This window comes from Azospirillum sp. UENF 211521, from assembly GCF_058780535.1.
Window position 1 is genome coordinate 1,463,541 of the sequence record NZ_JBSNCF010000001.1, and the last position, 111,204, is coordinate 1,574,744.

General features: G+C 68.9%; 103 protein-coding genes, 4 tRNA genes, 4 pseudogenes and 1 other annotated feature (2 of these 112 running past the window's edge). Of the genes and pseudogenes, 59 read left to right on the forward strand and 52 right to left on the reverse strand.

The window, feature by feature from the left end:
- Positions 1–56: the 3' portion of an OmpA family protein gene (locus tag ACWPN5_RS06840; protein ID WP_145685738.1), read on the forward strand. Its footprint begins 532 nt before the window's first position; the window shows 56 of its 588 coding nt (coding positions 533–588); its start codon lies off the left edge, out of view; it ends in the stop codon at positions 54–56.
- A gap of 196 nt (positions 57–252) precedes the next feature.
- On the opposite strand, the gene ACWPN5_RS06845 is transcribed toward ACWPN5_RS06840, so the two are convergent.
- Positions 253–2,052 carry a PHA/PHB synthase family protein gene (locus ACWPN5_RS06845; RefSeq protein ID WP_145685758.1) on the reverse strand — a complete coding sequence of 600 codons (1,800 nt, stop codon included), beginning with the start codon at positions 2,050–2,052 and terminating at the stop codon, positions 253–255.
- Between the two features lie 233 nt (positions 2,053–2,285).
- On the opposite strand from ACWPN5_RS06845, the gene ACWPN5_RS06850 reads away from it, so the two are divergent.
- The 6 genes from ACWPN5_RS06850 to glpX all read left to right on the forward strand — a co-directional run bounded on the left by ACWPN5_RS06850 (position 2,286) and on the right by glpX (position 8,593).
- Entirely contained in the window at positions 2,286–2,651 is a 366-nt protein-coding gene (locus ACWPN5_RS06850) for a hypothetical protein (RefSeq protein WP_145685772.1), read from the forward strand.
- A 383-nt stretch (positions 2,652–3,034) separates the two neighbouring features.
- Complete coding sequence (locus tag ACWPN5_RS06855) at positions 3,035–3,478, forward strand: MarR family winged helix-turn-helix transcriptional regulator (protein ID WP_492294976.1); 444 nt, start codon at positions 3,035–3,037, stop codon at positions 3,476–3,478.
- Positions 3,475–4,821 (forward strand): multidrug effflux MFS transporter, encoded by a 1,347-nt coding sequence (locus tag ACWPN5_RS06860; protein WP_492294978.1) that lies wholly within the window; start codon positions 3,475–3,477, stop codon positions 4,819–4,821. The genes ACWPN5_RS06855 and ACWPN5_RS06860 overlap by 4 nt, the downstream gene beginning before the upstream one ends.
- 154 nt (positions 4,822–4,975) lie before the next feature.
- Positions 4,976–6,250, forward strand: coding sequence for an LL-diaminopimelate aminotransferase (locus tag ACWPN5_RS06865; protein ID WP_145685814.1), 1,275 nt, complete (start codon positions 4,976–4,978; stop codon positions 6,248–6,250).
- Positions 6,250–7,557, forward strand: coding sequence for a homoserine dehydrogenase (locus tag ACWPN5_RS06870; protein ID WP_492294980.1), 1,308 nt, complete (start codon positions 6,250–6,252; stop codon positions 7,555–7,557). The genes ACWPN5_RS06865 and ACWPN5_RS06870 overlap by 1 nt, the downstream gene beginning before the upstream one ends.
- 43 nt (positions 7,558–7,600) lie before the next feature.
- Positions 7,601–8,593 carry a class II fructose-bisphosphatase gene (gene glpX / locus ACWPN5_RS06875; protein WP_172428683.1) on the forward strand — a complete coding sequence of 331 codons (993 nt, stop codon included), beginning with the start codon at positions 7,601–7,603 and terminating at the stop codon, positions 8,591–8,593.
- Positions 8,594–8,658: 65 nt separating this feature from the next.
- Here the strand turns inward: glpX and ACWPN5_RS06880 are convergent, their stop codons facing one another.
- On the reverse strand, positions 8,659–9,753 hold the full coding sequence (locus ACWPN5_RS06880) for a glycerol dehydrogenase (protein ID WP_492294982.1): 1,095 nt from the start codon (positions 9,751–9,753) through the stop codon (positions 8,659–8,661).
- A gap of 213 nt (positions 9,754–9,966) precedes the next feature.
- Here ACWPN5_RS06880 and recJ point away from each other — a divergent pair, with 213 nt between their 5' ends.
- From recJ to ACWPN5_RS06900, 4 genes are all read left to right on the forward strand, one after another.
- Positions 9,967–11,766, forward strand: coding sequence for a single-stranded-DNA-specific exonuclease RecJ (recJ, locus tag ACWPN5_RS06885; RefSeq protein ID WP_492294984.1), 1,800 nt, complete (start codon positions 9,967–9,969; stop codon positions 11,764–11,766).
- Between the two features lie 123 nt (positions 11,767–11,889).
- Positions 11,890–11,965, forward strand: a tRNA-Glu gene (locus ACWPN5_RS06890).
- Between the two features lie 234 nt (positions 11,966–12,199).
- Complete coding sequence (locus tag ACWPN5_RS06895) at positions 12,200–13,039, forward strand: aldo/keto reductase (protein WP_492294986.1); 840 nt, start codon at positions 12,200–12,202, stop codon at positions 13,037–13,039.
- A 134-nt stretch (positions 13,040–13,173) separates the two neighbouring features.
- On the forward strand, positions 13,174–13,380 hold the full coding sequence (locus ACWPN5_RS06900) for a hypothetical protein (RefSeq protein ID WP_200479551.1): 207 nt from the start codon (positions 13,174–13,176) through the stop codon (positions 13,378–13,380).
- A gap of 87 nt (positions 13,381–13,467) precedes the next feature.
- Here the strand turns inward: ACWPN5_RS06900 and oxlT are convergent, their stop codons facing one another.
- Positions 13,468–14,769 (reverse strand): oxalate/formate MFS antiporter, encoded by a 1,302-nt coding sequence (gene oxlT / locus ACWPN5_RS06905; protein ID WP_109070202.1) that lies wholly within the window; start codon positions 14,767–14,769, stop codon positions 13,468–13,470.
- A 486-nt stretch (positions 14,770–15,255) separates the two neighbouring features.
- On the opposite strand from oxlT, the gene ACWPN5_RS06910 reads away from it, so the two are divergent.
- From ACWPN5_RS06910 to ACWPN5_RS06940, 7 genes are all read left to right on the forward strand, one after another.
- The gene (locus ACWPN5_RS06910; protein WP_145685913.1) at positions 15,256–16,185 is read left to right on the forward strand and encodes a histone deacetylase family protein; all 930 of its coding nucleotides are present in this window, start codon (positions 15,256–15,258) and stop codon (positions 16,183–16,185) included.
- A gap of 155 nt (positions 16,186–16,340) precedes the next feature.
- Positions 16,341–16,823 carry a GNAT family N-acetyltransferase gene (locus ACWPN5_RS06915; protein WP_145685935.1) on the forward strand — a complete coding sequence of 161 codons (483 nt, stop codon included), beginning with the start codon at positions 16,341–16,343 and terminating at the stop codon, positions 16,821–16,823.
- Between the two features lie 260 nt (positions 16,824–17,083).
- Complete coding sequence (locus ACWPN5_RS06920) at positions 17,084–18,109, forward strand: 2-dehydropantoate 2-reductase (RefSeq protein ID WP_014240275.1); 1,026 nt, start codon at positions 17,084–17,086, stop codon at positions 18,107–18,109.
- A 99-nt stretch (positions 18,110–18,208) separates the two neighbouring features.
- Positions 18,209–18,664, forward strand: a complete 456-nt coding sequence (locus tag ACWPN5_RS06925) for a CBS domain-containing protein (protein WP_145685950.1) — start codon at positions 18,209–18,211, stop codon at positions 18,662–18,664.
- A 261-nt stretch (positions 18,665–18,925) separates the two neighbouring features.
- On the forward strand, positions 18,926–20,098 hold the full coding sequence (locus tag ACWPN5_RS06930) for a Re/Si-specific NAD(P)(+) transhydrogenase subunit alpha (RefSeq protein WP_145685960.1): 1,173 nt from the start codon (positions 18,926–18,928) through the stop codon (positions 20,096–20,098).
- Between the two features lie 13 nt (positions 20,099–20,111).
- Positions 20,112–20,546 (forward strand): NAD(P) transhydrogenase subunit alpha part 2, encoded by a 435-nt coding sequence (locus ACWPN5_RS06935; protein WP_145685970.1) that lies wholly within the window; start codon positions 20,112–20,114, stop codon positions 20,544–20,546.
- 2 nt (positions 20,547–20,548) lie between these two features.
- Entirely contained in the window at positions 20,549–21,943 is a 1,395-nt protein-coding gene (locus ACWPN5_RS06940) for an NAD(P)(+) transhydrogenase (Re/Si-specific) subunit beta (RefSeq protein WP_145701780.1), read from the forward strand.
- A gap of 75 nt (positions 21,944–22,018) precedes the next feature.
- Here ACWPN5_RS06940 and ACWPN5_RS06945 read toward each other — a convergent pair whose 3' ends face one another.
- Positions 22,019–22,720: a CBS domain-containing protein gene (locus tag ACWPN5_RS06945; protein WP_492294991.1), complete on the reverse strand. Its 702-nt coding sequence runs from the start codon at positions 22,718–22,720 to the stop codon at positions 22,019–22,021.
- 543 nt (positions 22,721–23,263) lie between these two features.
- Here ACWPN5_RS06945 and ACWPN5_RS06950 point away from each other — a divergent pair.
- From ACWPN5_RS06950 to ACWPN5_RS06970, 5 genes are all read left to right on the forward strand, one after another.
- Positions 23,264–23,953: a GntR family transcriptional regulator gene (locus tag ACWPN5_RS06950; RefSeq protein WP_035673347.1), complete on the forward strand. Its 690-nt coding sequence runs from the start codon at positions 23,264–23,266 to the stop codon at positions 23,951–23,953.
- A 41-nt stretch (positions 23,954–23,994) separates the two neighbouring features.
- Positions 23,995–25,752, forward strand: coding sequence for an oxalyl-CoA decarboxylase (gene oxc / locus ACWPN5_RS06955; protein ID WP_492294993.1), 1,758 nt, complete (start codon positions 23,995–23,997; stop codon positions 25,750–25,752).
- A gap of 118 nt (positions 25,753–25,870) precedes the next feature.
- A complete protein-coding gene (locus ACWPN5_RS06960; RefSeq protein ID WP_145691085.1) occupies positions 25,871–27,601 on the forward strand; it encodes an NAD(P)H-dependent oxidoreductase subunit E in 1,731 nt (576 codons plus the stop codon).
- 1 nt (position 27,602) lies between these two features.
- Complete coding sequence (gene fdhF, locus ACWPN5_RS06965; RefSeq protein ID WP_492294995.1) at positions 27,603–30,356, forward strand: formate dehydrogenase subunit alpha; 2,754 nt, start codon at positions 27,603–27,605, stop codon at positions 30,354–30,356.
- Between the two features lie 108 nt (positions 30,357–30,464).
- Positions 30,465–31,310, forward strand: coding sequence for an IclR family transcriptional regulator (locus ACWPN5_RS06970; protein ID WP_051140212.1), 846 nt, complete (start codon positions 30,465–30,467; stop codon positions 31,308–31,310).
- 434 nt (positions 31,311–31,744) lie between these two features.
- Here the strand turns inward: ACWPN5_RS06970 and soxR are convergent, their stop codons facing one another.
- Positions 31,745–32,209, reverse strand: a complete 465-nt coding sequence (gene soxR / locus ACWPN5_RS06975; RefSeq protein WP_145691069.1) for a redox-sensitive transcriptional activator SoxR — start codon at positions 32,207–32,209, stop codon at positions 31,745–31,747.
- 97 nt (positions 32,210–32,306) lie between these two features.
- Here soxR and ACWPN5_RS06980 point away from each other — a divergent pair, with 97 nt between their 5' ends.
- Positions 32,307–32,567: a hypothetical protein gene (locus ACWPN5_RS06980; RefSeq protein ID WP_145678108.1), complete on the forward strand. Its 261-nt coding sequence runs from the start codon at positions 32,307–32,309 to the stop codon at positions 32,565–32,567.
- 127 nt (positions 32,568–32,694) lie between these two features.
- On the opposite strand, the gene frc is transcribed toward ACWPN5_RS06980, so the two are convergent.
- Both frc and ACWPN5_RS06990 read right to left on the reverse strand, forming a co-directional pair.
- Entirely contained in the window at positions 32,695–33,945 is a 1,251-nt protein-coding gene (gene frc / locus ACWPN5_RS06985; protein WP_492294998.1) for a formyl-CoA transferase, read from the reverse strand.
- 83 nt (positions 33,946–34,028) lie between these two features.
- On the reverse strand, positions 34,029–34,457 hold the full coding sequence (locus ACWPN5_RS06990) for a PAS domain-containing protein (protein ID WP_040138264.1): 429 nt from the start codon (positions 34,455–34,457) through the stop codon (positions 34,029–34,031).
- A gap of 538 nt (positions 34,458–34,995) precedes the next feature.
- Between ACWPN5_RS06990 and ACWPN5_RS06995 the strand changes: the two genes are divergently transcribed.
- Positions 34,996–35,085: transfer RNA gene (locus tag ACWPN5_RS06995), tRNA-Ser, on the forward strand.
- 657 nt (positions 35,086–35,742) lie between these two features.
- Here ACWPN5_RS06995 and ACWPN5_RS07000 read toward each other — a convergent pair.
- The 3 genes from ACWPN5_RS07000 to tnpB (ACWPN5_RS07010) form a co-directional block, all read right to left on the reverse strand.
- A protein-coding gene (locus ACWPN5_RS07000) for an IS3 family transposase (RefSeq protein WP_492295000.1) occupies positions 35,743–36,974 on the reverse strand; the annotation gives its coding sequence in 2 pieces (ribosomal slippage) (positions 35,743–36,683 and positions 36,683–36,974; 1,233 coding nt in all).
- Positions 36,574–36,690: a sequence feature (AL1L pseudoknot), on the reverse strand. It overlaps the preceding gene by 117 nt.
- A complete protein-coding gene (locus ACWPN5_RS07005) occupies positions 36,940–37,398 on the reverse strand; it encodes a transposase domain-containing protein (protein WP_492295002.1) in 459 nt (152 codons plus the stop codon). The genes ACWPN5_RS07000 and ACWPN5_RS07005 overlap by 35 nt, the downstream gene beginning before the upstream one ends.
- A gap of 64 nt (positions 37,399–37,462) precedes the next feature.
- Positions 37,463–37,627, reverse strand: coding sequence for an IS66 family insertion sequence element accessory protein TnpB (tnpB, locus tag ACWPN5_RS07010; protein WP_492295004.1), 165 nt, complete (start codon positions 37,625–37,627; stop codon positions 37,463–37,465).
- 238 nt (positions 37,628–37,865) lie between these two features.
- Here tnpB (ACWPN5_RS07010) and ACWPN5_RS07015 point away from each other — a divergent pair, with 238 nt between their 5' ends.
- Positions 37,866–39,950: a recombinase family protein gene (locus ACWPN5_RS07015; RefSeq protein WP_492295006.1), complete on the forward strand. Its 2,085-nt coding sequence runs from the start codon at positions 37,866–37,868 to the stop codon at positions 39,948–39,950.
- A 27-nt stretch (positions 39,951–39,977) separates the two neighbouring features.
- On the opposite strand, the gene tnpB (ACWPN5_RS07020) is transcribed toward ACWPN5_RS07015, so the two are convergent.
- The 4 genes from tnpB (ACWPN5_RS07020) to ACWPN5_RS07035 all read right to left on the reverse strand — a co-directional run bounded on the left by tnpB (ACWPN5_RS07020) (position 39,978) and on the right by ACWPN5_RS07035 (position 42,192).
- Entirely contained in the window at positions 39,978–40,187 is a 210-nt protein-coding gene (tnpB, locus tag ACWPN5_RS07020) for an IS66 family insertion sequence element accessory protein TnpB (protein WP_492295008.1), read from the reverse strand.
- Positions 40,184–40,594 carry an IS66-like element accessory protein TnpA gene (gene tnpA, locus ACWPN5_RS07025; protein ID WP_145690540.1) on the reverse strand — a complete coding sequence of 137 codons (411 nt, stop codon included), beginning with the start codon at positions 40,592–40,594 and terminating at the stop codon, positions 40,184–40,186. The genes tnpB (ACWPN5_RS07020) and tnpA overlap by 4 nt, the downstream gene beginning before the upstream one ends.
- A 216-nt stretch (positions 40,595–40,810) precedes the next feature.
- Positions 40,811–41,413, reverse strand: a complete 603-nt coding sequence (locus ACWPN5_RS07030) for an alpha-ketoglutarate-dependent dioxygenase AlkB (RefSeq protein ID WP_145690538.1) — start codon at positions 41,411–41,413, stop codon at positions 40,811–40,813.
- Positions 41,410–42,192 (reverse strand): class I SAM-dependent methyltransferase, encoded by a 783-nt coding sequence (locus ACWPN5_RS07035; protein ID WP_200479353.1) that lies wholly within the window; start codon positions 42,190–42,192, stop codon positions 41,410–41,412. Before ACWPN5_RS07035 ends, ACWPN5_RS07030 begins: the two co-directional genes overlap by 4 nt.
- 319 nt (positions 42,193–42,511) lie before the next feature.
- Between ACWPN5_RS07035 and ACWPN5_RS07040 the strand changes: the two are divergent.
- Positions 42,512–42,765 (forward strand): annotated as a pseudogene (locus ACWPN5_RS07040) (transposase); the annotation flags it as partial.
- Between the two features lie 179 nt (positions 42,766–42,944).
- On the opposite strand, the gene ACWPN5_RS07045 reads toward ACWPN5_RS07040, so the two are convergent.
- The 10 genes from ACWPN5_RS07045 to ACWPN5_RS07090 all read right to left on the reverse strand — a co-directional run bounded on the left by ACWPN5_RS07045 (position 42,945) and on the right by ACWPN5_RS07090 (position 54,470).
- Positions 42,945–44,180 carry an ABC transporter ATP-binding protein gene (locus tag ACWPN5_RS07045; protein ID WP_492295011.1) on the reverse strand — a complete coding sequence of 412 codons (1,236 nt, stop codon included), beginning with the start codon at positions 44,178–44,180 and terminating at the stop codon, positions 42,945–42,947.
- A 60-nt stretch (positions 44,181–44,240) separates the two neighbouring features.
- Positions 44,241–45,062 (reverse strand): carbohydrate ABC transporter permease, encoded by an 822-nt coding sequence (locus ACWPN5_RS07050; protein WP_035677626.1) that lies wholly within the window; start codon positions 45,060–45,062, stop codon positions 44,241–44,243.
- Positions 45,063–45,066: 4 nt separating this feature from the next.
- Positions 45,067–46,005 (reverse strand): carbohydrate ABC transporter permease, encoded by a 939-nt coding sequence (locus ACWPN5_RS07055; protein WP_145626999.1) that lies wholly within the window; start codon positions 46,003–46,005, stop codon positions 45,067–45,069.
- Between the two features lie 229 nt (positions 46,006–46,234).
- Positions 46,235–47,500 (reverse strand): ABC transporter substrate-binding protein, encoded by a 1,266-nt coding sequence (locus tag ACWPN5_RS07060; RefSeq protein WP_051658308.1) that lies wholly within the window; start codon positions 47,498–47,500, stop codon positions 46,235–46,237.
- Positions 47,501–47,600: 100 nt separating this feature from the next.
- A complete protein-coding gene (locus ACWPN5_RS07065) occupies positions 47,601–49,181 on the reverse strand; it encodes an aldehyde dehydrogenase (NADP(+)) (RefSeq protein ID WP_492295014.1) in 1,581 nt (526 codons plus the stop codon).
- A gap of 46 nt (positions 49,182–49,227) precedes the next feature.
- Positions 49,228–50,412, reverse strand: a complete 1,185-nt coding sequence (locus tag ACWPN5_RS07070) for a fumarylacetoacetate hydrolase family protein (RefSeq protein WP_200479683.1) — start codon at positions 50,410–50,412, stop codon at positions 49,228–49,230.
- A gap of 31 nt (positions 50,413–50,443) precedes the next feature.
- The gene (locus ACWPN5_RS07075; RefSeq protein WP_145690525.1) at positions 50,444–51,241 is read right to left on the reverse strand and encodes an enoyl-CoA hydratase/isomerase family protein; all 798 of its coding nucleotides are present in this window, start codon (positions 51,239–51,241) and stop codon (positions 50,444–50,446) included.
- Positions 51,242–51,251: 10 nt separating this feature from the next.
- A complete protein-coding gene (locus tag ACWPN5_RS07080) occupies positions 51,252–52,403 on the reverse strand; it encodes a carbohydrate ABC transporter substrate-binding protein (RefSeq protein WP_492295017.1) in 1,152 nt (383 codons plus the stop codon).
- Positions 52,385–53,638 carry a CaiB/BaiF CoA transferase family protein gene (locus tag ACWPN5_RS07085; protein ID WP_492295019.1) on the reverse strand — a complete coding sequence of 418 codons (1,254 nt, stop codon included), beginning with the start codon at positions 53,636–53,638 and terminating at the stop codon, positions 52,385–52,387. Before ACWPN5_RS07085 ends, ACWPN5_RS07080 begins: the two co-directional genes overlap by 19 nt.
- A 67-nt stretch (positions 53,639–53,705) precedes the next feature.
- A complete protein-coding gene (locus ACWPN5_RS07090) occupies positions 53,706–54,470 on the reverse strand; it encodes an SDR family oxidoreductase (protein ID WP_492295021.1) in 765 nt (254 codons plus the stop codon).
- Between the two features lie 318 nt (positions 54,471–54,788).
- On the opposite strand from ACWPN5_RS07090, the gene ACWPN5_RS07095 reads away from it, so the two are divergent.
- Positions 54,789–55,865 carry a LacI family DNA-binding transcriptional regulator gene (locus ACWPN5_RS07095; RefSeq protein ID WP_492295023.1) on the forward strand — a complete coding sequence of 359 codons (1,077 nt, stop codon included), beginning with the start codon at positions 54,789–54,791 and terminating at the stop codon, positions 55,863–55,865.
- 290 nt (positions 55,866–56,155) lie between these two features.
- On the forward strand, positions 56,156–57,376 hold the full coding sequence (locus ACWPN5_RS07100; RefSeq protein ID WP_492295025.1) for an arabinose transporter: 1,221 nt from the start codon (positions 56,156–56,158) through the stop codon (positions 57,374–57,376).
- 6 nt (positions 57,377–57,382) lie between these two features.
- On the opposite strand, the gene ACWPN5_RS07105 is transcribed toward ACWPN5_RS07100, so the two are convergent.
- The 3 genes from ACWPN5_RS07105 to ACWPN5_RS07115 form a co-directional block, all read right to left on the reverse strand.
- On the reverse strand, positions 57,383–58,330 hold the full coding sequence (locus ACWPN5_RS07105; protein ID WP_492295027.1) for a flagellar motor protein MotB: 948 nt from the start codon (positions 58,328–58,330) through the stop codon (positions 57,383–57,385).
- A 9-nt stretch (positions 58,331–58,339) separates the two neighbouring features.
- Positions 58,340–59,227, reverse strand: a complete 888-nt coding sequence (motA, locus tag ACWPN5_RS07110; RefSeq protein ID WP_109070357.1) for a flagellar motor stator protein MotA — start codon at positions 59,225–59,227, stop codon at positions 58,340–58,342.
- A gap of 70 nt (positions 59,228–59,297) precedes the next feature.
- A complete protein-coding gene (locus ACWPN5_RS07115) occupies positions 59,298–61,682 on the reverse strand; it encodes a hypothetical protein (RefSeq protein ID WP_492295029.1) in 2,385 nt (794 codons plus the stop codon).
- Between the two features lie 161 nt (positions 61,683–61,843).
- Between ACWPN5_RS07115 and flgF the strand changes: the two genes are divergently transcribed.
- The 10 genes and pseudogenes from flgF to ACWPN5_RS07165 all read left to right on the forward strand — a co-directional run bounded on the left by flgF (position 61,844) and on the right by ACWPN5_RS07165 (position 69,847).
- Positions 61,844–62,572 carry a flagellar basal-body rod protein FlgF gene (flgF, locus tag ACWPN5_RS07120; RefSeq protein WP_014200151.1) on the forward strand — a complete coding sequence of 243 codons (729 nt, stop codon included), beginning with the start codon at positions 61,844–61,846 and terminating at the stop codon, positions 62,570–62,572.
- A gap of 18 nt (positions 62,573–62,590) precedes the next feature.
- Positions 62,591–63,376, forward strand: coding sequence for a flagellar basal-body rod protein FlgG (gene flgG / locus ACWPN5_RS07125; protein ID WP_137142720.1), 786 nt, complete (start codon positions 62,591–62,593; stop codon positions 63,374–63,376).
- Positions 63,377–63,381: 5 nt separating this feature from the next.
- Positions 63,382–64,101, forward strand: a complete 720-nt coding sequence (gene flgA, locus ACWPN5_RS07130) for a flagellar basal body P-ring formation chaperone FlgA (protein ID WP_492295030.1) — start codon at positions 63,382–63,384, stop codon at positions 64,099–64,101.
- A gap of 129 nt (positions 64,102–64,230) precedes the next feature.
- Complete coding sequence (gene flgH / locus ACWPN5_RS07135) at positions 64,231–64,977, forward strand: flagellar basal body L-ring protein FlgH (RefSeq protein ID WP_492295031.1); 747 nt, start codon at positions 64,231–64,233, stop codon at positions 64,975–64,977.
- 19 nt (positions 64,978–64,996) lie between these two features.
- On the forward strand, positions 64,997–65,491 hold the full coding sequence (locus tag ACWPN5_RS07140) for a hypothetical protein (protein ID WP_145690507.1): 495 nt from the start codon (positions 64,997–64,999) through the stop codon (positions 65,489–65,491).
- Between the two features lie 211 nt (positions 65,492–65,702).
- Positions 65,703–65,879 carry a periplasmic nitrate reductase, NapE protein gene (locus ACWPN5_RS07145; protein WP_035682958.1) on the forward strand — a complete coding sequence of 59 codons (177 nt, stop codon included), beginning with the start codon at positions 65,703–65,705 and terminating at the stop codon, positions 65,877–65,879.
- A gap of 7 nt (positions 65,880–65,886) precedes the next feature.
- The gene (locus tag ACWPN5_RS07150; RefSeq protein WP_035682956.1) at positions 65,887–66,180 is read left to right on the forward strand and encodes a chaperone NapD; all 294 of its coding nucleotides are present in this window, start codon (positions 65,887–65,889) and stop codon (positions 66,178–66,180) included.
- 44 nt (positions 66,181–66,224) lie between these two features.
- Positions 66,225–68,735, forward strand: a complete 2,511-nt coding sequence (gene napA / locus ACWPN5_RS07155; protein WP_492295032.1) for a nitrate reductase catalytic subunit NapA — start codon at positions 66,225–66,227, stop codon at positions 68,733–68,735.
- A gap of 11 nt (positions 68,736–68,746) precedes the next feature.
- A complete protein-coding gene (locus ACWPN5_RS07160; RefSeq protein WP_200479723.1) occupies positions 68,747–69,229 on the forward strand; it encodes a nitrate reductase cytochrome c-type subunit in 483 nt (160 codons plus the stop codon).
- Positions 69,226–69,847 (forward strand): annotated as a pseudogene (locus tag ACWPN5_RS07165) (NapC/NirT family cytochrome c). The gene ACWPN5_RS07160 and the pseudogene ACWPN5_RS07165 overlap by 4 nt, the downstream one beginning before the upstream one ends.
- A 74-nt stretch (positions 69,848–69,921) precedes the next feature.
- On the opposite strand, the gene ACWPN5_RS07170 reads toward ACWPN5_RS07165, so the two are convergent.
- From ACWPN5_RS07170 to ACWPN5_RS07195, 6 genes are read right to left on the reverse strand one after another with little or no spacing between them, the layout of a single operon-like run.
- Positions 69,922–70,584 carry a flagellar hook assembly protein FlgD gene (locus ACWPN5_RS07170; protein WP_200479721.1) on the reverse strand — a complete coding sequence of 221 codons (663 nt, stop codon included), beginning with the start codon at positions 70,582–70,584 and terminating at the stop codon, positions 69,922–69,924.
- A gap of 15 nt (positions 70,585–70,599) precedes the next feature.
- The gene (locus ACWPN5_RS07175; RefSeq protein ID WP_492295033.1) at positions 70,600–71,880 is read right to left on the reverse strand and encodes a flagellar hook-length control protein FliK; all 1,281 of its coding nucleotides are present in this window, start codon (positions 71,878–71,880) and stop codon (positions 70,600–70,602) included.
- A gap of 47 nt (positions 71,881–71,927) precedes the next feature.
- Positions 71,928–72,662: a MotE family protein gene (locus ACWPN5_RS07180; RefSeq protein ID WP_492295034.1), complete on the reverse strand. Its 735-nt coding sequence runs from the start codon at positions 72,660–72,662 to the stop codon at positions 71,928–71,930.
- Between the two features lie 3 nt (positions 72,663–72,665).
- The gene (locus ACWPN5_RS07185; protein ID WP_492295035.1) at positions 72,666–73,325 is read right to left on the reverse strand and encodes a DUF6468 domain-containing protein; all 660 of its coding nucleotides are present in this window, start codon (positions 73,323–73,325) and stop codon (positions 72,666–72,668) included.
- Positions 73,306–74,421 (reverse strand): flagellar motor switch protein FliM, encoded by a 1,116-nt coding sequence (fliM, locus tag ACWPN5_RS07190; protein ID WP_492295036.1) that lies wholly within the window; start codon positions 74,419–74,421, stop codon positions 73,306–73,308. Before fliM ends, ACWPN5_RS07185 begins: the two co-directional genes overlap by 20 nt.
- Before the next feature lie 17 nt (positions 74,422–74,438).
- On the reverse strand, positions 74,439–74,939 hold the full coding sequence (locus ACWPN5_RS07195) for a flagellar basal body-associated FliL family protein (RefSeq protein ID WP_492295037.1): 501 nt from the start codon (positions 74,937–74,939) through the stop codon (positions 74,439–74,441).
- Between the two features lie 187 nt (positions 74,940–75,126).
- Between ACWPN5_RS07195 and fliF the strand changes: the two genes are divergently transcribed.
- The 7 genes from fliF to ACWPN5_RS07230 are packed head-to-tail and all read left to right on the forward strand — an operon-like array spanning position 75,127 to position 80,749.
- Positions 75,127–76,827: a flagellar basal-body MS-ring/collar protein FliF gene (gene fliF, locus ACWPN5_RS07200; RefSeq protein WP_492295038.1), complete on the forward strand. Its 1,701-nt coding sequence runs from the start codon at positions 75,127–75,129 to the stop codon at positions 76,825–76,827.
- Positions 76,827–77,558, forward strand: coding sequence for a FliH/SctL family protein (locus tag ACWPN5_RS07205; protein WP_492295039.1), 732 nt, complete (start codon positions 76,827–76,829; stop codon positions 77,556–77,558). The genes fliF and ACWPN5_RS07205 overlap by 1 nt, the downstream gene beginning before the upstream one ends.
- Complete coding sequence (fliN, locus tag ACWPN5_RS07210; protein ID WP_492295040.1) at positions 77,546–77,887, forward strand: flagellar motor switch protein FliN; 342 nt, start codon at positions 77,546–77,548, stop codon at positions 77,885–77,887. The genes ACWPN5_RS07205 and fliN overlap by 13 nt, the downstream gene beginning before the upstream one ends.
- Positions 77,888–77,919: 32 nt before the next feature.
- Entirely contained in the window at positions 77,920–78,702 is a 783-nt protein-coding gene (gene fliP, locus ACWPN5_RS07215; RefSeq protein ID WP_145678079.1) for a flagellar type III secretion system pore protein FliP, read from the forward strand.
- A 4-nt stretch (positions 78,703–78,706) separates the two neighbouring features.
- Positions 78,707–79,030 carry a hypothetical protein gene (locus ACWPN5_RS07220; protein ID WP_492295041.1) on the forward strand — a complete coding sequence of 108 codons (324 nt, stop codon included), beginning with the start codon at positions 78,707–78,709 and terminating at the stop codon, positions 79,028–79,030.
- A gap of 15 nt (positions 79,031–79,045) precedes the next feature.
- A complete protein-coding gene (locus ACWPN5_RS07225) occupies positions 79,046–80,068 on the forward strand; it encodes a flagellar motor switch protein FliG (protein WP_348982524.1) in 1,023 nt (340 codons plus the stop codon).
- A 51-nt stretch (positions 80,069–80,119) separates the two neighbouring features.
- Complete coding sequence (locus ACWPN5_RS07230) at positions 80,120–80,749, forward strand: hypothetical protein (protein ID WP_247883283.1); 630 nt, start codon at positions 80,120–80,122, stop codon at positions 80,747–80,749.
- A gap of 146 nt (positions 80,750–80,895) precedes the next feature.
- Here ACWPN5_RS07230 and ACWPN5_RS07235 read toward each other — a convergent pair whose 3' ends face one another.
- Positions 80,896–81,675 (reverse strand): response regulator transcription factor, encoded by a 780-nt coding sequence (locus ACWPN5_RS07235; RefSeq protein ID WP_492295042.1) that lies wholly within the window; start codon positions 81,673–81,675, stop codon positions 80,896–80,898.
- A gap of 351 nt (positions 81,676–82,026) precedes the next feature.
- On the opposite strand from ACWPN5_RS07235, the gene ACWPN5_RS07240 reads away from it, so the two are divergent.
- Positions 82,027–82,857, forward strand: coding sequence for a coiled-coil domain-containing protein (locus ACWPN5_RS07240; RefSeq protein ID WP_200479857.1), 831 nt, complete (start codon positions 82,027–82,029; stop codon positions 82,855–82,857).
- A 17-nt stretch (positions 82,858–82,874) separates the two neighbouring features.
- On the opposite strand, the gene ACWPN5_RS07245 is transcribed toward ACWPN5_RS07240, so the two are convergent.
- From ACWPN5_RS07245 to ACWPN5_RS07255, 3 genes are all read right to left on the reverse strand, one after another.
- Complete coding sequence (locus ACWPN5_RS07245) at positions 82,875–83,108, reverse strand: hypothetical protein (protein WP_492295043.1); 234 nt, start codon at positions 83,106–83,108, stop codon at positions 82,875–82,877.
- Positions 83,109–83,231: 123 nt separating this feature from the next.
- The gene (locus tag ACWPN5_RS07250) at positions 83,232–84,008 is read right to left on the reverse strand and encodes a class I SAM-dependent methyltransferase (RefSeq protein WP_492296359.1); all 777 of its coding nucleotides are present in this window, start codon (positions 84,006–84,008) and stop codon (positions 83,232–83,234) included.
- Positions 83,977–84,981 carry an alpha/beta hydrolase family protein gene (locus tag ACWPN5_RS07255; protein WP_247888539.1) on the reverse strand — a complete coding sequence of 335 codons (1,005 nt, stop codon included), beginning with the start codon at positions 84,979–84,981 and terminating at the stop codon, positions 83,977–83,979. Before ACWPN5_RS07255 ends, ACWPN5_RS07250 begins: the two co-directional genes overlap by 32 nt.
- A 296-nt stretch (positions 84,982–85,277) precedes the next feature.
- On the opposite strand from ACWPN5_RS07255, the pseudogene ACWPN5_RS07260 reads away from it, so the two are divergent.
- Positions 85,278–85,466: pseudogene (locus ACWPN5_RS07260) on the forward strand (MarC family protein); the annotation flags it as partial.
- Between the two features lie 88 nt (positions 85,467–85,554).
- Positions 85,555–85,884: a MarC family protein gene (locus ACWPN5_RS07265; protein WP_492295044.1), complete on the forward strand. Its 330-nt coding sequence runs from the start codon at positions 85,555–85,557 to the stop codon at positions 85,882–85,884.
- Positions 85,885–85,891: 7 nt separating this feature from the next.
- Here the strand turns inward: ACWPN5_RS07265 and ACWPN5_RS07270 are convergent, their stop codons facing one another.
- The 3 genes from ACWPN5_RS07270 to ACWPN5_RS07280 form a co-directional block, all read right to left on the reverse strand.
- Positions 85,892–86,950 carry a Glu/Leu/Phe/Val dehydrogenase dimerization domain-containing protein gene (locus ACWPN5_RS07270; RefSeq protein WP_492295045.1) on the reverse strand — a complete coding sequence of 353 codons (1,059 nt, stop codon included), beginning with the start codon at positions 86,948–86,950 and terminating at the stop codon, positions 85,892–85,894.
- Positions 86,951–87,337: 387 nt separating this feature from the next.
- Positions 87,338–87,961 (reverse strand): DUF2076 domain-containing protein, encoded by a 624-nt coding sequence (locus tag ACWPN5_RS07275; RefSeq protein ID WP_247888538.1) that lies wholly within the window; start codon positions 87,959–87,961, stop codon positions 87,338–87,340.
- Between the two features lie 314 nt (positions 87,962–88,275).
- A complete protein-coding gene (locus tag ACWPN5_RS07280; RefSeq protein ID WP_492295046.1) occupies positions 88,276–89,400 on the reverse strand; it encodes an AI-2E family transporter in 1,125 nt (374 codons plus the stop codon).
- A 198-nt stretch (positions 89,401–89,598) separates the two neighbouring features.
- Here ACWPN5_RS07280 and ACWPN5_RS07285 point away from each other — a divergent pair, with 198 nt between their 5' ends.
- Together ACWPN5_RS07285 and ACWPN5_RS07290 are read left to right on the forward strand one after the other, a co-directional pair.
- The gene (locus ACWPN5_RS07285; RefSeq protein WP_145690460.1) at positions 89,599–90,276 is read left to right on the forward strand and encodes an HAD family hydrolase; all 678 of its coding nucleotides are present in this window, start codon (positions 89,599–89,601) and stop codon (positions 90,274–90,276) included.
- Entirely contained in the window at positions 90,273–91,157 is an 885-nt protein-coding gene (locus ACWPN5_RS07290; protein WP_492296361.1) for a lipid kinase, read from the forward strand. The genes ACWPN5_RS07285 and ACWPN5_RS07290 overlap by 4 nt, the downstream gene beginning before the upstream one ends.
- A gap of 120 nt (positions 91,158–91,277) precedes the next feature.
- Here ACWPN5_RS07290 and kduD read toward each other — a convergent pair whose 3' ends face one another.
- The 6 genes from kduD to gap all read right to left on the reverse strand — a co-directional run bounded on the left by kduD (position 91,278) and on the right by gap (position 96,696).
- Positions 91,278–92,042, reverse strand: coding sequence for a 2-dehydro-3-deoxy-D-gluconate 5-dehydrogenase KduD (kduD, locus tag ACWPN5_RS07295; RefSeq protein ID WP_145690457.1), 765 nt, complete (start codon positions 92,040–92,042; stop codon positions 91,278–91,280).
- 31 nt (positions 92,043–92,073) lie between these two features.
- Entirely contained in the window at positions 92,074–92,910 is an 837-nt protein-coding gene (kduI, locus tag ACWPN5_RS07300; protein WP_114862031.1) for a 5-dehydro-4-deoxy-D-glucuronate isomerase, read from the reverse strand.
- A 56-nt stretch (positions 92,911–92,966) separates the two neighbouring features.
- Positions 92,967–93,719, reverse strand: coding sequence for a GntR family transcriptional regulator (locus tag ACWPN5_RS07305; RefSeq protein WP_492295047.1), 753 nt, complete (start codon positions 93,717–93,719; stop codon positions 92,967–92,969).
- 152 nt (positions 93,720–93,871) lie between these two features.
- Positions 93,872–94,906: a 2-keto-3-deoxygluconate transporter gene (gene kdgT / locus ACWPN5_RS07310; protein ID WP_492295048.1), complete on the reverse strand. Its 1,035-nt coding sequence runs from the start codon at positions 94,904–94,906 to the stop codon at positions 93,872–93,874.
- Positions 94,907–95,101: 195 nt separating this feature from the next.
- Positions 95,102–95,473, reverse strand: a complete 372-nt coding sequence (locus tag ACWPN5_RS07315) for a hypothetical protein (RefSeq protein ID WP_492295049.1) — start codon at positions 95,471–95,473, stop codon at positions 95,102–95,104.
- A gap of 200 nt (positions 95,474–95,673) precedes the next feature.
- Positions 95,674–96,696 (reverse strand): type I glyceraldehyde-3-phosphate dehydrogenase, encoded by a 1,023-nt coding sequence (gene gap / locus ACWPN5_RS07320; RefSeq protein ID WP_492295050.1) that lies wholly within the window; start codon positions 96,694–96,696, stop codon positions 95,674–95,676.
- 328 nt (positions 96,697–97,024) lie between these two features.
- Between gap and ACWPN5_RS07325 the strand changes: the two genes are divergently transcribed.
- The 4 genes from ACWPN5_RS07325 (at position 97,025) to ACWPN5_RS07340 (ending at position 101,206) form a co-directional block, all read left to right on the forward strand.
- On the forward strand, positions 97,025–99,370 hold the full coding sequence (locus ACWPN5_RS07325; RefSeq protein WP_492295051.1) for a mechanosensitive ion channel domain-containing protein: 2,346 nt from the start codon (positions 97,025–97,027) through the stop codon (positions 99,368–99,370).
- A 149-nt stretch (positions 99,371–99,519) separates the two neighbouring features.
- Positions 99,520–99,606 (forward strand) — tRNA-Leu (locus ACWPN5_RS07330).
- Between the two features lie 30 nt (positions 99,607–99,636).
- Positions 99,637–99,712, forward strand: a tRNA-Ala gene (locus ACWPN5_RS07335).
- A 333-nt stretch (positions 99,713–100,045) separates the two neighbouring features.
- Positions 100,046–101,206, forward strand: a complete 1,161-nt coding sequence (locus ACWPN5_RS07340) for a PQQ-dependent sugar dehydrogenase (RefSeq protein ID WP_492295052.1) — start codon at positions 100,046–100,048, stop codon at positions 101,204–101,206.
- 8 nt (positions 101,207–101,214) lie between these two features.
- On the opposite strand, the gene ACWPN5_RS07345 is transcribed toward ACWPN5_RS07340, so the two are convergent.
- Positions 101,215–101,439 (reverse strand): hypothetical protein, encoded by a 225-nt coding sequence (locus ACWPN5_RS07345; protein ID WP_492295053.1) that lies wholly within the window; start codon positions 101,437–101,439, stop codon positions 101,215–101,217.
- A gap of 482 nt (positions 101,440–101,921) precedes the next feature.
- Between ACWPN5_RS07345 and ACWPN5_RS07350 the strand changes: the two are divergent.
- Positions 101,922–102,152, forward strand: a pseudogene (locus tag ACWPN5_RS07350) (TrmH family RNA methyltransferase); the annotation flags it as partial.
- Positions 102,153–102,300: 148 nt separating this feature from the next.
- Positions 102,301–102,429, forward strand: a complete 129-nt coding sequence (locus ACWPN5_RS07355) for a hypothetical protein (RefSeq protein ID WP_492296363.1) — start codon at positions 102,301–102,303, stop codon at positions 102,427–102,429.
- Here ACWPN5_RS07355 and ACWPN5_RS07360 read toward each other — a convergent pair.
- Complete coding sequence (locus ACWPN5_RS07360) at positions 102,415–103,350, reverse strand: LysR substrate-binding domain-containing protein (protein WP_492295054.1); 936 nt, start codon at positions 103,348–103,350, stop codon at positions 102,415–102,417. The two genes, ACWPN5_RS07355 and ACWPN5_RS07360, sit on opposite strands and share 15 nt — an antisense overlap.
- A 132-nt stretch (positions 103,351–103,482) precedes the next feature.
- Between ACWPN5_RS07360 and ACWPN5_RS07365 the strand changes: the two genes are divergently transcribed.
- On the forward strand, positions 103,483–104,964 hold the full coding sequence (locus ACWPN5_RS07365; RefSeq protein ID WP_492295055.1) for a catalase: 1,482 nt from the start codon (positions 103,483–103,485) through the stop codon (positions 104,962–104,964).
- Positions 104,965–105,036: 72 nt separating this feature from the next.
- Here ACWPN5_RS07365 and ACWPN5_RS07370 read toward each other — a convergent pair whose 3' ends face one another.
- The gene (locus tag ACWPN5_RS07370) at positions 105,037–105,450 is read right to left on the reverse strand and encodes a winged helix-turn-helix transcriptional regulator (RefSeq protein WP_200478143.1); all 414 of its coding nucleotides are present in this window, start codon (positions 105,448–105,450) and stop codon (positions 105,037–105,039) included.
- A gap of 116 nt (positions 105,451–105,566) precedes the next feature.
- Between ACWPN5_RS07370 and ACWPN5_RS07375 the strand changes: the two genes are divergently transcribed.
- Complete coding sequence (locus ACWPN5_RS07375) at positions 105,567–106,412, forward strand: SDR family oxidoreductase (protein WP_492295056.1); 846 nt, start codon at positions 105,567–105,569, stop codon at positions 106,410–106,412.
- Positions 106,413–106,623: 211 nt separating this feature from the next.
- Here ACWPN5_RS07375 and ACWPN5_RS07380 read toward each other — a convergent pair whose 3' ends face one another.
- The 3 genes in view from ACWPN5_RS07380 to ACWPN5_RS07390 are tightly spaced (at most 10 nt apart) and all read right to left on the reverse strand, a layout consistent with a single transcriptional unit that may run on beyond the window.
- Entirely contained in the window at positions 106,624–109,701 is a 3,078-nt protein-coding gene (locus ACWPN5_RS07380) for a MexW/MexI family multidrug efflux RND transporter permease subunit (RefSeq protein WP_492295057.1), read from the reverse strand.
- A 10-nt stretch (positions 109,702–109,711) separates the two neighbouring features.
- The gene (locus ACWPN5_RS07385) at positions 109,712–110,908 is read right to left on the reverse strand and encodes an efflux RND transporter periplasmic adaptor subunit (protein WP_145687445.1); all 1,197 of its coding nucleotides are present in this window, start codon (positions 110,906–110,908) and stop codon (positions 109,712–109,714) included.
- Positions 110,898–111,204: the final stretch of a TetR/AcrR family transcriptional regulator gene (locus tag ACWPN5_RS07390; protein ID WP_145687442.1), read on the reverse strand. 410 nt of this gene lie beyond the right edge of the window; only the last 307 of its 717 coding nucleotides appear in the window; its start codon lies off the right edge, out of view — the gene reads right to left on this strand; its stop codon occupies positions 110,898–110,900. Before ACWPN5_RS07390 ends, ACWPN5_RS07385 begins: the two co-directional genes overlap by 11 nt.

The window sequence follows — 111,204 nt, forward strand, 5'->3', positions numbered from 1 at the left end:
CGTCCAACCGTCGTGCGCAGATCCTGCCGCGCGGTGCGAACGCCCCGTCGTCGTAAGGCGCAGGTTCCCTTTCGGGACACGAGCCCCGGACCTCGGTCCGGGGCTTTTGCCTGATGGCGGAAGCCGCCGGATCAAGGAAAAGGCCCCGGACAATCGTCCGGGGCCTTTTCTTATGGGCCGTCTCTGGTGGTTCGTCGCGTCGATGGCTCCGGACGTCCGAAGGGCGGCGGACCGCCCTTCGGAGCGGGGAGATCAGACGATGCGCACCTTGGCGTAGGAGCCGGGGGCGTCCTCCAGGACGGGCAGGCCGCCCTTCGCCGGATCGCGCGCCGGGACCTTGCCGTCGGAGAAGGTGGAGACCCACTTGTTCCATTCCGGCCACCAGGAGCCGGGCGTCTGCTCCGACGACGCCAGCCAGTCGTCCGAGGCCTTCGGCAGCTTGGCGTTGGTCCAGTAGCAGTACTTGCCGGCGGCCGGCGGGTTCACCACGCCGGCGATGTGGCCGGAGGCCGCCAGCACGAACTTCACCGGGCCGGAGAACAGGTGGGCGCCCATGTAGGTGGACTTCCACGGCGCGATGTGGTCCTCGCGGGCCGACAGGAAGAAGGACGGGGTCTTGACGTTGCGCAGGTCGATCGGAACGCCGCCCAGCGACACCGCGCCCGGCTTCGCCAGCAGGTTCTTCTGGTACATGTTGCGCAGGTAGAAGCTGTGCATGGCCGCCGGCATGCGGGTCGAATCGCTGTTCCAGTAGAGCAGGTCGAACGGGAACGGGTCCTTGCCGAGCAGGTAGTTGTTCACCACGAACGACCAGATCAGGTCGTTGGCGCGCAGCATGTTGAAGGTGGTCGCCATCTTCGAGCCGTCCAGGTAGCCCTGCTGGGCCATCTGGCTCTCGATCATGGTGAGCTGCTCCTCGTCGATGAAGACCGACAGCTCGCCGGCTTCCGTGAAGTCCAGCATGGTGGTGAAGAAGGTGGCCGACTTGATGCGGTCGTCCTTCTTGGCCGCCATGTAGGACAGCGTGGAGGCCAGCAGCGTGCCGCCCAGGCAGTAGCCGATGGCGTTCACGTCCTTCTCGCCGGTCACCTTCTCGATGGCGTCCAGCGCGGCCAGCACGCCTTCGAACATGTAGTCTTCGAAGCCCTTCTGGGCCAGCTTCTCATCCGGGTTCACCCAGGACAGAACGAAGACGCTGTGGCCCTGGTCGACCGCCCACTTGATGAAGCTGTTCTTCTCGCGCAGATCGAGGATGTAGTACTTGTTGATCCAGGGCGGCACGATCATCAGCGGCCGCTTGTTCACCTCCGGCGTGGTCGGGGTGTACTGGATGAGCTGCATCAGATCGGTCTGGAAGACGACCTTGCCCGGGGTGACGGCGATGTTCTTGCCGACCTGGAAGGCGTCGTAGTCGGTCATGGAGATGCGCAGCTCGCCCTTGCCGCGCTCCAGGTCCTTCAGCAGGTGCTCAAGCCCCTTGACGAGATTCTCGCCGCCCGTCTCGATGGTCGTGCGCAGCACCTCCGGGTTCGTCATGACGAAGTTGGAGGGCGCCATCGCGTCGACGAACTGGCGGGTGTAGAAGTCGACCTTCTTGGCCGTGTGGTCGTCCAGCCCATCGACCTCGTTGACCGTGGACTGCATCCACCGGGCCGACAGCAGGTAGGACTGCTTGATGAAGTCGAACAGGGTGTTCTCGTCCCAGGCCGAATCCTTGAAGCGGCGGTCGTCCTTCGCCGGGGCGATGACCGGCTGGGCCTCCTGGCCGAAGAAGCGCTGGGTGGTGCGCTGCCACAGGGTCAGGTAGTCCTGCCACAGCGTCATCTGCGCCTTCATCAGCTTGGCCGGGTCGGCCATCATGCGCGTGGTCATCTCCAGGAACGCATGGCCGACGCCCATCGGGTCGGGGTTCTTCGCGCCGACGCCGTCCGAGGCCTGACGGGACAGGAATTCGGTGACCAGCCGCTGGCTCTGCTCGGCGATGCGGGTCATCGCCCGCGACATCTCCACCGGGTCGGGAAGCTTGACGTCAGGGGCCTGGTTTTCGGCCATTGGTGCGGTCCTTCTTCTTTAGGCGAGTTTTAGGCTTCAGGAGGGACGTTGTGCGGTTTATACAGTGCCTGCCGGAAGTCTGTTCGGTCGGAGTGCGGTCCGGTCCTGGCATCCTGGACAGCTTATGCCATGTCCGTTCGAGCCGGGGTCCGTCATACACCTCTCGTATGAAGATTTCATTTCGCCCACCACCGTTCAAGCGGCTGGATGGGTTCGGATGTGAGGTTCGCAGAATGGAAACGGGTATCCGACGCGGCGTGGTTGCGAAGGCGGGCCGGCTGGGGCCGGCCCTGTCCGTCCTGGTTGTTTTCGCCCTGCCGGCCTGCAGCAACCACGTGCTCGACACCGGACTGCTCGGCGCCGTGACCGGCCGCGACGTGCCCAGCCAGGAATCGCCGGTGCGCGGCATGTCGGGCGAGAGCCGGGAGTATCCCAACCTCGGCACCGTTCCGCCGCGTCCCACCGATCTGCGGACGGAGGCGCAGCGCCAGCAGGATCTGGACCGTCTGGCCCAGGATCGCGCCGCCGCCAGGAAGATGCTGCCGTCTCCCATGGACGTTCCCCCGCCGCCGGACATCACGCCTGGAAAGCCCGGGTGAGGGCAGGGGTCTAGCAAAAGGCGGGCGCCGCCAGTAATCCGTAAGTATACCTATGCGGAGCGTCCTTCGGCTTTTGATGGCATCCCTTTGAAGGAAAGGGATGCGCCGGTCTTCGTCCGGTCGATGCGCAGTTACGAAGGCGGTGGCGCGGACCACGGAGCACCCATTGCTGCTGCCAAGGCGGAAAAACTACGTCTTGCGGCGGCGGCTCCGCAACAGATTTTCAAACTGCGACTATTTGGCGCGCCAGCTTCGCTTCACATCGCGTGAATTGCCGCCGCTCGGCCATGGCGCGGCGGCATGACCGCCCTGCGCGCCCCGCGGTTGCCCCAAATTATAAGGCGCCCTTACAATAAGGGATGCTTGATGAATCCCCCTTCGGAATGATCCTGATCGACTGCGCGCGGCTCCTGCGCGCGCGGTTCGACCGCGCCCTGGACGACGCCCGGCTCGGCCTCACGGCGGGGGAGGCGCGAGCCCTGGTTTACGTCTGCCGCCACCCCGGCTCGCGCCAGTCGGTGCTGGCGACCCACATGTGGGTGGAGCCGATGACCCTGGTCGGCTTCCTCGACCGGCTGGAAGCGCGCGGGCTGGTGGTCCGCGAGCCGGACCCGGCGGACCGCCGCGCCAAGATCGTCCGGCCGACCCCGCAGGCCGAGCCGCTGGCGCTCCAGGTCCTGGAGGCCTTCCGCACCGAGCGCGAGTTGGCCATGGCCGACCTCTCGGCGGAGGAGATCGTCCTGCTCAAGGACATGCTGGGCCGCCTGCGCAACCGCATGATCGCCGACGACATGATCGCCAACGACCGCGGCGGGGCCGGCCAATGAGCCATCCTCCCGTGCAGACCGACGCGCCCGCCATGACGGAGACGCGGACGGCCGTCATCGGCACGCTGATCGTCACGCTGGGACCGCTCAGCCTCGCGCTCTACACGCCGGCCCTGCCGATGCTGGTGGAGGCCTTCCAGACCACACCGGCGGCGCTGAAGCTGACGCTCTCCGTCTATTTCTTCGGCTTCGCCTTTTCCCAGCTCGCCTGCGGGCCGCTGTCCGACGCCTACGGGCGGCGGCCGGTCGCTCTGGGCTTCTTCGTCACCTACGTCCTGGGCAGCGTCGTGGCGGCCCTGTCGGGCAGCATCGAATGGCTGCTGGTCGGGCGGGCCCTGCAGGGCATCGGGGCGGCGGCGGGCATCGCCATTTCCCGCGCCATCGTGCGCGACCAGTTCACCGGGCAGCGGTCGGCGCGCATCCTGAACCTGATCGGGCTGATGCTGGCCATCGTGCCGGCGGTGGCGCCGACGCTGGGCGGGGTGATCCTGGGCACGGTGGGCTGGCACGCCATCTTCTTGGTGATGACGCTCTACGGCCTCGCCGTGCTGACGGTCTTCGCGCTGGGCACGGCGGAGACCAACCGGACGCGCGACCGCTCGGCGGCGCGGCCCGGCCCGGTGATCCGCAACTACCGGACCCTGTTGACCGACCGCCGCTTCATGCGGGCGGGGCTGGTGCTCGGCACGACGCTGGGCGGCCTCTACACCATGGCGGCGCTGCTGCCCTTCGTGATGATTGAGCGGGTGGGGCTGAGCCCGACCGTCTTCGGCTTCGCCATGCTGCTGCAGACCGGCTCCTACACGCTGGGGGCGACGCTGGCCGGGCGGCTGCTGCGCCGGGTGGACGCGATGCGGCTGATCCCCTACGGGCTGGCCTGCGTGGCCGTGGGCGGACTCGGCTTCGCCCTGGCGCCCCTGACCGGCGAGCCGACCGTGGCGAGCGTGATGGGGCCGACCGCCGTCTGGGCCTTCGGCATCGCCCTGGTCATGCCCGGAGCGACCAGCGACGCCCTGGCCGGCTTCCCCCGCATGGCCGGGGCGGCTTCGGCGCTGATCGGCTTCATGCAGATCGGCGGCGGGCTGGCCGGCACGGCGGTGGCCGCCCTGTTCGCTGATCCCTACACGGCGACCACGGCCATCATGCCGGGCCTCGCCGCGCTGTCGCTGCTCTCCTACGCGCTGCTGCGCGTGCCGGCGTCCCGTCGCGTCCACCACGCCAAGCCCCCCCGGCCGGAGGATCTGGAGGTCGCCGTGGACCCCGCCGCCCTGGTCGGCGCCGGTGGTGAGGAGATCGAGGAGGCGCTGCACCAGCGCCGGGCCTCCGGCCGCAAGGGAGGCTGAAGACGGGCTTCGGCGTCCGGGATGCCATGGGCAGCGCAGGAATGCGCCCGGACGCGAATTTTACCTCGCTTCTGAAGATGCGGGGCGGTAGATAAGTGGTCCCGGTCCGCAAATATGGGTTCGTGGCGTGGCCGGACAAGGCTTCGGAGCGTCCATGAGCGATTCAGAATTCCACCGGATCAAGCGGCTTCCGCCCTACGTCTTCGCCGAAGTGAACGCCATGAAGGCGCGAGCCCGAGCTGCCGGCGAGGACATCATCGACCTCGGCATGGGCAACCCGGACCAGCCGACGCCCCAGCACATCGTCGATAAGCTGATCGAGGCCGTGCGCGATCCCAAGACGCACCGCTACTCGAACTCCCGCGGCATCCCCGGCCTGCGCAAGGCGCACGCGGCCTATTACAAGCGCCGCTTCAACGTGGACGTCGATCCGGAGTCGGAGTGCATCGTCACCATCGGGTCGAAGGAAGGCCTCGCCAACCTCGCCCAGGCGATCACCAGCCCCGGCGACATCATCCTGGTGCCGAACCCCAGCTACCCGATCCATCCGTTCGGCTTCATCCTGGCCGGCGCCTCGGTGCGCCATCTGCCGGTGGGGCAGGCCAACGGCACCTCCACCGACATCGACAGCTTCATGAACATGCTGGAGCGCGCCGTGCGCCACAGCGTGCCGAAGCCGCTGGCGCTGGTGCTGAACTACCCGTCCAACCCGACGGCGGAGGTGGTGGGGCTCGACTTCTACCGCCCGATCGTCGAGTTCTGCCGCAAGCACGGCATCTACATCCTGTCGGATCTGGCCTACGCCGAGGTCTTCTTCGACGGTGAGCCGCCGCCCTCGATCCTGGAGATCCCGGAGGCGCGCGAGGTGGCCGTCGAGTTCACCTCGATGTCGAAGACCTATTCGATGGCCGGCTGGCGCATCGGCTTCGCCACTGGCAACAAGACGCTCATCACCGCGCTGGCCCGCATCAAGTCGTACCTGGACTACGGCGCCTTTACGCCGATCCAGGTCGCCGCGACCGCCGCGCTGAACGGCCCGCAGGAGTGCGTGGAGCAGGTGCGCACCATGTACCGCCAGCGCCGCGACGTGATGATCGAGGGTCTGGCCGCCGCCGGCTGGACGGTGCCGAGCCCGTCGGCCTCGATGTTCGCCTGGGCGCCGATCCCCGAGCCCTTCGCCCATCTCGGCTCGCTGGAATTCTCCAAGCTGCTGCTGCAGGAGGCCAAGGTCGCCGTGGCGCCGGGCATCGGCTTCGGCGAGTACGGCGACGGCCATGTCCGTCTGGCGCTGGTGGAGAACGTCCACCGCATCCGTCAGGCGACCCGCAACATCAAGGAGTTCTTCCGCTCCAACGCCGCCGGCGCGGCGGCGAGCAAGGACCCGGCGGCGCGCGCCGCCCTCCTCGATCCCGAGAAAGCGAAAGCCTGATGTCCGACTCCCACAAACCCGGCCCCCTGAACATCGCCGTCGCGGGCCTGGGCACGGTCGGCGCGGGCGTTCTCAAGCTTCTGGAGCGGCAGGCCGACCTGATCGAGCAGCGCTGCGGCCGCCGCATCGAGGTGGTCGCGGTCAGCGCCCGCTCGCGCGGCAAGGACCGCGGCGTCGACCTGTCGGCGGTCGAATGGTACGACGACCCGGTGGCGCTCGCCGCCCATCCCGGCGTGGATGTGGTGGTCGAGCTGATCGGCGGGTCCGAAGGGGCCGCAAAGGAGACCGTCGAGCTGGCGCTGGAGCGGGGACGCCACGTCGTCACCGCCAACAAGGCGCTGCTCGCCCATCACGGCACCGCGCTCGCCGCCAAGGCGGAGGCCGCCGGCCTCGCCATCGGCTTCGAGGCGGCGGTGGCCGGCGGCATCCCGATCATCAAGGGGCTGCGCGAGGGGCTGGCGGGCAACCGGGTGTCGGAGGTGCACGGCATCCTCAACGGCACCTGCAACTACATCCTGACCGAGATGCGCACCACCGGCCGCGATTTCGCGGACGTGCTGGCCGACGCGCAGAGGCTGGGCTACGCGGAAGCCGACCCGAGCTTCGACATCGACGGCGTGGACGCGGCCCACAAGCTGGCGATCCTGACCTCGGTGGCCTTCGGCACGCCGGTGGACTTCCAGAGCGTCCATGTCGAGGGCATCCGCCATGTTTCGGCGGTGGACTTCGACTACGCCGACGCGCTCGGCTACCGCATCAAGCTGCTGGGCATCGCCCGGCGCACCGATCACGGGATCGAGCAGCGCGTGCACCCCTGCATGGTGCCGAAGGCGGCGCCCATCGCGGCGGTGGACGGCGTGTTCAACGCCGTGATCGCCCAGGGCGACTTCGTGGACCGCGTGCTGTTCGTCGGCCGCGGCGCCGGCGAGGGGCCGACGGCCTCGGCCGTGGTCGCCGACCTGATCGACATCGCCCGCGGGCGCTCCACCCCGACCTTCGGCGTGCCGGCGGCCCAGCTTTCCGAGGCCCAGCCGTCGCCGATGGAGGCGCGCCGGGGGTCGTACTACGTACGCCTGATGGTCGTGGACCGTCCCGGCGTGATAGCGGATGTTGCGGCGGCGATGCGCGACCAGAACGTCTCCATGGAGCAGTTCCTGCAGCGCGGGCGCGCCCCCGGCGAAGCGGTGCCGGTGGTCCTGACCACCCATGACACCGAAGAGGCGGCCATGCAGCGCGCGCTTGCCACCATCGCCGCCAAGGAGTTGGTGGTCGAGCCGCCCCGCATGATCCGCATCGAACAGTTTTGACCGAACCATAGAAGAACCGAGCATCGATTCGGGGGAGAACAACATGTCCGTTCATGTCGACCTGTCCGGTATGGACCGGAACCTGGCTCTGGAAGCCGTCCGCGTCACCGAGGCCGCCGCGCTGTCCGCGTCGTTGCTGATGGGCCGCGGTGACGAGAAGCTTGCCGACCAGGCCGCGGTCGACGCCATGCGCCAGGCGCTCAACACCCTCTACATCGACGGCACCGTCGTGATCGGCGAGGGCGAGCGCGACGAGGCGCCCATGCTCTACATCGGCGAGAAGGTCGGCGCCGGCATCGGCCGCGGGCCGAAGGTCGACATCGCGCTCGACCCGCTGGAAGGCACCACCATCTGCGCCACCGGCGGCCCGAACTCGCTGGCCGTCATCGCCATGGCGGACGAGGGCGGCTTCCTGAACGCGCCCGACGTCTACATGGACAAGATCGCCGTCGGCTCCGGCCTGCCGGAAGGCGTGGTCGATCTCGACGAGACCCCGGCCAACAACCTCAAGGCCCTGGCCAAGGCCAAGGGCACCGAGGTGCAGGAACTGCTGGTCTGCATCCTGAACCGTCCGCGCCACGCCGAGCTGATCGCCCGCGTCCGCGAGGCCGGCGCGCGCATCATGCTGATCAACGACGGCGACGTGTCGGGCGTGATCGCCACCAGCCAGGTCGGCACCGGCGTGGACATGTATGTCGGCTCGGGCGGCGCGCCGGAAGGCGTGCTGGCCGCGGCGGCGCTGCGCTGCATCGGCGGCCAGTTCCAGGGCCGTCTGCTGTTCCGCAACGATGACGAGAAGGCCCGCGCCGCCCGCTGGGGCGTCAAGGACCTGAACAAGAAGTACAGCCTGACCGAGCTGGCCAGCGGCAACGTCATGTTCGCCGCGACCGGCGTGACCGACGGCGCCATGCTGCGCGGCGTCCGCCGTTTCCCCGGCGGTGCCACCACCCACTCGGTGATCATGCGCTCCAAGTCGGGCACCGTGCGCTACGTCGAGGCGCACCACAACCTGCAGCGCAAGCCGAGCATGGCGTAAGGTCACGGCCACAAGGAAAAGGGGCGCGCGGCGTTCCACCGCGCGCCCCTTTCTTTTTTTACGGGCTACAGACCCTTTCGCCGCCGTCCCTCGGCGTCGGCGGCCTTCATGGCGGCCAGGACGCGCTGCGGGGTGATCTCGTGCGGCTCGTTGTGGATGGTCTCGCCCTCGGCGCAGGCCCGTTCCGCCGCCAGCAGAAGCCGCTCGTCCGACACATCGCCAAGACCGATCTCGGCCAGCGTCGTCGGCAGCCCGACCGCCTTGCAGAAACCATAGACCTCGTCCAGCACCGCCGGCGGCCGGTCGGTCAGGATCAGCAGAGTCAGCGTGCCGAAGGCGACCTTCTCGCCGTGCCAGTAGTGGTGCGTTTCCTCCAGCGCGGTCAGGCCGTTGTGGACGGCGTGCGCCGCCGCCAGCCCGCCGCTCTCGAAGCCCAGCCCGCTCAGCAGCGTGTTGGCCTCGACGATGCGCTCCAGCGCCGGGGTGACCACGCCCTGCTCGCAGGCCGACTTGGCGAGCACGCCATACTCCAGCAGCGTGTCGTAGCACAGCCGGGCCAGCGCGAAGGCGGTCATCGGGCCGACGCGCCCGGTCATGTTGCCGCCGCGCTTGATGCGGCAGTCCTCCGCCTCGAACCATGTGGACAGGGCGTCGCCCATGCCGGAGACGAGGAAGCGCACCGGCGCGCCCGCCACCACGCCGGTGTCGACCAGAACGAGGTCCGGGTTGCGCGGCAGAACGAGGTAGCGCTTGAAGGCCCCCTCCGGCGTGTAGATCACCGACAGGGCGCTGCACGGCGCGTCGGTCGAGGCCAGAGTCGGGACGATGGCGGTGCGCGCGTCCAGCGCGTGGGCGACCGCCTTGGCGGTGTCGAGCGCCTTGCCGCCGCCGATGCCGGCCACGACGTCGGCTCCCATGGCGCGGGCGATGCCGACCAGCCGGTCAATCTCCTCGTCGGAGCATTCGCCGCGGAATTCCTGGATGTCCATCGTGACGCGCCCGGCGGCGGCGTCGACCAGCCGGCCTTTCAGCGTCTTCAGGACGAAACCGTCGGTGACGGCCAGAACCGTCTTGCCCAGCCGGGCCAGATCCTCTCCCAGGCTGTCGAGGGCGCCGTTGCCCTGGACGTAGCGGGCTGGAAAGATCGCCGTGGTGATCATGGTTCCCTCCTCCGCGTGGTGTTGACCGCAGTGGAGCAGGATGCCTCTCCACCCGCAATGACCTGCCTCAAGTTGCGCTGCGGCAAGGCCGCCTGCCACCTTTGCGTACAGGCGCGGCGGCCGCAGGCCCACCGGGAGAGCCCCATCCGCTGGCCCGCCCGTCCCCCATCTGCTATGGCTTCGGCCTTTCCGATCCGTGGCATTCTGGGCAGCATGACCGACACCGTTCCCCCCTTCCTGAACGTCGCCCATTCCCTGTCCGGCAAGCGCTGGCAGGCGCGGCCCTACGACGAGCGGCTGGCCTGGGGGCTGGCGCAGGGGCGGGGGCTGCCGGAGATCGTCGGGCGGGTGCTCGCCGCCCGCGGGGTGACCGAGGAGGCGTGCGACGGCTTCCTGAACCCGACGCTGAAGGCGCTGCTGCCCGATCCCTCCCGCTTCAAGGACATGGACACCGCGGCGGAGCGCATCGCCCGCGCGATCATGGACGGCGAGCCGGTGGCCGTCTTCGGTGACTACGACGTGGACGGCGCCACCTCCTCCGCGCTGCTGCGGCGTTTCTTCCGGGCGGCGGGGGCCGACCTGCGGATCTATGTGCCCGACCGCATGAAGGAGGGCTACGGCCCCAACGGCCCGGCGCTGCTGCGGCTGAAGGCCGAGGGCGTGCGGCTGGTGGTGACGGTGGATTGCGGAATCTCCGCCTTCGCGGCGCTGGAGGCGGCGGCGGAAGCCGGGCTGGAGGTGGTGGTCCTCGACCATCACGCGGCCGAACCGCGCCTGCCGCCGGCCGTCGCCCTGGTCAACCCGAACCGGCTGGACGAGGACGGCGCCTACCGCACGCTGTGCGCGGCCGGGGTGACCTTCCTGGCCGTGGTGGCGGTGAACCGGGCGCTGCGCAACGCCGGATTCTATGCGGGCCGCAACGAGCCGAACCTCATGGAGTGGCTGGACCTCGTGGCGCTGGGCACGGTGTGCGACGTGGTGCCCCTGACCGGGCTGAACCGGGCGCTGGTGGCGCAGGGGCTGAAGGTGATGGCGCGGCGCGCCAACCCCGGCCTGTCCGCCCTGTCCGACGTCGCCGGGGTCAAGGAGAAGCCGGACGCCTACCACGCCGGCTTCGTGCTCGGCCCGCGGGTCAACGCGGGCGGGCGGGTCGGCGCCTCCGACCTCGGGGCGCGGCTGCTCTCGACCGACGATCCCATGGAGGCGATGGAGCTGGCCCAGAAGCTGGAGGCCCACAACGCCGAGCGCCGCGCGGTGGAGCAGGGCGTGCTGGCCGACGCCATGGCCCGGCTGGAGGAGCACGCCGACGAGCTGGCCGAGCTGGTCTTCGTGGCGGGGGAGGGTTGGCACCCCGGCGTCATCGGCATCGTCGCCAGCCGCCTGAAGGAGCGCTACAGCCGCCCCGCCTGCGTCATAGCCCTGGAGGAGGGGGCGGACGGCACGGTGATCGGCAAGGCCTCGGGCCGCTCGGTGCGCGGGGTCGATCTCGGGGCGGCGGTGATCGCGGCGCGGCAGGAAGGGCTGCTGATGGCCGGCGGCGGGCACCGCATGGCGGCGGGCTTCACCGTGGCCGGGAGCAAGCTGGCCGACCTGCAAGCCTTCCTGACCGGCCGCGTCGCCGAACAGGTCGCCGCGGTCCCCCTGGTGCCGACGCTGGAGCTGGACGGCGCGCTGTCCGTGGGGGCGGCGAACACATCCCTGGTGGACCGGCTGAACCAGCTCGGCCCCTTCGGCACCGGCAACGCGGAGCCGCGCTTCGCCGTCACCGACGCCCGCGTGGTGCGGGCCGACGTGGTCGGGGCGAATCACGTCCGCTGCATTCTCCAGGGCGGCGACGGCGCCCGGCTGAAGGCCATCGCCTTCCGCGCGCTGGAGAGCGAGATGGGGAAAGCCCTGCTGATGGGCCGCGGTTCGCCCTTCCACATCGCCGGTGTCCTGCGCATCGACCGCTGGAACGGGGCGGAGGGAGTCCAGCTTCTGATCGACGACGCTGCACCCTCCCAAACCATGTGAATGCAAACAAATTCGCTGCGGAGCGGGTGCATGGGGGGCATACGCGAACGGGGTAGAAAGGAGTTGGAAAAAACGCTTGCGCTCGGCCCGTCATCCCATTAGTAATCCCGCCACGCCAACGACGTCCCCATCGTCTAGAGGCCTAGGACACCGCCCTTTCACGGCGGCGACAGGGGTTCGAATCCCCTTGGGGACGCCACCTTCTCACAGGTTGGCACCGGTTTCGAAAGCTCAGCCCTTGGCTGAGCTTTTGTCGTTTCAGGCGTCATTTGTCCGGCACCTTTGCCGGTCTGGCAAGCGACCCGCTCGCCGCGCCGCGGTCGCCGGCTTCTCCCACCCGCCGAAATAGCGCCAAGGGGCGGTTTCCAGGGGTGGCTCCGTGGACTAACGTTCCTCACGCCCCTCGACGGGGCCACGGGTACGGGAGACATCCATGACCATTGCGACGACACGCCTTCCTTCGGGAACCGCCGTTCCGGTGCTCGGCCAAGGCACCTGGTACATGGGCGAGGACAGCCGCGACCGCGCGCGGGAGGCGGCGGCGCTGCGGCTCGGCCTCGACCTCGGCATAACGCTGATCGACACGGCGGAGATGTACGCCGACGGCGGGGCGGAGGAGGTGGTCGGCGAGGCCATCGCCGGGCGCCGGGACGAGGTGTTCCTGGTCAGCAAGGTGCTGCCGATGAACGCCAGCCGCCGCGGCACCATTGCCGCCTGCGAGCGCAGCCTGAAGCGCCTGCGCACCGACCGCATCGACCTCTATCTGCTGCACTGGCGCGGCAGCCACGATTTCTCCGAAACGATCGACGCCTTCGACGCGCTGGTGCGCGACGGCAAGATCGGTCAATGGGGCGTCAGCAACCTGGATCTCCAGGACATGGAGGAGCTGGTCGGGACGCCGGGCGGGGAGGGCGTGCAGACCAACCAGCTTCTCTACAACCTGACCCGGCGCGGCATCGAGTACGACCTGCAGCCCTGGTGCCGCGGCCGGGGCATCCCGATCATGGCCTATTCGCCCATCGAGCAGGGCCGGATGCTGCGCCACCCGGAGCTTCGCCGCGTCGCCGACCGGCATGGCGTGACGCCGGCCCAGGTCGGGCTGGCCTGGCTGCTCCGCCAGGACGGGGTGATCGCCATCCCCAAGGCGTCGGACCCCGCCCATGTCCGCGACAATAGGGCCGCCGCCGATTTGCGGCTCGACGAGCAGGACCTTTCGGACCTTGATCGTGCCTTCCCGCCGCCGAGCGGACCGCGCCCGCTGGAAATGCTGTAGCGCGGCGAAGCGCCGCGCTTGCGGTGGCGGACTCGATTTCCTCGGCCGAATGGCCTATTTATGCTGCATTGCGGTATCAAGCGTGGAATTGGGCGCGCCTGATTCCGCTCTGCGGCTCATCCGGGAATCGAAGCATGCTCGCCATCGTTCTTCTGTCCATGCTGCTGTCGGGCTTCGCCATCATCGTGGCGCGGATTCTGACCGCCGAGGTCGCCACCGCCGGCATGCCGGTCCGCGATCCCTGGTCGCCCGGCCATCTGCGCCGGGTCAAGAAGGCGCGCAAGGCGCAGGAGGAGATCGAGGGCGGTCCGTCCTGGGCATCGTTCCCGCGCGGGCTCTGATCTTTTCCTTTCCTTACCCACAAGCAAATCGGGCCGGGAAATTTCCCGGCCCGATCGCGTTCGGGTGCTGATGGTGCGTCCGGTGCCTTACTGGGCCGGCTCCGCCGCCAGCTTCGAGGCCGGGAGGCTCTCGGTGATCTGGCGGGCGCGCATCGGCTTCAGGACGAAGATGGCCAGCAGGGCGGCGATGCCGTTGACCGCGGCGGCGAAGAAGAACACCGCCTGCCAGCTGCCGGTCGAGGCGACCGCCACGTTGGCGAAGGGAACGACCAGCGACGCGGTGCCCTTGGCGGTGTACAGCAGGCCGGCGTTGGTGGTGGCGAACTTCGAGCCGAAGGAGTCGCCGCACAGCGCCGGGAACAGGCTGTAGATCTCACCCCAGGCGAAGAACACCAGACCCGTCAGGATCACGAAGGCGACGGGGTTGTGGCCCCACTGGTTCAGCGCCAGGATGCCGACGCACTCCAGGGCGAAGGCGATGAACATCGTGTTCTCACGGCCGATGTGGTCGGACACCCAGCCGAAGAAGGGACGGGTGACGCCGTTCAGCACGCGGTCGATCGACAGGGCGAAGGTCAGCGCCGGCAGGGTCAGGCCCATGATGCTGACCGGCACGCCGTCCAGGTGGAAGTCCTTGGCGATCGGGCCGAGCTGCGCGGTCGCCATCAGGCCGCCCGCCGCCACCATCACGAACATGGCGTACATGACCCAGAAGACCGGAGTCTTCAGCATCTGGACCGGGGTGTAGCTCTCGCGGGTCTGCGACACCGACGAGCGGGAGACCTCCGGAACCTGACCCTTCTTCGGCGACGCCAGGAACCACGCCAGCGCGAGGATCACCGCGCCCTGGCCGATGCCGAAGGTCATGAAGGTGGCTTCATAGCCCGAGGAGTGGATCATGTTGGCGATGGGAACGACCGTGAGGGCCGAGCCGGCGCCGAAACCGGCGGCGGTCAGGCCGGCGGCGAGACCGCGGCGGTCGGGGAACCACTTCAGCGCGTTACCGACGCAGGTGCCATAGACGCCGCCGGCACCGATGCCGCCCAGCGCCGCGCCGAGATAGAGCATGGCGAGCGAGTCGGCCACCGAGTTGACCGCCCAGGCCGCGGCGCAGAACACGCCGCCGATCAGGACGACGATGCGCGGGCCGAACTTGTCGACGAACCAGCCTTCGACGGGAACCAGCCAGGTTTCCATGACGACGAAGATGGTGAAGGCCACCTGGATGGCCGCACGGCCCCAGCCATGCTTCTGGTCGATGGGCTCGACGAACAGAGTCCAGCCATACTGCAGGTTCGCGATCATCGACATGCAGATGACGCCGATGACGAGCTGGAACCAGCGGCCACCGAGGGGCCCCTTCGGGGCCTCCGTGAGGGCTTGGTGCATTTCTCTCCTCCTAGAAGCGATCTCTTTGCGAAGCGGTCTTTTGCTTTTTTGAGTCGGGTTGTTTTTGTTCTTTGACCGGAGGCGTCCCCGTGGTGTGCCGGGTCGTCTCCATCGCCTTGGCTTGACCGTCGAACCGACCGCTTGGTGTGGGCGGTTTAAGCTCGCGGGGTGAGCGTTTTTGGCATTAGAGATATGGTATGCCAGATACAGTTTCCGGCGCAAGCTGTTTGTCAGCGTAACAAACAGACCCGGCATGCAGGGGGCGTCCTACCACCTTCGGAAGTGCCGATGGCCCTTGCCCCAATGGGGTTTCCGGCCGTTGTCCGATGGGGTGCGCTGACGGTTCGTCCGCAAAGCGATTTGGACCGTTCTGGTATCTGGTATACATATAGGGCAAGAGCGCGCATCGATTTGGTGTGCACGCGCGGCCACGCTGTCGCGCGATCATGCGTTTCAAAGCATCGGAACAGGGGAGGGGACGACTCGATGACCACCGCCATTTTCACGCACCCGGACTTTCTGGCGCACGACACCGGTCCAGGGCACCCGGAGCGTCCGGAACGCATCGCCGTGGTGTGGGAGGTTCTGAAACGCGACGAGTTCCGCGATCTTCCCCATTTTGAGGCCCCGGAGGCGGAGGTCGAGCAACTGCGCTGGGTGCACGACCCGGCCTATGTGGACGCCGTGCTGAACGCGGTCCCGGACAGCGGCCATGCCCGGCTGGACGCCGACACCGTGCTGTCGCCCACCTCCCGCTCGGCGATCCTGCGCGCCGCCGGGGCGGTCTGCGCGGCGGTGGACGCGGTGCTGGACGGGACGGCGAAGAACGCCTTCTGCGCCGTCCGCCCCTGCGGCCACCACGCCGAACCAGCCCGCGCCATGGGCTTCTGCGTCTTCAACAACGTGGCGGTCGGCGCGGAGCACGCCCGCAAGCGGCGCGGCCTGACCCGCGTCGCCGTGGTCGATTACGACGTGCACCACGGCAACGGCACCCAGGCGATGTTCTGGAACGACGCCGACCTGTTCTTCGCCTCGACCCACCAGTCGCCCCTCTATCCCGGCACCGGCTCGATGAGCGAGACCGGAGTCGCCGGCAACATCGTCAACGCGCCGCTGCCGCCCCACTCCGGGACGGTGGAATTCCGGCAGGCGATGGAGCGGCGCATCCTTCCCGCGCTGGAGGAGTTCCAGCCGGAGCTGATCCTGATCTCCGCCGGATTCGACGCCCACGCCCGCGACCCTCTGGCCTCGCTGAACTTCACCGGGCCGGATTTCGAGTGGGGGACCCGCAAGCTGGTCGAGGCGGCGGACCGGCTGTGCGACGGCCGCGTCGTGACGGTGCTGGAGGGCGGCTACGACATGGTGGGGCTTGCCGAAGGCTGCGCCGCACATCTCCAGGCCCTGATGCGCGCCTGACCGGGGCTCGAACGGCGAATCCCGGGTGATTTCGAGGGACTTTGCGCAGCTGCACCATAAGGTCGGTTGCTTCCTGCACGGATTATCTGGTATACCAAATACCAGAGAGACGAACAGAGTCCCTCGAACACACAAAAAAACGGGAGTTACGCACGATGGACCAGCGGATCGCCGAACAGAACGCCGCCCAGAACACTTCGGGCCAGCACACCATCGAGATCACTCTGGCTAAGACCGACGCCGACATCGCCGACAGCTACGCGGTGGTGAAGGAACTGCGCACCCACATGACCGACGCCGACGCCTACGCCGCCCAGATCCGCCGCCAGATGGAGGACGGCTACAACATGGCGCTCCTGCGCATCGACGGCGAGGTGGCCGGCTGCGGCGGTTTCCGCGTCCACGAGACGCTGTCGCGCGGTCGCTATATGTATGTTGAGGACCTCGTCACCTCGCCGAAGCACCGCTCCTTCGGTTTGGGCGACAAGCTGTTCGATTGGCTGGCCGCCCAGGCCCGCGAAAAGGGCTGCGCCCAGATGGAAATCATCTCCGGTGTCCAGCGCGGCGACGCCCACCGCTTCTATCACCGCAAGCGCATGACGGTTAAGGCGTTCCAGCTCGTCCTGCCGCTCGCCTGATCCGGCGCACCGGATGGACCCGCGAACCGGGCGTCCGGACGGGCCGGGCGTCCGGTTTTCCATGCGCGAATTTTCGTCGGAAAACCCAGGATTCTCGCCCGATTCCGGATCATGTCCCTCCCTCGACAGGGTCTATTTTGCCAGTTGACATCTGGTATCTGGTATACCAAACTCCGTATTTGTTCGGTGTGCTGATTGATTGGGGTTACTGCAAAGGCTGCGCGGCGCGTGGCCGATAATTGGGGGAGAGGAAACGGGTTATGAAGATCTGCATCTTTGGGTCCGGGGCCATCGGCGGGTATCTGGGTGTGCGTCTCCACCAGGCCGGCGCGGATGTCAGCCTCGTGGCGCGCGGCGCCCATCTCACGGCCATGCGTGAGAACGGCGTGAAGCTGATCGTCGGAGAGGAAGAAACGGTCGTCCACCCCCGCTGCACCGACAACGCGGCGGAACTCGGCCCGCAGGACTACGTCATCATCGGTCTGAAGGCCCACTCCGTTCCCAGCGTCGTCAACGCCATCCAGCCGCTGCTCGGCAAGGACACCGCCGTGGTCACCGCGGTCAACGGCATCCCCTACTGGTACTTCTATAAGAATGGCGGCGAGTTCGAAGGCCGCGTGCTCGACACCGTCGATCCGGGCGGCATCCAGTGGAACGGCCTGAGCCCGGAGCGCGCCATCGGCTGCGTCGTCTACCCCGCGACCGAAGTCGTCGAACCCGGCGTCATTCAGCACATCTATGGCGACAAGTTCTCGCTGGGCGAGCCGGACGGCAGCCAGTCCGACCGCGTGAAGAAGCTGAGCGCGGCGATGGAGGCCGGCGGCCTGCGCGCCCCGGTGCTCGACCGCATCCGCGACGAGATCTGGCTGAAGCTGTGGGGCAACCTCTGCTTCAACCCGATCAGCGCGCTCACCCACGCCACGCTGGACGTCATCTGCTCCGATCCGGAGACCCGCGCCGTCGCCAAGTCGATGATGCTGGAGGCGAAGGAGATCGGCGACCGTCTGGGCGTGCATTTCCGGGTGGATGTGGAGCGCCGCATCAACGGCGCCGGCGCCGTCGGCGCGCACAAGACCTCCATGCTCCAGGATCTGGAGCGCGGCCGCCCGATGGAGATCGACGCCCTGTTGTCGGTGGTCCAGGAGATGGGCCGCATGGTCGGCGTGGCGACCCCGACCATCGACGTGGTCCTGGCGCTGGTCCGCCAGCGCGGCGAGATCGCCGACTGCTACACCCGCCCGCAGCGGGCGTCGTCCGAGGCCGCACCCGCGGTCGCCGCCCAGTAGGGCGGACACCGTCCGGCCCCCCACACAGAAACCAACGCCCCCAACGACGCAGCGAAGCAACGCCGAGGGGCCGGACCATCGCTTCACAGGAGGAGCGTCATGAGGGTTGAAGACATTCTCCGCCGAAAGGGGACGCGCATCGGCACGGTGCGCATCAACGAAACCGTGGAAACGGCGTTGCGTCTTCTGAAGGCCGAAAACACCGGCGCGCTGGTGGTCAAGGACGTCTGCCGGACCGAGGGCAACACGGTCGTCGGGGTGATTTCCGAACGTGACATCGTGCGCAGCCTGACCGACCGCGGGCCGGGCATCCTGTCCCTGCCGGTCACGGCGGTGATGAGCCATCATCCCGTTTGCTGCGCGCCGGGCGATTCCGTCCGTCACGTGCTCCAGCTGATGGACGAGCACACCATCCGCCACATTCCCGTTCTGGACGGCGCCTCGCTGGTCGGCGTGGTCAGCGTGCGCGATCTCATCAAGGCGCAGCTCGACGCCGCCCCGCCGGACGCCGAGACGGCCGAGGTCGTCAGCTATCCCGTCGCCGCGGCCCAGTGACGGACGACGGTGCCCCGGGCTGTTGTGCCTGGGGCAACCTTCCCATGACGGCGGCGGTGATCCGGAGGCGGTCACCCGCATCCATCTCGGGTGACCGCTCCGCCGCCCTGCGGGCCTAACGCCGGACCACGCCTCGTCGCTGGCCGGCACCGACATCATTCGAGAATTTGACCGGCGGGCCGCCCGCCGAGGCCGCCCGCCGTCGAGGCCGGAGCGCTGACGCCTCGTCCTGCCGATTGCTTTGGGAGGCAATCAACAACCATGAAAATCGCCATACCCAGGGAGCGGCGCGCGGGCGAGAATCGCGTCGCGGCGTCTCCGGAAACCGTCAAGAAGATCAAGGCTCTCGGACTCGACGTCGTGGTCGAGGCCGGCGCCGGTCTGGGCTCGAACCTGCCGGACCGGGTCTATCAGGACGCCGGCGCGGAGATCGCGCCGGACGCCGCGTCGGCGCTGGCCGACGCCGACATCGTGCTGAAGGTGCAGCGCCCGCTGCTGGCCGGGGAGGGGGACCTCGACGAGCTGGCGCTGATCAAGCGCGGCGCGCTGCTGTTCGCCATCCTCAACCCCTACAACAGCCGCGACCATGTGGCGGCCTACGCCGCGGCCGGGGTGAACGCCTTCGCCATGGAGTTCATGCCGCGCATCACCCGCGCCCAGGTCATGGACGTGCTGTCCTCCCAGGCCAACCTCGCCGGCTACAAGGCGGTGGTCGATGCGGCCAGCGAGTACGGCCGCGCCTACCCGATGATGATGACCGCGGCGGGCACGGTGCCGCCGGCGCGCGCCTTCATCATGGGCGTCGGCGTCGCCGGCCTGCAGGCCATCGCCACGGCCAAGCGGCTGGGCGCCATCGTCTCGGCCACCGACGTGCGCCCGGCGGTCAAGGAGCAGGTGCAGTCGCTGGGCGGCAGCTTCGTCGCGGTGGAGAACGACGAGTTCAAACAGGCCGAGACCGCGGGCGGCTACGCCAAGGAGATGTCGGACGACTACAAGCGCCAGCAGGCGGCGCTGGTGGCCGAGCACATCAAGAAGCAGGACATCGTCATCACCACGGCGCTGATCCCCGGGCGCAAGGCGCCGATCCTGGTGACGCGCGAGCATGTGGCGTCGATGAAGCCGGGCTCGGTGCTGATCGATCTGGCGGTGGAGCAGGGCGGCAACGTCGAGGGCTCGGAGCTGGGCAAGGTCGTCACCACGGAGAACGGGGTGAAGATCGTCGGCCACGCCAACTACCCCAGCCGCATCGCCGAGAGCGCCTCGCTCTTGTACGCCAAGAACCTGCTCGCGCTGCTGCAGTCGCTGCACGACAAGGAGAATGGCGTCACGCTCAACTGGGACGACGAGATCGTGAAGGCCATCGCGCTCACCCGCGATGGGCAGGTCGTCCATCCCGCCTTCGCGGACACGGTCCGCGAAGTCCAGACCGTCTGAGGAGGCGGCTTCCATGGAACATCCCGATCCCGCGAGCCAGATTGAGGCCTTCCGCCACTCGCTCCTCACCCTGACCAACCAGACGGCGGAGCTTCAGGTCCAGGTTGCCCAGATGACCCACGCAATGCCGATCCCGGCGCCCGTCATGGACGCGGCGAGCCACGGCAACTTCTTCATCACCGGCCTGACGGTGTTCGTGCTGGCCTGCTTCGTCGGCTACTACGTGGTGTGGCGGGTGACGCCGGCGCTGCACTCGCCGCTGATGGCGGTGACCAACGCGGTGTCCTCGGTGATCATCGTCGGCGCCCTGATCGCCGCCGGCCCGGCCGGCTTCGGCTTCTCCAAGATCATGGGCTTCCTCGCCGTCATCCTGGCCAGCGTCAACATCTTCGGCGGCTTCCTGGTCACCCAGCGCATGCTGTCGATGTTCAAGAAGAAGGGCAAGTAACCATGGAAACCCTGTCCGCCCTTCTCTATCTGGTCGCCTCGGTCTGCTTCATCATGGCGCTGCGCGGCCTGTCCAGCCCGGAGACCTCCCGCCAGGGCAACTTCTTCGGCATGGCCGGCATGACCATCGCCGTGCTGACCACGCTGGCCCTGCCCATCGTCCAGTCCTACTGGATGATCGTGCTCGGCATCGCCATCGGCGGCGGCATCGGCTACGTCATCGCCAAGAAGATCGAGATGACCGCGCTGCCGCAGCTCGTCGCCGCCTTCCACTCGCTGGTCGGTCTGGCCGCGGTGTTCGTGGCGCTGTCGGCCTTCTACTCGCCCGAGGCCTACGGCATCGGCGTTCCCGGCGCCATCGCCAAGGGCTCGCTGGTCGAGATGGCGCTCGGCACCGCCATCGGCGCCATCACCTTCACCGGCTCGATCGTCGCCTTCGCCAAGCTGCAGGGCTTGGTCACCGGCAAGCCGCTGGTCTTCCCCTTCCAGCACCACCTCAACGCCGCCCTCGGCGTGCTGACCATCCTCCTCATCGTCTGGCTGGTGCAGAGCAACGCCGATGCCCCGATGTGGCTGATCGTCGCCGTCTCGCTGGCGCTCGGCCTGCTGCTGATCCTGCCGATCGGCGGCGCCGACATGCCGGTGGTGATCTCGATGCTGAACAGCTACTCGGGCTGGGCGGCGGCGGGCATCGGCTTCACGCTGCAGAACAACCTGCTGATCGTCACGGGCGCGCTGGTCGGCTCGTCGGGCGCGATCCTGTCCTACATCATGTGCAAGGGCATGAACCGCTCGATCTTCAACGTCATCCTGGGTGGCTTCGGCGGCGACAGCGGGGCGGCGTCGGCGGCGGCGGGCGGCGGTGAGCGCGGCACGGTCAAGGCCGGCTCGCCGGAGGACGCGGCCTACATCATGAAGAACGCCCAGTCGGTGATCATCGTCCCCGGTTACGGCATGGCGGTGGCCCAGGCCCAGCACGCGCTGCGCGAAATGGCCGACCTGCTGAAGAAGGAGGGCGTCGAGGTCAAGTACGCCATCCACCCGGTGGCGGGGCGCATGCCCGGGCACATGAACGTGCTGCTGGCCGAGGCCAACGTGCCCTACGACGAGGTGTTCGAGCTGGAGGACATCAACCGCGACTTCGGCACGGCGGACGTGGCCTTCGTGATCGGCGCCAACGACGTGACCAACCCGGCGGCCAAGACCGATCCGCAGTCGCCGATCTACGGCATGCCGATCCTCGACGTCGAGAAGGCCAAGACGGTGTTCTTCATCAAGCGCGGCATGGCCGCCGGCTACGCCGGTGTCGAGAACGAGCTGTTCTTCCGCCCCAACACCATGATGCTGTTCGGCGACGCCAAGAAGGTCACCGAAGAGGTCGTGAAGGCCACCGAGTAAAGGTCTGCTGAAAGGAAAAGCCCCTTCCCGGACGAACCGGGAAGGGGCTTTTTTGTTGCCGCATTGGCAACCGGATCAGAAGCCGACCGCGCCTTCGGCGACATGATCCACGATGATCAGGTGATTTTCCACGCGGGTGACGCCGGGGGTGTTCTCGGCGGCGACCCGCAGGGCGTCACGCTGCGCCTCGGTGCGCACGCTGCCCCAAAGATGGACGACGCCGTTGCGCACGACGATGTTGTCGCTGATTTCCGGCGCCCAGGGCTGCGCCCGCAGGGTTTCCAAAAGCCGGTCGCGCAGCACGCGGTCGTCCGCGGCGGCGGGGGAGACGTCCGGAGCGATGCTGGCGAGGACGTGCAGCAGGTTGGCGCGGCTGACGATGCCGACCAGCGTGCCGTTGCGCAGCACCGGAACGCGCTTGATGCGGTTGCTTTCCATCAGGCGGACCACCTCGTCGAGCGGGGTTTCCTCCGTGACGAAGATCAGCGACTCGGTCATCGCGTCGCGCACGTGGCGGCCGTGGGACTTGGTGTAGTCGGCGGCCTGGTTCGGCGCGCCCGCGAACATGGCGAGCCACCAGGAGGCCCGGCGCACCGTCCCGGTCTCCGCCCGGCGCAGCAGGTCACCCTCGCTGATGACGCCGAGCAGGCGCCCGTTCGAATCGCAGACGGGCAGGCCGCTGATCCGGTTCTCCAGCATGCGCTTCGCGGCTTCGGTCACCGTGGCGTCGGGACCGATGGTGACCACCTGACGGGTCATGATGTCCGCAGCTTTCATGGCTTTCCTCCGTTTGCCTGATTCGTTGACCCAGCCAACATACACACACGCGGAGTGCGGTGAAACTGTCTGGTGTACGGTATACCAATTTGCCGCAGGGCAAATTCCACAGTCGGGCAAATTTTGCGGGCGGAGAAAAAAGAAGGCTCCGCTGGCAGTAAGCCGCGGAGCCGTCAGGTGGGGGAATCTACAGGGAGGAATGCGTGTAGTTCCAAGAACGTTTGTACCCTCAGCGATCCGCCGCAACCACAGTGGATTCGGTATACCAGTCATGCGGCATATGGATACCGTATACGATATGCCAGTGGGAGCCCAAAGGCGCAGAATTGCCGGGCCGTCGCGGAAGAATCGCCGTGTCGTCGTTCATCGAAGAAACAGTCCGCGATCCGAACATATCCGCTTGTCATGAACTGGCATCTGGTATACCGTATCTCCAATCCAAGCCGCTTCCCTCTCCGGGGCAATGAAAGCGCGGCCCAAACCCCGTCAACCGGGGAAACCCCGGATCATTCCGGGGGCGGAGAGAGAGGGACGGGAACGCCAATGCAGACGATGAGTTTCTCGGTCGCACCCCTCGATCAGGGGATGAGCTTCAAGGCCAAGGCCTACCAGTCGCTGCGCCAGGCCATCACCCAGATGGACATCTACGGCGGGCCGAGCGAGATCCGTCTCGACGAGCGTCAGCTCTGCGAGGCGCTGGGCGTCAGCCGCACCCCGGTGCGCGAGGCCATGGCGCTGCTGGAGCAGGAGGGCTTCATCCGCTCCATGCCCCGGCGCGGCATCTTCGTGGTGCGCAAGACCAAGGCGGAGATCATCGAGATGATCACCGTCTGCGCGGCGCTGGAGGGCATGGCCGCCCGCCTCTTCGTCGAGCGCGCCGACGAGCGCGGCATGGCCGACCTGCACGAGACCTTCGACCGCTTCGCCGAAGGCGAGCTGGCCGACCACGTGCTGGAGTATTCCGACGCCAACGTCGCCTTCCACCAGTCGATCATCCAGGCCTCGGGCTGCACGCTCATCGCCGACCTGACCGACCGCTTCTTCATCCACATGCGGGCCATCCGCCGCGTCACCATGCGCCGCGGCGGCCGGGCCGAGACGTCCATCGTCGAGCACCGCGACATCATCGACGCCCTGACCCGGCGCGACGCCGACCTGGCCGAGCGGCGGGTGCGCGAGCACACGCTGGGGCTGGCCCGCCATGTCGAACAGCACTGCGATTTTCTCGATTGACCGATCGTGAACCGAATAAGAGTCGGGGAGGAGTAACCCTTATGTCAGCCGTCACAGTCCTCAACAACCAAGCCACGGCCGCCACCGATGCGGAACCGGCGCTGACGGATGGTTTCCAGCTCGTCATCGATGCCCTCAAGCTCAACGGCATCGAGAACCTCTACGTCGTGCCGGGCATCCCGATTTCCGACCTGCTGCGCATGGCCCAGGGCGAGGGGCTGCGGGTCATCTCCTTCCGCCACGAGCAGAACGCCGGCAACGCCGCGGCGATCGCCGGCTTCCTGACCAAGAAGCCGGGCGTGTGCATGACCGTCTCGGCGCCGGGCTTCCTCAACGGCCTGACCGCGCTGGCCAACGCCACCACCAACTGCTTCCCGATGATCCTGATCTCCGGCTCGTCGGAGCGTGAGATCGTCGACCTGCAGCAGGGCGACTACGAGGAGATGGACCAGCTGGCCATCGCCAAGCCGCTGTGCAAGGCGGCCTTCCGCGTGCTGCACGCCCAGGACATCGGCATCGCCGTGGCCCGCGCGATCCGCGCCGCGGTGTCGGGCCGTCCGGGCGGCGTCTACCTCGACCTGCCGGCCAAGCTGTTCTCGCAGGTGATGGACGCCGCCGAGGGCGCCCGCTCGCTGGTCAAGGTGGTCGACGCCGCCCCGGCGCAGCTGCCCTCGCCGGACTCGGTGTCGCGCGCCCTGGAGGTGCTGAAGGGCGCCAAGCGGCCGCTGATCATCCTGGGCAAGGGCGCGGCCTACGCCCAGGCCGACGAGGCGGTGCGCGAGCTGGTCGAGAAGTCGGGCATCCCGTTCCTGCCGATGAGCATGGCCAAGGGCCTGCTGCCCGACACCCACCCGCAGTCGGCGGGGGCGGCGCGCTCGATGGTGCTGAAGGACGCCGACGTGGTGGTGCTGGTCGGCGCGCGTCTGAACTGGCTGCTGTCGCACGGCAAGGGCAAGACCTGGGGCGAGCCGGGGTCGAAGACCTTCATCCAGATCGACATCGAGCCGCGCGAGATGGACAGCAACGTGGCGATCGTGGCGCCGCTGGTCGGCGACATCGGGTCGTGCGTGTCGGCGCTGACGGCGGGCATGGCCAAGGGCTGGACGCCGCCGCCGGCGGAGTGGACGGGGGCGGTGTCGGCGCGCAAGGAGGCGAACATCGCCAAGATGGCGCCCAAGCTGATGAGCAACGCCTCGCCGATGAACTTCCACGGCGCGCTGGGCGCGCTGCGCCGGGTGGTGCAGGAGCGGCCCGACGCTCTGCTGGTGAACGAGGGGGCCAACACGCTGGACCTGGCGCGCGGGATCATCGACATGCACCAGCCGCGCAAGCGCCTGGACGTCGGGACCTGGGGCGTGATGGGCATCGGCATGGGCTTCGCGGTGGCCGCTGCGGTGGAGTCGGGCAAGCCGGTTCTGGCGGTGGAAGGCGACAGCGCCTTCGGCTTCTCGGGGATGGAGGTGGAGACGATCTGCCGCTACAACCTGCCGGTGTGCATCGTGGTGTTCAACAACAACGGCATCTACAAGGGGACGGACGTGAACCCGACGGGCGGGTCGGACCCGTCGCCGATGGTCTTCGTTCCGGACTCGCGCTACGACAAGATGATGGAGGCCTTCGGCGGCGATGGCGTCAACGTGACGACGCCGGACGAGCTGTACCGCGCGGTCAGCGCGGCGATGGACAGCGGCCGGCCGACGCTGATCAACGCGGTGATCGACCCCAACGCCGGGTCGGAGAGCGGCAACATCGGCAGCCTCAACCCCACCAGCGCCGTCCGCAAGGGTCCCAAGCAGTAACGCCTTCCTGAATCATAAAAAATAAAGCCCCCCGGAAAAATCGGGGGGCGGTTCCAAACGACGGCACGACATCCCAACGTTACGAAAAATCAGCCTGAGACGAGAGGGGAGGGCGGACATGGACACGGCCATCGTCGCCAAAGACGACAACAAAAGGCGCGCCATCCATCCCGGTTCGGGGCGCCGGAACACCCGGCCCCAGCCGAAGGGCCGGCAGGTCGATCCGGCGGCCCTGGCGGAGGTGCAGGAGCTTCTCGGTGACCGGTCCCGGCAGCGGGACCTGCTGATCGAGCATCTGCACCTGTTGCAGGACACCTATCACGGGCTGCACGCCCGCCATCTCGCGGCGCTCGCCCACGAGATGCGGCTGGCCCTGGTGGAGGTGTACGAGGTGGCGTCCTTCTACGCCCACTTCGACATCGTGATGGACGGGGAGGACGCCCCTCCGCCCGTGACCGTCCGGGTCTGCGACAGCCTGTCCTGCTGCATGGCCGGCGGCGAGAAGCTGCTCGACGAGCTGAAGGCCGCCGACATGGGGCCGGACGTCCGGGTGGTGCGCGCTCCCTGCATGGGCGCCTGCCACAACGCCCCGGCGGTGGCCATCGGCCACGCCCTGCACGAGAACGCCACGGTTGAGAGCGTGGTCACCGCCGTGAAGAACGGCGAGACGCACCCGCAGCTCCCCACTTATGTCAGCCTGGAACAGTACAAGGCGGAGGGCGGCTACCGCCTGCTCGCCGACTGTCTGACGGGCAACGTCCCGGTGGACGACATCCTCGGCAAGCTGGAGGGCGCCAACCTGCGCGGCCTCGGCGGCGCTGGCTTCCCGACCGGCCGCAAGTGGCGCTTCGTCCGCCACGAGCCCGGCCCCCGCCTGATGGCGGTGAACGGGGACGAGGGCGAGCCGGGCACCTTCAAGGACCGCTTCTATCTGGAGAACGATCCGCACCGCTTCCTGGAGGGGATGCTGATCGGCGCCTGGGTGGTCGAGGCGACCGACGTCTACATCTACCTGCGCGACGAGTACCCGCACATCCGCGAGGTGCTGGAGCACGAGATCGCCGCCGTGGAAAAGGCCGGCCTCGCCGGGCACACCCGCATCCATCTGCGGCGCGGCGCCGGGGCCTACATCTGCGGCGAGGAGTCCGCGATGCTGGAGAGCATCGAGGGCAAGCGCGGCCTGCCGCGGCACAAGCCGCCCTTCCCGTCGGTCGTCGGCCTGTTCGGCCGCCCGACCCTCATCAACAACGTGGAGACGCTGTTCTGGATCCGGGACATCCTTGAGAAGGGCGCCGACTGGTGGGGCAGCCACGGGCGCAACGGCCGCAAGGGCCTGCGCAGCTACTCCGTCTCCGGCCATGTGAAGGACCCGGGCGTGAAGCTGGCCCCCGCCGGCGTCACCATCCGCGAGCTGATCGACGAGTATTGCGGCGGCATGGCCGACGGCCACACGCTCAAGGGCTACCTGCCCGGCGGCGCGTCGGGCGGCATCCTGCCCGCCAGCATGGACGACATCCCGCTGGACTTCGGCACGCTGGAGCAGCACGGCTGCTTCATCGGCTCCGCCGCGGTGGTCGTGCTGTCGGACCAGGACGACATGCGCAAGGTCGTGCGCAACCTGCTGGACTTCTTCGAGGACGAGAGCTGCGGCCAGTGCACGCCCTGCCGCGTCGGAACGGAGAAGGCGGTGGCGCTCATCAAGCAGCCGGTGTGGGACGAGCCGCTTCTGACGGAGCTCGCCCGGCTGATGGGCACGGCGTCGATCTGCGGCCTGGGTCAGGCCGCGATGAACCCACTCAAGAGTGCGCTGAAGCACTTCCGCGACGATCTGCGCGGGGAGGTCCGGTGATATGAGCGACCGCATCCTGTTCCACCTCGACGACGAGCTCGTCGAAGCCCACGCCGGCGAAACCATCTGGCAGGTCGCCAACCGCCTGGGCACCGAGATCCCGCATCTCTGCTACGCCGACGAGCCGGGCTACCGCGCCGACGGCAACTGCCGGGCCTGCATGGTCGAGATCGACGGCGAGCGCGCCATGTCGGCCTCCTGCGTGCGCCACCCGACGCCGGGCATGCGCGTCCGCTCGGCCAGCGAGAACGCCAAGTTCGCCCGCAAGATGGTCATCGAGATGCTGGTCGCCGACCAGCCGAAGCGGGAGGAGGCCCACGATCCGGACAGCAAGTTCTGGCGCTGGGCCGACCGCCTGGAGGTCTCGGACAGCCGCTTCCCCAGCCGGGAATGCGCGCCGAAGCCCGACTTCAGCCACCCGGCCATGGCGGTGCAGCTCGACGCCTGCATCCAGTGCAACCTGTGCGTCCGCGCCTGCCGCGAGGTCCAGGTCAACGACGTCATCGGCATGGCGCTGCGCGGCCACAAGGAGACGATCGTCTTCGACTTCGCCGATCCGATGGGCGACAGCACCTGCGTCGCCTGCGGCGAGTGCGTCCAGGCCTGCCCGACCGGCGCGCTGATGCCGAAGACTCAGGTGGACATGAACAGCGGCGTCTTCGCCGCCGCCCCGGACCGCCAGGTCGACAGCGTCTGCCCCTATTGCGGCGTCGGCTGCCAGCTGACCTACAACATCAAGGACGAGAAGCTGCTGTCGGTGACCGGCCGCGACGGTCCCGCCAACAAGAACCGGCTGTGCGTGAAGGGCCGCTTCGGCTTCGACTACATCCACCACCCGCACCGCCTGACCAAGCCGCTGATCCGCAAGGAGGGCGTGTCCAAGCACGACGTGGACATCGACCCGCTCAACCCGCTGACCCACTTCCGCGAGGCGAGCTGGGAGGAGGCCCTGGAGGTCGCCACCGCCGGCCTGCGCAAGATCCGCGACGAGCGGGGCGGTTCGGCGCTCGCCGGCTTCGGTTCGGCCAAGGGCTCCAACGAGGAAGCCTACCTGTTCCAGAAGCTGGTGCGCGTCGGCTTCGGCACCAACAACGTCGACCATTGCACCCGGCTGTGCCACGCCTCCTCGGTGGCGGCGCTGATCGAGGGCATCGGGTCGGGCGCGGTGACCGCTCCCTTCATGGCGGCCAAGGACGCCGAGGTGATCGTCGTCATCGGCTCCAACCCGACGGAGAACCACCCGGTCGCCGCGACCTTCTTCAAGAACGCGGCCAAGCGCGGCGCCAAGCTGGTCATCATGGACCCGCGCGGCCAGGTGCTGAAGCGCCACGCCAGCCACATGCTCCAGTTCAAGCCGGGCCGCGACGTGCCCATGCTGAACGCCATGCTGAACGTCATCATCAGCGAGGGGCTGTACGACGCGCAGTATGTGGCCGAGCACACCCAGGACTTCGAGGAGCTGCGCGCCCACATCGCCAGCTTCACCCCGGAGGCCATGGAGCCGGTCTGCGGCATCCCCGCGGAGCAGCTCCGCGAGGTCGCGCGCCTCTACGCCACCTCCAAGGGCTCGATCATCTTCTGGGGCATGGGCGTGTCGCAGCACACCCACGGCACCGACAACGTGCGCTGCCTGATCGCCCTGTCGCTGGTCACCGGCCAGATCGGGCGCCCCGGCACCGGCCTGCACCCGCTGCGCGGCCAGAACAACGTCCAGGGCGCCTCCGACGCCGGCCTGATCCCGATGATGTTCCCGGACTACCGTCCGGTGGACGATCCCGAGGTCCACGCCTTCTACGAGGATTTCTGGGACACCAAGCTGGACTCCAAGCGCGGCCTGACCGTCGTCGAGATCATGGACGCGATCCACGCCGGCTCGCTGAACGGCATGTACGTGATGGGTGAGAACCCGGCCATGTCCGACCCGGACGTGGAGCACGCCCGCGACGCGCTCGCCAAGCTCGACCATCTGGTGGTGCAGGACCTGTTCCTGACCGAGACGGCCAAATACGCCGACGTGGTTCTGCCCGCCTCGGCCTGGCCGGAGAAGACCGGCACGGTGACCAACACGAACCGCCAGGTCCAGCTCGGCCGCCAGGCCCTGCCGCCTCCGGGCGAGGCCCGGCAGGATCTGTGGATCGTCAACGCCATGGCCCGCGGCCTGGGTCTGGATTGGACCTACGAGCATCCGCGCGACGTGTTCCGGGAGATGAAGGGGGCGATGCCGTCGCTCGACAACATCACCTGGGAGCGGCTGGAGCGCGAGCGCTCGGTGACCTACCCCAGCCTGTCCGCGGACGATCCGGGCCAGGAGATCGTGTTCGGCGACGGCTTCCCCACGGCCACCGGCCGCGGGCGTCTGGTCCCCGCCGACGTGATCCCGCCGGCCGAGGAGCCGGACGCCGAGTTCCCGATGGTCCTGACCACCGGGCGCCAGCTGGAGCATTGGCACACCGGGTCGATGACCCGGCGCGCCCAGGTTCTGGACGATCTGGAGCCGGAGGCGGTGGCCTACATGAGCCCGGCGGACCTGCGGCGGATGGGGGCCAAGGGCGGCGACCGCATGAAGGTCACCACCCGGCGCGGCACCATCGAGCTGAAGGCGCGGTCAGACTACAACGTCCCGTCCGGGCTGGTGTTCGTGCCCTTCTGCTACGCCGAGGCGGCGGCCAACGTGCTGACCAACCCGAAGCTGGACCCCTACGGGAAGATTCCCGAGTTCAAGTTCGCCGCGGCCCGCATCGAGCCGGCGGCATAGCCAACCGGCGGCCCCCGCTCCCCGCCAGGGAGAACCGGGGGCCGCCACACCCGAGGACGACAACGGCGCGATGCAACAGCGCCGGACGATTTCGAGAGGGATGGAGCGATGAAGACGCAAGCGCTGATGATGGCACCCCCGGCCCCGCGGGCCGAAGGCCGCGCGGAAACCGTAGACCGTGCGGCGAAGGGCAATCTCGTTCAGTCGCTGTCGCGGGCGCTGAGCATCATGACCATCCTCGGCCAGTCGGACAGCCCGATGAGCCTGACCGCGGTGGCCGAGGCGGCGCATCTCTCGCCCTCCACGGCGCACCGTCTGCTGACCACCCTGCAGGAGGAGCGTTACGTGCGCTTCGACCAGGGCAAGCGCGGCTGGGCGGTCGGGGTGCAGGCCTACATGACCGGCACCGGCTTCCTGAAGACGCGCAGCCTGCTCGACGTCGCCCGCCCGCGCATGCGCCGGCTGATGGAGGAGACCAGCGAGGTCGTCAATCTGGCCATCGAGGAGAACGGCGAAGCCATCTATCTGCACCGCGTCGGCGGTCCCCGCGTCGCCCAGGCGGCGCTGCCCGTCACCGACCGCACGCTGCTGCACTGTTCCGCCGTCGGCAAGGCGCTGCTCGCCGGCATGCCCGACACGCGGGTGCAGAGCATCGTGACCCAGCGCGGCATGCGCCAGTTCACCCGGACCACCGTGTCGTCGATCCCGGCCCTGCACCGGGAGCTGATCCTGACGCGCGACCGCGGCTACGCCGTGGACCAGGAGGAGCGGGTCAGCGGCCTGCACTGCGTCGCCGCGGCGATCTACGACGAGCAGGCCCGCGTCATCGGCGCCCTGTCGCTGTCGAGCACCAACCGGCGCCTGGACGACGCCCGCGTCGTGGCCTTCGGCGAGATGGTCAAGCGCACCGCCGCGGCGGTCACCGCCGAGATCGGCGGGCGCTTCCCCACCTGATCTTTTGGCCTGATCCCTGGGCCTGATCCGGAACACCCTTACGGAATTCGAATTCGCGCCGGCCGGGAGGCGCGATCCGCCCCGATCCGCAAATCCTTCGGATTGGGTCGAGGCGGCTGTTACCCCGGTTTTCCTTCCTGTCACGTAGTGCTGCCCTGAAGAAACTGACCGCGCCCGCAACGGCGCGGTCTTTTTTTGCCAAAATACTTTGTTTCCGCAATGTGGAAACTTACGATTCCTTGTTGCGTACCGGAGAAGACTCGTGCATCATTCTTCTTACACAGGGTTCTTCACCCTTTGTATCGGGCGGGTTGTTGCTCCGCATTATATGCGAGCCTCTCGGATACTGGCCGTGCTGGAAACAGCACGGCCTTTTTATTGCCGAGACGGCGCCGGACGGGGAGGCTGTGCTGCAGTGCGGCAAAACAGCGCGGTCATCGCCGCGGATCAAGCAGGCGTGGGCCGGGACCATCCTCCGACAGCTCGTCCCAGGGGTTGCGCAGCGGGCATTCGCCGAGCGACAGGCAGCCACAGCCGATGCACCCCTCCAGCCCGTCGCGCAGCTTGGTGAGCACGGCGATGCGCTCGTCCAGGTCCGCTTTCCAGGCCGCGGACAAGCGTTTCCAGTCCTCTGCGGTGGGGGTGCGGCCGTCGGGCAGGGTCTTCAGCGCCTCCGCGATGGTGGCCAGGGGAACGCCCAGGCGCTGGGCGACCTTGATGACGGCGATGCGCCGGAGCACGTCGCGGGGGAAGCGGCGCTGGTTGCCGCTGCTCCGCCAGCTCGTGATCAGGCCCTTTGATTCGTAGAAGTGGATGGTGGACACTGCCACACCAGAGCGTTCCGCGACCTCGCCCACGGAAAGGTCCTTGTCGATGTCGGCGGGATCGAGAATCGCCATCGCCGGGCCTCCCCTGGGGTTCGGAACCTCTTGACCTCAAGTGAAGTTGAGGTCGTATCGAGAGAGAGTCAACAGCGCGCCGCATCGAGGGTAGCCGATGATTTCACCAACCTCCGTCGACTGGACTTCGCTCAACACCCTGCGCGCCACGCCGGGGCCGGAGGTGACGGCTCTGCCGGCCTCGTTCCTGACGATCACCAAGGCCGCGAACCTGAAGCCGGCCATCGTCCGCCCGGTGCTGGACGGGCTGCTGCGCCAGGGCTTCGTGCGCGAATACGAGACCCAGTACGGGAAGGCCTACGCCCGTACGCTGGAGGGCAACCAGCGCATCCGTGAAGTGAGGGAGTGGCTGCGCTGAAAGCGCCCCCTCTGCCTGGAGAGAGCGGGCCCTGGAAAGAACAGGGGGCCGTACGCATAAAAAGGAACGGCGCCCCTTTTGGGGGCGCCGTCTTCGCGAGGTGTGCCGTCAGACTGTCGGGAAGCGATCAGACAACCTTGTTGGCGTGCAGCTCGGCGATCTGCTCCGGCGTGTAGCCGAGGCTGGCCAGAACCTCGTCGGAGTGCTCGCCGAGGAGCGGCGAACCGGTCACTTCGACGGTCATGTCCGAGAACTTGATCGGGCTGCCGACCGTCAGGTACTTGCCGCGGGCCTTGTGATCGACCTCGACGATCGTGCCGCTCTTGCGGAGCGACGGGCACTCGGCGATTTCCTTCATGGTCAGCACCGGGGCGCACGGGATATCGAACTTGCGCAGGATGTCGACCGCCTCGTACTTCGTCTTGTCGGCCAGCCAGCCCTCGATGAAGGCGAAGATGTCGAAGATCTTGTCCTGACGCGCCTGGGCGGTGTTGTAGGCCGGATCGTCGATCCACTCCGGCTTGCCGAGAGCCTTACAAATCGGCGCCCAGGCATGGCCCTGGATGGTGAAGTAGATGTAGGCGTTCGGATCGGTCTCGGCGCCCTTGCACTTCAGGACCCAGCCCGGCTGACCGCCGCCGCCGGCGTTGCCACCGCGTGGAACCACGTCGGAGAACTCGCCGTGCGGGTACTGCGGGTACTCTTCCAGGTAGCCGACGCGGTCAAGACGCTGCTGGTCGCGCAGCTTGACGCGGCAGAGGTTGATGACCGAGTCCTGCATCGACACGGCGACCTTCTGGCCCTTGCCGGTCTTCGAACGGCCCATGAGGGCGGTCAGGATGCCGATGGCGAGGTGCATGCCGGTGTTGCTGTCGCCCAGCGCGGCGGCGCTGACGGTCGGCGGGCCATCCCAGAAACCGGTGGTCGACGCGGCGCCGCCGGCGCACTGGGCGACGTTCTCGTAGACCTTCAGGTCTTCGTAATGGTGGCCATCGCTGAAGCCCTTCACCGAGGCGACGATCATGCCCGGGTTCAGCTCGTTGATGCGCTCCCAGGTGAAGCCCATGCGGTCGAGCGCGCCAGGACCGAAGTTCTCCACGAGGACGTCGGACTCCTTGATCAGCTTCTCAAGGATTTCCTTGCCCGCCGGGGTCTTGGTGTCCAGCGTCAGCGAGCGCTTGTTGCTGTTCAGCATCGTGAAGTAGAGCGCGTCCGCTTCGGGAATGTCACGGAGCTGGTTGCGGGTGACGTCACCGGAACCCGGCCGCTCCACCTTGATGACGTCCGCGCCGTACCAAGCGAGGAGCTGCGTGCAGGCGGGGCCGGCCTGAACGTGGGTGAAGTCGATGATCTTGATCCCTTCGAGCGGCTTGCTCATGGCTCGTTTACTCCCTCTCACTTATTGCGATGCCGTTGTTGAGCTCTGGACAACACGGACAAACTGGCGGGATGGGTTGCGGGTTACTGGCTTGCGGACTCCAACTCCGACAGGCGTCGGCGGAGCTTGCGCTCCTCGGCCCAGCGGCTGCTCTCGTCGCGGATGATGGCGACGATTCCGGTCACCGAGCCATCCGGCGCGGTCAGCAAGGCGACCGTGAAGGCGATGGACAGGGCGTGCCCGTCCTTGTGCAGGGCCGGGACGCGCAGCACATCGCTGCCGTAGCGCGTCTGGCCCGTGCGCATGGTGTTGGCGTAGCCGTCCCAATGGCGCTGGCGCTGGCGTTCCGGAATGATGATGTCGAGCGACTGCCCCAGCGCTTCGCCCTCCGCGAAGCCGAACATCCGCTCGGCCGCCGGATTCCACAGAGTAATGGCGCCTTGCGCGTCGGACACGACGATCGCGTCCCCGGCGGCCATGACCAGCTGTGCGAAATCGACTGTTGCACTCATGAAGCACTCGCTCCGACACCGGACCCGAAACTTTCCGGCACCGTCATGTTTTCTTCAAAACACGCCCGCGCCGTTGGTTTTGCACTTCGTTTCCGAAGCGCGATGGGATGTGAGATACCGTATACCAGATGCGAAATGCCTGGCAAGCTCTTTTGTGCGTTGGGCGAACTAATCGCGCTCCGGACCTTTCGCGGCAAATGCCGGAGACCGGCAATCCGGCTGGCGGGGCGGCCTTCCACGACGCCGAAGGGTGTGTTCGCTTGGCATGGCGATGTGCGGTTGGCGCCGCGCGTGACCGGCACCTGACGGAGGAGGCTCGCGCCAGCGTGAGCGCTGCAGCCCATGACGGTTCCGACCGTCCGGCATCGGGGGCTGTGGCCCCCTGTATGGTGGGACTCAAAAGCGAGTTGACCGCAGAAGCGCTCCGGGGCATGTTCGCGCCGTCCGTTGATCCCGAGTGCACGCGCACACGGGGTTGGTGGCGTGTTTGGGGACCAACGGCCCCGAACCCCACACAGCGAAGCGGAAATCGCTGATCGGATGGGTGGCCGAGTGGTTTAAGGCTCCAGTCTTGAAAACTGGCGTGGGGGCAACCCCACCGTGGGTTCGAATCCCACCCCATCCGCCATCCTCATCTAATTTCTCCTGTAGTATCAGGCGCTTAGGTCGACAGATTCATCCATACCTACGTCCTTACCCACGTTCGAGATGCGACTTCTCACGACCAGCAGCGAACAATCGCGGTCACACTGAGGCGCAACATGATCGAAGGTGAGCCTTTCAAACGGTCTTAGAGAGTTCCAAAACGCCCACAGGCGAGAGCGAATCGAGTTTCTCATCATCTTGCGAAGACGGCGTGCGCAGGACGATTAAAATGAGAAACATTGATTGAGCTTTCTAATTTTCGATCTTTCTCACCTCGTTGGCCTGCGCTACCATGCGGGCATGAATACCACCCCCCCTCCCCCTTCAGTTCCGGTTCGCGTTGGCAACGGTGGGAGCCACATGTCCATGCGCCGGGAACAATCTTCAACGATCAGTTTGGAGGAGATTGGGACAGATACCTAGCCGCTCTGGAAAATGCCGACCCACCAATCAAAGCCATCGGCATCACAGATTACTACGGTCTGGACTGTTACCGGTCGGTTTGCGACGAGCGTGCAAGTGGACGGCTTGCCGAATGCGACCTAATCTTCCCAAACATCGAAATGAGGCTCAATGTCGGGACGGTAAGGGGCGCGTGGGTTGAACCGCGCCGGGTTTCCCAGAGGCCGATTTGGTTGAGTCACGCCGCCATGGCGACGTCCTCGGTTTGAGCATAGTAGCGCGCTTCGGCCTCAGCGGGGGGAATGTTGCCGATGGGTTCGAGCAGACGCCGGTGGTTGAACCAGTCCACCCATTCCAGGGTGGCGAACTCGACGGCTTCCAGGGTGCGCCAGGGTCCGCGGCGGCGGATCACCTCGGTCTTGTAGAGGCCGTTGATGGTCTCGGCCAAGGCGTTGTCGTAGGAATCGCCGACGCTGCCCACGGAGGGCTCGACGCCGACGTCGGTGAGACGCTCGGTGTACTTGATGGCCACATATTGCGCCCCACGGTCGCTATGGTGGATGAGGCCGCTGCCCTTGGCCGGCCGGCGATCGTGGAGTGCCTGCTCCAGGGCATCCAGCACGAAGCCGGTGTGGGCGGTGCGCGACACCCGCCAGCCCACGATGCGGCGGGCAAACGTGTCGATGACGAAGGCCACGTAGACGAAGCCCTGCCATGTGGCAACGTACGTAAAATCAGCCACCCACAAGGCATTCGGGCGGGGCGCCTGGAACTGGCGGTTCACCCGGTCAAGCGGACAGGGAGTCGCCCGGTCGCTGAGCGTCGTCCGCACCGCCTTGCCGCGCGTAACGCCCCGCAGCCCCATGCGCCGCATCAGGCGAGCCACCGTGCAGCGTGCCACGTCGAGGCCCTCCCGCCGCAACTGCCGCCAGACTTTGCGTACCCCATAAACCTGGAAGTTCGCATCCCAGACCCGTCGGATAGCCACGCTCAGCTCCGCGTCGCTTCGCGAGCGGGCCGGCGCCTTGGCCGGATCGACCGTCCGGGCGGCATGGGCGTAGTAGGTGGACGGGGCGATCGGCAATACCTTGCAGATCGGCTCGACCCCGTGGACGGCGCGGTGCGCGTCGATGAAGGCGATCATTTCTTGAACGGGCGGTCGAGCTCCGCCTGGGCAAAATAGGCCGACGCCTTGCGCAGGATCTCGTTCGCCTGGCGCAGTTCCCGGTTCTCGCGCTCCAGCGCCTTGATCCGCTCCTGTTCGTCCGTCGTCGGCCCCGGCCGCTTGCCCTGGTCACGCTCGGCCTGCCGGACCCAGCCGCGCAGTGTCTCCGCCGTGCAGCCGATCTTCGCCGCGATCGAACTGATCGCCGCCCACTGCGAGGCGTGATCCCCCGCGTGCTCGAACACCATCCGCACCGCGCGTTCGCGGACTTCAGGAGCGTATTTGCGTGATGCCGCTTTCGTCATGATGACCCCAGTCTCTCAAGAAACGGGGCCTCTGGGAAACCCGGCGCGGTTCAGCGACATCGATGAGGATCTCTTCGCGCGGCAGATCGGTCGGCAGGTTGCCGCGGTTCATCCGACGCCGTAGCGGCGAAGGGGCCGGCTTGGCTGCAGCACAGCCGGTGGGCTCGGCCTCCTTGGCAGCCAGCGTCTGCTCCAGGTCCTCCAAGGCCAAGGCGAGCTGATCCGGATCGAGCGGTTCGGCCCGGCGGCCGAAGCGATGGCGCTGCAATTCCCGGATGATCTGGCGCAGCCGGGCGATCTCCTCCTCGGCCGAGGAGCGGGCCGCCGTCAACTCCGCGGCATGCCGGAGCCGTTCGGCCAACAGCAGGGCACGCAGTTCGTCCGGATCGCTGGGAAGGGTTTCAGGCGCGGTCGTCACGTCCACCAGTATAGCGGCGGCTTGCGCAGTCCTCGCCTCCGAAGCGGCAAGCGAGTCGCTGTGTCGCAGCTCAGCCGGCGGACGTCGGCCGAGGCACCCGCACGCCCCGCACCCGGGTCCAGTCCAGACCCTCGACGAGCGCCGAGAGCTGAGCCGGGGTCAGCCGGATCACGCCGTCGCGGATCGCTGGCCAGCGGAACCGGCCGGCCTCCAATTTCTTCGCGATGAGAACCATCCCCCCGACAAGGAACCTCTGCAAAGGAGGTCGGGTTTGATTCAGCGCCCGGTGTCGGCGCGGAGGCCCTGCGGGCGTTGGCGCACTGGGTGGCGAGGCACCATGCCCGAACCAGCGACAATAACCGAGACGGTGTCCTGGGGCGACCTGCCGCGCACACGCCGGCAGAGGCTGGCGGTGCTGGTGGGGCAATTGGCTTGGCGGATGGCGCAGGGCCGCGCCCCGGCGGAGGCCGGTCATGAGTCGCACGAGGCGGATCAGCGGGACGCTGTCGAGCAAGATCGAGGGCCGCCATCTTGACCGTCAGGCCGTCGTCTATGTTCGGCAGTCGACGCTTCAGCAGTTGGAGCACAACAAGGAATCCACCGCGGTCCAGTACGCCCTGGTCGAGCGGGCCTGCTCGCTGGGCTGGGCTCGACCGCGGGTCGCCGTCATCGATGACGATCTCGGCTGCTCCGCCGCATCCGCCGCTGGGCGGCCCGGCTTCCAGCGCTTGGTGGCCGAGGTTGGGCTCGGTCACGTTGGCCTGATTCTTGGCTTCGAAGTCTCCCGGCTCGCCCGCTCCTGCCGGGACTGGTACCATCTCCTGGAGATTTGCGCCCTGGCCGGAACGCTGATCGGCGACAACGACGGCGTCTACGACCCCGGCCTCTACAACGACCGGCTCCTGCTCGGGTTGAAGGGCACGATGAGCGAGGCGGAACTGCACATCATGCGTGCCCGCTTCGAGGAGGGGCGCTGGAACAAGGCCGAGCGCGGGGACTTCGGCTTTCCGATGCCGCGCGGCTTCCTCCGCCGGCCCTCGGGGGAGATCGTCCAAGATCCCGACGAGCGGGCGCGCGACAGCCTTCACCTGGTCTTCGAGATCTTCGAGCGGCGGCGCAGCATCCACGGCGTGGTGCGGTACTTTCACGCCCACGACCTCCAACTCCCCGATCGGGTGCGGGGCGGGCCGGCCAAGGGCGACCTCGTGTGGGCGCCCGTCACCCGGAATGCCGTGCTGAAGCTCCTGACGAGCCTTGCCTATGCCGGCGCCTACGCCTATGGCCGGCAACGGCCACCGCCAACGGACCCCTCGAAACGAAGCCGGGCGACCAGCCCCGGTGAGTGGCAGATCCTGATCAAGGACCGCTGGCCGGCCTACATCGATTGGGACACGTTCGAGAGGAACCAGCGCCAATTGAAGGCCAACCAGAGCAAGCACATCGGCGTCGCCCGCGGCGGGCCGTCGCTGTTGACCGGGATCCTGGTCTGCGGCCGCTGCGGCTCGCGCATGGTGACGACCTACCGCAACAACGGCCACAGCCTGCGCTACGAGTGCACGCGGCGGATGATCAACCGCGGCGAGGAGCATTGCCAGGGGTTCGCCGGCGAGACCCTGGACACCCTCATCGCCGACCTGGTCCTGGCGGCGCTGCAGCCCGGCGCCGTCGACGTCGCCTTGCAACTCGCCGAGGACGTGGAGATCGAACGCGCCCGGGAGCATCGGCAATGGGAATTGCGGCTCGAGCAGGCACGCTACGAGACCGAACGGGCGCAACGCCAGTACGACGAGGTCGAGCCGGAAAACCGGCTGGTCGCCCGCACACTGGAACGGCGCTGGGAAGCGGCGTTGCAGACCGAGACGCAGCTCGCGGCCGAGCATGCCCGCTTCCTGGCCCGTCAGCCAGTTCGGCTGACCGCGGCGGATCGGGCCGCCATCGAACGGCTCGCCGCCGACGTGCCGGCGATTTGGCGGGCGGCGAGCACCACCGCGGTCGAGCGCAAGGAGATCGTCCGCCTGATGCTGGATCGGGTCGTGGTCACGGTGGAGGGCGAGACGGAGAACATGGAGGTGGAGTGTCACTGGGCCGGCGGCCGCCGAACCCGCCACCGGCTGCGGCGGGCGGTGCGTCGCATGACCCAGTTGGCCGGCCACGACGAGCTTTTTTCCCGGACCACGGCCCTGTTCGCTGACGGACTGCGCCCGCCGGCCATTGCCCGAACCTTGGCAGCCGAGGGCTGGCTTATGCCACACGGCGGACCAGCCACGGAAAAGGGCGTGCGTTCCTGGCTGCAACGCCGGGGCCTGCTGCCGGACGGGCGGCACCGGCCGACGCTGGTGGTGGAACGGGCTCCGGACGAGTTCACAGTGGCAGAATTGTCGGTCCGTTTGGGTGTCCCCGAGGGCACGATCTACCGGTGGCTGTACAAAGGATTGGTCCCGGCACGTCGGGCGCCGGCGGTAAGCCAGAACCTCTGGCTTGTCCGCTTGGAGGACGCCCTGGCTCACGACCAGCAGCGCCGCCTCCGCAAGCCGACCAAGGTCAAGCACGTTACCTGATGACAAGGAACCTGCTCTGGAGAGGCATTATGACGCCAGGACGCAACTGCCCTGGCCGTCATGCCAGATGATCTTCACAAGATCGCCGCGGCGTCCGCGGAAGATGAAGAGATGGCCGCTGTGCGGGTCCTGGGCGAAGCGTTCCTGCACCAGCAACGCCAAGCTCGCCCAGCCCTTGCGCATGTCGGTGTGCCCGGTGGCCAGCCACACCCGCACTCCGCTCGGCACCGGGATCATGCCAGGGCACCGACGACGGCCGCCGCGAGGGCCGGGTCGACCGGCCCTTCCAGACGCAGGCGTGTCCCGCTGGGCAAGATGACCTCGAGGATCGCCGGGCTCGTGGCCGGCGGCGCCGGAGGCGGCAATGACCCAGGGGGCTCCACGACCGGCGGTTCCGTTACGGTCGGCTCCGGCGCGATGGTCACCGCGACGAAGCTGGACGGTTCGGCCACGGCACTCCCTGTGGCCTTCATCAGCCCCCGCCAGCGATACAGCAGGCTTTCGTGCACGCCCAGCCGGCGGGCCGCGTCCGTCACCACCACGCCGGGGCGGAACGCCTCCTCGACCATCCGCACTTTCTCCGCCGGCGTGTAATTCCGCCGCCGCTCCGTTCCCGTCAGAACCTCGACCCGCTGATAAGCCATGACGTTTGCAACTCGTTTGCGTCCGCGCGATGACGCGCCACACAAACCTCAGACGCCAACCCCTACTTTGCCAAGGCGGCGCTCACCGGAGGCGTACGACATGGGGGCGTTTCCTGGTGGCGAACTGATCCGCCATTTGCGCAGAATTGCGCACGAATACTCGGAATTGCGCGTTGGCGCGCACGAGCGCGAAGCTGCCTCTGCGTTGCGCTCCGATCATGCACCGATGACGACCGAACGGAAAGTCAACGACACGCGCCGCAAGCGTTGCGTCTTCATGCCGTCGATCATGTCGGATTTTCGCGCCGGTATTCCGTGCAACCAGTCGTATCGTGCCGGTCCCGACAGTCTCAGCAGACTGCACGTCGGCAACGTCATTTCGCGCCGCGCGCCGGTGGCGGCGCACTGAAACGTCATGACGACGGAACTGCCAAGGCTGAGGATGGCGATGGTGTCACCGAAACAGGGAACGCAGTCGATATGCGCCGAAATGCCTTGGCCCGTCAGGTATTCATTGACGATGACCTGATCCGGCACAGTGTAGAATACGCCTTTATCGACAAGACGTCCGGCGAGCACGGCCAACCATCCCGGCAAAGGCCCCAGATGGTCGCCAGGCAAAACAGAGCGGGCGCGATAGTCATAGCGAAAGCCATAGTGCTGAACACGACGTTTAAGGTCATTCCGCCAGTTGCCGCCGTCCACTTGTTTAAGCAGTTGGCTTTCCTCAGCTTTACCGATCCAATCGTTGTTCAGGGCCAGACCCGGAATCCGCAGCCCCTCCTCACAGGCAGCGATCAAGGGAACGTCAGCGCTCATGGTTGGAGAATCCATGTTTCGAACGACTGATGTTCTTTCAGAGCACTGTCTTCATCGTTGGTGTTGACGTGCGAATAGGATGGAAAATCGCCCGGAGAGAAAGGAATGGCGTAAAAATTCTTTATGCCGGCGTATTCGGCCGCTTCATCCATGCGGAAGCGTCCGTCATAATATGAGCTATTAACGACGGTGATGATAATTTCTCCGTCCTGCCGAAGGTGTTCGACGGCACTCCTCAGAAAGCGTCGAACAAGGACATAGTTAGGGTTGTGTCCTCGGTTCGGTTCCCGGCTGCCGGCATTGGGAAATTGAAAAATGATCGTATCAAACTTCTGATGATGAAACGTCCGATCCAAATTTGTTGCATCCACATTATCGAGTACGGTTACCCCCACTCTGGATAATTTCCGGACATTGGTTTTGGCGTCATCGGAAATGTCACGGCTGCTTTCGTGTATTGTCGAGGTGATCGACATCGGTATGGCATGATGATCAAAAACAAGTGAGGCTGTGAAACTAAAATTTCCTTCCCCAACGAGAAGAGTCTTACCGCTGAATGCCCGACTAACGATATGGTTTTGGCGCGCATTTTGGACGTTGCCAAAGTCACCTGAAGTAAAAGGTTGCTCATCGATACAGCGATCGGCGCCGTACCGTGCCGCAAACCAATTTGTAACAATATTATGCGTTGATGCGCTTTGCGGGTGACGAGAATCGCGATAGGCAGATGACCCGATGAGACGGTCAATTTCGTGCGGTGACGGGAATTCTAAAGGCATCGCGGTTCGATTCCCATGTTAGGTGACGGTCGCGGCTCATACTCGGGTATCCTGTCGCGTACTATACGTTCCCATTTTGTTCTAAATTGAGTGCAGTGTCAAGCGATTTGGCGGGCATCATCATTGCCAACGTCTGGACTGTCCGGCGACGTGAGTTCTGGCTACGTTTCCGCGCTCGCCACGACAATGGGTTCATAATACGCTGATTTCGAATACAAATTTTCAGCGAATGTTAAATCCCGGTTGCCGCCGCTCCGCCATCATTTCCCCCGCGTTACTTCTCGGATGGCGGCGGATGGAAACGGACAAACGGCATGGGCTGGGCGCTGCTCCGCATGCCGCACAGCACACCAGGAACCGCCGCTCCGCCATCAATGGCCGAACCACCCGCCACCCTGACTATGCCGTGTTCTTGCGATCCGCAAGCGGATCGAGGAAGTCTTCGGCTGGTTCAAGGGAGCCGGCATGTGCAAAACGCGTTATCGTGGCACCGCCCGGGTCGGCCGGATGTTCACGTTGACCTCCGCCGCCGACAATCCGATCCGATCGCCCGGGCTGCTGACCAAAGCATAATCATGCCCGGAGCCCGCCTGAACGGCTGTTCCGGGAACCTGAGACTGAGCAAAGTCGAGCAGAGGCGCCGGTTGTGAAAGGGATGGAAGTGCCTTTCTGACAAGGAGTGTTTGGGAACGGCGCCGCACCTGCCAACCCACCCTGGGATGGAGGTGCGGGCGCCGTCCGCGCGGATGGTATCAAGAGGCGGTGCGGATGGTCCCGACACGTCCCCCGGCCAGGAAGTCCTCCGCGGCCCGCCCGCCGACGCGGAGGCCGCTGTCCTTCTCGAACAGGGAGAAGTCCTTCAGCAGGCAGTCGATCCCGACCGCCTCGCCGACGCGCAGTTCGCTGTAGCCGGGGACAGAGACCATCACCTCATCGGTCAGGCCGCCGTCGTCGTCATGGGCGGTGTGGACGCCGGACAGCTTCACCGAGATCAGCGATTCCGCCCCCACATGCTCGACCAGGGTGACAGTGCCCGGCAGGCTCTTGCCCTGGCCCGGCGGCACGACGGCGAGCGCGCCGGGGCGCAGGCCCAGCCAGACCTTCATGCGGCTGCCGCCGCCCGCCCGCTCGGCCCCAGGGCGCTCGGCCTTATCGGGCAGCGGCAGGACGCTGTTGCCGATGCGCACGGTCATGCCTTCGACCTCGGCGTCGATCAGGTTCATCGGCGGCGTGCCGATGAAGCGGGCGACGTAGGTGTTGGCCGGCTTCTCGTAGATCTCGCGCGGGGTGCCGTACTGCTGGAGGTGCCCGTCGCGCATCAGCGCGATGCGGGTGCCCATGGTCATCGCCTCGATCTGGTCGTGGGTGACGTAGACGAAGTTGCCGCCGACCCGCTGGTGGAGCTGGGTGATCTCCGCCCGCATGGCGGTGCGCAGCTTGGCGTCGAGGTTCGACAGCGGCTCGTCCATCAGGAAGGCCGACGGCTCGCGCACCATGGCGCGGCCCAAGGCGACGCGCTGGCGCTGGCCGCCCGACAGGGTGCGCGGGTGGCGGTCGAGCACCTTGGTCAGGGCCAGCGTGTCGGCGGTGCGCTCCACCAGATCGCGCACCTCCGACGAGTTCTCGATGCGGCGCTTGAAATAGTCGCCGATGAAGGGGATGTGGAACCACCAGCGGAACTGCCGCATGATCAGCGGGAAGGCGATGTTCCGGCGCACCGTCATGTGCGGGTAGAGCGCGTAGGACTGGAAGACGAAGGCCATGTCGCGGTCGCTGGGCGGCAGTTCGTCCACCCGCTTGCCGCCGAGATGGATCTCGCCGCTGGTCACCGTCTCAAGCCCCGCGATCATGCGCAGGATGGTGGACTTGCCGCAGCCCGACGGGCCGAGCAGCACCAGGAATTCGTCGTCGCCGGCCTCCAGGCTCACGTTGTCGATCACGGTCAGGGAACCGAAGGACTTCGTGACGTTCTGCAGTTTGATAGCCATGGGCTTTTCCCTTTTATCTCTCGGGCGTGTCGGTGCAAGGGGGGCGGGATCGGCCCACGGTCAGCCCTTGACGCCGCCGGTCGTCATGCCGGCGACCACGTAGCGTTGGACGAACAGGTAGAAGACGACCGCCGGCAGCGTGTAGATGAAGCCGACCGCCATGACCGTGTGGACCGGCGTGCTCAGCTCGCCCACGAAGCTGGCGAGGCCGACCGAGGCGGTGCGCAGGGCGTCGTCGCTGATGAAGGTCTGGGCGAAGACATACTCGTTCCAGCCGTGGAAGAAGGCGATCACCGCCGCCGCTGCCAGAGTCGGCGCGATCAGCGGAACCACCACCGCCAGCACGATGCCGAGGCGGGAGCAGCCGTCCACCCTTGCGGCCTCCTCGATCTCCGACGGCACGCCGTCGATGGCGCCCTTCAGGATCCAGGTCACCACCGGCACCGTGAAGGCCGTGTTGGCCAGGATCAGGCCGAGCAGCGTGTTGAGCAGCGACAGCTTGGTGAAGATGTCGTAGAGCGGCACCACCAGCATGGCTTCCGGCAGCATCTGCGTCATGAACAGCGCGAAGCCGAGCAGCAGCTTGCCGTTGAAGGTCAGGCGCGACAGCGCGTAGGCCGGCAGCACCGACAGCAGGATGCTCAGCACCGTCGTGCCGACCGCGACGATCAGGCTGTTGACCAGCCATTGACGCAACGAGGTCTCGGTGAAGGCGGCGGCATAGGTGCCGATCTGCGACAGCGTCGGCAGCAGGTTCGGCGTGTCGTCGAACAGCCGCTCCGACGGGGTGAGCGAGGTCACCAGCATCCAGTAGAGCGGGAAGGCCGCCACCCCGAGGAGGACCAGGACGGCGAGCGTGCGGGCCGTGGAATTGTGTTTCATGAGATCACCGTTTCCCGGCGGCCTTTTCCGCCCGCGTCGACAGCCAGAAGTAGACCAGCGTCACCAGGATCGCGACGACCAGCCCGATGATGCCGACCGCCGCCGCGCGGCCGAGGTCGAGATAGACGAAGGCGCGGCGGTAGAGGTCGATGACCAGCGTGTTGGTCTCGCCCAGCGGGCCGCCCTGGGTCATCAGCCAGATCACGTCGAAGCGGCGCAGCGACCACACCGTGATGAGCAGGGTCAGCAGGGCCACCGACGGGCGGATGGTCGGCCAGGTGACGGCGCGGAAGATGCTCAGCCGGTCGGCCCCGTCGATCACCGCCGCCTCGCGCAGCTCCGACGGCACGCCCTGGAGGGCGGCCAGGATGACGACGGAGGAGAAGGGGAAGATCTGCCAGATCGTGGTGATGAGGATGGCCGGCAGGGCGAAGGACGGCTCGTCCAGCCAGTTCACCCCGCCCTCGGCGAAGCCCAGGAACTGGGCGAGGTGGCTGAACAGGCCGTACTGCGCGTTGAACATCCACACGAAGATCAGCGCCGCGGCGACCGGCGGGGCGGCCCACGGAATGGTGACCAGCGCGCGGGCGATGCCGCGCCCCCGGAAGGTGCCGTCGAGCAGCAGCGCCGCCAGCAGGCCGAGCCCGATGGAGGCGACCACGCAGACCAGCGTGTAGACCGCGGTGACGCGCAGGACCTGATGGAACTCCGGGTCGAAGACGAGTTCGCGGTAATTGTCCAGCCCGACGTAGGTCTGCTGGCCGGGCGAGAGCAGCGAGGTGGAGGTGACGCTGAGCAGGAATTCCTGCACCAGCGGGTAGCCCTGGAAGACCAGGAGGTAGAGCGCCACCGGGGCGACGAAGAGCGCGGGAACCCAGCGGCCATGGTCAATCGGCGCGCGCCGCGCGGCGGCCCTGGGCTGGCTCACGGTCCTGCTCATCATGATGCGGTATCCGGAGTTGGGACCACGGCGATCGCATTCGTTGTTCCCTCTCCCCTCTGGGGAGAGGGTTTAGGGTGAGGGGGTTGCGCTTGTGCCGAATGCAACGACACGCGCAACCCCCTCACCGGCCCTTCGGGCCACCCTCTCCCCGGAGGGGAGAGGGTTAGAACGTCGAACACGATCACCGTGGAGTTGGACCGGCGGTACCGAAGCACCGCCGGTGCGGGCGTTACTTCTGGGCGAGCACGCGGGCGGTGATCAGGCGCTGCGCCTCGTCCATGGCGGTCTGCGGGGCGACGCCGCCCTGGAGCACCTTGAGGAGCTGCTGGACGATGATCTGCTGGATCTCCGGCGCCTTGGTCTCAAGCCCCTGCGGCAGGGCGGGCACGCTGTTCGGGGTCTGCGCGTCGTAGACCTTCAGCCAGGGCATGGCCTGAAGCTCCTCCGGCGTGCGCTCCACCGTCGTCGCGACGTTGGCGGCGCCCAGAAGGGTCTGGAGTTCCTGCTGCTGCTGGGGCTGGAGCGCCCATTGCAGGAACTTGCCGGCGGCGTCCTTCACCTTGGTGTTGGCGTTGATGGTCACCGGAGCCAGGATCATGCCCTGCTCCTTGTGCGGGAAGGGCGACGGGGCGGCGGCGATGGGGTGCGCCTTGCCCTGCGAGGTCAGGATGGTGGCGACGCCGCCGTTGTCGATCTCCATGGCGACCTTGCCCTCCCAGAACATCCGCCGGTAGGTGGCGGCGTCGGTGCCCTTGGGGATCATGCCGGCGTCGTAGACGGTCTTGTAGGCGGCGACACCCGCCACGACCTCCGGGCTGTTGAAGGTCGGCGTGCCGTCCGGCTTGGACCAGCGCCCGCCGAAGCCGTAAACGAAGTTGGTCAGGTCGTACCAGACGCCGCCGCGCTCGGCCATCGTGGCGCGGAAGGCGAAGCCGTAGTTGCCGTCCTTCGTCGCCTCCTTGCCGAGCTTCACGAACTCCTCGAAGGTCTTGGGCGGCGTGCCGTTGGGCAGCAGCGCGGCGTTGTAGACCATCGCGTAGTTGGCGGTGTCAAAGGCGAAGCCGTAGCGCTTGCCCTCGACCTTCATGTACTGGTCGGCGGCGGTGAAATTGTGGGCGCCGTCCTTCACGATGTCGTCGATCGGCAGGACCGACTTGGCCGCCACCGCGGCGTAGAACTCCGGCAGGTCGAAGCGGATCACGTCGGGGCCGCCGTTGCCGCCCATCTGCGTGAAGATGGTGGTGGCGAAGGAGGAGAAGGGGATGGTGACCGGCTTCACCTCGATGTCGGGCTGGGACTGGTTGAACTTCTCCACCCAGGCCTTCAGCCGGTCGCCGCGGCCGACCTCGGCGAAGTGGGACGCAGCGAAGGTCACCACCGTCTTTCCGGATGACTGGGCCAGGGCGACCGAGGCGGTGCCCAGCGCCAGGGCGGCGGCCAGTCCGCCGGCCAGAAGGGGGGTGATGCCCGTGATTGCGCTCAGAAACGGCTTCATGCTGCGTCCTCCTCCGAATTTGTTCGTTTGCTGTCTTTTTTGGTTGGTTTGGCCCGCAATCCCGGAACCATACCAGAGTATGCGGGCCGGTGATTGGGGTTCAGTGCCGGCCCAACGCTCCGTCGACCCGGCGCCACAGCCCCAGCGGGTTGCCGTCGCGCAGGGCTTGCGGCAGCAGGTCGGCGGGGATGTCCTGGTAGCAGACGGGCCGCAGGAACCGCTCGATGGCCGCCGTGCCGACCGAGGTGGTGCGGCCGTCCGACGTGGCCGGGAAGGGGCCGCCATGCACCATGGCGTGGCAGACCTCGACGCCCGTCGGCCAGCCGTTGGCCAGGATGCGGCCGGCCTTACGCTCCAGCGTCGGCAGCAGGACCGCCGCCGCTCCGGCGTCGGCCGCGTCCATGTGCAGGGTCGCGGTGAGCTGGCCGTCCAGCCGTTCCGCCACCGCGCGCAAGGACTCCAGATCCGGGCAGCGGATGAGCAGCGAGGCGGCGCCGAACACCTCCTCCCGCAGGGCCGGGTCGTCGAGGAAGGCGTCGGCGGTCGTGGCGAACAGCGCCGCCCGGCACCGGTTGGGGCCTTCGCCGTCCAGCCCGCGGGCCAGCGTCGCCACGAGGGCGTTGCCGGCCAGGGCGGCCACCCCGGCGTCGAAGGCGGCGTGGATGCCCGGCGTCAGCATGGTCGGCGCCGCGCTGCCGCCCAGCGCCTCCACGGCGGATGTCACGAAGCGGTCGAGGTCCGGCCCGTCCACCGCCAGCAGGATGCCGGGGTTGGTGCAGAACTGCCCGGCGCCCATGGTCAGCGAGGCGACGAAGCCCCGGCCCAGAGCCTCGGCCCGCGCGGCGAGCGCCGCCGGCAGCAGGAAGACCGGGTTGATGCTGCTCATCTCCGCGTAGACGGGGATCGGCTCCGGGCGCTTGGCCGCCACCTCCATCAGCGCTACGCCGCCGCGGCGCGATCCGGTGAAGCCGACCGCCTTGATGCGCGGGTCGGCGACCAGCGCCGTGCCCACCGACGAGCCGGCACCGAAGATCAGCGAGAAGACGCCCTCCGGCAGCCCGCATTCGGCGACGGCGGCCTGGACGGCGCGGCCGACCAGCTCCGACGTGCCGGGATGGGCGGAGTGGGCCTTGACCACCACCGGGCAGCCGGCGGCGAAGGCCGAGGCGGTGTCGCCCCCGGCCACCGAGAAGGCCAGCGGGAAGTTGCTGGCGCCGAACACCGCCACCGGGCCGAGCGGGATGCGGCGCTGGCGCAGGTCGGGGCGGGGCAGGGGCGCCCGCTCCGGCAGGGCCGGGTCGATGCGGGCGCCGATCCAGCTTCCTTCCCGCACCACCGCGGCGAACAGGCGGAGCTGGCCGACGGTGCGCCCACGCTCTCCCTCCAGCCGGGCGCGCGGCAGGCCGCTTTCGGCCATGGCGCGGACGATCAACGCGTCGCCGAGGTCGAGGATGTTGCGGGCGACCGCCTCCAGGAAGACGGCGCGGTCCTCCGGCGCGGTCTCGCGGAAGCGATCGAAGGCGTCCCAGGCGAGTTGGCAGGCGCGGTCCACCTCCGCCGTCCCGCCGCCGCCGAAGGCGGGCTCCAGCGTCGCCCCGGTGGACGGGTCGATGGCGTGGATCTCGCCGTTGCGGCCACGGTGGCTCTCGGCGCCGATCAGCATCATGCCGGTGAGGGTCACGGGCGGGTCCTTTCTTGTTCGCGCTGCTCTTGGTCTTGGTGCGGCATCAGCCGAGCAGGCCGCGGCCCGCGAGGTTCCGCATCAGCGCGGCGGCGCCGAAGTCCCAGGGCGCGCAGTCGGCGCAATGGCGGACCCGGTTGGTCAGGCTGCCCAGCGCCGGGGCGGTGATGGTAACCACGTCGTCCAGCTTGTGGGTGAAGCCCTCGCCCGGACGGTCGCGGTCCTCGACCGGCGCGAACATGGTGCCGAGCAGCAGGACGAAGCCGTCCGGATACTGGTGGTTCTCGCCGATGGTGGCCTCCACCAGCTCCACCGGGTCGCGGCTGATCTGCGACATGGAGCTGGAGCCCTCCAGCCGGAAGCCGTCGCTGCCCTCGACCACCAGCCCAAGCTCGGCGCTGCGCACGCCGTCGAGCGTGAAGCGGTCGTCGAACAGGCGGATGAACGGGCCGATGGAGCCGCTGGCGTTGTTGTCCTTGGCCTTGCCGAGCAGCAGGGCGGAGCGCCCCTCGACGTCGCGCAGGTTCATGTCGTTGCCGAGCGTGGCGCCGACGATGTCCCCGCGGCTGGAGGCCAGGACGGCGATTTCCGGCTCCGGGTTGTTCCACACCGAATAGGGCGGGATGCCGACATGGGCGCCGGTGCCGACCGCCGACATCGGCTGGCCCTTGGTGAAGATCTCGGCGTCGGGGCCGATGCCGACCTCCAGATACTGCGACCACACCCCGCGGGCGATCAGCGCCTTCTTGACCTCCATGGCCTCCGGCGAGCCGGGCTTCAGGCTGGACAGGTCGCGCCCGATCAGCGCGTCGATGTCGGCGCGGATGGCCAGCGCCTTTTCCGGGGCGCCGCGCGCCTGCTCCTCGATGACGCGCTCCAGCAGGCTGACCACGAAGGTCACGCCGGACGCCTTCACCGCCTGGAGGTCGATGGGGGCCAGCAGCCAGGGCCGCTCCGGGTCGCGCCGGTCCTCGTCGGAGTTGGCGAGGATCGCGGCGGCGGTGCCGATCCATTCACCGGGCAAGTCGCGGACGATGGCTGCGGCGGCGCCGGTCTCCACCAGATCGCGCACGGTGGGCGCGTCGCGGCTGGTGATGTCGAAGACGTCCCGGCCGCGCACGGCGATGACCGAGGGGCCGACGCCGGGGCGCCAGGCGCGCCCGACCAGCAGCGCGCCCTCGTCCGCCGGCAGGGCGGCGGCGGGGTCGAGGGGAAGGGGTCGCTTGCTCATGGTTTCCTCTCCTCTTGCTTGCGCCGGGTGGTTACTTGCGCCGGAAGACCGGGCTGCGCTTTTCCTTGAAGGCGGCGCGCCCCTCGGCGGCGTCCGCGGTGGCGAAGCAGATGGTCTGCAGGTCGCGTTCGTACTCGATGGCCTTTTCCACCGGCATGGTGTGGGCGGCCTTCAGGTTCAGCTTCGCCGTCTCCGCCGCGATGGGGGCGCGGCTGGCGACGATGGCGGCGATCTCCTGCGCGCGGGCGAGCAGACGGTCGGCGGGCACCACCTCGCTGACGAGGCCCCAGGCCAGCGCCTTGTCCGCCGGGATCGGGTCGCCGGTCAGGATCATCATCGCGGCGTTGGAGGTGCCGATGGAGTGCGAGAGGAAGGCCGCGACGCCGCCGCCGCCGATCCAGCCGAGCTTGATCTCCGGCGCGCCGAACTGCGCGTTCTCCGACGCGATGCGGATGTCGCAGCTCATCGCCGTCTCCAGCCCACCGCCGAAGGCGTAGCCGTTGACCGCGGCGATGCTGGGCTTGCGCAAGGACCGGATGGCGTCGCAATAGTCCTCGCGGTTGCGGAAGTTCCAGGCGGTGTCGTAGCGGTCCAGCTCGCGGATGTCGGAGCCGCAGCAGAAGGCGCGAGGCCCGGCGCCGGTCAGCACGACGCAGCGGATGTCGTCGTCGGCGTTGCAGCGGGCCACGGCGGCGACCAGCTCCGCGGCCATTTCCGGGGTCACCGCGTTCAGCTTCTGCGGGCGGTCGAGGGTGATGGTGGCGACGAAGCCGTCCACCGTGACGGTGACCGCGCCGAGCGCCGGATCGGGGGTGTTGAGCGAGTCCATGGGATGGGCCTTATCGTTCGGCGCCAGCAGCCGGACGGCTGGCGGCGTAGCGGTGTTGCAGGCGGTCGAGCAAGGCGGCGTGCGGCGTGCCGTCGGCCAGCGCGTCGCGGATCATCGCGGCGGCGTCGGCCTGGAAAGCGATGTAGCCGGCGTGGCGCGGGCGGACATAGGCGGCCTCCAGCGTCGCGGCGGTGTTGCGGTAGAACCCGCCCCAGCGTTCGTTCACCGCCGCGTCCGCCCAGGCGTCGCGGCGGCTCGGCTGGCCGTCGTGGGCCGGGATGAAGCTCCGCTGCGCCTCGGCGCCGAGCAGCCAGCGCAGATGGTCGAGCAGGGCGGGCGTCACCTCGCAGCGCACGGAGACGCCGATGCCGGTGCCGCCCAGCGTCGAGCCGGGACGCCCGTCCGCCGTGGCGCGCGGCGCGTCGGCGAATGTGACCGGCGTCTCGCCCGCTGCGGTGGGGGCCGCGTAGTTGACGTAGCCGTAGACCAGCGGGCAGAGCGCCACGCCGTCGGTGCGGGCCATGTGGCCGAGCAGCCCGATGGGGTTCAGCCCGCGCACCGCCGCCGGCATCCGCCCGGCCAGCGTCGCCATGAGGTCGAGCACCTGCGTCCCCACCTCCGTCGAGACCAGCCGGTCGGGATCGGCCACCGCGGGCGGATCGCCGAAGGCCGCCGCCATGGACAGGAAGGTCAGGCAGGCGTGCGGCCCGGCCAGCGACAGGGCGACCGGCGCCCGTTCGGACAGGCTCGCCACATCCGCCCAGGTGACGGGGACCGGCCCGTCCAGAAGGTCGGCGCGGCAGGCCGTGACCTGGGTCGCCGCGTCGAGCGGCAGCGCCCAATGCCGCTCGGCGAAGCGGTAGCTGGCGAGGCTCGGCCCGATGCTGTCGCGCTGCCAGCCGGCGATGTCCTCGGCGGTGAACAGGTCCTCCAGCGGGATCAGGCCGCGTTCCGCCACGGCCTCCCCGACATGGGGGTGGTCGAGGACGATCAGGTCGTAGCGGGCGCAGAGGTCGCCGATCGGATGGGCCTCGAAGCCTTCGAGCGGCTGCTTGTCCCAATCGATCGCAAGCCCGTCGCGCGCCTTGTCCAGCCCGGCGGCGGCTGCCGCCAAGGCGTTGTAGCCGCGCGGGTGGTCCCAGGTCAGCGCGCGGTAGCGCATGCCCGAACCTCCTCTTCCTCCGCCTCCGCCTCCGGCTCGGTGGCGGCGACGACGCCGGCGGCCAGCAGACGGTCGACGGCCTCGGCGGTGAAGCCGGCGGCCTCCAGCACCTCGCGGGTGTGCTCGCCGGTCAGGGGGGCGCCGCGCTCGACCTCCGACGGGGTCTTGGAGAACTTGATCGGGAAGCCCGGCGTTTTGACGCGGCCCTCGGTCGGGTGGTCGTACTCGACGAAGGTGCCGTTGTGCTTGATCTGCGGGTCGTTCACGAGGTCGGCGTAGCCGTAGACCGGCCCGGCCCAGACCCCGGCGGCGTTGAACAGCTCCAGCCACTCCGCGGAGGTCTTGGCGGTCAGCCGGTCGCGGGTCTTGGCGAAGATCTCGTCGCGGCGGCTCCAGCTGTCGGTCTCGTCCTCCATGTCGAGGAAGGACGGCTCGCCGATCAGCTCGCCCAGCAGCTTCAGCGGCGGGAAGGCCACGATGATGAAGCCGTCGCTGGTCGCGAAGGCGCCGTAGGGCGCGCGGATGTAGACGTGGGCGTGCGGCTCGGCGGAGCGGGTTTGCGGCTTGCCGCCGACCGTGAAGACAGACAGCTCCTGCATCTGGATCGTCGTGATGGCGTCCAGCATGTTGACCTGGACGAGCTGGCCCTCGCCGGTGCGCTCGCGGTGGAGCAGGGCGGCCAGCACGCCTTCGAAGGCGGTATAGCCGGTGATCGCGTCCACCAGATACTGGCCGGCGGGGGTCGGGGCCTCGCCCTCGCGGCCCGCCGACAGCATGGCGCCGGACATGCCCTGCAACAGCAGATCCTGGCCCGGACGCTGGACGTAGGGGCCGGTCTCGCCATAGCCGGAGATCGACAGGTAGATCAGGCGCGGGTTGATCGCGGAGAGCGATTCGTAGTCCACGCCCAGCCGCTTGGCGACGCCCGGCCGGTAGTTCTGAAGGAAGACGTCGGCGGTCTTGACCAGCTCCATCAGCAGGGCCTTGCCCTCGGTGTTCTTCAGGTCGACGGCGAGCGAGCGCTTGTTCCGGTTCAGCGACAGGAAGGAGACGTTGACCTTGTTGCCGGTGATGCCGCCGGCCGCGGTGTGGCGCTGCCACTCGCCGGTCACCGGCTCCACCTTCACCACGTCGGCGCCGAGGTCGCCCAGGCGCTGCGCCGCCAGCGGGCCGGCCATGGCGATGGAGCAGTCGAGCACACGGTAACCGCTGAGGATGTTGCGTTTCTTGTCCATGATGTCCGGGTCTTGTTGCCGTGGGTCCGCCGGCCATGGCGGAAGGATGGGGCGGAAGGATGGGTGGTCAGCCGTTGGTTGCCGGGGCTTGCGCGAAGAAGGCGCGGTTCCAGACGGGGCTGATGAGGATTTCGTTGACGCAGACGTGGGGCGGCATCTCGGCCACGAAGCGGATGGTGCGGCCCAGGTCTTCGGGCTGGAGCAGGCGCGCCATCTCCTCCGCCGGGGGCGGGGAGGGGCGCTGGCCCAGCAGGTCGGTCGCCACCTCGCCGGGCATGACCACGCAGGAGCGCAGGCCGTTGCGCCATTCCTCCATGTTCAGGCTGTGGCTCAGCGTCACCAGCGCCTGCTTCGTCGCGTTGTAGCCGGGGCCGCCGAGGACGAGCGCGTGCCGCCCGACCCAGGAGGACACGATGATGACGGTGCCGGACCGGCGCTCCCGCATGGCGGGCAGCACCGCCTGGATGGCGTGCATGGTGCCGTTGAGGTTGACGTCGACCAGCCGCCGCCAGCCCTCCGTCCCGAGGTCGCGGAAGCTGCGGTTGGGCAGGTTCATCCCGGCGCTGGCGACCAGCGTGTCGATTTGCCCGTGGCGGTCGAGGATCGCCGCCGCCACGCGCCGCACCGCCGCCTCGTCGGCCACGTCGAGGACCGCGGTCTCGGCCCTGCCGCCGGCGGCGCGGATGGACTCCGCCACGCGGGCGAGCGCGTCTTCGCGCCGTCCGGACAGGACGACGGTGGCGCCGCCCTGCGCCAGCGCCCGCGCGCCGGCCTCCCCGATTCCGCTGCCGCCGCCGGTGATCCAGGCGACGCTGTCCGCAAGAACGCTCATGTCTTGCCTGCTTCGTTGCTTGTCTTTGTTGCTTTCCCGCCGTCCGGCCATCGGGCCGCCGCGGTGTCCCTCCCAGCGTTCCCCGGATCGTCCGCCTTGGCGTCCGTTTCGAGTGACCGCTAACGTGACCGGTAACATGATTGGTTGGGGCAATCAAGCATCTTTGGTGAGCGATAACGTTAGCGTTCGCGTGACCGCTAACATGAAATGCGCTATGGATTGTGGAAAGGGTGCCGCACCCGGCTTGCAACGGGCGGCGCGGCCATGCACAAGAAGGCGGCCGGTCAGTGCCCGAAGGCGGGCCGGCGGAAGCAGGATATGAGGTCATCCCAGGTGTCGGACGAAGGACAGCTTTCGCTCAGGAAGGCGGAGTCACGGCGGCGCTCCGCGACCCGCGCGGTGACGATGGCCGATGTGGCGCAGGCCGCGGGCGTCTCCACGCAGACGGTTTCGCGCGCGCTCCGCGATCCGCGCAGCGTCGGCCCGGACACGCTCGCCCGCATCGAGGAGGCGGTGCGCGAAACCCGCTACGTTCAGAACCTGGCGGCGAGCCACCTCGCCTCCAACCGCAGCATGACGGTGGCGGCGATCATCCCGACCATCTCCGCCTCGATCTTCGCGGAAACCATCCAGGGCCTGACCGACGTCCTGCTGCCGGAGGGCTATCAGGTCTTCCTCGGCCACACCGACTACATGGCGGCGCGCGAGGAGTCGCTGGTCCGCAGCTTCAGCGGGCGGCGCCCCGACGGCTTCTTCATCATCGGCACCCGCCACACCCAGGAGACCACGGCCCTGCTGAAGCGCACCGGGGTACCGGTGGTGGAAAGCTGGAGCTGGACGAACCGCCCCGTCGACATGCTGGTCGGCTTCTCCAACCACGCCGCCCTGATGAGCGTGGTCGATCATCTGGTGGGGCGCGGCTACCGCCGGCTGGCCTTCACGGGCGTCATGAAGCCGGGCGACCACCGCGCCAAGGAGCGTCTGAAGGGTTTCCAGGACGCCCATGAGCGTCATTTCCCAGGCGTGACGCCGCGCGTCGTCACGGTCACCAGCGGGCCGATGGTGATGGCGACCGGCGTGGAGCTGCTGAAGCTGGTGCGGGAGCAGCATCCCGACACCGACGCCGTGGTGTTCGTCAGCGACGTGCTGGCCTCCGGCGCCCTGCTGGCCTGCAGCGGCCTGGGGATCTCGGTGCCGAAGGATCTGGCGATCACCGGGTTCGGCAATTACGACATCGCCGGGCAACTGACGCCGGGCCTGACCACCATCGCCATCGCCAGCCGCAAGATCGGCATGGAATCCGCCAACCTCCTGCTGCGGCGGATGCAGGGCGGCGAGGTGGAGAACCGCACCCAGGACGTGGGGTTCGAACTGCTGGTGCGGGGCAGCGCCTGAGCCTGCCGGGGTTGATCCGAGACCGGAGTTTCGTCCGGTCATTGGCAGAGATTCTGTGTATCCCAGCTCATGGCACCAACAACGCACAAAACCGCGACGGGTGTTCGGTGCCGGTTTCATGACGCGGGCTGTTGCATTTCTCCGCGGGATCGGTACCCTGTCCCGCATCGCCAGCCACGCTGGCCGTAAGCGTTCAACGTCAACCAACGCACTCAACGATCCTCGCCGATCGGAGTGCGTTCGCGTGTTCGGACGGACGGCCATCGGCGGGGACCAGTGTGGAGCACACCATGGGTCCCCAGCAAAGGCTGGATCAAAGGCCGGCGCCGGCGCGTGATGCGGCGCAAGGCCGCCTGATCGTCCTCACCGCCGTCCTCTTCGTCTCCTATCTCTGTGTCGCCCTGTCCCTTCCCGTCGTGCCGCTGTTCGTGGCCGGGGATCTCGGGATGGGCAATGTCTGGGCCGGGCTGGGCGTGGGAAGCGCCTTCCTCGCCACCATCCTCAGCCGCGGCTTCGCCGGAGCCTTTTCCGACCGCCAGGGCGCGAAGAGGGCGGTCGGGCGGGGGCTGGCCTTCTATGTGGCCGGCGGGCTGGTCTCGATGGCCGCCGGTCCTCTGTCGTTCTCGCCATGGTCGGCCTTTTCGGTGCTGGTGGCGGGCCGCCTGCTCATCGGTGTCGGCGAAAGCCTCGTCGGGGTCGGGGTGGTCGCCTGGGGGATCGGCATCGTCGGTCCGCAGCGCTCGGGCCGTGTGCTGGCGCTGATCGGGGCGGCGCTCTACGGCGCCTTCGCGGCGGGCGGACCGCTGGGGCTGGCGCTGCTCGACCGCTTCGGTTTCTCCGGTGTCATGGCGGTCAGCGCGCTGCTGCCCGCCGTCGGTCTTCTGGCGATCCGGCGCATGGAAGGAACCCCGGCCCATCCCGACGCCGAGCGCCCGCCCTTCCGCAGCGTGCTGGGGCGGATCTGGCGGCAGGGCGCCGTCGTCAGCCTCCAGGGCATCGGCTTCGCCGCCATCGGCGCCTTCTTCTCGCTGCACTTCGTCCGCGAGGGCTGGCCCCACGCCGGGCTCGGCCTGACCGCCTTCGGGCTCGGCTTCGTGCTCGTCCGCTTCGCGCTCGGTCATCTGCCCGACCGCTTCGGCGGTCTGCGGGTGGCGATGGGGTCGCTGGCGGTCGAGGCGGTCGGGCAGGCGCTGTTGTGGAGCGCGGGCGATCCCGTCACGGCGCTGGCCGGCGCCTTTCTGACCGGGCTCGGCTGCTCGCTGGTCTTTCCCGCCATGGGGCGGGAGGTCGTCCATCTCGTCGAGCCGCAACTCCGTGGCACCGCGCTCGGCGCCTTCGCGGCGTTCCAGGACGTCGCCTACGGCCTGACCGGCCCCCTGGCCGGGCTGCTCGCCGACCGGGTCGGCTACGGCGGCGTCTTCCTGCTGGGAAGCGCCGCCGCCGTGCTGGGCTTCCTGACCACCGTCCAACTGCTTCGCGCGCGGCCGGTGGTGAAGACCAGCCCGACCTGAGGGGGCCTATTCCCCCGCTGTGGCCTTCAGGAGCGTGATGCTGATCCGCCGGTTCTGCGGGGCCAGCGGGTTGGCGCCGTCGAGATGGTCGAGGTCGGCGCGGCCCTCCACCCGGACGATCCGGCGGGCCGGCACGCCGGCGGCGATCAGCTCGCGGCGGGCGGCGTTGGCGCGGTCGCTGGACAGTTCCCAGTTGCCGTACTTTGCCCCGTCCGCATAGCCCAGCGCGTCGGTGTGGCCGGTGATGCTGAGGCGGTTGGGCGACGACGCGACGGCGCCGGCGACCAGCCGCATCAGGCGCCGCCCCTGCTCGTTCATCTGGGCGGAGCCGACGTTGTACATCGACACCTTCGCCTGATCGGTGAGCTGCACGCGCAGGCCGACCGACGTTTGCTCGATGACCACGCTGCCGGCGAGCGCTCCCAGCTCCGGCATCGTCTCCAGCGCCGCGCGCAGGTCGCGCTCGGCCTTCTCAAGCCCCTGCTGCTCGGTGAGCGCCGCGGTCTGGCGGTCGAGCAGGGCCTCCAGCTCCGCCCGCGCGTCGCGGTCCGTCTGGCTCCGGCCGCCGGGCGGGTTGGGCATGGGGTCCTTGCGCCCGGCGGGCTCGCGGTCGCTCTCGCCCAGCGAGGCGACGACGGGCGGGGCGGCCACCGGCACGCTGTGCTCCCCCGGCGCGTTGGGGGTGGACAGCGCCCCCGTCTTGTCGACCGCCCGCCCGGCCAGCATGCCGTCGGCGCCCGAATTGGACTGCGACAGGGCCACCGGGTTGAAATAGTCGGCGATGCCCTTGCGCTGCTCCACCGTGGTGATGTTCATCAGCCACATGATCAGGAAGAAGGTCATCATCGCCGTCACGAAGTCGGCGTAGGCCAGCTTCCAGGCGCTGTTGTGCTCCTCCTCCTCGCCGTAGCGGCGCTTGATGATGATCGTCGGTTCGATGCGCTTGCGGGCCATGGCGGGGCCTCAGGCGGGCTGGCTCGCCTCGCGGGCCTTCGCCTGCGAGGAGAGGGTGGTGGCGACCTCGACCTCGGCGAGGCTCGGCTGCGTGTCGGCGAACAGCACCTTGCGGGCGAACTCGGCGCAGACCTGCGGGGGGCTGCCGCGCAGATAGGCGCCGAGCGCGGCGCGCACGCAGATGAACAGCGTCAGCTCCGCCTCGCGGCGATGGCGGGCGGCGGCGGCGATCGGACCGACCAGACCGTAGGACAGCAGCACGCCGAGGAAGGTGCCGGTCAGCGCCCCGCCGATCATGTGGCCGAGCACCTCCGGCGGCTCGCTGATCGCGCTCATGGCGTTGATGACGCCCAGCACGGCGGCGACGATGCCGAGCGCCGGCAGCGCGTCGGCCAGATTCTGCAGCGCCTTCGGCACTTGGTTCAACTCGCGCCCGATGGTCTCGATCTCCTCGTTCATCAGGGCTTCCAGGTCGTGCGGGTTGTCCTGGCCGAGCGCGATCAGGCGCATGTAGTCGCACAGGAAAGTGACGCAGCGCGGCTGGCGGAAGACCGAGGGGTACTGGGCGAAGATCGGGCTGTCGTCCGGCTTGTCGATGTCGCTCTCGATGTTCGATACGCCCTTGGACTTGGCCTGCCGCAGCAGGGCGTAGAGCAGGGAGATCAGGTCGAGATACTCGTCCTTGCTGGTGTGCCGGCCGCGGGCCACCGCGCCGATGGTGCGCACGGTGGCGCGCAGCACCGCCATGGAGTTGGCGATGACGTAGCCGCCGATGCCGGCGCCGACGATGATGACGATCTCCACGGGCTGCCACAGCACGCCCATCCGCCCGCCCATGGCGGCGAAGCCGCCGAGCACGCTCAGGAAGACCGCGACGATTCCGAACAGCAAACGCATGATGTGAGTCCTCCGGCTCGGCCGAAAAGGGGGATCGGGCTCAGGGAGCCGTCGTGTAAGGCGGGAGCTTTCAGGGCGTCTTCCACCGGCGCACCATGCCGGCCAGCGCCTCGGCGGCGGCGAGCTGGCCGCTGACGGTGGCGCCGGACAGCGGCTTGCCCAGCGGGTCGGGCGGGACGGCCAGGGCGTCGAGCAGGCCGGCCCAGCGGGTCCCGGCCAGCGCCTTGCCGTGGCGCTCCGCGGCGGCGGTGACCGCCGCGTCGTCGCCCGCCCGGAAGGCGGCCAGCGCGTGGAAGGCGACGTCGTCCGGCAGGGGCGCGCCGGGTCCGCTGGCCGGCCCCTCGATCAGTTCTGCGTAGGCGGCGCGGGCCGCCGGCCATTCGCCGGCCCGGAACAGGCTGTCCGCCCGGATGCGCGCCGCTTCGGGTCCGGTCAGGCCGCGCAGCGCGTCAAAGGCGCGCATTGCCTCGCCTTCGGTGGCGAAGGCCTCGGCGCGCAGCAGGGCGCGGCGCTCAGCAGCCTGGGCGTCCGGCGTGGGGCCGGCGGTGTGGTCCAACACGGCCAGCGCCTCCGTTCCGCGGCCGGCGTCCAGCAGCACGCGGGCCAGCTCCAGCCCGACCGCCGCGCGCTCGGCGCCGCGCGCGGTCTCGGCGACGGCGTGGAGCAGGCGCGCGGCCTCCAGCGTGAAGCCGCCGCGGGCCAGCAGACGGGCCAGCCGGCGCTGCTGCGTTCCGGCGTCGTCGTCGGTCAGCGCCACTGTGCGGCCGTAGCGCACCTGGAGGGACAGCGCGTCGAGCGCGCTGCCCGGGGTTTTCTCCAGATGGCCAATCACCGCGTTGAGAAGCCCTCGCCCGGTGGTCAGCGCCGCCTGCCCGCGCGCTGTCGCGCCGAAGCGGCGGCCGAGCAGGCCGAAGATGTCGAGCGCCGCGTCGATCCGCCCGGCGCGGGTGTAGGCGGCGCCCAGCGCGGCCAGCGCGTCCGTCTCGACGTCGCCACCGCGCCAAGCGTAGCGCAGGCTTTCCAGCTCCGCGATGGCGCCGGGATCGTCCAGCGCGCCGCTGGCCAGCCGCAGCTCGATGGAACGCACCTGGGCGCGGTGGCCGTAGAGGTTGGGCAGGGCGGCGGCCCGCTTGTAGTGGGTCAACGCCTCCGCCGTCTCGTTGTGCAGCTCCGCCAGACGCCCGCGGAAGAGGTCGAGCCGCCCGTCGGTGGAGCCGATGCCGTCCAGCGTGATCATCTCCAGCACGATCAGGTTCAGCGACGGGCCGTCCGCCGCCTCGCCCGCCGATTCGGCGAGCAGGGTCAGCAGGCGGCCGCGCAGGTCGGCGGGGTAGGACAGCAGTCGCTTCAGCGCGATGGGCAGGCTCGATTTCGCCGCAGCCCAGCGGCTGGGGGCCAGGGTGGCGCTGCGCCAGACGTGATGGTCGGCGGCGGCGGGGCTGGGCTGGGCGCGGACGAACTGGCTGTCATCGGGATCGGCGTTGCCGTCCAGCGCGCGGAAGGCGTCGCGCAGCAGGCGCAGCTCGTACCGCTGGTCCGGCCCCGGCGTCAGGCTCTCCGCGGCGTCCAGCGCGGCGCGGCCTTCCTCCGGCAGGGCGCGGGCCAGCGTGAAGCGGGCCATGGCGAGCAGCGCGTCCACCCGCGCCCGGCCCTGGCTCTCGGCGATGCGCTGCTCCAGATGCTGCTTGCGCGCGGGGTAGTCGTCGCCGGCCCAGGCGTCCAGGTCGAAGGCGCGGATCGGCGGGTCGGCCTGGACGGCGGGAGTTGTGACCGGAGGCATGGCTGTTGGCGGCACAGCGGCCACCGTTTTGGCCGGTTCCGGCTTCGGCGGGGCGGGGGGCGGGGCCTTGGCGACCGGTTGCGGCTGAACCGGTGGCGGTGCCTGCACCACGGGCTGCGCCTGCACGACCGGTTGCGCCTGGGCGCTGGCGACCGGGTTCAGCCGTTCGGCGAGGCTGACGGGCGCCGCTAGGGCCGGCGCCGGTTCAGGGGCCGGCGGCGGCGCGATCATCGGGAACACCGACGCGCCGGGCGCCTCGGCCAGCAGGATGCCTTCGGATGCCGGCACGGGAGCGCCCGGCTTGCGCGCCGGCCGCGGCGGGTCGGTGACGTCGATGAAGGTGATCCGCCGCTCCCGGCGCACGGTGACGCGGGCGCCGCAGGGCCAATCCATGGTCAGGCTGCGTCCGTCCTCGGCCGTCTGGAAGCCGGTCAGCCGCCGCGAATAGGTGCCGTTCAACGCCTCCAGCGGCCAGGGGACCGCCTGCGAAAAGGCGACGCGCCCACCGCAGCTCCCGACATCGACCGCCGGGGCGCCCTGCGCGTTGACCAGCGCAAGGCGCGAGAAGTCGGCGTGGTCGCCCGTCTGCACGGTGATCGGTGCCGGTGCCTCCGCCGCGGCGGGAGGCGCCGTCAGGGCGGTGGTGGCCGACAGCAGGGCCAGGGAGATGGACAAGGTCCGGCAGGGATGCATCGCGACTGCCCCAAATTTTATCTAAATCGGAATCAAATCCCCCAAGACACCGGTCAGTTCCCATCGCGGCGCCTCAGGTTGAAACCCGGCTTTAAACTGCATCACCTAGGTTAAGGCGGCGTTCAAACCGAAGGTGTCCGGCGATGGAGAATCCCCTTTACATTGGATTGTCGCGGCAAGTGGCCTTGCGCCGGCAGCTCGATGTCGTGGCGAACAACATCGCCAATATGAACACTGCGGGATTCCGCGGCGAGCGCATGCTGTTCGAAGCGGCGATGGAGCGCGGCGGCATGAAGCCGTCCGACAAGATCGCCTTCACCATCGACCGCGCCACCTACACCGACTTCACCGCCGGCAGCCTGAAGCCGACCGACAACCCCTACGACGTGGCGCTGGACGGCGACGGCTGGCTCCAGGTGCAGACGCCCGATGGCCCGCGCTACACCCGCGACGGGCGGATGCGGCGCGACGTGGACGGGCAGCTCGTGAACGCCGGCGGCTTCCCCTATCTGGACGACAACCAGCAGCCCATCGTCATCCCGGCCGACCGCAGCCGGATGGAGATCGGCACCGACGGGCTGGTCTCCGCCGACAACGAGATGATCGCACGGCTGCGCGTCGTCCGCTTCGAAAGCCCGCAGGCGCTCGCCCAGACCGGCGACGTGCTGTTCGACGCCGTGGACGCCCAGCCGCTGCCGGCCCCCGACACCCGGATCATCCAGGGCAAGGTCGAGCAATCCAACGTCCAGTCCATCGCCGAGATGTCGCGGATGATGGAGCTGACGCGCGACTACCAGTCGGTCACCCGCATGATGGACGACGGGCAGGACCTGCTGCGCTCCGCCATCAACCGCCTCGGCAAATCCGCTTAAAACCAGGAGATTGCGTCCATGCGCGTGCTCAGCATCGCTTCGACCGGCATGATGGCCCAGCAGTTGAACGTCGAGGTCATCTCCAACAACATCGCCAACATCAACACCACCGCCTTCAAGCGCGGGCGCGCCGAGTTCCAGGACCTGATGTACCAGTCGGAGCGGCGCCAGGGCAGCCAGTCCACCGACGCCGGCACCATCATCCCGACCGGCATCGAGGTCGGCCTCGGCGTGCGTCCGGGGGCGGTCAACCGCATCAACACGACCGGCAACCTGACCTCCACCGGGAACGAGCTGGACCTCGCCATCGAGGGTCGCGGCTACTTCAACATCCGCATGCCGGCGGGCGAGACCGCCTACACCCGCGCCGGCGGCTTCAAGCTGTCGCCGGAGGGCACCATTGTGACCAGCGACGGCCATCCGGTGCTGCCGGAGGTCACCGTGCCGCAGGGCACGCGGGAGATCGCCGTGAACAGCTCCGGCGAGGTGCAGGCCTTCGTCGACGGTCAGACCCGCCCGCGCGTGCTCGGCCAGCTCGTGATGACCGTGTTCGTCAATGAATCCGGGCTGGAGGCGATGGGCGACAACCTCTACCGCGCCACTCCCGCCTCGGGCGAGCCGCAGGACGGCACCGGCGGGCAGGCGGGCTTCGGCACCATCCGGCAGAAGTATCTGGAATCCTCCAACGTCAACGTCGTCCAGGAGATCACCGAACTCATCTCCGCCCAGCGCGCCTATGAGATGAACGCGAAGGTGGTCGAGGCCGGCGACCAGATGGCCTCCACCCTGTCGAACATGCGGTGACCGCCATGCGGCGTTCCGTTCGTCATCTGGCCGGACTCGCGGTCGCTCTGCAGCTGTTTGTCGTGCCCGCCCAGGCGGCGTACCTGTCCGACGGCGAGGGGGCGGTGGAGGCGCTGCTGGCGCAGGAGCTGGCGGCCTCGCTCGGCCCGGCGGTGCCGCCGGACGCGCGGGTCTCGCTGGTGCTGACCGTGCCCTTCTCCGGCCCGGTGGAGGCGGTGCGCGACCTCTCCTACGACCCGCGCGGCGGGCTGGTCCGCGCGCTGGTCAGCAGCAACGGGCGCATCGTCGAGGTGAAGGCCAAGGCCGACATCATGGTGGAGGTGCCGGTGCCGACGCGCCGCATCCTGCCCGGCGAGGTGATCGCCGACAGCGACCTGACCACCATCCCGATGCCGTTGGAGCGGCTGAATGGCGCCGTCATCACCTCCCGCGACAGCCTCGCCGGGCTGGCCAGCCGCCGCCAGCTCTCCGCCGGGCGGCTGATCCAGACCTCCGCGGTCGGCGCCCCGCTGGTGGTCCAGCGCAACAAGCCGGTCAGCCTCGTCTACGAGGACGGGCCGCTGCAGCTGATGGCGCGCGGCCGTGCTTTGCAGGACGGCGGGGTGGGGGAACTGGTCCGTGTGATGAACATCGCCAGCAACATCGTCGTCACCGGCACCATCACCGGGCCGCAGACCGTCACCGTCGCCGGCGCGCCGGCTTTGGAAAGCCAGCCCCCTCCCTAACCCTCCCCCTCTGCGAGGTGGAGGGGACGGACCCCGCTTCGCAGAAGGCACCCTCTCCCTCGCAGAGGGGGAGGGCTGGGGAGGGGGCTCGCCTCTGCGCCCGTCAGGCTCCAATCAAGGACACCACCCATGCGCACCCTGCCGCACCGCCGCACCCTGCTTCCCTTCCTCGCCCTGACGGTGGCGCTCGCCGGTTGCGGGCGGCTGGCCGAGGTGGGGCAGGCGCCGCGCCTGTCGGAAATCTCCAACCCCGCCATGGCGCCGGAGGCGCGCGTCATCTCCATGCCGATGCCGCGCCCCAACACCAACGAGCAGGTGCCGAGTTCGCTGTGGCGCACCGGGTCGCGCGACTTCTTCCGTGACCCGCGGGCCAAGCAGGTGGGCGATCTGCTGACCGTCATCATCAACATCGCCGATCAGGCGCAGCTGCAGAACCAGACGCAGCGCCAGCGCTCCAGCGCCGAATCGGCGGGCGTGCCGAACTTCTTCGGGCTGGAATCGCGGCTGCCCGCCGTGCTGCCGGACGCGGTGAACCCATCCAACCTCGTCGACATGGATAGCTCCTCCTCCTCCTCCGGCACCGGGACGATCCAGCGCAACGAGCGCATCGCCATGCGCGCCGCGGCGGTGGTGACCGAGGTGCTGCCCAACGGCAACTTCGTGATCGCCGGCCGGCAGGAGGTGCGGGTGAACTACGAACTGCGCGAGATGCGCATCGCCGGGGTCATCCGGCCCGAGGACATCACCAACGTGAACACCATCGACTACGACAAGATCGCCGAGGCGCGGATCACCTACGGCGGGCGCGGCCAGATCACCGACGTCCAGCAGCCGCGCTATGGCCAGCAGGTCTTCGACATCATCATGCCCTTCTGAGCGGCGGGGAAACGCGATCATGGCGGACCGTCCCGGACCCAGCCGTTATTCCGTCTTCGTGCTGTGCGCCGCGCTGGCGGCGGCGGTGGGCTACGGCATCGGACGCCTGCAGCTGACGCTCGGCGCCGAGGAGAAGGCTGCGGAGCAGGCGGCCGGCGCGGGGCCGGACCTGCCCACCGACGGTCCCGGCCCTTTCTACGTGGAGGTCGGTCAGCTGATGGTGCCGGTGCTGGTGGAGGGCCGCACCAACGCCTTCATTCTGACCCAGATCACCTTGCAGACCGGCAGCGTCGAGCAGTCCAACCTGCTGCGCCGCCATCTGCCCCACGCGCGCAACGCCCTGCTCCAGGCCCTGTTCGGCATGGCGGGGGCGGGCGCCTTCGACGGCCCATCGGTCGATCCCGCCGCCGTCGCCAAATCCCTGAAGCAGGCCGCCGCCGAACAGCTCGGCCCCGACCTCGTGCGCGGCGTGCTGATCGACCGGCTGATGCGCCAGGAAAACACCCGGCTGTAACCTGCTCAATCCCGGTTCGCTTCCTCAACCCCTTCCCCGCACATGGCGGGGGAGGGGTTTTGCGTTGGCGTGCGGCAAAACGTCCAAAGCAACGAAAGTACCGGTACTTAGGGACTGAGTCGGTGCCGGCACTTGACCTCGGTCAAGCCACTCATGATGCGAAAGGATGAAGCTCCGCGGCGATACCGTTCGATCAATCCATGGGACCGCCATGACCGCGCCGCCCGCCCGCACCGCCGACACCGCCGCCCCGACCCGCCGCTTCGAGGGGTTCGTTTTCTTCGCCCTCTCCATCCTGATATGGCCGTTCCTGGCGATCGGCATGGTCGGGGCCTACGGCTTCTCCGTCTGGATGTACCAGATCCTGTCCCACTCCGGCGGGATGTGAGGCGGCCATGCCCGAACTGCACATTTCCAGCCTCGTCATCCAGCACGCGCCCGACCGCACCGCCGCCCTGAAGGAGGTGGTCCTGGCGCTCGACGGCGCCGACTGGCACGCGTCGGAGAACGGCAAGGCCATCGTCACGCTGGAAACCGCGACGGAGGCCGAGGTTCTGGACCGCATCGCCGACATCAACGCCATGGCGGGCGTCCACACCACCACGCTGGTCTACCACCACTACGAGGACGCCGAGCGCTGCGCGGAGCCGATGCCCGCCGACACCGCTCTCGTCCCCCACGCCCATTGACGTCCGTCCAAAAAAAGACGACCCGCCCCAGGAGGCACCCCCCTATGTCCCTGACCCGCCGTGATTATCTGAAGGTCCAAGCCGCCGTGACAGCGGCGGCGGCGGCCGGTGTGAGCCTGCCGTCCGTCATCCAGCCCGCCGAGGCCGGCACCCTGACGGCCGGCGCCGACGCCAAGCTCACCTGGTCGAAGGCCCCCTGCCGCTTCTGCGGCACCGGCTGCGGCGTCATGGTCGGCGTGAAGGAGGGGCGCATCGTCGCCACCCATGGCGACGTGAAGGCCGAGGTCAACCGCGGCCTGAACTGCGTGAAGGGCTATTTCCTGTCCAAGATCATGTACGGCGAGGACCGGCTGACCCAGCCGCTGCTGCGCATGAAGGACGGCCAGTTCCACAAGGAAGGCGAATTCACCCCGATCAGCTGGGACCAGGCCTTCGACATCATGGCCACCAAGTGGAAGGAGACCCTGAAGAAGAAGGGTCCGACCGCCGTGGGCATGTTCGGCTCCGGCCAGTGGACGATCATGGAAGGCTACGCCGCCTCCAAGTTCATGAAGGCGGGCCTGCGCTCCAACAACCTGGACCCCAACGCCCGCCACTGCATGGCGTCGGCGGTGGTCGGCTTCATGCGCACCTTCGGCATGGACGAGCCGATGGGCTGCTACGACGACATGGAGCAGGCCGACGCCTTCGTGCTGTGGGGCTCCAACATGGCGGAGATGCACCCCATCCTGTGGACCCGCGTCACCGACCGCCGGCTGACCCATGAGGGCTGCAAGGTCGCCGTCCTGTCCACCTACGAGCACCGCAGCTTCGACCTCGCCGACATCGGTCTGGTCTTCACGCCGCAGTCCGATCTGGCGATCCTCAACTACATCGCCAACCACATCATCAAGACGGGCCGGGTGAACCAGGAGTTCATCGCCAAGCACGTCAACTTCAAGCGCGGCCGCGACGACATCGGCTACGGCCTGCGGCCCGAGCATCCGCTTGAGCAGAAGGCGAAGAACGTCGCCAAGGCCAACGAATCCGACCCGATCTCCTTCGAGGAGTTCGCGAAGTTCGTCGAGCCCTACACGCTGGAGAAGGCGCACGAGCTGTCGGGCGTTCCGAAGAACCGGCTGGAGGCGCTGGCCGAGCTGTACGCCGACCCGAAGGTGAAGGTCATGTCCTTCTGGACCATGGGCTTCAACCAGCACACCCGCGGCGTCTGGGCCAACAACCTCGTCTACAACATCCATCTGCTGACCGGGAAGATCAGCCAGCCGGGCTGCGGCCCCTTCTCGCTGACCGGCCAGCCGTCGGCCTGCGGCACGGCGCGCGAGGTCGGCACCTTCTCGCACCGGCTGCCCGCCGACATGGTGGTCACCAACCCGGAACACCGCAAGCACGCCGAGGAGATCTGGAAGCTGCCCGAGGGCACGATCCCGGACAAGGTCGGCTACCACGCCGTCCAGCAGGACCGCATGCTGAAGGACGGCAAGCTCAACGCCTACTGGGTCCAGTGCAACAACAACATGCAGACGGCGCCGAACACGGCGAACGAGACCTATCTGGGCTATCGGAACCCGGAAAACTTCATCGTCGTGTCGGACGCCTACCCGACGGTGACGGCGCTCGCCGCCGACCTGATCCTGCCGACCGCCATGTGGGTGGAGAAGGAAGGCGGCTACGGCAACGCCGAGCGCCGCACCCAGGTCTGGCACCAGCTCGTCGGCGCGCCCGGCGAGGCGCGTTCCGACCTCTGGCAGATCATCGAATTCTCCAAGCGCTTCAAGATCGAGGAGGTGTGGCCGGAGGAGCTGATCGCCAAGAAGCCGGAGGTCCGCGGCAAGACGCTCTACGACGTGCTGTACTGCAACGGTCAGGTCAACGCCTTCCCGCTGTCCGACTGCGACCCGGCCTATGAGAACCGCGAATCGCAGGCTTTCGGCTTCTACGTCCACAAGGGCTTGTTCGAGGAATACGCAACCTTCGGGCGCGGCCACGGCCACGACCTCGCCCCCTACGACATGTACCACCAGGAGCGCGGCCTGCGCTGGCCGGTGGTGAACGGCAAGGAGACGAAGTGGCGCTACCGCGAGGGCTTCGACCCCTACGTTCCGGCGGGCGAGGGCGTGCGCTTCTACGGCAACAAGGACGGCAAGGCCAACATCTTCGCGCTGCCCTATGAGCCGGCGGCGGAATCGCCGGACAAGGACTACCCGTTCTGGCTCTGCACCGGCCGCGTGGTCGAGCATTGGCACTCCGGCTCCATGACGTTGCGCGTTCCGGAGCTGCGCAAGGCCTTCCCGAGCGCCGTCGTCTTCATCCATCCCGACGACGCCAAGGACCTGAACCTGCGGCGCGGGCAGGAGGTGCGCATCGCCTCCCGCCGCGGCGAGGTGCGGGTGCGGGTCGAGACGCGGGGCCGCAACAAGCCGCCGCGGGGCCTCGTCTTCGTGCCCTTCTTCGACCACACGGTGCTCATCAACAAGGTGACGCTGGACGCCACCGACCCGCTGAGCAAGCAGACCGACTTCAAGAAATGCGCGGTCAAGATCATCCCCGTCGCGTGAGGAGCCCGTCCATGAAGACCCGCATCACCTTTGCCGCCCTCGCGCTGGCCGCGGCCATGCCGCTCCTGGTGTCCGGCGTGTTCGCCGCGGACGGGGCCGTCCCCGCGAAGGTTCCCTCCGGCCCGCACCCGATCACCCAGGAGATCCCCGCCGACCCCATGGCGAAGGAGATCACCGACGATCACAAGCGGGCGCGGAACTACGCCGACCAGCCGCCGCTGATCCCGCATGCGATCCGCGACTACCAGATCGACCTGAACATCAACAAGTGCATGACCTGCCATGACCGCAAGAACACCGAGGGCTCGCAGGCCCCGATGATCTCGGTCACCCACTTCCAGGACCGCGACGGCCAGACGCTGGGCGCGGTCAGCCCGCGGCGCTACTTCTGCACCCAGTGCCACGTCCCGCAGACCGACGCCCAGCCGATCGTCGGCAACCGCTTCCGCGACATCGACAGCATCCTGGCGGGCGGAAAGGAAGGCGCCAAATGAAGGGCCTTCTGAGCCTCGCCGGGCGCTTCTGGCGCGTCTTCTCGCGGCCCAGCGTGCATTTCAGCCTGGGCTTCCTGACGCTGGGCGGCTTCCTGGCCGGCGTGATGTTCTGGGGCGGCTTCAACACCGCCCTGGAGGTCACCAACAAGGAGGCCTTCTGCATCTCCTGCCACGAGATGAAGAACAATCCCTACGAGGAGTTGAAGCAGACCATCCACTTCACCAACCGCTCCGGCGTGCGCGCCACCTGCCCGGACTGCCACGTCCCGCACGACTGGACGCACAAGATCGGCCGCAAGATGCAGGCGTCGAAGGAGGTCTGGGGCAAGATCTTCGGCACCATCGACACCCGCGAGAAGTTCCTCGACAAGCGGCTGGAGCTGGCCACCCACGAATGGGACCGGCTGAAATCCAACAACTCCCTGGAATGCCGCAACTGCCACAGCGCGGAATCCATGGACATCACCCGCCAGAACCCGCGGGCGGCCAAGATGCACGAGAACCTACCTGTTCACCGGCGAGCGGACCTGCATCGACTGCCACAAGGGCATCGCCCACCGGCTTCCCGACATGAAGGGCGTCGAGCCCGGCTGGACCGGAACCGTGTCGGCGAAGTGACCCGACGCCTCACAACGAAAAACCCCTTCTTCCGGTCCCGGGAGAAGGGGTTTTTCGTTTGTTGAGGACGGAGTTTACGACGCGGACAGGATGTCCGTGCCCTTCACGACGGCGCCGCCCTTCAGGACGAATTCCGTCTCGCCGTTGACGCTGCGCACCTCCTTCACCGTGTCGGTCGTCACCGTGGCGGTGGTCAGCGACGCGCCGGCCTTGTCCTTCGCCGTCACGCGCACGAGGTAGGTGCCGTCCGCGGCGGTGGCGCCGTCGCTGCGCTTGCCGTCCCAGGTGAAGGTCTGCCGGCCGGTCTTCGGGCTGCCGGGCGCGCTGTAGATCACCTGCCCGGCGTCGTTCACCACCTCGATCTTCACCGACGCGGCGGCCCCGTCGATGGCGTAGGCCATCTCCGCCTTGCCCTCCGACAGGCTGATGCGGTCCGACGCGGCTTCCACCTTGCGGCCCAGATAGGCCATGTCCAGCCGCATGCCGCTGTTCTTCAGCGTGTCCAGAACCTGCCCCAAAGTCTCGTTCGTGCGCACGCCCTGCTCCACGGTGGAGAGCTGGGCGAGCTGAGTCATGAACTGGGTGGCGTCCATCGGCGACAGCGGGTCCTGGTTGCGCAGCTGCGCGGTCAGCAGCTTCAGGAACGCCTCGTAGTCCACCGTCTGCTTCTTGGCGGCGGCCGAGGGGGGAGTGGTGGGGGTGTTCGAGGCCGTGTTGTTGGCCGCGGTCGTGGTCATGGCGGGTCCTTGCGGCTAGACGGAAATGTCGACGAGGCCGTCGATGGGGCGGGCGGCGCGTTCCGGCGACGGGGAGCCGATGGGATCGGCAGGGCGGAAGACCCGTCCGGCGCCGTCCCCGCGTCCGCCCTCGCCCTGGCCGGAGAAGGCGAAGCCGCGCGGCTCGCCGTCGCCGCGCAGCGAGAAGTTCAGGGTGCCGCCGTCCAGCTCGAACCCGGCGTCGGACAGGGCGCGCTCCAGGTGATGGATGTCCCGGCGCAGCAGGGCCAGCGTCTCCGGGCTTTCGGCCTGGACATGCAGGGCGACGCGGGCGCCGCTCAGCTCGGCGACGACGCGGACGGGGCCAAGCTCCTCCGGCTTCAGGTCGATGTGGAACTCGCCGCCGCCCGCCTCGACGACCCGCACCAGCTGGCCGGCCATCTGGGCGGCGGGCAGCCGCGCCGCGGCGCTCTCGCCGGGGTGCGCCGCGTAGTGGGCCACCGCGTGGGCGGCCGGCGGGGCGAGGGCGGCGGGCAGCGGCGGCGCCCCGGCGGGGTCGGTCAGAGCGGCGGATGCCGACAGCGCCTCCGCTCCGGCGGACGGGTTGCCACGGCCCTGGCCGGAATTCTGGCCGGTGCCGCCGTTGGACGCGGCGTTGCCGCCCGCCTGGGCCATCGCCTGCTGAAGCTGGGGGGAGGGGGCCTGCGGCGCGTCCGCCTTGGCGGGTGCCGCGGGCTCCACGGCCTGGAACAGCGGTGCCGAGTCCGGCTTGGCGTTGGAGGTCGGCGACGGAACGGTTGGGGAAGCGGGCGGCGCGCTGTCGGCCGTGGCTTTCGGCGTCGTTCCGTCGGGTGGGGCATCCGGGATCGCCGGTTCTGCCGTGGCGGCGAGCGCCGCGGCCGGCGGTTGCGCACCGGGTCGGGCCGGGACCGGAGGCTGGGGCGCCGTGGCGGTCTCCGCCGGGGGCGTCGCGACGGGCGGAACCGGGGGAAGACCGTTGGCGGCGGGCAGGGCCTCCGGCACCAAGCCGGAGTCCGCAAGGCCCGGCGCCGTCGCCGGCGGCGGTGCGCTCAGCAGCGGCAGGAGTGCGGCCAGAGCGGCGTCGGCGCCGGCCGGCGCGCCGCCGGTCTGGTCGGAGGAGTCGGCTTGGTCGCCGTCCGCATCGGCGGCGCCGCGTCCCGCCGCGTCGTCGAGCAGGTCGGCGAAGGGTGTGCCGGACGCCTCGCCCTTGTCCGGCGCGCCGGCGGACGGCGCCGCCTCCGCGGAACGGGCGGGGCAGGGCGGCGGGGCGGCGATGACGTCGGGAAGGCTGGGCATGATGTCTCTTGGTGAGAGAACCGCGTGTCTGGCAGCCGGGGACGGGTTCAGTTCGTCGGTGTCTGCGTCAGGCGGACGGGAAGCGGGGCGGGCGGCGGCGGGCGGTCGCCGGGCAGGGCGCGGCGTTGCAGGACGAGGCGGGTGACCTCGCGCGCCTTGCCGTCCTCCAGCTCCGCGATGATCGGGGCGGAGCGGCGCTCGGCCATGCGGTCCAGCACGTCGATGATGATGTCGGTTTCCAGGTCGTTGAAGATGCGCGCGGCGTCGCGCGGCTTCATCGTCTCGTAGATCGTCACCATGCGCTTCAGATCCTCCGCCTGGAGGTTGGAGCGCTGCTGCATCAGCGCCTCCACATCGCGCTTGATGGCGCTCAGCTTCTGGATCTGGGCGGTGGCGCGGGTCTCGGCGGCGGCCAGCACCGCTTCCGCCTCGCCGAGATGGCGGGTGCGGGCGGTCACGTCGGCCTTCTGCTCCGCGATGGCGGCGCGCAGGGCCGGGTCGGTGCAGCTTGCCGCGGGCAGGGCGGCGTCCATGGGCGGGGCCGCCGGGGTCGCCGGCAAGGCCGCCACGGCGGGGCCCGCCAGGGTGGACGCCGGCTCCGCCGCGGCGTCCGAAGAGGCCTCCGCGCCGCCCTTCAGGTCCTTGGCCCAGGGGCGCTCATGCTTGCCGAACTCGCGGTCGAACTGCTGGGCGACCACCGGCAACCCTTCCATCAGCGAGCCGAGCTTGAGCGGCAGCACCATCAGGAGCGCCACCAGAGTGATGGGAAGCACGCGCAGCATGGCTCAGCGCTCCGGTCCGATGGCCCGCAGCCGGGCGTAGAAGGCGTTGGCGGCCTGCTGCCGCGCGCCGCCGGTGTCCACGGTGGATTCGGCGGTCTCGATGGCGGCCATAGGCGCGGGCGGCGGTTCCTCCGTCGGGCGGACGGCGGTCCCGGCCAGCGCGGTCCCGGCCAGCGCGGCGACGCGCATCGGGCGGAAGCCGTCCTCGTCCTCCGCCGCGTCGCCGTCCGGCGCGGGAGCGATGTTCGCGGGGGCGGGCGCCGGTTCCGTGACGGCGGCGGGCGGCGGCACCGGGCGGGGCCGCGGGCGCGGCGCCGGACCCTCCTCCAGCCGGCGGACCAGGGCGCGGGCCTCCTGAACGGACGCCTCGATGCGCTTGGATGCCCGCTCGCAGGAGCCGAGCACCAGCGCCGCCTCCTCGGTCACGCCCTTGGCGCGGTCGAGCCCGTCGGACAGTTTGGCGGACGCTTCCGTCGCGGCGGCGACCAGCCGCTGCACCGAGGCCTCGGTCTCGTCGATGGTCTTGGAGAAGGTGCCGATCAGCGCGCCGATCTCGGCCTGGCTGGACCGCATCACCTTCAGCCGCTTGTTGACGATCACCAGGAACACCGTGGCGGTGACGAGCATGACCGCCAGGACGGCGTCAATGAGGAATGAGACCATCGATCAGCTCCTGCTTGGTCTCCAGGTCGGTGTCGATCTTGACGGAGATGTTGCCGTTGCGCTGGCCCATGTGGCCGGCGAAGAGGGGGGTGGTCTTGCTCTGCAGAACCACCGGCGCGTCGGGGTCGATGCGCAGTTTCAGCGAGGTGCCCTTCTGCCAGTTCAGCACCTCGCCCAGCGACACCTGCGTCTGCTGCAGCACCGCGACGAGGTCCAGCTTGGCGCGCATCAGCTCGGCCTTCAGGTGGCTTTCCCACACCGTGTCGTGGCCGAACTTCTCGCCCATGAAGGTCTGCACCAGCTTGCCGCGCACCGGCTCCAGCGTGGCGTAGGGGATGACCACCTCGGCGTGGCCGACGCGGCGCTCCACCTCCACGGCGATTCGCACGCGGATCACCGCGTTGGTGGCGCGGGTGATGGTGGCGAACTGCGGGTTCGTCTCCAGCCGGTCGAAGGTGAAGTCGATCGGCGTGATCGGGTCGAAGGACTGGCTGAGGTCCTGGAGGATGACCTTGATCAGCCGCTCGGTGATCTTGCGCTCGATCGAGGTGTAGGTGCGCCCGTCGATGCGCCGGGCGCGGCTGCGCCGGCCGCCCAGCAGCACGTCCATCATGCAGTAGATCAGCGCGCTGTCGACCGACACGACGATGTGGTTGTCCCACTGCTCCGCCCGCGCGACGCCGACCAGGGCCGGAAGCTCGATGGTGTCGAGGAACTCGTTGTAGCGCAGCCAGTCGATGCGCAGCAGGCTGGCCTCCACGCTGGTCGAGGAGAACTGGCGCAGCGAGGTGTTGAGCAGCCGGACCATGCGGTCGAAGACCACGTCCAGCATCGGCAGCCGGTCCTTGTTGACCGTCGTCGTGCTGATCAGCCGCTCGATGGCGCGGGTCTGCCCGGCGGATTCCGTCTGCGGCCCGACCGCGAAGTTCAGCAGGCGATCGATCTCCTCCTGGCTCAGCTCCTTGGTGTCGGCCATCAGGACGGCGGCCTCGGACTCACCGGAGCCGGCGTCCAGGCCCCAGTCGAGGTCGTCCCCGGAACCGCCATGGCCGCCGTTTTCGCCGCCGTCGTCGTCCGTGTCGATGGGAGTGCTCATCCGTTCCTCTGGGTCGGCTATTGGGTGAGAAGGCTGCGCAGCAGGACGTCGGACACCGTGTCCGGGCCGAGGATCAGGTTGAAGCGGCGGCGCAGCTCCCCGCGCAGCCGCAGCAGACCGGCGGACCCGCGCAGGTCGTGCTGGTCGAGGTTGCGCAGGAACTCCTGCTGGGCGTTGACGAGATGGGGCATCGCCTGCTCCACCCGGCCGCGGTCCTTGGGCGCCAGGGCCAGCGTCACCCCGATCTTCATGAAGCGCGACGGCGTGTCGGGGCGCAGGTTCACCAGCAACTCCGGCAGGTCGAGCGTCGCCTGGGCCGGCTCGGCGATGGGCGTGCCCTCGAACAGCCGCGCCACCCCGTCCGGCCCGACGGCCATCCAGTAGCCGCCGAACCCGGCCGCGGCGACGCCGCACAGGGCGGCCGCCCCCAGCGCCAGCCGGGCCAGCGGCAGCACGATGACGTACATCCGCTGCCGGCCCGGCGTTCCCGTCCTTGCCTTTTCAGCATCTGTATTCATCGCGCCCGGCGCCTCCAAAATACCGAAAATTTGAGAGACTGTTTTAAACGATCAAGTTTTAGCGACTTCCTTCCGGTTCATCTTCGCGGCTTTTACTCCGCTTAAAAGTCATCCCGGTAGGTTGTGAAGGATCACGGGGTGAACATTACGGTCCCCGCTTTTCGGAAACTTTAAAGGTGCGGGTGTCGTGACGGGACTGATCGACAATCTGCGGACGCTCGGCCGCACACGCCTTCTGGTGCTGGCCGGCACGGGCGTCGGCATCGTCCTGGCGGTCGCCACCATGGCGGTGCTGCTGTCGCGGCCGCACATGACGCCGCTCTACACCGGGCTGGAACCGGCGGAGGCCGGGCGCATCGTCAAGGCGGTGGAAGCCATGGGGGTGCCGGTGTCCGCCGCCTTCGATGGCACGGCCGTCCAGGTGCCGGAGGCCGAGGTGCCGCGGCTGCGCATGCTGCTGGCCGAGAAGGGCCTGCCGTCGCGCGGCGGCATCGGCTACGAGCTGTTCGACACCGACAAGCCGCTGGGCATCACCAGTTTCATGCAGCGGATGAACCGGCTGCGCGCCATGGAAGGCGAGCTGGCCCGCACCATCGAGACGCTGTCCGGCATCGAGGCGGCGCGCGTCCACATCGTGCTTCCCGACCGCGAGGAGTTCTCGCGCGCCGCCCCCACGCCCACCGCCTCCATCGTGGTGCGCATGCGGGGGCGGGCGCCGCTGGAACGGCGGCAGGCGCTGTCCATCCGCCACCTCGTCTCCGCCGCCGTGCCCAACCTGAAGCCGAGCGCGGTGACTGTTCTCGACGCCTCCGGCGAGGTGCTGCTGACCGAGGAGGACGGCGACGCCCGGTCCTCGGCGAAGGTGGACGGGCTGCGCGCCGGGCACGAGACGCGCATCTCCCGCGCCATCGAGCAGATGCTGGTGGCTCGGCTTGGGCAAGGCAATGTTCGCGTTCAGGTTGCTGTCGACGTCGAAACCAAACGCGAGGTCGTGCGCAGCCAGAGCTTCGACCCGAACAGCCAAGTCGTCCGCTCCACCCAGACGGTGCAGGAACAGGACCGCAGCCTGGACAGCACGGGCGAGCCGCCGGTTACCGCCGAGCAGAACCTGCCGCAGCGCGAGGTCCGCGCCCAGTCCCAGAACAACCGCTCCTCCTCCAACTCCAAGCGCCAGGAGGAGACGGTCAATTACGAGATTTCCAACGTCGCCCGCGAAACGGTGATCGAGCCGGGCGACATCCGCCGGGTCAGCGTCGCCGTGCTGGTCAACGGCACCTGGGCGACGGCGCAGGACGGCACGCGCCGCTACGAGGCCCGCGCGCCCGAGGAGTTGCAACGCATCACCGAGCTGGTGCGCTCCGCCATGGGCTTCAGCGAGGCGCGCGGCGACCGGGTCACCGTCGACAACCTGGAGTTCGTCAACCTCGCCCCTGAGCTGGGCGCCCGCGAGCCGATGGCGGAGATCGTCGACACGCTCAGCCGCAACGTGATGACGCTGATCCAGTGGGTGATCCTGCTGGTGCTCTGCGGGTTGCTGATCGTGCTGGGGCTGCGCCCGCTGATCCGCCGCGTCTTCCCGGCGCCGGAGCCGGTGGCGGCCGAAGCCGCCGCCCCGGCGCTGGCCGCGGGAGCGGCGATGCCGCAGCTCACCGGCCCGGCCATGGGCGGCGATCCCGCCATGCAGGCGGCCCAGCTCACCGACGCGGGCGATCCGGCAACCGCGGCCCTGCCGGGCATCGAGGAGACGATGGACCAGCTCATCGAGCTGCGCACGGTGGAGGGCCGGGTGCGCGCCTCGTCCATCCGCCGGCTGGGCGACATCGTCGACCAGTATCCGGATGAGGCGATCGACATCCTGCGCTCCTGGCTTTACGAGGAGGCGGTCTGATGGGCTACCCGCGCTACCGCTTCGACCAGCGCTTCGACAGCACGGCCCAGGCCGCCGCGCAGGCGGCGGCGGAGTTCGGCGCCCCTCCCGAACCGGACCCCGTCGACCCGCTTGACGAAATCGTCCATTCCGAACGCCATCTCCAGGCCGCCGTCTACGGCGCCGAGGTCCGCGCCTTCGCCGAGGGCGTGGAGCAGGGCCGGCGCGAGGGGGCGGCGGAGGCCTCGGCCCGCACCGACGCCGCTTTGGCACAGGCTCTCTCCCACATCGACGAGCAATTGGCCGCGCTGGACGACCGCTTCGCCGACGCCCTGCGCGGGGTCGAGGCGCAAGGGTCGGCGGTGATGCTGGCGCTCGTCCGCCGCCTCGCCCCGGCGCTGCTGGAGCGGATCGGCGCGGCGGAGACCAAACGGCTCGCCACCGACGCCCTGCGGCTGGCCGGCGGGTCGCCGCGGCTGCGGCTGCGCGTCCATCCCGATCTGGCGGAGCCCGTCCGCGCCCGGCTGGCCGACCCGGAGTCGCTTGGCTTCAAGGGCACGCTGGAGGTCGTCGCCGACCCGTCCCTGCCGCCCGGCGGGCTCGACGCCGCCTGGGAAGCCGGGGGCCTGCGCTACGACCCCGCCGCGGTGGAGCGCGCCGTCGACGGCCTGTGCGACCGCGCGCTGGCCGCCCTGTCCACCGAACATGACCTCTTCACCGACACGGAAAGCACCGCATCATGGCCCCACTGAACCTCGACGTCCTGGAAGACGACGCCAAGCCCGCCGAGAAAGACGCCGCCGGCAGCCCCGCCGCGGCCGTGGCCGGCGGCTCGATGAACGCCATCTACAACGTCCCGGTGGACGTCCAGGTGGTGCTCGGCCGCACCAGCATGCTGGTGGCGCAGCTCCTGAAGCTCGGCCGCGGCGCCGTGGTGGAGCTGGAGCGCAAGGTGGACGAGCCGGTCGAGGTCCTGGTGAACCACCGTCTGGTCGCCCGCGGCGAGGTGGTGATCGTCGAGGACCAGCGGCTGGGCGTCACGCTGACCGAGATCGTGCGCACCGATCTGGCGATCGATTGACCCCCCTTGTGCCGCATCCACGGGGTCCCGCCATGATCCGACGCCTGCTTCCGCCCGCCCTTGCCCTGGCCTTCGCCGCGCTGCTTCCCGCGGCGGCCTGGGCGCAGGGCAGCGGGCTGGACCTGTCCTCCATCGGCAGCGCGCTCGGCAGCGCCACGGGGGAGAGCGGGTCGCTGTCCGGGCGCGTCATTCAGGGCATCGTCCTGCTGACGGTGCTCAGCGTGGCGCCGGGCCTGCTGGTCATGGCGACCTCCTTCACCCGGATCATCGTCGTGCTGTCGCTGCTGCGCTCGGCGCTGGGGCTTCAGCAGTCGCCGCCGAACATGGTGCTGATCAGTCTCGCCATGTTCCTGACCTTCCACATCATGGGGCCGGTCTTCGACGCGGCGTGGCAGGACGGGCTGCGCCCCATGCTGAACGAGCAGGTGACCCAGGAGCAGGGGCTGGAGCGGATGGTCGAGCCCTTCCGCAACTTCATGGCCTCCCAGGTGCGGGACAAGGACCTGTCGGCCTTCGCCGGCTTCACCGGCAAGCCGGAGGCGGAGCAGCCGAAGACGGCGGCCACCGCCGACCTGCGCGTGCTGGTCCCGGCCTTCCTGCTGTCGGAGCTGCGCCGCGCCTTCGAGATCGGCTTCCTGATCTTCCTGCCCTTCCTGGTGATCGACATGGTGGTGGCGGCGGTGCTGATGGCGATGGGCATGATGATGCTGCCGCCGGTGATGATCGCGCTGCCCTTCAAGATCATCTTCTTCGTGCTGACCGACGGCTGGTTCCTGATCGCCAACAGCCTGATCCGCTCCTATGGGGGAACCTGACGCGATGACCGAGCCCCGGCTGCTGCCCGCCATCCCCTCCGCCGGCCTGTCGGCGCCGCCCGCCGCACCCCCCGCCGGGGTGTCGGGGATGGCCGACAGCGTGACCGCCTTCGCCCGGCGGCGGGGCGTCACGGTGGACGACGAGACGGCCGTCGTCACCCTCCTGAACGCGCTCGACCCCAGCCCGCTGGTGCCGCACCGCATGGTGCTGGTCGCCGGCAGCGTCCTGGCGAACGCCTTCCGTCACGACCGCCTGCAGGGCGACCGCCCGCTGGAGCGGGATGACAACTCCGACCACTCCACCCTGACCGCCGACCGCTTCTTCTGAGGTGCCAGCATGGGCATGCCGATCAAGATCCGAGACAATTTCAAGAGCCTGAGCGGGTCGGAGAGGACCGCGGTGATCTTCCTGGCGCTGGGCGAGGAACGCGGCTCCCGCCTGATGGAGAAGCTCGACGACGACGAGATCCGCATGGTCAGCCGCGCCATGGCCAGCCTGGGCAACGTCACCTCCAACCTCGTCGAGGCGCTGCTGCGCAGCTTCACGGAGCGCTTCGCCAACACCGGCTCCGTCGTCGGCTCCTACGACAGCACGGAGCGCATGCTCTCCCGCTTCCTGCCCGACGACCGGGTGGTGGAGATCATGGGCGAGATCCGCGGCCCGGCCGGCCGCACCATGTGGGAGAAGATGTCCAACGTGAACGAGGGCGTGCTCGCCACCTATCTGGCGGGCGAGTACCCGCAGACGGCGGCGGTCATCCTGTCGCGCATGCGCAGCGACCACGCCGCCAAGGTGCTGCCGCTGCTGGCCCCGGCGCTGCGGCTGGAGGTGATCGAGCGGATGATCCAGATCGAATCCGTGCAGCGCGAGGTGCTGCTGGACATCGAATCCATCCTGCACAACGAGTTCATGGCGAACTACGCGCGCACCCACGGCGCCGACACGCACGAGCGGATGGCCGACATCTTCAACCGCATCGACCGTGACACCATGGCGGACATCTTCACCGACCTGGACGCCGTGATGCCGGATTCGACCCACCGCATCCGCCAGCTCATGTTCACCTTCGAGGACCTGCTGCGGCTCGACCGCGTGTCGCTCCAGGCGGTGATCCGGCGCTGCGACACCGGCCAGCTCGCCATCGCGCTGAAGGGGGCGGAGGCGCTGCAGCGCGACCATTTCCTGTCCGTCCTGTCCGAGCGCGCCCGCATGATCCTCCAGGACGAGATCGAGAACATGGGGCCGGTGCGCATGCGCGACGTCAACGAGGCGCAGGCGGAGATCGTCCAGGTCGCCAAGGCCATGGCCGACGACGGGGCGATCGTCCTTCCGCAAACGGATGAATCGGACGCCGTTGTGTACTGATGGTTGTGTACTGATGGTCGTCTGCTGAGTCGTCTACCGATGGGTGTGTTCATGCCGGACGCGGTCGCCGAGGTCGGCCATCTGCTGGCGGTGGTCGAGGCGCTGGACCCGCGGGCGGCGCAGGAACTGCGCGGCGGGCTGCCGCGCTGCGATTCCACCTTCGGTCTCGGGTTGGCCTTCTTCCTGGCGGCGACCGCCAATGGCGCGCGGGCGTGGCTGGGGCCGAAGCGCTGCCGCCTGCTGGAGCAGCTCGACGGCGGCGCCCTGCTGGACGACCTCGACCTGGCGCTGGCGCCGCGCCACCGCCGCACCGCCGACGGCCGGGAGTGGCGGGTGATGAGCATCCCCGTGATGGACGGCACGGCGGCGGGCGGTTGCCGCGGCCTGCTCTGCGCCATTTCCGACGGGGCGGACCTTCAGACGGGAAGCGCGCTGGTGCTGCAGATGCGGCTGCCGGCGCTGGGGGCGGTGCAACTCGTCGCGGCGGGGGAGGGGCGGCGGTTCGACGTGACGCTGCAGACCGGCGGCGGCCTGTCCTCCGCCGCGCTGGCCGACATGCAGGACGGATTCGCCGGGGCGATGGGCGACGCGGGCCTGGGCGGCGACCTGACGGTGGGGCCGGTGGCCGGAGCGTGGCTGGATCTGGAGGAGGAGGCGCTCAGCGCGGATTGGTCGGGGTAGGGGGGAGTGGTCGCGCCGGGCCCCCACCCTAACCCTCCCCCGCTCCGCAGGGGAGGGGATCAACTCCCTCTCCTGCGAAGCGGGGGAGGGGAAGGGGCCCACGGCGTGAGCCGTGGGAAGGGTGGGGGCTCAACGCGACAACGTCTTCACCCCGCCAGCCGTGCCTCGCCAATCCCGCGCCCGAACCCTACGTACCCCGGCAGCACGCGGCGCGCCGGCAGGGCCGGGGCAGGGTCCTCATGCTCGGGCGGGGCTTCGAACTTGTAGCCGCGGCCGTAGACGGTCTCGATGTAGCGGGCGCCGCCGGTGGCCTCGGCGATCTTCTTGCGCAGCTTGCAGATGTAAACGTCGATGACCTTGTCCAGCGGGTCGGCGCCGGACAGGCCGTAGACCTCGTCGTAGATGTGCTCCTTGGAGACGACGCGGCGGTGATGAGCGGCCAGCACGCCGAGGATGGCGTGCTCGCGCTGGCTCAGCCGCAGCCGCTCGCCGGCGACCTCCGGGTCGCGCCCGTCGAGGAACACCGTCAGTTGGCCGACCCGCACCGCGTTGCTCAGCAAGCCGCGCGAGCGCCGCCGCGCCACCTCGATGCGCGCCCGCACCTCGGCGCTGACCACCGGCTTGACCAGCACGTCGTCGGCCCCGGCGTGCAGCAGCTCCACCGTCGTCGTCACGCAGCGCCGGTCGAGCAGGCAGAGGATCGCCGCCCCGACCTGATGCGCCCGCAGCGCCGCCACGCAGCGCGCCGGATCGTCGACGCTGCCCAGGACGATGGCGTCGTAGCCCAGCCCGTCGGCACCCTGCTGTTGCAGAAGCTCCTCCAGCCCGGCCCAGTCCTGGCGGTCGTAGCGGATCTTCCCCATGCCGAGCTGACGGCCGAGCGCGTCGGCGATCAGGGGGTTCGGTTCAACCAGAACAGCACGCATGGGGTTCTCCGCAACATCGAATCGGCCAGGGCGATTGATTTGCTTTTTAGGAAAAGTCTTTTTCGCGCCTGCAAACATCATTCAAAAAACCAATCGAAATCCGTACTGTCAATCGTTGGTGTTAATACCTTGGCGAGAGGCGGGAGTCGGCGTTAAAGCGGTTTTAAAACCCGTTAACAGAAAAGATTTTGGAAAATTTGCCGACGAAATCCATGAAAATACGCGATGAATTCTCGACGGCCCGGTTGCCGGGCGGTTTTCCGGCCCGGGCCTATGGAAAAAGGTTCCTGTGCGCAGGACGCGGGACGCGCTACTGTGACGATGCAGGCCCGACTGTCAGGATAAGCCGCGATGACCGAGATGATGCCGCTCTCCAACGCTGAGGATACGCCGCCTCCGCCGGCGGCACCGGCCAAGCGGGCCACCCGTCCGCGCGCGCCAAAGGCGCCCCTGGGGGCGCCGTCGGAGGAAACCACGCAACTCCTGCGCGTCTACGGCGACCAGGTCGCCACGCTGGGCGAACAGATCGCCAAGGCGGAGGCCGCGGCGGACAGCGAACGGGCGGAGCGGCTGCGGGTGATCGCCGAGCACGCCTCGGAACGCGAGCGCTGGCGCGAGGCCATCGGGGCGGTGGAGCGGGCGCGCTCCGGGGAGGTCGGCAGCCTCCAGGGCGACCGCGAGGCGGAGCGCGAGCGCGTCAACCAGCTCGTCGAGACGCTGATCGCCGAGACCTCCGCGCGCGAGCAGGGCATGTCCCGCGCGCTTCAGGACGCGGAGGACCGGCTGTCCGCGGTGAACGCGGAGATCGCCGCCCTGCGCCTGTCCCACGCGGTGGCGCTGGACCGGCTCCAGGCTGACCGTGAGGCGGAGCGCAAGCGCATCGGCGACCTCGTGGAACGGCTGATCGCCGACACCGAGGTGCGGGAGCGCGGCTTCCGTCAGCGCATCGAGGCGGCGGAGCGCCGCAGCGAGGAGGCGCAGGCGGCTCTGGAGGAGGAGCGCCGGACCGGCGCGGAACTGGAGAAGCGGGTGGAGCGGCTGACCGGCACGCTGGACGGCCTGCGCCGCGACCGCGAGGCCGAGGTCGCCGCGTACGAGGCGATGCGCGACCAGTGCCGCGTCCTGGTGACCGAGCTGGCGCGGCGCCAGAGCCCCTGGTGGCGCCGCCTGTTCCGGAGGTGAGCGTCCGGCGCTGAGCGTTATTCGTCCTTCGTGTCGTCGCCGCCTCGGAAGGGCGCGGTCGCCACATGGGCCGTGGCCGACACCACGTCGCCGGCGACGCTGACCGCGGACCCGGCGACGCTGGCCGCCGTGTCCACCGTGGCGACCACCACGCTGCAACTGGTCAGAAGCAAAGCCGCCGGGAAGATCAGAGCGGCGGCGGAAAAGGCGAAGCGGGGCAGGCCGAAGCGGGACAAGGAGGGGCGGGGCATGGTCTTCGGCCTTCGAAAGGGTGATGCCGCTCCACTATGCCCCGGACGCGCGATGGCGCGCCTGTGACCAAACGGCGGCGCTCATGCTGGCACGCCGCCGTGTCGCCGCCAAGCGGTCCGTGCTTACGGCAGCCTCTTGAAGACCATGCGCCGCATCGGCTGGTCGAAGGCGGTCATCCCCTCCGCGTCGATCCGCCCGCTGGCGGCGAAGCGGCGGCGGACCTCGGCCTCCACCGGGGGCAAGCGTTCGCGCCGCGCCGGGTCCACGGCGGTGACGTGGGTCAGGTAATGATCGGCGTCGCGGTAGCGCACCACCGTGCCGTAGACCGTCTCGTCCACCGCCTGCAACGGCAGCGGCGGGTGCTTCAGCGTGTCGTAGGCGGCGGCCCGCACCTCCGTCTCGTCCTCGATGGGCAGGATGACCTCGAAATAGGCGCCCTCGGCGATCGGCTCGACCACCACCAGCGTGCCGCCGGGCTTCAGAACCCGCGCCGCCTCGGCCATCGCGTCGGCCATCACCGCCAGCGGCAAATGGTGGAAGCTGTTGGAGTAGACGATGGCGTCCACCGACGCGTCCTCCAGGGGCAGCGCCTCCCCCTTGCCGACGCGGTAGTCGGCGCCGGCCACCGGTTCCGCCTTGCGGGCGCGGGCGAGCTGGCCCTCGCTGATCTCGATGCCGATGGCCCGGGCGCCGAGCCCCGCGAAATGGCGGGTCAGCGCCCCGTCGCCGCAGCCGACATCCACCACGGTCCGGTCCCGCGGGTCCAGAATCTCGGCCAGGGCTTCCTTCAGGGTCATCGTCGTCATGGTGCGTTTCCGTTTTTCTTGATGGTTGGCAGGTGTTGGGCGGCGTTCCGGCCCCGGTGGGTCAGGGCGCTGCGTTGAGCGTCCGCCGGAAATAGTCGAGAACCTCGTCGTTCAGCCGCGCGTGGAAGCCGGCGCGATCGAAGCCCGGCGGGTCCTGCACCGTCGCGCCGAAGCGGGCGGCGGCGCTGGCCGGGACCGGCGTCAGGAAGGCGTAGTGGCCGGCGCCGGGAACGAGGTCATATTCCGGCGGGCGGGGCAGCAGGCCGCGCACCCGCGCCACCTGGAGGGCGCCGCTCTCGTCGCCCTTCTCCGCCTCGTAGAGCCGGACCGGGACGGTGACGCGGGACAGCGCGCCGTCCGCGAACAAGGCGCCGATCGGGTCCATCAGCAGCAGCGCGCGGATGCGCGGATCGGTGGCGGCCTCCAGCCGCTTCGGCGCGGCGGCGGCGGTGGTCTTGGCGCCCGCCGGGCAGAGGGTCCGGTCGTCCGGATGGGCGGCGCAGATCGGGGCGAGCCGCCCGGGGTCGGCGACCCCGCCTGCCGCCGCCAGCGCCGCATGGCCGCCAGCCGCGTAGCCGAGCACGCCGATGCGCTGGCGGTCCACCCGGAAGCCCATGGGCGAGGAGTCCAGCACGGCGTCCAGCGCGGCGCGGAGCTGCAACGGCAATTCCGGCCACAGCGGCACGGTGCCGACCCGATCGCCCTTTCCGGCCCTGGGGTCCGCGTCCGGTTCCAGGCCGCCGAGATGGGTCACGATGGCGGTCATCATCCCGCGGCGCGCCAGGAACAGGGCGACGCTGACCATCGCCAGCCCGTTGCGCGCCGGTCCCTGGGTCATCATCACCAGCGGCACGGAATCCAGCGCCGGCCCACCCTCCGGGGCGACGTTCAAATGATAGGGGCCCCGGCGGATCGGCTGGACGTGGTCGCGCGTCGGGTAGAGCAGAAGGATCGGCACCGTCTTGCCCGTGCCCGGATCGGCGTATCCGATCTGCGACACCGCCGCCCGGAACTGGGCCGGCGTCTCCGCCCGCGCGGGCAGGGCCGCCGGAAGCAGCCCGGTCATCACAAGAGCCAGAACCCACCGCCGTGTCCGCGGACCCATCGCAACCCCTCCGGCATCACGTCACGAAGCCTTCCCCGTTGGGGGGAGTGTGGCCGTCTTGCCGGTCGAACGGCAAGCACGGTGTTTCGTGCCTGAACAATGAGGTTTGCAAATCATGGCGCCTTGCCAAGAAACGGGCCGGCCTGTACCACGGCGGTGCGCCCCGCCAACCGCCAAGGCACAGGTCGGCCCGTCCCATGCTCGACAGCTTCCTTCTCGCCTTCACGGCGCTGTTCTCGATCGTCAACCCCATCGCCATGGCGCTGATCTTCAGCCAGGTGACGGCGGAGCGCAGCCCGAAGGAACGGGCGCAGCTTGCCACGCTGGTCGCGGTCTATTCGGCCATCGTCATGCTGACCGCCTTATGGGCGGGGTCCTACGTGCTGAACTTCTTCGGCATCTCCCTGGCGGCGCTGCGGATCGCCGGCGGCTTCGTGGTGGCGGAGCGCGCCTGGGCGCTGCTGAGCGCGCCGGAAGCGCACGAGGCCCGCAAGCAGGAGCAGGCCGCCCCGGCGGAAGAGGCGGCGGAGTCCGATGTCGGGGAGTTCGGCCTTCTTCCCCCTGACCATCCCCTTCACCACCGGCCCCGGCACCATCTCCGTCGCCATCGCGCTGGGCGCCACCCGCCCCCGGGGCACCGAGGGGCTCACCGAATTCTTCATCGGGGTGTCGGCGGCGGCGCTGGCCATCGCGCTGCTGATCTGGCTGTCCTACCGCTCCGCCGACCGGCTGGTGGCGCTGCTCGGCCACACGCGCGCCCGCGTGCTGACTCGGCTGTTCGCCTTTCTGCTGTTCTGCGTCGGCGTGCAGATTCTGCTGACCGGCCTGCTGGACGCCTTCCCCGTGCTGGCGACGGGGCGTTGAGCCTGGTTCAGCGCGCCCGGCCGACGCGCTGCCGGGCCATGCGGTCGGCGACGGCGGCGGTCGGCTTGCGCTCCATGTCGGCGCGCGCGAAGATTTCCGTCAGCGTGTCGGCGATCCGCTCGATGTGGCCCATCACGCGGGTGTGGTCGTATCCGGCGCGCTCGTAATAGACGTCGATCACCCCGCCGGCGTTGATGACGTAGTCGGGGGCGTAGAGGATGCCGCGGTCGGCCAGCGCCTGCCCGTGCCGGGCCTCGGCGAGCTGGTTGTTGGCCGCCCCGGCGACGACCGGGCAGGTCAGCCGCGGAATCGTGGTGTCGTTGAGGACGGCGCCCAGCGCGCAGGGGGCGAAGACGTCCACCTCCAGGTCGAAGATGGCGTCGGCGGAGACCGGCGTGGCGCCGACGCGGTCGGCCACGCGGCGGGCCTGCGCCTCGTCGATGTCGGCGACCCACAGCCGCGCCCCGGCCTCGGCCAGATAGCGGGCGAGATGCCCGCCGACGCTGCCCACACCCTGGATGGCGACGGTCAGCCCCTCCAGGTCGGTGCGGTGCAGGCGGTGTTGCACCGCCGCGCGGAGCCCGACGAAGACGCCATAGGCGGTGGAGGGGGAAGGGTCGCCGCTGCGCGTGCCGCCGCTTGCCGTCGCCTTCTCGACCACACCGGAGACATGGGCGGTCTCCAGCGCCATGGTCTTGATGTCAGGCACCCCGGTGCCGGAATCCTCGGCGACGATGTAGCGTCCGCCCAGCCGTTCGACGTGGCGCCCCATGGCGCGCAGCAGCGCCTCGCTCTTGTCGGTGCGCGGGTTGCCGATGATGACCGACTTGCCGCCGCCCAGCGGCAGACCGGCCAGGGCCGACTTGTAGGTCATGCCGCGCGACAGGCGCAGCGCGTCGCGCAGGGCCTCCTCGTCGCTGGCGTAAGGCCACATGCGGCAGCCGCCCAGCGCCGGGCCGAGCGCGGTGTCGTGGATGGCGACGATGGCGCGCAGGCCGGACGCGGCGTCGGAGCAGAAGACCACCTGCTCATGGTCGTCGAAATCGGGATGATCGAACAGCGGCACGGTTTCCTCCTGATCTTTTTCTTTTTGAAAAAGCGGAAATCACCGGCGCGCAAAGCTCGGGCGTTGCGCGCAGCAGGGTTCCGCGCGCCGTGCGATGGTTCGGCGTGTCCGCTTTTCCTTGCCCTGTGCTTCACCCTGTCTTGATCGGGCGGGGGAGCGATGGGGCGTTCTCTTGAAGGAAACTAGATGCGCGTGAAATTGCTGGCAAGACGGATGGTTGGCCGACCTGCAAAAAGCAAGGAGATGAGCGCCGGATCGGTCCGGTATCGGGAAAGTGTCGCGGACGGGACCGCGAACGATCATTTCCGGTCTGCTCTCAAGACGGGGAAGGAGGCCGGGGACCGGCCGGGCGGTGGGAGGAGGCCGCCCGGCCGGTTCCCGCGGGGATCAGAATTCCTCGTCCCCGCCGAAGCCGCCCCACGAATCGTCTTCGCTGGGGATCTCCTCGGCCACCTGATCGACGGCGCCCTGGGCCTCCTGGGCGATGGCCTCGCCGCCGCCGGAGAAGGCGCTGGACAGCGCGCTGCCGATCAGCATGCCGCCGGCCACGCCCATGGCGGTCTGCATGGCGCCGGCCATGAAGCCGCCGCCGGCGCGCTGCGGCTGCTGGGCATAGGCGGCGACGCGCGGGTCGCCGTAGGCCGGGGCGGCGCCGGGCGCCTGGCCCCAGGGCGAGCCGCCGGGGCGCTGCTGCGGGGCGGGGGCGGGCTTGGCGGCGCCGCCACCGAACAGGCCGCCGAAGATGCCGCCGCCGCCGGCCGCCGCGGCCGGACGTTCCTGAAGCTGGCGCTCCAGCTCCTGGTTCTGGTTCTGCGAGGCGGCCAGCGCCTGCTCCAGCATGACGATGGCCTGGGCCATCAGATAGGGCGCACCCGGCTGGCGGGCGATGGTGTCGCGGATGTGGGCTTCGGCCTGCGGGTCGCGCGGGCCGGACTGGGCCTCGGCCTGACGCAGCTTGGCGAAGAGGTCGTCAATGATCTGGCGTTCGGTCTGGTCCATGGCGGTGCTCATGCTCTCGGTGGTTTGAGGGAGGGTCCGGCTATGCCCCGGCGCGTCGTCCATTGGGTGGGCGACGGCGTCCGGAGGGGGCCGGACAGGTGTGGAGGGTGTGGGAGAGGTCTGGGGATCGCGGGTCCATGGGAGCATTCAGTCCCTCCAAGTGCGGTCACGCCCGTCGGCGCAAGAGCAGGTGAAGAGATCCGACATCGCGACCACGTCTAAGTCGCCAGAGGGGCCCGGATCACAGGTCCCGGAGACGTGGGGAGGGCCGGGAACCCTGTCAAGAGAGGGGGGCGCCAGAAAAATTACGCAAAAACAGCGCTGCGTTACTCGGGCCGGGTGCGCGCCTCGAAACGGCGGCGATCGCTTTTGTCGCTGAGCACGAAGGCGAAGGGGCGCAGCGCGTCGATGTGGCTGAGCGCGATGGCGATTAGGACGGTCATCGGCACCGCCAGGACGGCCCCGGCGGCCCCCCACAGCCAGCTCCACAGCAGCAGCGAACTGACGATCACCAGGGGCGAGATGGCGAGCTGCTTGCCCTCCAGCCTTGGGCCGATGAAGTTGCCCATCACCTGCTCGATCACCAGCAGCCCGCCCGCGACCATCAGGGCGGTGGTCGATCCGCTCTGGGCCAGCGCCATCAGCACCGGCAGCGCTCCCGCCGTCACCGACCCGATCACCGGAATGTAGTTCAGAAGGAAGGCCAGGAAGCCCCACAGGAACAGGAAGTCGATCCCGAACAGCGACAGCCAGCCGATGTAGAGCGCCCCGGTGATCAGCCCCAGCGTCGTGCTGACCAGCAGGAAGCGGCGGAACTGCTGGGCGATGGCGGTGACCGCGGTGACGGTGGTGGCGCAGCGCTCCGGCCCCAGCGTCTTCACGATCTTCTCGCGCCAGACCGGCGCCTCGACCAGCATCAGCAGGGCGAGGAACAGCACGATGACGACCGTCGAGACGGCCTCCCGCGCCGCCGTCAGCACCGCCGCAACGAGGCCGGACAGCGCCTCCGCCCCGCCGCCTCCAGCGTCGGAGCCGCCACCCGGGTCGCCGAGGAACTGTTCGCGCAATCCCTCGATCCAGCCGTTCGCCTGCCCCCACAGGCGTTGCAACTCCTCGGCGTGGCGCGGCACCTCGCCGGCCACGCGCTGGCCGATGAACCACAGGCCCCCGGCGAAGACGGCCAGCACCAGAAGCACGGTCAGCATGGCGGCGAGCGGGCCGAGCAGGGCCAGCCGCGGCGGCACCCGGTCGCGCACCCAGCGCCCGACCGGCGCCACGGCGACCGCCACGAAGAAGGCTCCGGCCAGCGGAATGAGCACCGGAGAGGCGGCGCCAAGGCCCCACAGGACGGCCAGGGCGGCCAGCAGGCCGAGCAGCCAAAGGCCAAGCGTCATCCGGTCGATGGACCAGCGCCGATTCCCGTCCGCGTCCTCACGCTGTGCCAAGGCCATCCGCTCCCCGCCGTTGCGCCGCGCTGCCGCTCGGGCAGCATGAGCTTGACGCGGAAGCGGCTCCGAAGTTCCGCAACGCCCTGGTCCCGGCGGGAGCGCAGAATTGCCACCGGGGGGACGTTGCGGCGCAGCGGGGCTGCCACCAACTCACTGGGGCCGGCTCCGCCGGAGCGGGATTCAGCCTTGGGGACTCACGCCATGGACCGCATCAACACGGCTTTCCTGTTCGACCTCGACGGCACGCTGATTGACAGCGTCTACCAGCACGTTCTGGCCTGGCAGGAGGCGCTGGACCATGAAGGGATCGAGCTGTCGGTCTGGCGCATCCACCGCAAGATCGGCATGAGCGGCGGCCTGTTCGCCAACATGCTGCTGCGCGAGACCGGGCTCGCCATCAGCCCTGAGCTTCTGGAGCGGCTGCGCCGCCGCCACGCCGAGGCGTTCCGCGGGCTGGCCGGGCGCGTCCGCCCGCTGCCCGGCGCGCAGGAGCTGCTGTCCCACCTGACGGCGGCGGGCATCCCCTGGGCCATCGCGACCAGCGGGCGGATCGAGACGGCGCGCTCCGGGCTGGAGGCTCTGGGCGTCGACCCGGACCGGGTGCCCGTGGTGACGCGCGATCAGGTGAAATACGCCAAGCCCGACCCCGACCTGTTCCTGGCTGCGGCGGAGCGGCTTGGTGTGCCCATCGAAACGGCCATCGTGGTCGGCGACAGCGTGTGGGACATCCTGGCCGCGCGGCGCGCCCGCGCGCTCAGCATCGGGCTGCTGTCCGGCGGCTACGGGCAGGACGAGCTGGAGCGGGCCGGCGCCTTCCGCGTCTATGAGGACCCGGCCAGTCTGCTGGAGCATCTGGACGAGGTGGGAGGCCGCCGCTGAGCGCCGACCGGCGCCGCGCGCTGCTGATCGTCAACGGGAAGGCCCGCCAGGGGCAGCGCGCGCTCGACGACATCCGGGAGGAGGCCGCGAAGGCGGGCGTCGCCCTGATCCGCGCCGAGTGCCGCGAGCGGGAGGACATCGCCGGGGCGATCCGCGACCACGCCGACTCGGTGGACATGGTCGTCATCGGGGGCGGCGACGGCACGCTGAACGCCGCCGCCCCGGCGCTGGCCGACACCGGCCTGCCACTGGCCATCCTGCCGATGGGCACGGCCAACGATCTGGCGCGCACGCTGGGCATCCCGCTGGATGTGCGGGAGGCGGCGCGACTGGCCGTCACCGGTCCGGTGCGCCGGATCGACCTGGGCGAGGTGAACGGCGTGGCCTTCTTCAACGTTGCCAGCATCGGGCTCAGCGTCGAGCTGGCCCGCGAGCTGACGCGCGAGATGAAGCGGCGCTGGGGCGTGTTCGGCTACGCCGTGGCGGCCTTCCGCGTGGCCCGGCGCATGGCGCCCTTCCGCGCCGAGATCCGCATCAACGGGGAGCGGCACCGCGTCAAATCGGTGCAGATCGGCGTCGGCAACGGGCGCCATTACGGCGGCGGCATGACCGTGCAGGAGAACGCCGCCCCCGACGACGGGCAGCTCGACGTCTACAGCATCGATCTGCGCGGCTGGTGGGAGTGGCCCCTGCTGTACCCGGACTTCCGCCGCGGGCGGCACGGCCACTGGAAGAACGTCCACGCCTGGTACGGGCAGGAGGTGGAGATCACCACCCGCCACCGCCGCCCGGTCAACACCGACGGCGACATCACCACCCACACCCCGGCGCGCTTCCGCGTGCGGCCGGGCGCCGTCGCGGTGATCGCGCCGCCGCGGTGAGGCGAGGGGGACCGTTCTCGGAAGACCGCAAAGAAAAGCCGGGCGCCCTTGCGGACGCCCGGCCGTCGTCACCGAACCGGCAATCTTCGCCTCAGCGGGTCAGCGGAGCGGGCCAGTGGGTCAGCGAGCCAGCCAGCCGCCGTCCACCGGCAGGATCGTGCCGTGGATGTAGTCCGACGCGTCGGAGGCCAGGAACACCGCCGGGCCGCCCATGTCGGCGGGAACGCTCCAGCGGCCCGCCGGGATGCGGCCCAGGATCTCCGCGCTGCGCTGCTCGTCGGCGCGGATCGCCGCCGTGTTGTTGGTCGCGACGTAGCCCGGCGCGATGGCGTTCACGTTGATGCCCTTGCCCGCCCATTCGTTGGCGAGCAGGCGGGTGATGCCGGCCACGCCGCTCTTGGAGGCGGTGTAGGAGGGCACGCGGATGCCGCCCTGGAAGGACAGCATGGAGGCGATGTTGATGATCTTGCCCTTGCGGCCCTGGCTGATGGCGTAGCGGCCGAAGGCCTGGCAGAGGAAGAAGACCGTCTTGATGTTGATGTTCATCACGAGGTCCCAGTCGGCCTCGGTGAAGTCGACGGCGTCGGCGCGGCGGATCATGCCGGCGTTGTTGACGAGGATGTCAAGCCCGCCGAGCGTGCCCACCGCCTCCTCAACCAGGCCCTGCACCGGGGCAATGCTGGTCAGGTCGGCGGTCATGGCGTGGAAGCGGCGGCCCGTGGCCTCGACGAGGCTCTTGGTCTCGTCGAGGGGAATGACGTCAACGGCGGCGATGTCGGCGCCGGCCTGGGCCAGCGCCAGGGCGATGCCCTGGCCGATGCCGGTGTGGGCGCCGGTCACCAGCGCGACCTTGCCGGAGAGATCGAAGGGATGTGCCTGAGCCATTGTCCTGCTCCTTATTCTTGGCGTCCGGGGATCAGCGCAGGTCTTCCATGGGGATGAAGTCCATGTCGGTGAAGTCCTGGTTGTCGCCGGCCATGGCCCAGATGAAGGTGTAGTTGCGCGTGCCGACGCCGGAATGGATCGACCAGCTCGGCGAGATCACCGCCTGCTCGTTGGCGACGACGACGTGGCGGGTCTCGGTCGGCTCGCCCATGAAGTGGAAGACGCGGGCCGGCTCCGGCAGGTCGAAGTAGAAATAGACCTCGCAGCGGCGGTCGTGCGTGTGGCACGGCATCGTGTTCCACATGTTGTTCGGCTTCAGCACGGTCATGCCGAGCACGAGCTGCGCGGTGCGGCAGACGTCCGGGTGGATCATCTGGTAGATGGTGCGCTCGTTCGACTGGGCCGGGTCGCCCATGTGCACGGCCTTGGCCTGCGCGATGGAGATCTTCATCGTCTCGAAGCGGGCGTGGGCCGGGGCGCTGTTCAGGTAGAACTTCGCCGGGTTGGCCGGGTCCAGGCTCTCGAAACGGACATCCAGGCTGCCCATGGTGATGTAGAGGCAGTCGCGCGGGGCCAGCTCGAACACCGCGCCGTCCACCGTGATGCGCCCCGGACCGCCGACGTTGACGGCACCCAGCTCACGCCGGTCGAGGAAGTTGGCCGAGCCGATGGCCTTGGCCGATTCCAGCTTCAGCGGGCCGGACACCGGCATGGCGCCGCCGACCACGAAGCGGTCGATGTGGCTGTAGGTGAGGACGATGTCGTCCGCCTCGAAGATGGACGGGACGAGGAAATGGTCGCGCAGCTTGGTGGTGTCGTAGTTGCGGACGTCATCCTGGTGTGACGCGTGGCGGACGGTGATCTTCATGGCGGTATCCTCGTGTGTGTTTTTCGGGGCCGGTGGGGGCCAATTCAGGGGCCAGATCAGGGACCAGTGAAGAAGAACGGGTTCGCCCCCTGGGCCTGGGGGATCGAGGTCAGCAGGCCGTCGAGGTGGACGGCCATGCGGTCGGCGGCCAGCGTTGGGTCGGCGTCGGCGATGGCGTCCACGATCGCCGCGTGCTCGGCCAGCACGTTGGTCAGGCGCCCCGGCTCCGGCAGGGTCAGGCGGCGGTAGCGGTCGACCTGCACCTTCACCTGCTGGGCCATGCTCCACAGGCCGGGATAGCCGGCGATCTCGGCGATCAGGGCGTGGAACCGCTCGTCGGCCTCGTGGAAGGCGTTGAGGTCGCCGTCCTCCACCGTCTCCTGCTGGAGCAGCAGGTTGGCGCGCAGGCCGGCGATCTGGCTGCCGGTGGCGCGCTGCGCCGCGTAGCGGACGGCGGTGCCCTCCAGCGAGGTGCGGATGACGATGGCCTCGGGCAGGGCGTTGACCGGGATGCGGGCGACGAAGGTACCGACCTGCGGGAAGATCTCGATCAGCCCCTCGTCGGCCAACCGTTGCAGCGCCTCGCGCACCGGGGTGCGGCTGACGCCGAAGGCTTCGGCGATGTGCTTCTCGACGATGGGTTCGCCCGGATTGCGGCGCATCTCCACGATCTCGGCGCGCAGCGACCGGTGGATCGCCGCCATGGTCGAGGCGCCGCGCGCCGGCCCGCGGGAGGGCTTCACCGCGCTCCGCTGAGGGGCGGGACGGTCGCTGCTGGCGTCGGGCGTCGGGGTGGTCGGCATGTCCATGGTCGCACCTGTTGCGGCTGCACCTGTTACGCCGGCTCGGCCGGTCCTAAGGGAGAATATTAGTATATCAGTGCCGCGGCGCAAGCCGGAAATCACGGGGTCCGCAATCTCCGGCTTTCGTCCGGGGTGGGGCGGCGCTCAGCCGGGCGCCGTCACTCGGCGGGGGCGGGCTGGACCGGCAGGGGCTGCGCTTGGGTGTTCTCCTGGGCGGCCTTCTGGGCGGCCAGATAGCGCGGGGAGAGGACGCCGAACCGGCGCGCCCACCAGGCGGTGAGGATCGGGGTGAGCAGCGAGGTGACGACGACGCTGGTGGCGACCAGGGCGGTGGCGGCCGGGGCGCTCGGCGCGAAGCTCGGCTCGATGGAGGCGATGATCGGCGGGACGGTCACGGCCGCACCGGCGGTGGAGGCGGCGCCGATGCCGGCGGTGCCGTTGCCCTTGGCGAGCAGGATGTCGGCGACGACCAGCGTGAAGCCGGTGATGGCGATGACCGAGAGACCGAGGACGATGCCGAGCAGGCCGGTGTTCAGGATGACCGCGAAGTTCAGGTTGTTGCCGAGCGCGAAGGCGAAGAAGGGCACCATCACCGGCACGGCTTGGCCGAAGAACTTGCGGAAGTCCTGGTCGAGGTTGCCGAGTGCGAAGCCGACCAGGAAGGGCAGCAGCGCGCCGACCATGGTCTGCCAGGGGAAGGCGGCCAGACCGGCCAGACCCAGCGTCGCCATCGTCATGAAGGGGCCGGATTCCAGGCACATCAGGCAGAAGGCGCCGGATTCCTCCTTGGTGCCGTACTGCTGCATCAGCGCCATGTACATGCCGCCGTTGGTGTCGTTCATGGCGGCGATGATCGCCAGCACCGACAGGCCGGTGAAGAAGCCCGAACTGACGCCCTCGTGCGGGATGAACCAGGAGGCGATGATGCCCATGGTGGCGGCGGTGAGGATCTTCACGGTGACGAGCACGCCGCTCTTGCGCAGGACCAGCGGGGTGGCCTTCAGGCTGATGCTGGCGCCGATGCAGAAGAACCAGACGGACAGGATCGGCAGGGTTCCGGTGATCAGGCCGTTGGTGAAGGACCCGAAGAATTTGCCCGTGTTCGGCGCGAAGGTGTTCAGGCAGGCGCCGAGGAACAGGGGAAGGATCATCATCCCGCCGGGGATGCGGTCGATCCGGGATTTGATGTTCATAGTCGGTACTCCTGGGGCGGTCCGACTGGGCCGTCGATGGAAAGTCCGGGGTGGTGGCTGCCGGTTGCGGCGCATGGAGGGGGAGCGTGCCGCGCATCCCCTGCGGGAGCGGCGCCGGTCCGGTGGCCGTCGGGCCTGTCCGTGGATCGCGCCGTCGATGGAGTGGATACTAGTATATTAGCGCTGCGAGGCAAGTCAGGAGAACTGCGTACCCCGTCGGATGACACTCTGTCGCACGTCCTGCGGCGGTGGTTCGGCGGTGCCGTTCCCGTGCGCCGGGAAACCCGGCTCCGTGTTGGAAAGTGCAAGCGTGGCAACGGCTTGCAACGCTTCATGGACGCGGTGGTAGGCGGCTTCGATGCGCTGGACGGACTGTTCGTTACCGTCCAGCCGGGCGGCTTCCCGGAAGAGGGCGAGGGCGGTGCGGCCGAACGCTTCGAAGCGCGCGTGCAGGCCGTGGTCGTCCAGGGCGAAGACCGGCGTGGTCAGGAAGGCCCGCCGCAGGGCGTCGGCGTCGCGCTCCAGGGCGGCGATGCGCGCGGTCGGCGGGTCGGAGGTCCGGGGCATGCCGCGGCTCCTTGAAAGGGCGTTTTCAAAAATGGGTTTTGAAAACTGGTATTTTAGTTTTTGGGGTGGGAGCCGCATTGCCCCCACCCTAACCCTCCCCCGCTAACGCAGGGGAGGGGACTGCCGCCGCTTCGCGGAAGGCACCCTCTCCCGCGTCAGCGGGGGAGGGCCGGGGTGGGGGCAAAACCGGAACCGTCACGTTACTTCGCGTTGGCCATGGCGACGGCGGTGTCGCTCATGCGGTTGGAGAAGCCCCACTCGTTGTCGTACCAGGTCATGATGCGGACGAAGTTGCCGTCGATGACCTTGGTCTCGTTCAGCGCGAAGATCGAGCTGTGCGGGTCGTGGTTGAAGTCGGTGGAGACCAGATCCTCGGTGTAGGCGCCCAGGATGCCCTTGAGCGGGCCGTTGGCGGCCTCGGAAATCGCCTTGGTGATCTCCTCCACCGTGGTGGCGCGCTTGGCGGTGAACTTGAAGTCGACCACCGAGACGTTCGGGGTGGGCACGCGCATGGCGGTGCCGTCCAGCTTGCCCTTCAGCTCGGGCAGCACCTTGCCCACCGCCTTGGCCGCCCCGGTCGAGGTCGGGATCATGTTCAGCGCCGCGGCGCGGGCGCGGTGCAGGTCCTTGTGGTTGGTGTCGACGATGCGCTGATCCCCCGTGTAGGAGTGGATCGTCGTCATGAAGCCCTTCTCGATGCCGATCAGGTTGTTCAGCACGAAGGCCACCGGGGCCAGGCAGTTCGTCGTGCACGAGGCGTTCGAGACGATGCGGTGATCGGCCTTGAGCTGGTCGTGGTTGACGCCGTAGACCACCGTGATGTCCTCGTCGGTGGCCGGGGCGGAGATCAGCACCTTCTCGGCACCCGCTTCCAGGTGCTTGGCGGCGTCGGCGCGCTTGGTGAAGATGCCCGAGCATTCCATGGCGATCTGGATGCCCAGTTCCTTCCACGGCAGCTTGGCCGGGTCACGCTCCTGCACGACCTTGATCGAGTGGCCGTTGACGATCAGCTCGCCGCCCCCGCCTTCGTTGGTGCGGGTCTCAATGGTGCCGGGGAAACGGCCGTGGACGCTGTCGTACTTCAGCAGGTGGGCGTTGGCCTTGAGGTCGGCCAGGTCGTTGATCGCCACGACCTCCACGTCGTTGCGGCCGCTCTCGTAGATGGCCCGCAGAACCAGACGGCCGATGCGGCCAAAACCGTTGATCGCTACCTTCACGGACATGCTGTTCTCCGCTGGTGTTCGCGGCCCCGGACGGGATCGGGGGCGGCGCCGGCCAGGGCCGGTGGGAAAGGGGCGCCGGATCGGGCGGCCCGCAGCGGCAGGGCGCGGACGCTTCCGGGCTTCGTTGAGATATATACTAGTATATCAGATTGATGCGCAAGAGCGGAGGGCGGTGCGGCCGGCCCTCCGGACAAAATGTCGCGGTTGCTGCGTTGCAAGACAAATCGTGCCCGGCGCTGTTGGCCTGGGTTGGACCCGTCACCCGGACCGCTCCAAAGGTCTTCCCTGAAGACCGGAACCGCCCTGAAAACGGAACCGCCAGAGGACGATGACTTCCGACGACCGTGCCCCACGGCTTCCCGCCGCCCGCCTCCGCGCCCTGCGCGGCCTTCTCGCCCTCCTTCTCCTGCTGACCGCCGCGCTTGGGGGGATCGCGACCCCGGCCTCGGCGCAGATCCCGACGCCGGCCCCGACGGCCCAGGCCGAGGCGGCGGCCAACCCGGAGGAGATCGCCCGCCTGCGCCAGACGCTCGAGGACCCGGACCGCCGCGCCGCCCTGCTCGGCCAGCTCCGCGCCCTGGAGCAGGCGGAGGCCGCCGTGTCACCGGCGGAACCGGAGGGGATCGGCACCCGCCTGCTCACCCTGCTGTCGAACCGGCTCGACGGGCTGGGGCAGGAGGCCGCGCTGGCCGGCGACGCCCTGTTGAACGCGCCGCAGGGGCTGCATTGGCTGGAGCGGCAGGTCTCCGACCCGGCGCAGCGCGCCGCCTGGGGCTGGCTGGTCGCCGAACTGGTGCTGGTGGTGGTGGTCGGGCAGGGCGCCCGGCTGATCGCCATCCGCACGCTGCGGCGCCCGCGCGCCATGCTGGCGGCCCGGCCCATCCCTTCAACCCTCGCCAAGGTGCCGCTGCTGCTGGTGCGGTCGCTGTTCGATCTGGCGCCCATCGTGGCCTTCGCCGCCGCCGGCTTCGGCGTGCTGGCGCTGTTCGACCCGCCCCCGGTGGTGCGGGTGCTGGGCGTCACCTTCCTCAACGCCAGCATCTTCGTGCAGATCGTCCTTCTGGTGGTCCGGGCGCTGCTCGCCCCGGCCTCGCCCAACCTGCGGCTGATCCCTATGAGCGACGGTTCGGCCCTGCGGCTGCTGCGCTGGTGCCGGACCATCGCCATCACCACGCTCTACGGCATGTTCCTGGCCGAGGCGGCTCGGCGGCTCGGCCTGCCGACGCAGAGCTACAGCGCGCTGGTGACCCTGGTCGGCCTGCTGGTCGCCGTCATGCTGGCGGTGCTGGTGCTGCAAAGCCGGGAGGCGGTGGCCGCACGCCTGCGCGGCGGGATCGCGGCGGCGCAGCCGCTGTCCGACGTGGTGTCGCCGGTTCCGCCCGGACGGCGCGCCGCCGGGGCGGGCCGGATGCTGCGCGCCGCCGGCCGCCGCGTGGCCGACGTCTGGCACGCCATCGCCATCCTCTACATCATCGTCCTGTTCGGCATCTGGGCGCTGGAGATCAGCGGCGGGCTGCTGTTCGTGGTCCAGGCAACGGCCGTGACCCTGGTGATCGCCGGGATCGCGCGGCTGATCGGGCGGGGAATCACCCGCGCCGCCGCGGCGATCCTGGAGCGCATGGACCGCCGGCGCGGACACTCCGCCTGGGCGGCGGGGCGGCTGCGCCGCTACGTTGCCCCCACCGCGCGGCTGCTGCACGCGGTGGTGGCCGTGCTGGGCGGGCTGGTGGTTCTGAGCGCCTGGGGGCTGGATGTCTGGGGCTGGCTGCAGACGGCCATCGGCCTGCGCATCGTGGCGTCGGGCCTGTCCCTCCTGCTGGTCGGCGCCATCGCGCTCGCCGTGTGGGAGGTGACCAACGGCCTGATCGAGCGCCATCTGGCGACGACCGACCGCAACGGGCGGGCCATCCAGCGCAGCGCGCGGGTGCGCACGCTGTTGCCACTGCTGCGCAGCGCACTGCTGGTGGTCCTGCTGACGCTGGTCACGCTGATCACCCTATCGGAGTTGGGGCTGAACATCGGGCCGCTGCTGGCCGGTGCCGGCGTGGTCGGCCTCGCCGTCGGCTTCGGCGCGCAGACGCTGGTCAAGGACGTCATCACCGGCCTGTTCATCCTGTTCGAGGACACCATCTCGGTGGGCGACGTCGTCAATGTCGGCGGCAAGGGCGGTCTGGTGGAGGGGATGAACATCCGCACCATCCGCCTGCGCGACTTCGACGGGACGGTCCACACCATCCCCTTCAGCGCGGTCACCAGCGTGTCGAACATGACGAAGGACTTCAGCTACTACGTGTTCGACGTGGCGATCCCCTATCACGAGAACGCCGACCGCGTGGTCTCCGTGTTGCACGGCATCGGTGACGAACTGCGCAAGGATCCGCGCTTCGCGCCGCTGATCCTGGAGCCGCTGGAGGTGCTGGGCGTCGATTCCTTCCAGGAGTCCGCGGCGGTCATCAAGGCGCGCATCAAGACGCTGCCCATCCAGCAATGGAACGTCGGGCGGGAGTTCAACGGCCGCATGAAGGCGCGCTTCATCGAGCTGGGAATCGACTTCCCGCTGCCGCAGCGCACCCTGCACATCGCCCGCGGCGCGGCGGAGATGCTGGCCGGGGTGGGGGGCGAGGCTGGTGCCGCCAACGCCGGCCGTATGCGCCACGCCGGGGCGGCGGAGTAGGGGAGTGGCGGGGGGCTTGGCGCTCCCTCCCGCGGTCTTGCAAAAAAGTGACGGGGCCATGTCGATTTCGCTTGAGCCCCGCCATCGGCACGGCTATATCAGCGCTCCCGCGTCACCCCAAGAGACGCGGGATGCAAAGAGTAGACGTTGCGCTTGTGGCGGAATTGGTAGACGCGCTAGGTTCAGGTCCTAGTGGCTGAAAGGCCGTGGGGGTTCGAGTCCCTCCAAGCGCACCAACACTTCTTGTGTTGGTCTGTGACTATAGTGGGGCCATAGCTCAGCTGGGAGAGCGCTACAATGGCATTGTAGAGGTCAGGAGTTCGATCCTCCTTGGCTCCACCATCATGAAGCCAGCAACCCCGACGGGTTGCTGGCTTTTCCCATTTCCGGCCCCCCTGTTTCCAAGCCGACATCAACACGGCTTCGAGGGGCGTATCGGGTGCGGCCACCGCCATCGCAGCGCACACCACCCCATCGGCCAGCAGCCACCCGAACTGTTTTCCATCGCTGGGTTTGATCGGCGGCGTCTTCGCAGAGCGGGCGAGAGGCAGGCGGGCAAGCGATCGAAGGATCGGGGGTGTAATGGGGGTGACATGGCGTCGGGCGTCTTGTTCGTGGCGGTGGCGCCCCCACCTACCCATCGACAGCGACGATGCGGGAGGACGAGGAATGCGCATGGGCCGAACCGCCGCCCTGATGACCGCCACCACCCTTGCGGCTTGCCTGAGCGTCACCGACGCGAGCGCCGTGGACAAGGTGTTCAAAACCGAAAAAGCGATGGTGTCGGTGAAAACCGTCGCCAGCGGCCTCAGCCATCCCTGGGGACTGGCCTTCCTGCCCGATGGGCGGATGCTGGTGACCGAGAAGGACGGCCGGTTGCGCATCGTGGCGCCGGACGGCAGCGTGTCCGCCCCGGTGAAGGGCGTGCCGAAGGTCGACGACCGTGGGCAGGGTGGCCTGCTCGACGTGGCGCTGGACCCGGACTTTGCGCAGAACCGCCTCGTCTATCTCAGCTTTTCCGAGCCGGGGACGGAGGACGGCACCAACTCCACCGCCGTGGCGCGCGGCGCGTTGAACGCCGACGAGACCGCCCTGACCGACGTCCGGGTGATCTTCTCGCAGAAGCCCAAGGTGGAAAGCCGGATGCATTACGGCTCCCGGCTGGTCTTCGACCGGCAGGGCCATCTGTACGTGACTCTGGGCGAGCGTTCGCTGGAGCAGTTCCGGACGCAGGCCCAGGACCTCGACTCGCATCTGGGCAAGGTGGTGCGGATCAACCGCGACGGCTCCGTGCCCGCCGACAACCCCTTCGTGAACCGATCCGGCGCGTTGCCGGAAATCTGGTCCTACGGCCACCGCAACATCCAGGGCGCGGCGCTGAACCCGATGACCGGCGCGCTGTGGATCAACGAGCACGGCCCGCGCGGCGGTGACGAGGTCAATGTGCCGGAGCCGGGGAAGAATTACGGCTGGCCGGTGGTCTCCTACGGCGTGAACTACAACGGGACGCCGATCGGGACGGGCAAGTCGAGCGCGCCCGGCATGGAGGAACCGGTGTACCAGTGGACCCCGGTCATCGGCTCCTCCGGCATGACCTTCTACACGGCGGACACGGTGCCGGGCTGGAAGGGCAGCCTCTTCAACGGTGGACTGGCCACCAAGGAGGTCGTCCGGCTCGAACTCGACGGCAGCAAGGTCAAGCACGAGGAGCGCATGTTCCGCGATCTCGGCAAGCGCATCCGGCAGGTCAGCCAGGGGCCGGACGGGGCGCTCTATCTGCTGACCGATGAGAATAGGGGCGAGATCCTGCGGGTGACTCCGGCGGGAAAATCGTAAGCACCGATTCAGCGGCCACCGCGGCGCCGGGGCGGTTTCCCCAGGCGCTCCGCGGCCATCAGGTCGCTGCGGCTGACGCCGATGTCCCTCAGCAATCGGTCGTCGAGGCGGTCGGGGGTGGCGGCTCTTTGCGTCCGGCGCTCCATCAGTTTGCGGAAGGTACCCAGCAGGGCGGAGGCGAGTGATTTCGGCAGGGTTGCGCCGAAGGCGCGGACGACGGGCAGGGTCGGCATGGACGATTCCTCCGTTCGGGCGGGGACTGCCGCCCCGCGTTGCCGGCCCTGTCTAACGGGCTTTGGCCGGTGGGGAAGTGGCCCCCTTCACATCGGCCCCGCACTTTCCGGACTTCCGATGGGGCGGCAGGGGCGCTACACAGGCGCCCATGCCAACCATCATTCCCCCCTCCATCATCCCCATCGACGCCCCGGACGACCCGCGGATCGCCGCCTACCGCGATGTGAAGGAGCGCGACCTCGTGGGGCGGGAGGGGCGCTTCATCGCCGAGGGGGCGGTGGTGCTGCGGACGCTGCTGACCGCCTCGCGCCATGAAACCCTGTCGCTGCTGATCGCCGACAAGCGGATCGCCGGGCTGGCGCCGATGCTGGAGGCGCTGCCCGCCGCGGTGCCGGTCTACAGCGCCCGGCAGGAGGTGCTGGACGCCATCGCCGGCTTCCCCCTGCACCGTGGCATCCTGGGGCTGGGGCGGGCGGCGGCGATGCCCGAGCCGGACGCGCTTCTGGCCGCGCTGGGACCGCGGGCGACCGTGCTGGTGCTGTGCGGGATCGGCAACCACGACAATGTGGGCGGCATCTTCCGCAACGCGGCGGCCTTCGGTGTGGACGCGGTGCTGCTCGATTCCGGCTGCTGCGACCCGCTCTACCGCAAGGCGATCCGCGTGTCGGTCGGGGCGGCGCTGCGGGTGCCCTTCTTGCGGATTCCGGCGGGAACCGACCCGGTCGCCCTGCTGGAGCGGCATGGCTTTGCTGTCCTCTCGCTGAGCCCGGCGGGCGCGGTGACTTCTGGCGGGCCTGCGCCGGCCGGAGCGCGCGGCGCTGCTTCTGGGGTCGGAGGGGCCGGGCCTGCCGGCGTCGGTCCTGGCGCGGACGCGGACGGTGCGCATCCCCATGGCGCCGGATTTCGATTCCTTGAACGTCGCCACGACCAGCGGGATCGTCCTGCACCACCTCGCCTTCATGGCGGAGCCGGAGTCAGGCATCGGCTGAGCCGTCGATCCGGCGCAGGCCGGGCGGGGTGGCGTCGCGCAAGCTCCGGGCGAGCGCGCGGAAGCCGGCGGCGCGCGGGTCGCTGGCCCGCCAGACCAGCCCGATGATGCGTCCGGGCGGGTCGTCCTGGAAGGCGCGGTAGGCGACCAGCCCGCCCACCGTCGCCGCCTCCCCGTCGCCGGTGGCGAGCCGCGGCATCAGCGTGTAGCCGGTGCCGCTGGCGACCATGTGGCGCAACGTCTCCAGCCCGGTGGCGTGGCGCATGCCGCGCGTGGTGGCGCCGCAGGCGGCCAGCGCCTGATCGCGCAGGCAGTGCCCTTCCTCCAGCAGCACCAGTTCGCCTGGGTCGAGGTCGGCCAAGGCAATGGAGGGCAGGCTTTCCAGCCGGTGGCCGGTGGGGTGGGCCAGCACGAAGGGCTCGAAGAACAGGGCGTCGCAGGTCAGCCCTTCCGCTTCGACGGGCAGGGCGAGCAGGACCGCGTCGAGCCGCCCCTCGCGCAACTCCTCCAGCAGGCCGTCTGTGCGGCCCTCGGACAGCACGAGCTGGACGTCGGGCAGGTGCCGGCGCATCGCGGGCAGGACGTGGGGGAACAGGTACGGTCCCAGCGTCTGGATCGCCGCGATGGCGAGCGGGCCGTGCAAGCCATCCGCCGTTCCGCGGGCCAGCGCCAGCAGGCGGCGCGCCTCCTCCAGGACGACGCGGGCCTGGCGGATCACCACCTCCCCCTGCGGGGTGGGCAGCACGCGGCGGCTCGTCCGCTCGAACAGGGGGATGCCGAGAAGGTCTTCGAGCTTGCGGATCTGCGCGCTCAGCGACGGCTGGCTGACCGAGCAGCGCTCCGCCGCCTTGCCGAAATGCCGCTGTTCGGCCACCGCCACCACATATTCCAGATCGCGAAGGGAGAGACCGGCGATATTCATAGGTTTTGGCTATCGAAGCATTTGAAACGATGTCTTGGATATATCAACGACGCGGCGGGATAACCAGGGGGCAAAGCAGACACGGCGACCGACAAGACGCCCACCATAAGAAACGCCAGAAGGAGTTGAGCCATGAGCACCCTGACCACCACCGGCCTGACAACGGGAGCCGGCATCCCCGTCGCCGACAACCAGAATTCGTTGACCGCCGGCCCGCGCGGTCCGGTGCTGATGCAGGATTTCCACCTGATCGAGAAGCTGGCCCACTTCAACCGCGAACGCATCCCGGAACGGGTGGTCCACGCCAAGGGGGCCGGCGCCTACGGCGTCTTCCGGGTGACGAAGGATGTGACGCCCTACACGTCGGCGAGGTTCCTGTCGGAGGTGGGCAAAGAGACGGAGGTCTTTCTGCGCTTCTCCACCGTCGGCGGCGAGAAGGGCTCCGCCGACGCCGAGCGCGACCCGCGCGGCTTCGCCGTCAAGTTTTACACCGAGGACGGCAATTACGATCTGGTCGGCAACAACACGCCGGTCTTCTTCGTCCGCGACCCGCTGAAATTCCCGGATTTCATCCACACGCAGAAGCGCAACCCGGCGACCAACCTGAAGGACCCGACCGCGGTCTGGGACTTCTTCTCGCTGTCGCCGGAGACGATGCACCAGTTGACGATCCTGTTCAGCGACCGCGGCACGCCGCGCGGCTACCGCCACATGGACGGCTTCTCCAGCCACACCTTCTCGTGGATCAACGCGGCGGGCGAGCGCTTCTGGGTCAAGGTCCACTTCAAGACCCGCCAGGGCATCCAGAACTTCACGGCGGATCAGGCGGTGCGCATGGCCGGCGTCGATCCCGACCACGCCACCCGCGACCTGTTCGCCGCCATCCGCGACGGGGATTTCCCGGCCTGGACCGTGTCGGTGCAGATCATGCCGGAGGTCGAGGCCAACTCCTATCGCCTCAACCCCTTCGACGTGACCAAGGTGTGGCCGCACGCCGATTACCCGCTGGTCGAGATCGGCGAGCTGGTGCTGAACCGCAATCCGGAGAACTTCTTTGCCGAGGTCGAGCAGGCCGCCTTCAGCCCGGCCAACGTGGTGCCCGGCATTTCCTTCAGTCCGGACAAGATGCTGCAAGGGCGCCTGTTCGCCTACGCCGACGCGCACCGCTACCGGCTGGGCGCCAACCATCAGGCGCTGCCCGTCAACCGCCCGCACGCCGCGGAGGTCAGCAACCACCAGCGCGACGGCGCCATGCGCTTCGACGGCAACGGCGGTGGCAGCCCGAACTACGAGCCCAACAGCTTCGGCGGGCCGGTGCAGAACCGCGCGGTGGCCGAGCCGCCGCTTCGCATCGCTGGCGACGCCGCCCGCTACGACCACCGCGAGGGCAACGACGACTACGCCCAGGCCGGCGCGCTGTTCCGTCTGATCGGGGCGGAGGCGCAGGAGCGGCTGATGGACACCATCGCCAACTCGCTGGGGGAGGCGCCGCTCTTCATCCAGCGGCGGCAGCTGGCGCACTTCGTCGCGGCGGACCCCGCCTACGGCGCGGGCATCGCGAAGCGGCTGGGGCTGACGGCGGCGCAGCCTGAAGAGATCGCCGTGGCCGGCTGAGGCCCAGCTCCCGAACACTCGACACCGCCGGACGCACCCCCTCGCGTCCGGCGGCTCTTTTTGTGGGACGGGTCAGTCCGCAGCGTCGTTCTGCCGGTTCGCCCAGCCCTCGGCGATGCGCGGCAGGTTGAATTCGATCCAGTCGGCGAGAAGGCGCACCTTCTCGGCGGCCTCCCGCCCCAGCGGCGTCAGGCTGTAGTCGACATGGGGCGGCACCACGTCGTGGGCGGTGCGCTTGACCAGCCCGTCGCCCTCCAGCCATTGCAGCGTCTGGGCCAGCATCCGCTCGCTGACCCCGCCGATGGTGCGGCGGAGTTCGCTGAAGCGGAGCGTTCCGCTTTCCAGGGCGATCAGAACCAGGACCCCCCAGCGGCTGGTGACGTGCTTCAGCACCTCCCGCGAGGGGCAGGCCACGGCCATCAGGTCGCCGCGCTGCATCCGCTCCGACAGCGGCAGCGGAATGTAGTCATTGTCCGGCTCCGGCATGGTCGTCCTTCTCCCGCCAGGAATCTTCACACTTACATTTATGTACGTACTTACGAAAAGTAAGCAAGTGGCTTAGGTAGGTGGTCACCACCCAACCGCAAACGGGACACCCGACCATGACCATCGCCGTCACCGGTGCCACCGGCCAGCTTGGCCGCCTCGTCATCGCCCGCCTGAAGGAGACGCTTCCGGCCTCCGGCATCGTCGCCCTGGTGCGCTCCCCCGCCAAGGCCGCCGACCTCGGGGTCGAAGCCCGCGAGGCCGATTACGGCAACCCCGAGACGCTCGCCCGCGCGCTGTCCGGAGTCGACACGCTGCTGCTCATCTCGTCGAACGAGATCGGGCAGCGGGCGGCGCAGCACCGCAACGTCGTCAACGCCGCGAAGGCGGCGGGCGTCGGCCGGATCGTCTACACCAGCCTGCTCCACGCCGACCGCTCGCCGCTGAGCCTTGCCGAGGAGCACCGGGCGACGGAGGCGGACATCACGGCGTCGGGCATCCCCTTCACCATCCTGCGCAACGGCTGGTACACGGAGAACCACACCGGTTCGGTCGGCGCGGCGCTGGCCGGCGGCGCCTTCATCGGGAGCGCGGGCGACGGGCGGATTTCCTCGGCCACGCGCGCCGACTACGCCGACGCGGCGGTGGCGGTGCTGACCGGCACCGGCCATGAGGGCAAGACCTACGAGCTGGCCGGCGACGAGGCGGTGACGCTGACCGACCTCGCCGCCGAAATTTCCCGCCAGTCCGGCAAGGACATCCCTTACCGGAACCTGCCGGAGGCCGATTACGCCGCCATCCTCGCCGGCTTCGGCCTTCCGGAAGCTTTTGCGAAGGGTATCGCCTCCTGGGACGCCGACGCGTCGAAGGGCGCGCTGTTCGACGACGGGCGTCAGCTGTCTACGCTGATCGGCCGTCCGACCACGCCGCTCTCCGCCGCCGTTGCCGCGGCGATTCCCTGACCGGCAAAGAAAAACCCCCTCGCCTTGGGAAGGGCGAGGGGGTATCGCATTTGGCCTTCTTAACCCTCTCCCCCTGGGGAGAGGGTGGCCCGAAGGGCCGGTGAGGGGGGTGCACGTGGCGTTCGGCAAAAGCGCAACCCCCTCACCCTAACCCTCTCCCCGGAGGGGAGAGGGGACGTCAAATGCAGGGACGAGCGGGAAAAGGTGGGCCTTACTGCGAGGCCGCCGCGATCTCCCGCGCGCGGCGGGAGACCGACGCCGCGTAGTGGTCCTTCGCCAGCACGGTGTAGACCGCCGGCAGGACGAACAGCGTGAACAGCGTGCCGATCAGCATGCCCGACACGATCACCAGACCGATGGAGAAGCGGCTGGCCGCTCCGGCGCCGGCGGCGGTCAGCAGGGGCAGGAGGCCCACCACCATCGCCGCCGTGGTCATCAGGATCGGGCGCAGGCGGACGCGGGCCGCGTGCTCGATGGCGGTGCGGCGGTCCACCCGCTCGTTGATCTGCATCTCGCGGGCGAACTCCACCATCAGGATGCCGTGCTTGCTGATCAGGCCGATCAGCGTCACCAGACCCACCTGGGTGTAGATGTTCATGGTGGACAGGCCGAAGAACAGCGGCAGCAGCGCGCCGCAGATCGACATCGGCACCGAGATCAGGATCACCAGCGGGTCACGCAGCGATTCGAACTGCGCGGCCAGCACCAGATAGATGACCACCAGCGCGAAGACGAAGGTGACCATGAGCTGGCTGCCCTCGGTCACGTACTGGCGCGATTCCGACAGGTAGGAGTGGCCGAAGCCGGCGGGCAGGACCTCGCGGGCCTGCCGCTCCAGGAACTCCACGGCCTGGCCCATCGTCACGCCCGGCATCGGCACCGCGGAGAAGGTCGCGGAGGGAAGCTGGTTGTACTTGGTCAGGGCGTTCGGCTCCGTCGCCATCTCGATCGAGACGACGGTAGACAGCGGGATCTGCGCGCCGTTGCCCGCGGTGACGTAGTAGCGGGTCAGCGTCTCCGGCGTCAGGCGCTTGTCGCGCGGCACCTGCGGGATGACCTCGTAGGAGCGGCCGTTCAGGTTGAAGCGGTTGACGTAGTTGCCGCCGACCAGGACCGCCAGCGTGTCACCGATCGACTGCATGGACAGGCCGAGGTCCGCCGCCTTCGACCGGTCGACGTGCAGCCGGACGACCGGGCTGTTGAACTGCAGGTCGCTGTCGGTGACGATGAACATGCCGCTTTCCATGGCGGCGGCCTTGATCCGCTCCATGGCGTTGAAGATGGTCTGGTAATCGCCGGGACTGTTGATGACCATCTGCACCGGCAGGCCGCCGGTGGAGCCGGGCAGGGCCGGCGGCGACACCAGGAACACCTGCGTGCCGGCCACCTTGCCGAGGTCGGCCTGGACCAGCGGCTGCAGCTCCTTGGCGCTGCGGGTGCGCTCGTCCCACGGCTTCAGGATCATGCCGGCGAAGCCCTGGGTCAGGGTCGGCAGGCCGTTCAGCACGAAGCGGGTGTCGGTCTCCGGGTACTGGGCGAACACCTCGTCCATCTCGCGCCCATAGGCGTCCATGTAATCGAGGTTGGCGTACTGCGGCCCCTTGGTGATGCCGAACAGGATGCCCTGGTCCTCCTCCGGCGCCAGCTCCGACATGGTGTTGGCGAAGAGGAAGCCGACGCTCAGCAGAACGCCGAAGCCGAACAGCAGGGTCGCCGCCCGGTAGTCCAGCGCGCCGCCCAGACGCCGCCCGTACCAGCCGGACAGCTTGTCGAAGGTGCGGTCGACGAAGCGGGCGAAGCGGCCCTCGTTCATGTCGCGGGTCAGCAGGAGCGAGCACATCATCGGCGACAGCGTCAGCGCCACCACGCCGGAGATGATGACCGATCCCGCCAAGGTGAAGGCGAACTCGCGGAACAGCGCGCCGGTCAGCCCGCCGAGGAAGCCGATGGGGGCGTACACGGCGGCCAGCGTGATGGTCATGGAAATGATCGGCCCGATGATTTCCCGCGCGCCGATCAGCGCGGATTCGACGGGCGACTTTCCCTCCTCCAGGTGGCGGTGGACGTTCTCCACCACGACGATGGCGTCGTCCACCACGAGGCCGATGGCCAGCACCATGGCGAGCAGCGTCAGCAGGTTCAGGCTGAAGCCCATCGCCAGCATGATCGTCGCGGCACCCACGATGGACAGCGGGATGGTCACGATGGGGATCAGCACCGAGCGGAAGGAGCCCAGGAACAGGAAGATCACCACGATGACGATGCCGACCGCCTCCAGCAGCGTCTTCTGCACCTCGTCGATCGAGGCCTGGATGAAGCGGGTGGAGTCGTAGACGATCTCCATCTTCAGCGACGGCGGCAGGTTGCGCTCAAGCTCCGGCACCAGCTTGCGGATGTCCTCCACGATGGTCAGCGGGTTGCCGGTCGGCGTGGAGTTGATGCCGATGAAGATCGCCTGCTGGCCGTTCATCGACACGCTGGCGTTGGAGCTTTGCGCGCCCAGCTCGATCTCGGCGATGTCCTTCATGCGGACCAGCGCGCCGTCCTTGGACTTCACCACCATCTGCCGGAACTGCTCGACGTCGGTCAGGCCGGTGTTGGTGGTGATGTTGGAGACGACGAAGACGCCCTTCGATTGCCCGGGGGCCGACTGGTAGTTGTTGGCCTGGATCGCCGCCCGCACGTCGGCGGCGGCGATGTTGCGCGCGGCCATCCGGTCGGGGTCGAGCCAGACGCGCATGGCGAAGGTCTGCCCGCCCAGGATCTGCGCCTCGGCGACGCCGGACACGGTGGACAGCAGCGGCTGCACGACGCGCGTCAGATAGTCGGAGATGGCCGCCCCGGACAGCTCCGGGCTGGCGAAGCCCATGTAGAGGATGGAGGTCGTCTCGCCCGTGGACTTCAGGATCACGGGGTCGTTGGCCTCGCGCGGAAGCTGGTATTTGACCTGCTGCACCTTCGACATCACGTCGGTCATCGCGACGTTGGGGTTGAAGTTCAGCCGGATGTAGGCGGTGACGAGGCTCACCCCCTGGGTGGAGGAGGAGGTGATGTAGTCGATGCCTTCCGCCGTCGCCACCGCCTGCTCGATGGGCGTCGTGATGAAGCCCTGCATCAGGTCGGGAGAAGCGCCGGCGTAGGAGGTGGTGATGGTGATGACGGTGTTTTGCAGCTCCGGATACTGCCGGATCGGCAGATCCGTCAGCGACCGGACGCCGACCAGCAGGATCAGCAGGCTGACCACCAGCGCCAGGACCGGCCGTCGGATGAAGATGTCGGTGAATGACATGGCCGGGTCCTCAGTTGCGCGGAACGGTCTGCGGCGGCACCAGCGCGCTCGCTTCCGTCGGCACCACGGCGGCGCCGTTGTTCAGCTTGAGCTGGCCGGAGGACACCACCCGGTCGCCGGGCTTCACCCCGTCGAGGATCTCCACCTTGCCGTCGAAGCGGTCGCCCGTCTTCACCGGGACGCGGTTGGCGACATGGCCGTCCTTGCCCTCGGCGTCCTTCTTGGCGGCGACGACGAAGACGCTGTCGCCGTAGACCGTGTAGTCCACCGCGGTTTCCGGGATGACGATGCGGTTCTGGGCCGGCGGCTGGACGACACGGATGTTGGCGAACATGCCGGGCAGCAGCTTGCGCTCCGGATTCTTCAGCGTCGCGCGCACCTTGATGGCGCGGGTGTCCGGGCTGACCTGCGGCTCGATGGTCGAGATCACCGCGTCGAAGTTGGCGCCGGGGGCGGCGTCGGCGGAGATCAGCACCGGCTGGCCGACGCGGATCTGGCTCAGCGCCTGCTCGGGCAGGGTGAAGTCGACGAACAGGTTTGACAGGTCGGTCAGCGTGACGACGGGGCCGCCGGCGCTGACATACTCGCCGACATTCACCTGCCGGATGCCCAGCTCGCCGTCGAAGGGGGCGCGGATCAGCTTCTGGGCGATCAGCGCCTCGGTCTTCTTGATGTTGGCGTTGGCCTCGTCGAGCTGGGCCTGGTTCTGGTCCACGGTGACCTGCGGGCCGGCCTGGTTGCGCAGCAGGTTGCGGGCGCGTTGCAGGTTGTTCTCGGCCAGCTTCGCCTGGGCGCGGAAGGCCAGCACGTCGGCCTGCTCGGTGGCATCGTTGAGTTGCACCAGCGGCGCGCCGGCCTTCACGGTGGCGCCCGATTCGAAGAAGATCTGGGTCACGCGCCCGACCACCTCCGGCGCCACGGTGACCTGACGGCTGGCGGTCAGGGTGCCGATGGCGCTGGTGTATTTGGGAACGGACTGCGCCGCCGCCTCGGCAACCGAGACGGGGGTCGGCGGAGGCTTGTTGCCGGCGAAGAAGTCGGCGATGGCCTTGTTCCGGAAGTTGTTGAAGGCGTACAGGCCGCCCAACAGCACGGCCAGGATGATGGCCATGATGATGATGCGGAACGCCAGCCGCCCGCGGGTGACCGGACGGCGTGCGGTGGTCCGCTCTGGCGCGTGAGCGGAATGGTGGATATCACTCGTCACGATCAGCCTCTCTCGAACAGGTCGGTTCTGGTTCTGTTGATTGGGTGCAATGCAATAAAGGCGTGTAAAGGGCGACCGCTTCCTCCCGCAGGCCAAGGCCGCGCAGGATGAAGGCGACCGCGTCGCGGATGGTGCGCCGCGGCTCGGCCAAGGAGGGGACGAGCGGCGTCGGCGGCAGGTGAATGGTCGCCAGGGTGGAGCCCAGCATCTCGGCCAGCCAGAAGGCGTTCTCCGTCACCGGGGCCGAGGGGATGAGGTCGCCTGAGTCGCGTGCGGCCTGCAGCGAGGCCACGAAG

Bases quoted from the DNA above. Each gene is read 5' to 3' on its own strand.
- kdgT (WP_492295048.1), bottom strand. From the start codon at position 94,906: ATGAACATCAAATCCCGGATCGACCGCATCCCCGGCGGGATGATGATC.
- ACWPN5_RS06950 (WP_035673347.1), top strand. From the start codon at position 23,264: ATGCAGACGATGAGTTTCTCGGTCGCACCCCTCGATCAGGGGATGAGC.
- ACWPN5_RS06880 (WP_492294982.1), bottom strand. From the start codon at position 9,753: ATGATCACCACGGCGATCTTTCCAGCCCGCTACGTCCAGGGCAACGGC.
- ACWPN5_RS07255 (WP_247888539.1), bottom strand. From the start codon at position 84,981: ATGACCGGGCTGCTTCCGGCGGCCCTGCCCGCGCGGGCGGAGACGCCG.
- ACWPN5_RS07075 (WP_145690525.1), bottom strand. From the start codon at position 51,241: ATGGACTCGCTCAACACCCCCGATCCGGCGCTCGGCGCGGTCACCGTC.
- ACWPN5_RS06970 (WP_051140212.1), top strand. From the start codon at position 30,465: ATGAAGACGCAAGCGCTGATGATGGCACCCCCGGCCCCGCGGGCCGAA.
- ACWPN5_RS06845 (WP_145685758.1), bottom strand. From the start codon at position 2,052: ATGGCCGAAAACCAGGCCCCTGACGTCAAGCTTCCCGACCCGGTGGAG.
- tnpB (WP_492295004.1), bottom strand. From the start codon at position 37,627: ATGGTTCTCATCGCGAAGAAATTGGAGGCCGGCCGGTTCCGCTGGCCA.
- ACWPN5_RS06865 (WP_145685814.1), top strand. From the start codon at position 4,976: ATGAGCGATTCAGAATTCCACCGGATCAAGCGGCTTCCGCCCTACGTC.
- ACWPN5_RS07080 (WP_492295017.1), bottom strand. From the start codon at position 52,403: ATGCGCTACCGCGCGCTGACCTGGGACCACCCGCGCGGCTACAACGCC.
- ACWPN5_RS07205 (WP_492295039.1), top strand. From the start codon at position 76,827: ATGGGCTACCCGCGCTACCGCTTCGACCAGCGCTTCGACAGCACGGCC.
- ACWPN5_RS06980 (WP_145678108.1), top strand. From the start codon at position 32,307: ATGATTTCACCAACCTCCGTCGACTGGACTTCGCTCAACACCCTGCGC.
- ACWPN5_RS07030 (WP_145690538.1), bottom strand. From the start codon at position 41,413: ATGAGCGCTGACGTTCCCTTGATCGCTGCCTGTGAGGAGGGGCTGCGG.
- recJ (WP_492294984.1), top strand. From the start codon at position 9,967: ATGACCGACACCGTTCCCCCCTTCCTGAACGTCGCCCATTCCCTGTCC.
- ACWPN5_RS06935 (WP_145685970.1), top strand. From the start codon at position 20,112: ATGGAACATCCCGATCCCGCGAGCCAGATTGAGGCCTTCCGCCACTCG.
- ACWPN5_RS06915 (WP_145685935.1), top strand. From the start codon at position 16,341: ATGGACCAGCGGATCGCCGAACAGAACGCCGCCCAGAACACTTCGGGC.
- flgG (WP_137142720.1), top strand. From the start codon at position 62,591: ATGCGCGTGCTCAGCATCGCTTCGACCGGCATGATGGCCCAGCAGTTG.
- ACWPN5_RS06940 (WP_145701780.1), top strand. From the start codon at position 20,549: ATGGAAACCCTGTCCGCCCTTCTCTATCTGGTCGCCTCGGTCTGCTTC.
- ACWPN5_RS06920 (WP_014240275.1), top strand. From the start codon at position 17,084: ATGAAGATCTGCATCTTTGGGTCCGGGGCCATCGGCGGGTATCTGGGT.
- ACWPN5_RS07195 (WP_492295037.1), bottom strand. From the start codon at position 74,939: ATGAATACAGATGCTGAAAAGGCAAGGACGGGAACGCCGGGCCGGCAG.
- oxc (WP_492294993.1), top strand. From the start codon at position 23,995: ATGTCAGCCGTCACAGTCCTCAACAACCAAGCCACGGCCGCCACCGAT.
- ACWPN5_RS07045 (WP_492295011.1), bottom strand. From the start codon at position 44,180: ATGGCTATCAAACTGCAGAACGTCACGAAGTCCTTCGGTTCCCTGACC.
- ACWPN5_RS06960 (WP_145691085.1), top strand. From the start codon at position 25,871: ATGGACACGGCCATCGTCGCCAAAGACGACAACAAAAGGCGCGCCATC.
- ACWPN5_RS07380 (WP_492295057.1), bottom strand. From the start codon at position 109,701: ATGTCATTCACCGACATCTTCATCCGACGGCCGGTCCTGGCGCTGGTG.
- oxlT (WP_109070202.1), bottom strand. From the start codon at position 14,769: ATGCACCAAGCCCTCACGGAGGCCCCGAAGGGGCCCCTCGGTGGCCGC.
- fdhF (WP_492294995.1), top strand. From the start codon at position 27,603: ATGAGCGACCGCATCCTGTTCCACCTCGACGACGAGCTCGTCGAAGCC.
- ACWPN5_RS06850 (WP_145685772.1), top strand. From the start codon at position 2,286: ATGGAAACGGGTATCCGACGCGGCGTGGTTGCGAAGGCGGGCCGGCTG.
- ACWPN5_RS06990 (WP_040138264.1), bottom strand. From the start codon at position 34,457: ATGAGTGCAACAGTCGATTTCGCACAGCTGGTCATGGCCGCCGGGGAC.
- glpX (WP_172428683.1), top strand. From the start codon at position 7,601: ATGTCCGTTCATGTCGACCTGTCCGGTATGGACCGGAACCTGGCTCTG.
- ACWPN5_RS07280 (WP_492295046.1), bottom strand. From the start codon at position 89,400: ATGGCCTTGGCACAGCGTGAGGACGCGGACGGGAATCGGCGCTGGTCC.
- ACWPN5_RS06930 (WP_145685960.1), top strand. From the start codon at position 18,926: ATGAAAATCGCCATACCCAGGGAGCGGCGCGCGGGCGAGAATCGCGTC.
- ACWPN5_RS07070 (WP_200479683.1), bottom strand. From the start codon at position 50,412: ATGAGCAAGCGACCCCTTCCCCTCGACCCCGCCGCCGCCCTGCCGGCG.
- fliP (WP_145678079.1), top strand. From the start codon at position 77,920: ATGATCCGACGCCTGCTTCCGCCCGCCCTTGCCCTGGCCTTCGCCGCG.
- flgH (WP_492295031.1), top strand. From the start codon at position 64,231: ATGCGCACCCTGCCGCACCGCCGCACCCTGCTTCCCTTCCTCGCCCTG.
- ACWPN5_RS07360 (WP_492295054.1), bottom strand. From the start codon at position 103,350: ATGAATATCGCCGGTCTCTCCCTTCGCGATCTGGAATATGTGGTGGCG.
- ACWPN5_RS07365 (WP_492295055.1), top strand. From the start codon at position 103,483: ATGAGCACCCTGACCACCACCGGCCTGACAACGGGAGCCGGCATCCCC.
- ACWPN5_RS07375 (WP_492295056.1), top strand. From the start codon at position 105,567: ATGACCATCGCCGTCACCGGTGCCACCGGCCAGCTTGGCCGCCTCGTC.
- ACWPN5_RS07175 (WP_492295033.1), bottom strand. From the start codon at position 71,880: ATGCCCAGCCTTCCCGACGTCATCGCCGCCCCGCCGCCCTGCCCCGCC.
- motA (WP_109070357.1), bottom strand. From the start codon at position 59,227: ATGCGTTTGCTGTTCGGAATCGTCGCGGTCTTCCTGAGCGTGCTCGGC.
- soxR (WP_145691069.1), bottom strand. From the start codon at position 32,209: ATGGCGATTCTCGATCCCGCCGACATCGACAAGGACCTTTCCGTGGGC.
- tnpB (WP_492295008.1), bottom strand. From the start codon at position 40,187: ATGATCCCGGTGCCGAGCGGAGTGCGGGTGTGGCTGGCCACCGGGCAC.
- ACWPN5_RS07285 (WP_145690460.1), top strand. From the start codon at position 89,599: ATGGACCGCATCAACACGGCTTTCCTGTTCGACCTCGACGGCACGCTG.
- ACWPN5_RS07060 (WP_051658308.1), bottom strand. From the start codon at position 47,500: ATGAAGCCGTTTCTGAGCGCAATCACGGGCATCACCCCCCTTCTGGCC.
- ACWPN5_RS07180 (WP_492295034.1), bottom strand. From the start codon at position 72,662: ATGCTGCGCGTGCTTCCCATCACTCTGGTGGCGCTCCTGATGGTGCTG.
- ACWPN5_RS07275 (WP_247888538.1), bottom strand. From the start codon at position 87,961: ATGAGCACCGCCATGGACCAGACCGAACGCCAGATCATTGACGACCTC.
- ACWPN5_RS07340 (WP_492295052.1), top strand. From the start codon at position 100,046: ATGGGCCGAACCGCCGCCCTGATGACCGCCACCACCCTTGCGGCTTGC.
- ACWPN5_RS07225 (WP_348982524.1), top strand. From the start codon at position 79,046: ATGCCGATCAAGATCCGAGACAATTTCAAGAGCCTGAGCGGGTCGGAG.
- ACWPN5_RS07150 (WP_035682956.1), top strand. From the start codon at position 65,887: ATGCCCGAACTGCACATTTCCAGCCTCGTCATCCAGCACGCGCCCGAC.
- ACWPN5_RS06900 (WP_200479551.1), top strand. From the start codon at position 13,174: ATGCTCGCCATCGTTCTTCTGTCCATGCTGCTGTCGGGCTTCGCCATC.
- ACWPN5_RS07325 (WP_492295051.1), top strand. From the start codon at position 97,025: ATGACTTCCGACGACCGTGCCCCACGGCTTCCCGCCGCCCGCCTCCGC.
- tnpA (WP_145690540.1), bottom strand. From the start codon at position 40,594: ATGGCTTATCAGCGGGTCGAGGTTCTGACGGGAACGGAGCGGCGGCGG.
- ACWPN5_RS07145 (WP_035682958.1), top strand. From the start codon at position 65,703: ATGACCGCGCCGCCCGCCCGCACCGCCGACACCGCCGCCCCGACCCGC.
- ACWPN5_RS06945 (WP_492294991.1), bottom strand. From the start codon at position 22,720: ATGAAAGCTGCGGACATCATGACCCGTCAGGTGGTCACCATCGGTCCC.
- ACWPN5_RS07170 (WP_200479721.1), bottom strand. From the start codon at position 70,584: ATGACCACGACCGCGGCCAACAACACGGCCTCGAACACCCCCACCACT.
- ACWPN5_RS07220 (WP_492295041.1), top strand. From the start codon at position 78,707: ATGACCGAGCCCCGGCTGCTGCCCGCCATCCCCTCCGCCGGCCTGTCG.
- ACWPN5_RS07015 (WP_492295006.1), top strand. From the start codon at position 37,866: ATGAGTCGCACGAGGCGGATCAGCGGGACGCTGTCGAGCAAGATCGAG.
- ACWPN5_RS06895 (WP_492294986.1), top strand. From the start codon at position 12,200: ATGACCATTGCGACGACACGCCTTCCTTCGGGAACCGCCGTTCCGGTG.
- ACWPN5_RS07095 (WP_492295023.1), top strand. From the start codon at position 54,789: ATGAGGTCATCCCAGGTGTCGGACGAAGGACAGCTTTCGCTCAGGAAG.
- ACWPN5_RS06855 (WP_492294976.1), top strand. From the start codon at position 3,035: ATGATCCTGATCGACTGCGCGCGGCTCCTGCGCGCGCGGTTCGACCGC.
- ACWPN5_RS07305 (WP_492295047.1), bottom strand. From the start codon at position 93,719: ATGGACATGCCGACCACCCCGACGCCCGACGCCAGCAGCGACCGTCCC.
- ACWPN5_RS07235 (WP_492295042.1), bottom strand. From the start codon at position 81,675: ATGCGTGCTGTTCTGGTTGAACCGAACCCCCTGATCGCCGACGCGCTC.
- ACWPN5_RS06910 (WP_145685913.1), top strand. From the start codon at position 15,256: ATGACCACCGCCATTTTCACGCACCCGGACTTTCTGGCGCACGACACC.
- flgA (WP_492295030.1), top strand. From the start codon at position 63,382: ATGCGGCGTTCCGTTCGTCATCTGGCCGGACTCGCGGTCGCTCTGCAG.
- flgF (WP_014200151.1), top strand. From the start codon at position 61,844: ATGGAGAATCCCCTTTACATTGGATTGTCGCGGCAAGTGGCCTTGCGC.
- ACWPN5_RS06870 (WP_492294980.1), top strand. From the start codon at position 6,250: ATGTCCGACTCCCACAAACCCGGCCCCCTGAACATCGCCGTCGCGGGC.
- ACWPN5_RS07140 (WP_145690507.1), top strand. From the start codon at position 64,997: ATGGCGGACCGTCCCGGACCCAGCCGTTATTCCGTCTTCGTGCTGTGC.
- ACWPN5_RS07055 (WP_145626999.1), bottom strand. From the start codon at position 46,005: ATGATGAGCAGGACCGTGAGCCAGCCCAGGGCCGCCGCGCGGCGCGCG.
- ACWPN5_RS07315 (WP_492295049.1), bottom strand. From the start codon at position 95,473: ATGCCCCGGACCTCCGACCCGCCGACCGCGCGCATCGCCGCCCTGGAG.
- kduI (WP_114862031.1), bottom strand. From the start codon at position 92,910: ATGAAGATCACCGTCCGCCACGCGTCACACCAGGATGACGTCCGCAAC.
- ACWPN5_RS07090 (WP_492295021.1), bottom strand. From the start codon at position 54,470: ATGAGCGTTCTTGCGGACAGCGTCGCCTGGATCACCGGCGGCGGCAGC.
- napA (WP_492295032.1), top strand. From the start codon at position 66,225: ATGTCCCTGACCCGCCGTGATTATCTGAAGGTCCAAGCCGCCGTGACA.
- ACWPN5_RS07185 (WP_492295035.1), bottom strand. From the start codon at position 73,325: ATGGTCTCATTCCTCATTGACGCCGTCCTGGCGGTCATGCTCGTCACC.
- frc (WP_492294998.1), bottom strand. From the start codon at position 33,945: ATGAGCAAGCCGCTCGAAGGGATCAAGATCATCGACTTCACCCACGTT.
- gap (WP_492295050.1), bottom strand. From the start codon at position 96,696: ATGTCCGTGAAGGTAGCGATCAACGGTTTTGGCCGCATCGGCCGTCTG.
- ACWPN5_RS07085 (WP_492295019.1), bottom strand. From the start codon at position 53,638: ATGGACAAGAAACGCAACATCCTCAGCGGTTACCGTGTGCTCGACTGC.
- ACWPN5_RS07240 (WP_200479857.1), top strand. From the start codon at position 82,027: ATGACCGAGATGATGCCGCTCTCCAACGCTGAGGATACGCCGCCTCCG.
- fliM (WP_492295036.1), bottom strand. From the start codon at position 74,421: ATGAGCACTCCCATCGACACGGACGACGACGGCGGCGAAAACGGCGGC.
- ACWPN5_RS07100 (WP_492295025.1), top strand. From the start codon at position 56,156: ATGGGTCCCCAGCAAAGGCTGGATCAAAGGCCGGCGCCGGCGCGTGAT.
- fliN (WP_492295040.1), top strand. From the start codon at position 77,546: ATGGCCCCACTGAACCTCGACGTCCTGGAAGACGACGCCAAGCCCGCC.
- ACWPN5_RS07230 (WP_247883283.1), top strand. From the start codon at position 80,120: ATGCCGGACGCGGTCGCCGAGGTCGGCCATCTGCTGGCGGTGGTCGAG.
- ACWPN5_RS07105 (WP_492295027.1), bottom strand. From the start codon at position 58,330: ATGGCCCGCAAGCGCATCGAACCGACGATCATCATCAAGCGCCGCTAC.
- ACWPN5_RS06925 (WP_145685950.1), top strand. From the start codon at position 18,209: ATGAGGGTTGAAGACATTCTCCGCCGAAAGGGGACGCGCATCGGCACG.
- ACWPN5_RS06860 (WP_492294978.1), top strand. From the start codon at position 3,475: ATGAGCCATCCTCCCGTGCAGACCGACGCGCCCGCCATGACGGAGACG.
- ACWPN5_RS07160 (WP_200479723.1), top strand. From the start codon at position 68,747: ATGAAGACCCGCATCACCTTTGCCGCCCTCGCGCTGGCCGCGGCCATG.
- ACWPN5_RS07035 (WP_200479353.1), bottom strand. From the start codon at position 42,192: ATGCCTTTAGAATTCCCGTCACCGCACGAAATTGACCGTCTCATCGGG.
- ACWPN5_RS07370 (WP_200478143.1), bottom strand. From the start codon at position 105,450: ATGCCGGAGCCGGACAATGACTACATTCCGCTGCCGCTGTCGGAGCGG.
- ACWPN5_RS07050 (WP_035677626.1), bottom strand. From the start codon at position 45,062: ATGAAACACAATTCCACGGCCCGCACGCTCGCCGTCCTGGTCCTCCTC.
- ACWPN5_RS07345 (WP_492295053.1), bottom strand. From the start codon at position 101,439: ATGCCGACCCTGCCCGTCGTCCGCGCCTTCGGCGCAACCCTGCCGAAA.
- kduD (WP_145690457.1), bottom strand. From the start codon at position 92,042: ATGGCTCAGGCACATCCCTTCGATCTCTCCGGCAAGGTCGCGCTGGTG.
- ACWPN5_RS07265 (WP_492295044.1), top strand. From the start codon at position 85,555: ATGTCGGGGAGTTCGGCCTTCTTCCCCCTGACCATCCCCTTCACCACC.
- ACWPN5_RS07245 (WP_492295043.1), bottom strand. From the start codon at position 83,108: ATGCCCCGCCCCTCCTTGTCCCGCTTCGGCCTGCCCCGCTTCGCCTTT.